The 113,077-nt window shown below is 61.7% G+C and carries 110 protein-coding genes, 1 tRNA gene and 2 pseudogenes (2 of these 113 cut by a window edge); 56 read left to right on the top strand and 57 right to left on the bottom strand.

Going from position 1 to position 113,077, the window contains the following annotated elements; genetic code table 11:
* The 5 genes in view from GR198_RS16920 to tsaD are tightly spaced (at most 9 nt apart) and all read right to left on the bottom strand, a layout consistent with a single transcriptional unit that may run on beyond the window.
* On the bottom strand, positions 1-243 hold the start of the coding sequence (locus GR198_RS16920; RefSeq protein WP_164069287.1) for a class I SAM-dependent methyltransferase. The gene continues 405 nt to the left of window position 1, outside the view; 243 of the gene's 648 nt are visible here — the first part of the coding sequence; it begins with the start codon at positions 241-243; its stop codon lies off the left edge, out of view.
* Complete coding sequence (locus tag GR198_RS16915; protein ID WP_003543603.1) at positions 240-671, bottom strand: EVE domain-containing protein; 432 nt, start codon at positions 669-671, stop codon at positions 240-242. Before GR198_RS16915 ends, GR198_RS16920 begins: the two co-directional genes overlap by 4 nt.
* Before the next feature lie 2 nt (positions 672-673).
* Positions 674-967 (bottom strand): YciI-like protein, encoded by a 294-nt coding sequence (locus GR198_RS16910; protein ID WP_003543605.1) that lies wholly within the window; start codon positions 965-967, stop codon positions 674-676.
* Positions 968-976: 9 nt separating this feature from the next.
* On the bottom strand, positions 977-1,960 hold the full coding sequence (locus GR198_RS16905; RefSeq protein WP_164069286.1) for an NAD(P)H-dependent glycerol-3-phosphate dehydrogenase: 984 nt from the start codon (positions 1,958-1,960) through the stop codon (positions 977-979).
* Positions 1,957-3,078, bottom strand: coding sequence for a tRNA (adenosine(37)-N6)-threonylcarbamoyltransferase complex transferase subunit TsaD (gene tsaD, locus GR198_RS16900; RefSeq protein WP_164069285.1), 1,122 nt, complete (start codon positions 3,076-3,078; stop codon positions 1,957-1,959). Before tsaD ends, GR198_RS16905 begins: the two co-directional genes overlap by 4 nt.
* Positions 3,079-3,150: 72 nt before the next feature.
* Between tsaD and hemC the strand changes: the two genes are divergently transcribed.
* The 6 genes from hemC to GR198_RS16870 all read left to right on the top strand — a co-directional run bounded on the left by hemC (position 3,151) and on the right by GR198_RS16870 (position 9,016).
* Positions 3,151-4,080 (top strand): hydroxymethylbilane synthase, encoded by a 930-nt coding sequence (gene hemC / locus GR198_RS16895; protein ID WP_164069284.1) that lies wholly within the window; start codon positions 3,151-3,153, stop codon positions 4,078-4,080.
* Between the two features lie 7 nt (positions 4,081-4,087).
* Positions 4,088-4,795, top strand: a complete 708-nt coding sequence (locus GR198_RS16890) for a uroporphyrinogen-III synthase (protein WP_164069283.1) — start codon at positions 4,088-4,090, stop codon at positions 4,793-4,795.
* Between the two features lie 68 nt (positions 4,796-4,863).
* Positions 4,864-6,132 carry a COG4223 family protein gene (locus tag GR198_RS16885; protein ID WP_204337144.1) on the top strand — a complete coding sequence of 423 codons (1,269 nt, stop codon included), beginning with the start codon at positions 4,864-4,866 and terminating at the stop codon, positions 6,130-6,132.
* Between the two features lie 4 nt (positions 6,133-6,136).
* Positions 6,137-7,771: a heme biosynthesis protein HemY gene (locus GR198_RS16880; protein ID WP_164069281.1), complete on the top strand. Its 1,635-nt coding sequence runs from the start codon at positions 6,137-6,139 to the stop codon at positions 7,769-7,771.
* Between the two features lie 17 nt (positions 7,772-7,788).
* Complete coding sequence (locus GR198_RS16875; protein WP_017962409.1) at positions 7,789-8,274, top strand: TerB family tellurite resistance protein; 486 nt, start codon at positions 7,789-7,791, stop codon at positions 8,272-8,274.
* The gene (locus GR198_RS16870) at positions 8,243-9,016 is read left to right on the top strand and encodes a glutamine amidotransferase (RefSeq protein WP_164069280.1); all 774 of its coding nucleotides are present in this window, start codon (positions 8,243-8,245) and stop codon (positions 9,014-9,016) included. Before GR198_RS16875 ends, GR198_RS16870 begins: the two co-directional genes overlap by 32 nt.
* Before the next feature lie 52 nt (positions 9,017-9,068).
* Here GR198_RS16870 and GR198_RS16865 read toward each other — a convergent pair whose 3' ends face one another.
* Entirely contained in the window at positions 9,069-10,319 is a 1,251-nt protein-coding gene (locus GR198_RS16865; RefSeq protein WP_164069279.1) for an MFS transporter, read from the bottom strand.
* Positions 10,320-10,458: 139 nt separating this feature from the next.
* Between GR198_RS16865 and GR198_RS16860 the strand changes: the two genes are divergently transcribed.
* Together GR198_RS16860 and GR198_RS16855 are read left to right on the top strand one after the other, a co-directional pair.
* Entirely contained in the window at positions 10,459-10,749 is a 291-nt protein-coding gene (locus GR198_RS16860; RefSeq protein ID WP_026158917.1) for a YggT family protein, read from the top strand.
* Positions 10,746-11,057, top strand: a complete 312-nt coding sequence (locus GR198_RS16855; protein WP_164048465.1) for a DUF167 domain-containing protein — start codon at positions 10,746-10,748, stop codon at positions 11,055-11,057. The genes GR198_RS16860 and GR198_RS16855 overlap by 4 nt, the downstream gene beginning before the upstream one ends.
* Positions 11,058-11,061: 4 nt before the next feature.
* Here GR198_RS16855 and ppa read toward each other — a convergent pair whose 3' ends face one another.
* The 4 genes from ppa to GR198_RS16835 form a co-directional block, all read right to left on the bottom strand.
* Positions 11,062-11,595, bottom strand: coding sequence for an inorganic diphosphatase (ppa, locus tag GR198_RS16850; RefSeq protein WP_012759330.1), 534 nt, complete (start codon positions 11,593-11,595; stop codon positions 11,062-11,064).
* Positions 11,596-11,796: 201 nt separating this feature from the next.
* Positions 11,797-12,303, bottom strand: coding sequence for a GNAT family N-acetyltransferase (locus tag GR198_RS16845; protein WP_003543622.1), 507 nt, complete (start codon positions 12,301-12,303; stop codon positions 11,797-11,799).
* A 247-nt stretch (positions 12,304-12,550) separates the two neighbouring features.
* On the bottom strand, positions 12,551-14,371 hold the full coding sequence (gene typA, locus GR198_RS16840) for a translational GTPase TypA (protein ID WP_012759331.1): 1,821 nt from the start codon (positions 14,369-14,371) through the stop codon (positions 12,551-12,553).
* A 157-nt stretch (positions 14,372-14,528) separates the two neighbouring features.
* Positions 14,529-16,616: a M3 family metallopeptidase gene (locus GR198_RS16835; protein ID WP_164069278.1), complete on the bottom strand. Its 2,088-nt coding sequence runs from the start codon at positions 16,614-16,616 to the stop codon at positions 14,529-14,531.
* Positions 16,617-16,845: 229 nt separating this feature from the next.
* Here GR198_RS16835 and GR198_RS16830 point away from each other — a divergent pair, with 229 nt between their 5' ends.
* Complete coding sequence (locus GR198_RS16830; RefSeq protein ID WP_163876080.1) at positions 16,846-17,277, top strand: hypothetical protein; 432 nt, start codon at positions 16,846-16,848, stop codon at positions 17,275-17,277.
* Between the two features lie 61 nt (positions 17,278-17,338).
* On the opposite strand, the gene GR198_RS16825 is transcribed toward GR198_RS16830, so the two are convergent.
* Positions 17,339-17,980 (bottom strand): LysE family translocator, encoded by a 642-nt coding sequence (locus GR198_RS16825; protein ID WP_024320406.1) that lies wholly within the window; start codon positions 17,978-17,980, stop codon positions 17,339-17,341.
* A gap of 157 nt (positions 17,981-18,137) precedes the next feature.
* Here GR198_RS16825 and GR198_RS16820 point away from each other — a divergent pair.
* Positions 18,138-18,278, top strand: a pseudogene (locus GR198_RS16820) (integrase); the annotation flags it as partial.
* 175 nt (positions 18,279-18,453) lie between these two features.
* On the opposite strand, the gene GR198_RS16815 reads toward GR198_RS16820, so the two are convergent.
* On the bottom strand, positions 18,454-19,146 hold the full coding sequence (locus GR198_RS16815; protein WP_164069277.1) for a winged helix-turn-helix transcriptional regulator: 693 nt from the start codon (positions 19,144-19,146) through the stop codon (positions 18,454-18,456).
* 165 nt (positions 19,147-19,311) lie between these two features.
* On the opposite strand from GR198_RS16815, the gene GR198_RS16810 reads away from it, so the two are divergent.
* Positions 19,312-20,469 carry an acyl-CoA dehydrogenase family protein gene (locus GR198_RS16810; RefSeq protein WP_164069276.1) on the top strand — a complete coding sequence of 386 codons (1,158 nt, stop codon included), beginning with the start codon at positions 19,312-19,314 and terminating at the stop codon, positions 20,467-20,469.
* A gap of 307 nt (positions 20,470-20,776) precedes the next feature.
* Here the strand turns inward: GR198_RS16810 and GR198_RS16795 are convergent, their stop codons facing one another.
* From GR198_RS16795 to GR198_RS16785, 3 genes are all read right to left on the bottom strand, one after another.
* A complete protein-coding gene (locus GR198_RS16795) occupies positions 20,777-21,886 on the bottom strand; it encodes a sulfite oxidase (RefSeq protein WP_204337143.1) in 1,110 nt (369 codons plus the stop codon).
* A 332-nt stretch (positions 21,887-22,218) separates the two neighbouring features.
* Complete coding sequence (locus GR198_RS16790) at positions 22,219-24,108, bottom strand: adenylate/guanylate cyclase domain-containing protein (protein WP_164025382.1); 1,890 nt, start codon at positions 24,106-24,108, stop codon at positions 22,219-22,221.
* A gap of 588 nt (positions 24,109-24,696) precedes the next feature.
* Positions 24,697-25,920 carry an argininosuccinate synthase gene (locus GR198_RS16785; protein ID WP_011653876.1) on the bottom strand — a complete coding sequence of 408 codons (1,224 nt, stop codon included), beginning with the start codon at positions 25,918-25,920 and terminating at the stop codon, positions 24,697-24,699.
* Positions 25,921-26,096: 176 nt separating this feature from the next.
* Between GR198_RS16785 and GR198_RS16780 the strand changes: the two genes are divergently transcribed.
* From GR198_RS16780 to GR198_RS16770, 3 genes are all read left to right on the top strand, one after another.
* Positions 26,097-26,948 (top strand): SDR family NAD(P)-dependent oxidoreductase, encoded by an 852-nt coding sequence (locus GR198_RS16780; protein WP_029870913.1) that lies wholly within the window; start codon positions 26,097-26,099, stop codon positions 26,946-26,948.
* A gap of 85 nt (positions 26,949-27,033) precedes the next feature.
* Positions 27,034-27,675 carry a LysE family translocator gene (locus GR198_RS16775; RefSeq protein WP_017962425.1) on the top strand — a complete coding sequence of 214 codons (642 nt, stop codon included), beginning with the start codon at positions 27,034-27,036 and terminating at the stop codon, positions 27,673-27,675.
* Positions 27,676-27,971: 296 nt separating this feature from the next.
* Positions 27,972-28,337 (top strand): hypothetical protein, encoded by a 366-nt coding sequence (locus GR198_RS16770; RefSeq protein WP_164069275.1) that lies wholly within the window; start codon positions 27,972-27,974, stop codon positions 28,335-28,337.
* A 48-nt stretch (positions 28,338-28,385) separates the two neighbouring features.
* On the opposite strand, the gene GR198_RS16765 is transcribed toward GR198_RS16770, so the two are convergent.
* The 5 genes from GR198_RS16765 to GR198_RS16745 all read right to left on the bottom strand — a co-directional run bounded on the left by GR198_RS16765 (position 28,386) and on the right by GR198_RS16745 (position 33,217).
* A complete protein-coding gene (locus GR198_RS16765; RefSeq protein WP_029870911.1) occupies positions 28,386-29,180 on the bottom strand; it encodes an ABC transporter ATP-binding protein in 795 nt (264 codons plus the stop codon).
* A complete protein-coding gene (locus GR198_RS16760) occupies positions 29,177-30,055 on the bottom strand; it encodes an ABC transporter permease (protein WP_017989717.1) in 879 nt (292 codons plus the stop codon). The genes GR198_RS16765 and GR198_RS16760 overlap by 4 nt, the downstream gene beginning before the upstream one ends.
* Positions 30,056-30,185: 130 nt before the next feature.
* Entirely contained in the window at positions 30,186-31,139 is a 954-nt protein-coding gene (locus GR198_RS16755) for an ABC transporter substrate-binding protein (protein WP_164069274.1), read from the bottom strand.
* A 93-nt stretch (positions 31,140-31,232) separates the two neighbouring features.
* A complete protein-coding gene (gene rlmN, locus GR198_RS16750; protein WP_164069273.1) occupies positions 31,233-32,462 on the bottom strand; it encodes a 23S rRNA (adenine(2503)-C(2))-methyltransferase RlmN in 1,230 nt (409 codons plus the stop codon).
* 245 nt (positions 32,463-32,707) lie between these two features.
* Positions 32,708-33,217 (bottom strand): invasion associated locus B family protein, encoded by a 510-nt coding sequence (locus GR198_RS16745; protein WP_003543638.1) that lies wholly within the window; start codon positions 33,215-33,217, stop codon positions 32,708-32,710.
* 336 nt (positions 33,218-33,553) lie between these two features.
* On the opposite strand from GR198_RS16745, the gene GR198_RS16740 reads away from it, so the two are divergent.
* Positions 33,554-34,114, top strand: a complete 561-nt coding sequence (locus GR198_RS16740) for a sigma-70 family RNA polymerase sigma factor (RefSeq protein ID WP_164069272.1) — start codon at positions 33,554-33,556, stop codon at positions 34,112-34,114.
* A gap of 34 nt (positions 34,115-34,148) precedes the next feature.
* Here GR198_RS16740 and GR198_RS16735 read toward each other — a convergent pair whose 3' ends face one another.
* Positions 34,149-34,541 (bottom strand): YkvA family protein, encoded by a 393-nt coding sequence (locus GR198_RS16735; RefSeq protein WP_164069271.1) that lies wholly within the window; start codon positions 34,539-34,541, stop codon positions 34,149-34,151.
* Between the two features lie 80 nt (positions 34,542-34,621).
* A complete protein-coding gene (locus tag GR198_RS16730) occupies positions 34,622-34,927 on the bottom strand; it encodes a 4a-hydroxytetrahydrobiopterin dehydratase (protein ID WP_012759348.1) in 306 nt (101 codons plus the stop codon).
* 35 nt (positions 34,928-34,962) lie between these two features.
* Here GR198_RS16730 and GR198_RS16725 point away from each other — a divergent pair, with 35 nt between their 5' ends.
* The gene (locus GR198_RS16725) at positions 34,963-35,463 is read left to right on the top strand and encodes a low molecular weight protein-tyrosine-phosphatase (protein ID WP_164048473.1); all 501 of its coding nucleotides are present in this window, start codon (positions 34,963-34,965) and stop codon (positions 35,461-35,463) included.
* On the opposite strand, the gene thpR is transcribed toward GR198_RS16725, so the two are convergent.
* Complete coding sequence (gene thpR / locus GR198_RS16720) at positions 35,370-35,963, bottom strand: RNA 2',3'-cyclic phosphodiesterase (RefSeq protein ID WP_029870906.1); 594 nt, start codon at positions 35,961-35,963, stop codon at positions 35,370-35,372. The two genes, GR198_RS16725 and thpR, sit on opposite strands and share 94 nt — an antisense overlap.
* Before the next feature lie 68 nt (positions 35,964-36,031).
* Positions 36,032-36,676 (bottom strand): arylesterase, encoded by a 645-nt coding sequence (locus GR198_RS16715; protein ID WP_029870905.1) that lies wholly within the window; start codon positions 36,674-36,676, stop codon positions 36,032-36,034.
* A 72-nt stretch (positions 36,677-36,748) separates the two neighbouring features.
* Between GR198_RS16715 and GR198_RS16710 the strand changes: the two genes are divergently transcribed.
* The 4 genes from GR198_RS16710 to GR198_RS16695 all read left to right on the top strand — a co-directional run bounded on the left by GR198_RS16710 (position 36,749) and on the right by GR198_RS16695 (position 41,573).
* On the top strand, positions 36,749-37,456 hold the full coding sequence (locus GR198_RS16710) for an ABC transporter ATP-binding protein (RefSeq protein ID WP_027666930.1): 708 nt from the start codon (positions 36,749-36,751) through the stop codon (positions 37,454-37,456).
* Positions 37,453-39,996 carry an ABC transporter permease gene (locus GR198_RS16705; RefSeq protein ID WP_029870904.1) on the top strand — a complete coding sequence of 848 codons (2,544 nt, stop codon included), beginning with the start codon at positions 37,453-37,455 and terminating at the stop codon, positions 39,994-39,996. The genes GR198_RS16710 and GR198_RS16705 overlap by 4 nt, the downstream gene beginning before the upstream one ends.
* Before the next feature lie 180 nt (positions 39,997-40,176).
* Complete coding sequence (locus tag GR198_RS16700; RefSeq protein WP_164069270.1) at positions 40,177-40,905, top strand: Bax inhibitor-1/YccA family protein; 729 nt, start codon at positions 40,177-40,179, stop codon at positions 40,903-40,905.
* 110 nt (positions 40,906-41,015) lie between these two features.
* Positions 41,016-41,573, top strand: coding sequence for a GNAT family N-acetyltransferase (locus GR198_RS16695; RefSeq protein ID WP_029870903.1), 558 nt, complete (start codon positions 41,016-41,018; stop codon positions 41,571-41,573).
* Between the two features lie 6 nt (positions 41,574-41,579).
* On the opposite strand, the gene GR198_RS16690 is transcribed toward GR198_RS16695, so the two are convergent.
* The 3 genes from GR198_RS16690 to acnA all read right to left on the bottom strand — a co-directional run bounded on the left by GR198_RS16690 (position 41,580) and on the right by acnA (position 46,019).
* On the bottom strand, positions 41,580-41,981 hold the full coding sequence (locus tag GR198_RS16690; protein WP_028742610.1) for a DUF2794 domain-containing protein: 402 nt from the start codon (positions 41,979-41,981) through the stop codon (positions 41,580-41,582).
* Positions 41,982-42,351: 370 nt separating this feature from the next.
* Positions 42,352-43,092: a DUF1223 domain-containing protein gene (locus GR198_RS16685; protein ID WP_003543652.1), complete on the bottom strand. Its 741-nt coding sequence runs from the start codon at positions 43,090-43,092 to the stop codon at positions 42,352-42,354.
* Between the two features lie 236 nt (positions 43,093-43,328).
* Positions 43,329-46,019 carry an aconitate hydratase AcnA gene (acnA, locus tag GR198_RS16680; RefSeq protein ID WP_029870902.1) on the bottom strand — a complete coding sequence of 897 codons (2,691 nt, stop codon included), beginning with the start codon at positions 46,017-46,019 and terminating at the stop codon, positions 43,329-43,331.
* A gap of 262 nt (positions 46,020-46,281) precedes the next feature.
* Here acnA and ccmA point away from each other — a divergent pair, with 262 nt between their 5' ends.
* The 5 genes from ccmA to GR198_RS16655 all read left to right on the top strand — a co-directional run bounded on the left by ccmA (position 46,282) and on the right by GR198_RS16655 (position 49,424).
* The gene (ccmA, locus tag GR198_RS16675; protein ID WP_029870901.1) at positions 46,282-46,926 is read left to right on the top strand and encodes a heme ABC exporter ATP-binding protein CcmA; all 645 of its coding nucleotides are present in this window, start codon (positions 46,282-46,284) and stop codon (positions 46,924-46,926) included.
* A gap of 241 nt (positions 46,927-47,167) precedes the next feature.
* On the top strand, positions 47,168-47,827 hold the full coding sequence (gene ccmB, locus GR198_RS16670; protein ID WP_027666937.1) for a heme exporter protein CcmB: 660 nt from the start codon (positions 47,168-47,170) through the stop codon (positions 47,825-47,827).
* A 48-nt stretch (positions 47,828-47,875) separates the two neighbouring features.
* Positions 47,876-48,637 (top strand): heme ABC transporter permease, encoded by a 762-nt coding sequence (locus tag GR198_RS16665; RefSeq protein WP_029870900.1) that lies wholly within the window; start codon positions 47,876-47,878, stop codon positions 48,635-48,637.
* Between the two features lie 2 nt (positions 48,638-48,639).
* Positions 48,640-48,819: a heme exporter protein CcmD gene (gene ccmD, locus GR198_RS35845; RefSeq protein WP_012759361.1), complete on the top strand. Its 180-nt coding sequence runs from the start codon at positions 48,640-48,642 to the stop codon at positions 48,817-48,819.
* Positions 48,816-49,424, top strand: coding sequence for a DsbE family thiol:disulfide interchange protein (locus GR198_RS16655; RefSeq protein WP_029870899.1), 609 nt, complete (start codon positions 48,816-48,818; stop codon positions 49,422-49,424). Before ccmD ends, GR198_RS16655 begins: the two co-directional genes overlap by 4 nt.
* 28 nt (positions 49,425-49,452) lie before the next feature.
* Here the strand turns inward: GR198_RS16655 and GR198_RS16650 are convergent, their stop codons facing one another.
* The 6 genes from GR198_RS16650 to GR198_RS16625 all read right to left on the bottom strand — a co-directional run bounded on the left by GR198_RS16650 (position 49,453) and on the right by GR198_RS16625 (position 54,881).
* Positions 49,453-50,040, bottom strand: coding sequence for a DUF2585 domain-containing protein (locus tag GR198_RS16650; protein ID WP_029870898.1), 588 nt, complete (start codon positions 50,038-50,040; stop codon positions 49,453-49,455).
* Positions 50,037-50,681, bottom strand: a complete 645-nt coding sequence (locus tag GR198_RS16645; RefSeq protein ID WP_029870897.1) for a septation protein A — start codon at positions 50,679-50,681, stop codon at positions 50,037-50,039. Before GR198_RS16645 ends, GR198_RS16650 begins: the two co-directional genes overlap by 4 nt.
* A 75-nt stretch (positions 50,682-50,756) precedes the next feature.
* The gene (ftsY, locus tag GR198_RS16640; protein WP_029870896.1) at positions 50,757-52,346 is read right to left on the bottom strand and encodes a signal recognition particle-docking protein FtsY; all 1,590 of its coding nucleotides are present in this window, start codon (positions 52,344-52,346) and stop codon (positions 50,757-50,759) included.
* A 16-nt stretch (positions 52,347-52,362) separates the two neighbouring features.
* On the bottom strand, positions 52,363-53,637 hold the full coding sequence (gene mtaB / locus GR198_RS16635; RefSeq protein ID WP_029870895.1) for a tRNA (N(6)-L-threonylcarbamoyladenosine(37)-C(2))-methylthiotransferase MtaB: 1,275 nt from the start codon (positions 53,635-53,637) through the stop codon (positions 52,363-52,365).
* Complete coding sequence (gene dapF / locus GR198_RS16630) at positions 53,634-54,539, bottom strand: diaminopimelate epimerase (RefSeq protein WP_029870894.1); 906 nt, start codon at positions 54,537-54,539, stop codon at positions 53,634-53,636. The genes mtaB and dapF overlap by 4 nt, the downstream gene beginning before the upstream one ends.
* A 117-nt stretch (positions 54,540-54,656) precedes the next feature.
* On the bottom strand, positions 54,657-54,881 hold the full coding sequence (locus GR198_RS16625; protein ID WP_017962453.1) for a hypothetical protein: 225 nt from the start codon (positions 54,879-54,881) through the stop codon (positions 54,657-54,659).
* Positions 54,882-55,374: 493 nt separating this feature from the next.
* Between GR198_RS16625 and ffh the strand changes: the two genes are divergently transcribed.
* The 9 genes from ffh to leuC all read left to right on the top strand — a co-directional run bounded on the left by ffh (position 55,375) and on the right by leuC (position 63,425).
* A complete protein-coding gene (gene ffh / locus GR198_RS16620) occupies positions 55,375-56,961 on the top strand; it encodes a signal recognition particle protein (RefSeq protein ID WP_029870893.1) in 1,587 nt (528 codons plus the stop codon).
* A 16-nt stretch (positions 56,962-56,977) separates the two neighbouring features.
* Positions 56,978-57,298: a chorismate mutase gene (locus GR198_RS16615; RefSeq protein ID WP_003543666.1), complete on the top strand. Its 321-nt coding sequence runs from the start codon at positions 56,978-56,980 to the stop codon at positions 57,296-57,298.
* 48 nt (positions 57,299-57,346) lie between these two features.
* Positions 57,347-57,718 (top strand): 30S ribosomal protein S16, encoded by a 372-nt coding sequence (gene rpsP, locus GR198_RS16610; protein WP_012759371.1) that lies wholly within the window; start codon positions 57,347-57,349, stop codon positions 57,716-57,718.
* Between the two features lie 113 nt (positions 57,719-57,831).
* Positions 57,832-58,401, top strand: a complete 570-nt coding sequence (gene rimM / locus GR198_RS16605; RefSeq protein ID WP_012759372.1) for a ribosome maturation factor RimM — start codon at positions 57,832-57,834, stop codon at positions 58,399-58,401.
* Entirely contained in the window at positions 58,401-59,132 is a 732-nt protein-coding gene (gene trmD / locus GR198_RS16600) for a tRNA (guanosine(37)-N1)-methyltransferase TrmD (protein WP_029870892.1), read from the top strand. The genes rimM and trmD overlap by 1 nt, the downstream gene beginning before the upstream one ends.
* Before the next feature lie 286 nt (positions 59,133-59,418).
* Positions 59,419-59,958, top strand: coding sequence for a 50S ribosomal protein L19 (gene rplS / locus GR198_RS16595; RefSeq protein WP_029870891.1), 540 nt, complete (start codon positions 59,419-59,421; stop codon positions 59,956-59,958).
* Between the two features lie 145 nt (positions 59,959-60,103).
* Positions 60,104-60,901: a transporter substrate-binding domain-containing protein gene (locus tag GR198_RS16590; protein ID WP_029870890.1), complete on the top strand. Its 798-nt coding sequence runs from the start codon at positions 60,104-60,106 to the stop codon at positions 60,899-60,901.
* 16 nt (positions 60,902-60,917) lie between these two features.
* Positions 60,918-61,730: an amino acid ABC transporter permease gene (locus tag GR198_RS16585; RefSeq protein ID WP_029870889.1), complete on the top strand. Its 813-nt coding sequence runs from the start codon at positions 60,918-60,920 to the stop codon at positions 61,728-61,730.
* Positions 61,731-62,015: 285 nt separating this feature from the next.
* A complete protein-coding gene (gene leuC / locus GR198_RS16580) occupies positions 62,016-63,425 on the top strand; it encodes a 3-isopropylmalate dehydratase large subunit (protein ID WP_017962459.1) in 1,410 nt (469 codons plus the stop codon).
* Positions 63,426-63,584: 159 nt separating this feature from the next.
* Here leuC and GR198_RS16575 read toward each other — a convergent pair whose 3' ends face one another.
* Together GR198_RS16575 and GR198_RS16570 are read right to left on the bottom strand one after the other, a co-directional pair.
* Positions 63,585-64,415: an aldo/keto reductase gene (locus GR198_RS16575; protein ID WP_029870888.1), complete on the bottom strand. Its 831-nt coding sequence runs from the start codon at positions 64,413-64,415 to the stop codon at positions 63,585-63,587.
* A 131-nt stretch (positions 64,416-64,546) separates the two neighbouring features.
* A complete protein-coding gene (locus GR198_RS16570; RefSeq protein ID WP_164069269.1) occupies positions 64,547-65,068 on the bottom strand; it encodes a L,D-transpeptidase family protein in 522 nt (173 codons plus the stop codon).
* 166 nt (positions 65,069-65,234) lie between these two features.
* On the opposite strand from GR198_RS16570, the gene GR198_RS16565 reads away from it, so the two are divergent.
* Together GR198_RS16565 and GR198_RS16560 are read left to right on the top strand one after the other, a co-directional pair.
* Positions 65,235-65,918 carry a response regulator transcription factor gene (locus GR198_RS16565; protein WP_011653914.1) on the top strand — a complete coding sequence of 228 codons (684 nt, stop codon included), beginning with the start codon at positions 65,235-65,237 and terminating at the stop codon, positions 65,916-65,918.
* A gap of 137 nt (positions 65,919-66,055) precedes the next feature.
* Entirely contained in the window at positions 66,056-66,511 is a 456-nt protein-coding gene (locus tag GR198_RS16560) for a cyclic nucleotide-binding domain-containing protein (RefSeq protein WP_029870886.1), read from the top strand.
* Positions 66,512-66,671: 160 nt separating this feature from the next.
* On the opposite strand, the gene GR198_RS16555 is transcribed toward GR198_RS16560, so the two are convergent.
* From GR198_RS16555 to tesB, 6 genes are all read right to left on the bottom strand, one after another.
* Positions 66,672-67,475 carry an exodeoxyribonuclease III gene (locus GR198_RS16555; RefSeq protein ID WP_164069341.1) on the bottom strand — a complete coding sequence of 268 codons (804 nt, stop codon included), beginning with the start codon at positions 67,473-67,475 and terminating at the stop codon, positions 66,672-66,674.
* A 249-nt stretch (positions 67,476-67,724) separates the two neighbouring features.
* The gene (locus GR198_RS16550) at positions 67,725-68,393 is read right to left on the bottom strand and encodes an outer membrane lipoprotein carrier protein LolA (RefSeq protein ID WP_025396363.1); all 669 of its coding nucleotides are present in this window, start codon (positions 68,391-68,393) and stop codon (positions 67,725-67,727) included.
* Positions 68,394-68,532: 139 nt separating this feature from the next.
* Positions 68,533-71,226, bottom strand: a complete 2,694-nt coding sequence (locus GR198_RS16545; protein WP_164069268.1) for a DNA translocase FtsK — start codon at positions 71,224-71,226, stop codon at positions 68,533-68,535.
* A gap of 248 nt (positions 71,227-71,474) precedes the next feature.
* Positions 71,475-72,902, bottom strand: coding sequence for an ammonium transporter (locus GR198_RS16540; RefSeq protein WP_164069267.1), 1,428 nt, complete (start codon positions 72,900-72,902; stop codon positions 71,475-71,477).
* A gap of 27 nt (positions 72,903-72,929) precedes the next feature.
* Positions 72,930-73,280 (bottom strand): P-II family nitrogen regulator, encoded by a 351-nt coding sequence (locus GR198_RS16535; RefSeq protein ID WP_003543684.1) that lies wholly within the window; start codon positions 73,278-73,280, stop codon positions 72,930-72,932.
* A gap of 211 nt (positions 73,281-73,491) precedes the next feature.
* Positions 73,492-74,376: an acyl-CoA thioesterase II gene (gene tesB, locus GR198_RS16530; protein WP_164026370.1), complete on the bottom strand. Its 885-nt coding sequence runs from the start codon at positions 74,374-74,376 to the stop codon at positions 73,492-73,494.
* Positions 74,377-74,459: 83 nt separating this feature from the next.
* Here tesB and GR198_RS16525 point away from each other — a divergent pair, with 83 nt between their 5' ends.
* The gene (locus GR198_RS16525; RefSeq protein WP_164026368.1) at positions 74,460-75,674 is read left to right on the top strand and encodes a ubiquinone biosynthesis hydroxylase; all 1,215 of its coding nucleotides are present in this window, start codon (positions 74,460-74,462) and stop codon (positions 75,672-75,674) included.
* Positions 75,675-75,741: 67 nt separating this feature from the next.
* On the opposite strand, the gene GR198_RS16520 is transcribed toward GR198_RS16525, so the two are convergent.
* The 4 genes from GR198_RS16520 to GR198_RS16505 all read right to left on the bottom strand — a co-directional run bounded on the left by GR198_RS16520 (position 75,742) and on the right by GR198_RS16505 (position 78,540).
* The gene (locus GR198_RS16520) at positions 75,742-75,930 is read right to left on the bottom strand and encodes a Trm112 family protein (protein WP_011653922.1); all 189 of its coding nucleotides are present in this window, start codon (positions 75,928-75,930) and stop codon (positions 75,742-75,744) included.
* Between the two features lie 9 nt (positions 75,931-75,939).
* Positions 75,940-76,626, bottom strand: a complete 687-nt coding sequence (locus GR198_RS16515) for an LON peptidase substrate-binding domain-containing protein (protein ID WP_204337150.1) — start codon at positions 76,624-76,626, stop codon at positions 75,940-75,942.
* A gap of 269 nt (positions 76,627-76,895) precedes the next feature.
* Positions 76,896-77,870: a thioredoxin gene (gene trxA / locus GR198_RS16510; protein WP_029870880.1), complete on the bottom strand. Its 975-nt coding sequence runs from the start codon at positions 77,868-77,870 to the stop codon at positions 76,896-76,898.
* A 160-nt stretch (positions 77,871-78,030) separates the two neighbouring features.
* Positions 78,031-78,540: a prolyl-tRNA synthetase associated domain-containing protein gene (locus tag GR198_RS16505; RefSeq protein WP_029870879.1), complete on the bottom strand. Its 510-nt coding sequence runs from the start codon at positions 78,538-78,540 to the stop codon at positions 78,031-78,033.
* A gap of 256 nt (positions 78,541-78,796) precedes the next feature.
* On the opposite strand from GR198_RS16505, the gene GR198_RS16500 reads away from it, so the two are divergent.
* Positions 78,797-78,871: transfer RNA gene (locus tag GR198_RS16500), tRNA-Gly, on the top strand.
* Positions 78,872-79,001: 130 nt separating this feature from the next.
* On the opposite strand, the pseudogene GR198_RS36340 reads toward GR198_RS16500, so the two are convergent.
* Positions 79,002-79,103: pseudogene (locus GR198_RS36340) on the bottom strand (IS481 family transposase); the annotation flags it as partial.
* A 2-nt stretch (positions 79,104-79,105) separates the two neighbouring features.
* Complete coding sequence (locus GR198_RS16490) at positions 79,106-79,855, bottom strand: SDR family NAD(P)-dependent oxidoreductase (protein WP_029870878.1); 750 nt, start codon at positions 79,853-79,855, stop codon at positions 79,106-79,108.
* A gap of 58 nt (positions 79,856-79,913) precedes the next feature.
* Between GR198_RS16490 and GR198_RS16485 the strand changes: the two genes are divergently transcribed.
* The 5 genes from GR198_RS16485 (at position 79,914) to GR198_RS16465 (ending at position 84,027) form a co-directional block, all read left to right on the top strand.
* Positions 79,914-80,846: a LysR family transcriptional regulator gene (locus GR198_RS16485; protein WP_204337142.1), complete on the top strand. Its 933-nt coding sequence runs from the start codon at positions 79,914-79,916 to the stop codon at positions 80,844-80,846.
* Between the two features lie 454 nt (positions 80,847-81,300).
* Positions 81,301-82,254 carry an MBL fold metallo-hydrolase gene (locus GR198_RS16480; protein WP_029870876.1) on the top strand — a complete coding sequence of 318 codons (954 nt, stop codon included), beginning with the start codon at positions 81,301-81,303 and terminating at the stop codon, positions 82,252-82,254.
* A 148-nt stretch (positions 82,255-82,402) separates the two neighbouring features.
* A complete protein-coding gene (locus GR198_RS16475) occupies positions 82,403-83,155 on the top strand; it encodes an SDR family oxidoreductase (protein ID WP_029870875.1) in 753 nt (250 codons plus the stop codon).
* Between the two features lie 144 nt (positions 83,156-83,299).
* On the top strand, positions 83,300-83,725 hold the full coding sequence (locus GR198_RS16470; RefSeq protein WP_164026365.1) for a cupin domain-containing protein: 426 nt from the start codon (positions 83,300-83,302) through the stop codon (positions 83,723-83,725).
* A gap of 71 nt (positions 83,726-83,796) precedes the next feature.
* Entirely contained in the window at positions 83,797-84,027 is a 231-nt protein-coding gene (locus GR198_RS16465) for a hypothetical protein (RefSeq protein ID WP_245279621.1), read from the top strand.
* A gap of 73 nt (positions 84,028-84,100) precedes the next feature.
* On the opposite strand, the gene GR198_RS16460 is transcribed toward GR198_RS16465, so the two are convergent.
* The 3 genes from GR198_RS16460 to GR198_RS16450 form a co-directional block, all read right to left on the bottom strand.
* The gene (locus GR198_RS16460) at positions 84,101-85,306 is read right to left on the bottom strand and encodes an NAD(P)/FAD-dependent oxidoreductase (protein WP_164026390.1); all 1,206 of its coding nucleotides are present in this window, start codon (positions 85,304-85,306) and stop codon (positions 84,101-84,103) included.
* A 113-nt stretch (positions 85,307-85,419) separates the two neighbouring features.
* Positions 85,420-86,250, bottom strand: a complete 831-nt coding sequence (locus GR198_RS16455; protein ID WP_020052076.1) for an alpha/beta fold hydrolase — start codon at positions 86,248-86,250, stop codon at positions 85,420-85,422.
* Positions 86,251-86,692: 442 nt separating this feature from the next.
* Complete coding sequence (locus GR198_RS16450) at positions 86,693-87,643, bottom strand: helix-turn-helix domain-containing protein (RefSeq protein ID WP_164026364.1); 951 nt, start codon at positions 87,641-87,643, stop codon at positions 86,693-86,695.
* A 769-nt stretch (positions 87,644-88,412) separates the two neighbouring features.
* Here GR198_RS16450 and GR198_RS36115 point away from each other — a divergent pair.
* From GR198_RS36115 to GR198_RS16405, 10 genes are all read left to right on the top strand, one after another.
* Positions 88,413-88,547: a hypothetical protein gene (locus tag GR198_RS36115; protein WP_261319994.1), complete on the top strand. Its 135-nt coding sequence runs from the start codon at positions 88,413-88,415 to the stop codon at positions 88,545-88,547.
* A gap of 8 nt (positions 88,548-88,555) precedes the next feature.
* The gene (locus GR198_RS16445) at positions 88,556-89,998 is read left to right on the top strand and encodes a M81 family metallopeptidase (RefSeq protein WP_164069265.1); all 1,443 of its coding nucleotides are present in this window, start codon (positions 88,556-88,558) and stop codon (positions 89,996-89,998) included.
* A 209-nt stretch (positions 89,999-90,207) separates the two neighbouring features.
* On the top strand, positions 90,208-90,939 hold the full coding sequence (locus tag GR198_RS16440; RefSeq protein ID WP_017989759.1) for a FadR/GntR family transcriptional regulator: 732 nt from the start codon (positions 90,208-90,210) through the stop codon (positions 90,937-90,939).
* A gap of 93 nt (positions 90,940-91,032) precedes the next feature.
* Entirely contained in the window at positions 91,033-92,541 is a 1,509-nt protein-coding gene (locus tag GR198_RS16435; RefSeq protein ID WP_017989760.1) for an ABC transporter substrate-binding protein, read from the top strand.
* A gap of 125 nt (positions 92,542-92,666) precedes the next feature.
* Positions 92,667-93,614, top strand: coding sequence for an ABC transporter permease (locus GR198_RS16430; RefSeq protein WP_003543697.1), 948 nt, complete (start codon positions 92,667-92,669; stop codon positions 93,612-93,614).
* Complete coding sequence (locus tag GR198_RS16425) at positions 93,611-94,486, top strand: ABC transporter permease (RefSeq protein WP_025396376.1); 876 nt, start codon at positions 93,611-93,613, stop codon at positions 94,484-94,486. Before GR198_RS16430 ends, GR198_RS16425 begins: the two co-directional genes overlap by 4 nt.
* Before the next feature lie 21 nt (positions 94,487-94,507).
* A complete protein-coding gene (locus GR198_RS16420; protein WP_164069264.1) occupies positions 94,508-96,292 on the top strand; it encodes a gamma-glutamyltransferase family protein in 1,785 nt (594 codons plus the stop codon).
* Between the two features lie 2 nt (positions 96,293-96,294).
* Positions 96,295-97,050, top strand: a complete 756-nt coding sequence (locus tag GR198_RS16415; protein WP_164069263.1) for a DUF1028 domain-containing protein — start codon at positions 96,295-96,297, stop codon at positions 97,048-97,050.
* Between the two features lie 24 nt (positions 97,051-97,074).
* A complete protein-coding gene (locus tag GR198_RS16410) occupies positions 97,075-98,913 on the top strand; it encodes an ABC transporter ATP-binding protein (protein WP_164069262.1) in 1,839 nt (612 codons plus the stop codon).
* Positions 98,914-99,167: 254 nt separating this feature from the next.
* The gene (locus tag GR198_RS16405; RefSeq protein ID WP_164069261.1) at positions 99,168-100,502 is read left to right on the top strand and encodes a glucoamylase family protein; all 1,335 of its coding nucleotides are present in this window, start codon (positions 99,168-99,170) and stop codon (positions 100,500-100,502) included.
* 98 nt (positions 100,503-100,600) lie between these two features.
* Here GR198_RS16405 and GR198_RS16400 read toward each other — a convergent pair whose 3' ends face one another.
* From GR198_RS16400 to hglS, 6 genes are all read right to left on the bottom strand, one after another.
* Positions 100,601-101,638, bottom strand: coding sequence for an ABC transporter ATP-binding protein (locus GR198_RS16400; protein ID WP_164048499.1), 1,038 nt, complete (start codon positions 101,636-101,638; stop codon positions 100,601-100,603).
* The gene (locus tag GR198_RS16395; protein ID WP_164069260.1) at positions 101,635-103,302 is read right to left on the bottom strand and encodes an ABC transporter permease; all 1,668 of its coding nucleotides are present in this window, start codon (positions 103,300-103,302) and stop codon (positions 101,635-101,637) included. Before GR198_RS16395 ends, GR198_RS16400 begins: the two co-directional genes overlap by 4 nt.
* 63 nt (positions 103,303-103,365) lie before the next feature.
* Positions 103,366-104,382, bottom strand: a complete 1,017-nt coding sequence (locus GR198_RS16390) for an iron ABC transporter substrate-binding protein (protein WP_029870857.1) — start codon at positions 104,380-104,382, stop codon at positions 103,366-103,368.
* 211 nt (positions 104,383-104,593) lie between these two features.
* Positions 104,594-106,132: an L-piperidine-6-carboxylate dehydrogenase gene (gene amaB, locus GR198_RS16385; protein WP_029870856.1), complete on the bottom strand. Its 1,539-nt coding sequence runs from the start codon at positions 106,130-106,132 to the stop codon at positions 104,594-104,596.
* Positions 106,133-106,177: 45 nt separating this feature from the next.
* Positions 106,178-107,461, bottom strand: coding sequence for an NAD(P)/FAD-dependent oxidoreductase (locus GR198_RS16380; protein ID WP_029870855.1), 1,284 nt, complete (start codon positions 107,459-107,461; stop codon positions 106,178-106,180).
* A gap of 68 nt (positions 107,462-107,529) precedes the next feature.
* Positions 107,530-108,960, bottom strand: a complete 1,431-nt coding sequence (hglS, locus tag GR198_RS16375; RefSeq protein WP_029870854.1) for a 2-oxoadipate dioxygenase/decarboxylase HglS — start codon at positions 108,958-108,960, stop codon at positions 107,530-107,532.
* 84 nt (positions 108,961-109,044) lie between these two features.
* Here hglS and GR198_RS16370 point away from each other — a divergent pair, with 84 nt between their 5' ends.
* The 3 genes from GR198_RS16370 (at position 109,045) to GR198_RS16360 (ending at position 111,584) form a co-directional block, all read left to right on the top strand.
* On the top strand, positions 109,045-109,953 hold the full coding sequence (locus GR198_RS16370; RefSeq protein WP_029870853.1) for a LysR family transcriptional regulator: 909 nt from the start codon (positions 109,045-109,047) through the stop codon (positions 109,951-109,953).
* Positions 109,954-110,021: 68 nt separating this feature from the next.
* On the top strand, positions 110,022-110,258 hold the full coding sequence (locus GR198_RS16365; RefSeq protein WP_003543721.1) for an Lrp/AsnC ligand binding domain-containing protein: 237 nt from the start codon (positions 110,022-110,024) through the stop codon (positions 110,256-110,258).
* A gap of 147 nt (positions 110,259-110,405) precedes the next feature.
* A complete protein-coding gene (locus tag GR198_RS16360; protein ID WP_164069259.1) occupies positions 110,406-111,584 on the top strand; it encodes a glycosyltransferase family 4 protein in 1,179 nt (392 codons plus the stop codon).
* 72 nt (positions 111,585-111,656) lie between these two features.
* Here GR198_RS16360 and GR198_RS16355 read toward each other — a convergent pair whose 3' ends face one another.
* A protein-coding gene (locus GR198_RS16355; RefSeq protein ID WP_164026339.1) for an oligosaccharide flippase family protein crosses the window boundary here: on the bottom strand, positions 111,657-113,077 show its end. The gene runs 1,891 nt beyond the window's last position; the window shows 1,421 of its 3,312 coding nt (coding positions 1,892-3,312); its start codon lies off the right edge, out of view; its stop codon occupies positions 111,657-111,659.

The following is a 113,077-nucleotide window of genomic DNA, read 5'->3' as shown; positions in this document are numbered from 1 at the left end:
ATCCAGCACCCGCTTGCCGCGCACCGCTTCCGGATGATCGAGAACGTAGCGCGCCAGTCCCTGGCCGCCCGCCCAGGCAAAAGCCCAGAAGGGCGGCGGCAGGCCGATCGCCTCCAGCTCCTCCTCCGTCTTCAGCCAGAGTTCATGCGCCTCACTCGCCAGATAGAGCGAAATCTCCGGCACATGCGGTGGCGGCATCAGGCTGGTATTGGCGCGGATGAAAGCTTGCGGATCAGTCTTCAACGCGGCGGATTGTCCAGTCCGCCCATGCGGCAGACTTCGAGATATTCTTCCTCGGTAACCGGCTGCACCGAAAGCCGCATCGAGGTGACGAGCGCCATCTTGGCGAGCTTCTCGCTCGCCTTGACATCCTTCAGCGTCACCGGCTTCGGCACGTCCATGACGGCGCGGATGTCGACGCAATCCCACTTCGGATCGCCCTTAGCGGAAGAATCGGGATGCGACAGGGCGCAGACTTCGACGATGCCGACGATCTCCAGTCCGTCATTGGAATGATAGAAGAACCCTTTGTCGCCGATCTGCATCGCCCGCATGTTGTTGCGCGCCAGATAGTTGCGGACGCCGGTCCATTCCGTGCCCTTTTCGCCGGCAGCCTTCTGCTGCTCCCAGGACCAGGAGGCGGGTTCGGATTTATAAAGCCAGTGCGCCATGCTCACGCCTCCGGTTTGTTGAAGACCCAGTTATAGGCCTTGACGTCGACGCTTTCGAATAGTCCGGCCTTGGCATAGGGATCGGCATCGGCAAGCGCACGCGCCGCCTCTTTCGATTCCGCTTCGACGATGATCAGGCTGCCGCAGGGCTTGCCGTCGTCATCGAGAAACGGGCCGGCGATCTTCAGCGTGCCCTCGGCGTTCAGCTTGTTGAGATGCTCGATATGCGTCGGACGCGTATCCATGCGCACGTTCAGATGTCCCGGTTTGTCCTTGCAGAGAAGGGCGAAAAGCATGTCTGTCTCCTATTCGGTGGTGATCGGACGCGTCATCAGCTGCTCTATCGCCTCCGCGATATCGAGCCTGCCGTCGATGATGGCGGAAACGGCATCGGTGATCGGCATGCTGACCTTCAATTCCGCCGCAAGCCGCGAGGCGACGGAGGCGGCAAACGCGCCTTCCACCAGCGCACCCTGCAGCGGATCGGTCTTTTCGCCGCGCCCGAGTGCGATGCCGAAGCGCAGGTTTCGCGATTGATGGCTCGTCGCCGTCAGCACCAGATCGCCGAGGCCGGAAAGCCCGCGCACCGTATCCGCTTGGCCACCTTTGGCAACGACGAAACGCGACATCTCGGCAAGCCCGCGCGCAATCAGCGCCGCACGCGCGGAATCACCGATGCCACGGCCTTCGACGATGCCGCAGGCGATCGCCAGCACATTCTTCAGCGCGCCGCCGAGCTGCACGCCGATCCGATCGTTGGAAGCGTAGAGCCGGAAGGTCCGCCCGGAAATCGCCTGAGCGAGCCGCTCCGCAATTTCCATGTCGGCTGCCGCAATCGCCATCGCCGTCGGCAAGCCCTTGGCGATATCGGCGGCAAAACCCGGACCGGAGAGCACGGCGACGGGATGGTCCGGCAGTTCCCGTTCCAGCATGTCGGTCAAAAGATTGCCGGTCGCCCGTTCGATACCCTTGGCGCAGGTGACGACCACGGCATCCTTGGAAAGATAAGGTCCGTATTGCCGTGCCGCATCGGCCTGCGCCTGCGACGGCATTGCAAAAAGCACGATGGAGGCACCAGTGATCGCATCCGCCCCGGCGGAAAATTCCAGCGTATCGGGCAGGAGAATACCGGGCAGCACCGCATCATGCAGCCGTTCGGCCTTCAGATCGGCAATCAGTGCCGGATTACGCCCGACGAGTGTCACGGCGCTGCGGCCGGCAAGCGCGATGACGGCGGCAAGCGCCGTGCCGAAAGCCCCCGATCCGACGACGGCGATATTTTCGCTCATGCCTTGGCCCCTCGTTTTCCAAAGCCGATCAGCGTTTCCGCATTGGAATCGAGCGGCCAGCGCGACCGTGGCTGCACGTCGAGCGCATCCGGTGCAGCACCGGTCGCCATCCGCTCCAGCCCCGCCCAGGCGATCATCACGGCATTGTCGGTGCAGAGGTGCAGCGGTGGCGCGACGAAGCGGAAGCCATTCTTGTCGCACAGCGCCTGCAGCGTGCCGCGCAGTTCGAGATTGGCGGCGACACCGCCGGCAACGACGAGCGCCGGCTTTTCGCCAGTCGCTGGGCCAGTAGCAGGGAATGTCGCGGGAAATTCCGTCTTGAATCGCTGCAGGCCACGGCCGATACGGTCCTTCAGCGTCCGCGAAACTGCCTTCTGGAACGAGGCGCAGATATCCGCCACGTCCTGATCGCTAAGCGGCGCGATATCCTGCGCCGCCTGCCGCACCGCGGTCTTCAGGCCGGAGAAGGAGAAGTCGAGCCTCGCCTCACCGACCAGCGGCCGCGGAAAATCGAACCGATCGGGATTGCCGTCCCCCGCCATTCGCTCCACCGCCGGGCCGCCGGGATAGGGCAGGCCGAGCAGCTTTGCCGTCTTGTCGAACGCTTCGCCGAGCGCATCGTCGATGGTAGTGCCCCAGCGCTCATACTGCCCGACACCACGCACCAGGATAAGCTGAGTATGGCCGCCGGAGACGAGCAGCATCAGATAGGGAAAGGAAAGCCCGTCCGTCAGCCGCGCCGTCAGCGCATGGCCCTCGAGATGGTTGATCGCATAGAGCGGCTTGCCGGCGGCTCTGGCGATCGCCTTGCCGGTCATCAACCCCACCAGCAGCCCGCCGATCAGCCCCGGTCCCGACGTGGCGGCGATGGCGTCGACATCGTTGAGCGACACATTGGCGCGCGCTAGCGCTTCCTCGATCAGCTCGTCCAGCGCTTCGACATGGGCGCGTGCGGCAATCTCTGGCACCACGCCGCCATAGGCGCTATGCTCGTCAAGCTGGGAAAGCACCACGTCCGACAGCACATTGGAATGCCCTTCCGCATCGCGCTCGACGACCGCGGCGGCGGTCTCGTCGCAGCTCGTTTCGATGCCAAGGATGCGCAGAAAGGGAACCATGAAGCCTGTTCGTTGATTGCGATGGGATGGAAACCCGTTTACGAGAACTCCGGTAACAACGGAATAGAACGGATGCAAACAAAACCTTTCCGGATCGGTACGCGAGGCAGCCCGCTGGCGCTTGCCCAGGCGCATGAGGCCCGCGACAGGCTGATGGCGGCGCATCATCTGCCCGAGGACATGTTCGAGATCGTCGTGCTGACGACCAAGGGCGACCGCATCACCGACCGGTCGCTGGCCGAGATCGGCGGCAAGGGGCTGTTCACCGAAGAGCTCGAACAGAAGCTTGCCGCCGGCGAGCTCGATTTCGCCGTGCATTCCGCCAAGGACATGGCGACGAAGCTGCCCGAGGGGCTTTATCTCTCTGCCTATCTGCCGCGCGAGGATATCCGCGACGCCGTCATCGGCCGCACCGCGCGCAAACTGATCGACCTGCCGCATGGCGCCACCGTCGGTTCATCCTCGCTCCGCCGCCAGGCACTGATCCGCCGCATGCGGCCGGATATCAATGTCATCACCTTCCGCGGCCTGGTGGAAACCCGCCTGCGCAAGCTCGAAGAGGGCGAGGTGGATGCGACCTTGCTGGCGCTTGCCGGTCTGAAACGCCTCGGCAAGGTCGACGTACTGACCGATATCCTCGATCCCGACACCTTCCCGCCGGCGCCGGCGCAGGGAGCGATCTGCATCGAAAGCCGCATCGGCGATGCCAGGGTCGACGATCTGCTGGCGCCGGTCAATGACGGCCCGACCTTCGACACCGTCTCCTGCGAACGCGCCTTCCTCGCCGCACTCGACGGCTCCTGCCGCACGCCGATCGGCGGTTATGCCGTCTGCGAAGGCGACCTGATCCGGTTCTCCGGCCTCATCATCACCCCCGACGGCCGCAGCCAGCATGCGGTGACGACCGACGGCCACCGCCGCGATGCGGCAGCGCTCGGCACCCGCGCCGGCCAGGACGTGCGCGCCAGGGCCGGCAGCGCCTTTTTCGACGACTGGCACTGAAGCGGCCATGCGTGTGCTCGTCACCCGCCCCGCGCATTCGGCCGAGCGAACAGCACAACGTTTGCGCGATTTGGGCCATGAGCCCTTGCTGCTGCCGCTGCGTCAGCCGCTGCACGACAGCGCCGCAGCCGCAGGCGCGCTTGCAGCCACCGGCAGCGCAATCGCGGTGACCAGTGCCGAAGCCATCAGGGTCCTCTCCGCGCTCGGCGAGCAACTTCACCCGCATCTCGCCCGTCCGCTTTTTGCGGTCGGCGAAACGACGGCGGAAGAAGCGCGCAGCCTCGGCTTCCGATCGGTCGCCTCATCCCAAGGCAATGGCCGCGATCTCGCCGATCTCGTCGCGACGCAGGGAGCGGACGGGTTGCTTTATCTTGCCGGCATGCCGCGCGCCGAAACTTTCGAAGCAGGATTGCGCGAACTCGGCATCCGCTTTTCTATCGCCGAATGCTATCGCATGCAGCCGATCGTTCCCGGCCAGCCCGAGATCGAAGCGATTTTCTCAAGGTCTCGTCCTGACGCCATTCTCTTCTATTCCCGGCAGACGGCCGAGGATTTCTTTCGCGTGCCGGAACTGCGATCAGCCGTGCCGGAACACAGCGGAATCCGCATTCTCTGCCTTAGCGAGGCCGTTGCGGAGGCCATTCCGGCGGCTTTGAAAAAAAGCGTCGAGATTTCACCGATGGCGGATGAGAAAAGTCTTCTGTCGCTGCTTTGAATGCTCTAACCGCCCAAATTTGATCTAACCTCTTCCCTTAACTGGCATCACTGTCTAGTTTCGTTGCAATGCAGGATAAAGAGGACCTCATGGTATCGGGAAACCCGCCACGCCATTCGAAGAGCGCCGACGAACCGGTCACGATCGACCTCGATGCACAGGAATTCGCCGCTGCAGCCGATACCGAAAAACCGGTAGACAATGAAACCGGCGATGCCGACAGCACTACCGCCGATGTCGGCCTGGCGCCCGAAACCGAGACTGCGTCGCATGCCGAACATGAAGAGAAGCCTGTGATGGATGCGCCGGAGGAGGAACCGGCAGCTCCAGAACCTTCCTTCACCCCTCCTCCTGAACAGCCTGCGCCGAAGAGCGCCGGCACCTCCGGCCTGATTGCCGCCGGCATCTTCGGCGGCCTCGTGGCGCTGCTTGGCGCCGGCGCCATCCAGTATGCGGGTTACCTCCCAGGCTCCTCCGCGCCGCAGACGACCTCGCCGGAGACGGCCGATCTTGCCGGTGAGATCGACGGCCTGAAACAGGCCGTCGCCAACCTTGCCGCCAATCCGGCGAGCACGGATGACGGCGAGCTTGCGAAACGCGTCGCTGCGCTGGAAACGGCTGCAAAGGCCCCCGCAGTCGCCGCACCGACCGATTCTGCTAACGTCGATGCACTCAACCAGAAGATTGCGGAGCTGACCGGTCAGGTCGACCAGCTGCGCTCGACGCTTGCCCAGTCTTCCGAGCAGCAGACGACGAACGGCGCCGATATCAGCAAGCGCCTCGAAGAGGCCGAAAAGAAGCTGAGCGAGCCGCGCGAGGACGTCGCCGTTGCCCGGGCGATCGCCGCTGCCGCCCTGAAGGCGGCGATCGATCGCGGTGGCCCGTTCCTGGCCGAACTCGACACCTTCGCCGGCGTCGCGCCCGACGATCCGGCCGTCGCCGACCTCAAAGCCTTTGCCGAGACCGGCATTCCCTCACGCGCCGAGCTGGTGGGCGAGGTTCCCGATGTCGCCACCGCTATCGTCGAAGCCGTCAACCAGCCGGATCCGAATCAGAGCTGGTCGGACCGGCTGATGTCGAGCGCCAAATCGCTGGTGACCGTTCGTCCCGTCGGCAATATCGAGGGTGAAAGCGTCGAAGCCATCACCGCCCGCATGGAGGAGAAGGTGAAGAACGGCGACCTGCCCGGCGCTTCCGCCGAATGGAACAGCCTGCCCGCCCTCGGCAAGCAGGCATCCGCCGCCTTCAAGCAATCGCTCGAAGCGCGCATCCGCGTCGAGGAACTGGTCGGCGGGGCGCTGTCGAAAGCGGTCTCCGGCACCGGCAAGGAGGGATGAGACCATGCTGATCCGCCTTGTCGTCTTCGCCCTCTTCGTGCTGCTTCTTGCCTATGGCTTTTCCTGGCTCGCCGATCGTCCCGGTGACCTCTCGCTGATCTGGGAGGGCCAGATCTACCAGACGAAGCTGATCGTCGCCGCCAGCGCAATCATCGCCCTCGTCGCCGCCGTGATGATCGCCTGGTGGTTCGTCCGCCTGGTCTGGACCTCGCCGCATTCGGTGACGCGTTATTTCCGCGCCCGCAAGCGGGACCGCGGTTATCAGGCGCTGTCGACCGGCCTGATCGCCGCCGGCGCCGGCAATGCGCTGCTTGCCCGCAAGATGGCCGCCCGCTCGCGCGGCCTGATCCGCGCCGATCAGGAACCGCTGATCAACCTGCTGGAGGCCCAGGCCGCCCTGATCGAAGGTCGCCATGATGAGGCGCGCGCCAAGTTCGAGGCCATGGCCAACGATCCCGAGACGCGCGAACTCGGTCTGCGCGGCCTCTATCTGGAAGCCCGCCGTCTGGGGGCCAACGAGGCCGCCCGCCAATATGCTGAAAAGGCCGCCGACAACGCGCCATATCTGCCCTGGGCCGCACAGGCAACGCTCGAATATCGCAGCCAGGCCGGCCGCTGGGATGATGCGATTCGCCTGCTCGAACAGCAAAAGGCCGCCCGCGTCGTCGAAAAGGCCGAAGCCAACCGTCTGCACGCCGTCCTCCTGACAGCGCGCGCCGGCGAGAAGCTGGAAAGCAACCCGACAGGTGCCCGCGACGACGCTCTGCAGGCGCTGAAGCTTGCCGCCGATTTCATTCCGGCAGCCCTCATCGCCGCAAAGGGTCTGTTTCGCGAAGGCGGCGTGCGCAAGGCCGCCTCGATCCTTGAACAGGCATGGAAATCGGCACCTCATCCCGAGATCGGCCAAGCCTATGTCAGGGCCCGCAGCGGCGATTCCACGCTCGACCGGCTGAAGCGCGCCGAACGGCTGGAAGGGCAGCGCCCGAACAACGTCGAATCCCTTCTCGTCGTCGCCCAGGCAGCCCTTGACGCGCAGGAATTCGCCAAGGCTCGCGCCAAGGCGGAAGCGGCGGCCCGCATGCAGCCGCGTGAAGCCGCCTACCTGCTTTTGGCCGACATCGAAGAAGCCGAGACCGGAGACCAGGGCCGCGTGCGCCATTGGCTGGCCCAGGCGCTCAAGGCGCCGCGCGATCCGGCCTGGGTGGCAGACGGCTTCGTATCCGACAAGTGGCTGCCGGTATCGCCGGTGACCGGCCGTCTCGACGCCTTCGAATGGAAGGCGCCCTTCGGCCAGATCGAGGGTGCGCTCGAAGACGGTTCGGCCCCGGCCTCGATCGAAACGGCTTTGAAGACATTGCCGCCGCTGCGTGACGTCAGGCCGGAAAGCCCGGTCAACGACCATCGCATCATCGAGCTGGAACGCGCCGCGACGATTGCCGAGGCTGTGCGCCCCACGCCGGCATCGGCATCGGCACCAGCACCGACATCGGCAAAACCGAAACCCGTCGAACCGGCCGTGAGCGATAAAGCGCCGGCGCCAAGCGAGGCGAAACCTTTCTTTGGCGGACTGCCGGATGATCCCGGCGTTCGCGATCCCAGGGTGGAACCGGAACCCAAGACACGGCTCCGCCTTTTTTGAAATGGAACGAAAACCGCATGTTCGAACGCTTTCAGGCATTCTTCCAGAAGCTCACCGCCGACAACCCGAAGAAAGGTTTTGCCCCTGATGATCCGCGCATCACAGTGGCAGCGCTCTGCATGCAGGTCATGGAGGCCGACGGTCAGATCAAAGCCAGCGAGAAGAAGCGGCTGCGCAAGCTCCTGAAGGAGCAGTATGCGCTCGACGGCAAGCAGCTCGATGCTCTGATGGCCGCCGGCCTCGAGGCCGAAAGCTCCGCCGTCGACTATTATCGCTTCACCGCCGACCTGAAGCGCCATCTCAATACCGAGCAACGGCTGGAGCTGATCGGCATCCTCTGGGACATCGTCTATGCCGATGGCGAACGCAGCGAGATGGAAGACCATGTGATCTGGCGTATCGCCGATCTGCTCGGCGTCTCCTCGCGCGAGCGCATCCAGAAGCGGCAGGAGGCCGCCGCCAGGGTGACAGATGTCCAGGTTGCGCAAGATGATGCCGACTGAGCAAAACCCGAACCGCGACGGGCGCCCTATCCTCATCGTCCTGCATCAGGAGCGGTCGAGCCCCGGCCGCGTCGGCCAGTTGCTCGTCGAAAAGGGCTACCGCCTCGATATCCGTCGCCCGGTTCTGGGCCAGCCGCTTCCGACAACACTTGAAGACCATGCCGGCGCCGTCGTCTTCGGCGGCCCGATGAGCGCCAATGATCCCGATGACTTCCTCAAGAAGGAGATCGACTGGATCGACATTCCGCTCCGGGAAAAGCGCCCCTATCTCGGTATCTGCCTCGGCGCGCAGATGCTGGTCCGTCATCTCGGCGGCAAGGTGCAGTCGAATGCCGACGGCTCGACGGAGATCGGCTGGTATCCGCTGCACCCGACCGAGAAGGGCCGCCTGCTGATGCACTGGCCGAAGATGGTCTATCATTTCCACCGCGAGGGTTTCGAGCTGCCGCGCGGCGCCGACCTGCTGGCCGAAGGCGATGCCTATCCGAACCAGGCCTTCCGCTACGACGGCAACGCCTGGGGCCTGCAGTTCCATGCCGAACTGACCCGGGTGATGATGCATCGCTGGGTCGTGCATGGCGCCCATCGCTTTATCCTGCCGAACGCCCAGCAAGGCCGCGAACATCTCGAAGGCCGCATGCTGTTCGACGCGCCGCTGAAAGCCTGGCTGACCGAATTTCTCGACATCGTCTTCGAGGGAAAGACGGCGAAGGCGGCGTCCTCTATCGCTCTCCGCGCCTAAAGCGCGTCGCGCTTTAGGTCTTTATTTTCAACGCATGTCGTTATCGCAAAACTTAAATCGATTCCGACGATGCAATGGGCGCGTCGAGCGTATCGATCCGGCGCAGTTTGGGGAAACTCGACGCCCAGATCGCCGCCACGACAAGCGTCCCGACCCCGCCGATGACGACCGCCGGCACCGCGCCGAAGAACGCTGCCATCGTGCCCGCCCTGAATTCCCCAAGCTCGTTCGAGGCGCCGACGAAGACCATGTTGACCGCGTTGACGCGGCCGCGCAGTTGATCCGGTGTCCAGAGCGCAATCAGGCTCTCGCGCACATAGACCGACACCATGTCGGCCGCCCCCATCAGCGCCAGCGCCGCGATCGAGACCTCGGTGTTGGTCGAGACGCCGAAGATGATCGTTCCGATGCCGAACAGGGCGACGCCGATGAACATGTAGATGCCGGCGCGATGTCTGAGCGGATAGGCGGCAAGAAAGATCGCCATGACGATGGCGCCAAGTCCCGGTGCAGCACGCAGCAGTCCGAGGCCCCAGGGACCGAGGGTGAGGATATCGCGTGCGAAGATCGGCATCAGCGCCGTGGCCCCGCCGAGCAGCACGGCGAAGAGATCGAGCGAGATCGCCCCCAGCACCACCTTTTCGGTGCGGATGAAACTGAAGCCGCCGAGGATCATCGCCCAGCTCTTGGTCTCGCCCGTCGTCTTCTGCACCGGTTTCGGGATCATGTAGAGAAGGGCGGCACCGAGCACGGAAAAGATCACCGCCACCGTATAGGCAGTCGGCGCACTGACACCGTAGAGCAGGCCACCGAGCACTGGCCCGGTGATTGCCGCGAGCTGCCAGGACGACGAATTCCAGGCGATCGCATTGGAGAGTGCCTCCTCCGGCACGAGATTGGGCGCCAGCGACTGCACTGCCGGCGACATGAAGGCGCGCTCGATGCCGAAGATCAAAAGCACCGCGAAGACAGGCAGCGGCGTAAAGCTTCCCATCAAAGTCATGACAAGCAGTGCCAGCGTGCAGAGCGCGCTCACCAGCGAGCAGAGGGCGGCGATCGCCCGGCGATTGTACCGGTCGGCCACCGAACCGGTGACGAGGATGAGCAGCAGCGACGGCAGGAACTGCACGAGACCGATCAAGCCGAGATAGATCGCGCTGCCCGTCTGGTCGTACATCTGCCAGCCGACCGCGACGCTGACGATCTGCTGCGAGAAGGCAAGCAGGAAGCGCGCGAAGAAGAACCGCGTGTAGGACGAATGCCGGAACGCGGCAAAACGGTCTCCGGTGGGCGAAAACGACATGGATGTTTTCCGAGGAGACGGGCGCCGGAATAGCTGCAAAGCCGCCCGTTAAACATGATTCACCGTGCGTTTCCACACGGCACTTGCCCGTTTAGTCGCCAATGTCTACATGTCTGTCAACAACGAATTGGAGACGATGATGTTTGCGCTGTTTCAAACCATTGATTTGGCTTTGAATATTTACACCTGGATCCTGATTGCCAGTGCCATTTTTTCCTGGCTCTATGCTTTCAATGTTATCAATTCCAGCAATCAGTTCGTCAATTCGGTCGGCACATTCCTCTATAATGTCACCGAACCGGTGCTGAAGCCGATCCGTCGCCTGCTGCCGAACCTTGGCGGCATCGATATTTCGCCGATCATCCTGCTGCTGATCATCTTCTTCCTGCGCACCCTGCTTTGGACCACAGTGTACCCGCTGGTCGCTTGAGCCGTCCCTGGAGCCTTTTCGATGACCATCTGCGCCTCGCCGTCCGGCTGACACCGAATGGCGGGCGTGATGCTCTCGACGGCGTTGAGGCCGACGGCGAGGGCGAAGCTTTCCTGAAGGCACGCGTCACTGCCGTGCCCGAGAAAGGCAAGGCCAACAAGGCGCTCATGCTTTTGATCGCAAGATCCCTGCGCGTTCCCAAATCCAGCGTCAGCCTCGTCTCGGGTGAGACCGCGCGCAAAAAAATCCTCCGGATCGACGGCGATCCGGAGGACTTGGTAAAAAAGCTCGAGATATTTTTAGGCTGAGCGATCAGCCTTTCTTCTTGGCGCGCTCGACGGCTTCGAGGATGAGTTCGCCTGCTTCCTTGGAGTCGCCCCAGCCGAAGATCTTCACCCACTTGCCGGGTTCCAGATCCTTGTAGTGCTCGAAGAAATGCTCGATCTGCTTCAGCGTGATCTCGGGAAGATCGGTGTAGTCCTTCACCTTCTCATAGCGCAGCGTCAGCTTCGGCGACGGCACGGCGATGATCTTCTCGTCCTTGCCGGAATTGTCTTCCATCTTCAGGACGCCGATCGGGCGCACATTGATGACGCAGCCGGGAACCAGCGGGCGAGTGCTGGCGATCAGGACGTCGATCGGGTCGCCGTCTTCCGACAGCGTGTGCGGCACGAAACCATAATTGCCCGGATAGGTCATCGGCGTATAGAGGAAACGATCGACCACCAGCGTGCCGGCTTCCTTGTCCATCTCATACTTGATGGGATGACCGCCGACTGGAACCTCGACGATAACGTTGACGTCCTCAGGTGGATTATTACCGATTGCAATGGCGTCGATGCGCATAAGAAGCTCCCGCGAGGTTGAATGTGCTGGCAGCCAGATAATCAGTTTCATGTGGCAACGCAACATCGCACAGCGCCAATGCTTGACTGCACCGGGCCACATTCACATCAAAAGTTTCTAATAGGAGATAGGCGACCGCCGACTCCGGCGCCGCCGCGTCTTTTCAGACGCCGAGGGCACTGTGGCACCTTGAATGGCCGTTCAGCTCCAGATGAAGCCGATCTTCTTCAATTGCCTGTGGTCGAAACTTTCCATGCCTTCGCAGAAATCGACGCCGCCATGATTGCGGTAGAAGTGGCTGGCGGTCTCATTATCCTCGAGGCACCAGACGACCAGCCCGTTGCAGCCGAGCGACTTCAAGAGACGGCGCGCCTCGCCGAACAGCATCCTGCCAAGACCGATGCCCTGATACTCGGGCCGAAGATAAAGCTCGTAAATCTCGCCTTCCTGCGGCAGAGCGCGGGCCCGGTTGAGGCCGAGCGTCGCGTAGCCGGCGACTGTCCCGGCAACATCGAGAACCAGCAGCGTCGCCGGTCCGCGCGTTGCCTTGCGCCACCAGCTTTCGCCGCGCCGCTCGATCATCTGCGTCAGCGCGCGATGCGGAATGATGCCCGCATAAGTGTGTTGCCAGGCAAGCCTGTGTGTTTCCGATATGGCTCGGGCATCTTGCGGCTCGGCCCGCCGGACATCGATCGACAACGTCTTCATAACGTTTACTCTGGTCCCGCCGAAGGCAACTAACCATATGCACAGAGGCATTGTGATCGCTTGCCCACAGACTTGATATGTGGACGACGATCAAAAGTTAACGCTTTTTTAACGATTGTCACAAGACGGAATCGACGCGGCGCACAATAAAAAACCCCGGCGCGAAGGCCGGGGTTTTGAAGGATTTCTCTCCAGCGCCGCGCCTCTTTTCGAGAGACCCAAGACGCTGCAGCACTTTGAATGGCGCTCAGAGAGCCGCCTTCGTCTTTTCGAAACGCTTGCGATCGTTTGCGTCGAGATACATCTTGCGCAGACGAATATTCTTCGGTGTCACTTCCATCAGCTCGTCATCCTGGATCCAGGAGAGCGCGCGATCAAGCGTCATGCGGATCGGCGGTGTCAGCTTCACCGCTTCGTCCTTGCCGGCAGCACGGATGTTGGTGAGCTGCTTGCCCTTCAGGACGTTGACTTCAAGGTCGTTGTCGCGCGAATGGATGCCGATGATCATGCCGGCATAGACCTTTTCGCCCGGCTCGATGATCATCGGGCCGCGATCTTCCAAGTTGAACATCGCATAGGCGACGGCTTCGCCGGGAGCGTTAGCGAGCAGCACGCCGTTGACGCGGCCGCCGATCACACCCTTGTAGGGCTGATAGTCGTGGAACAGGCGGTTCATGATCGCCGTGCCGCGCGTATCCGTCAGCAGCTCCGACTGGTAGCCGATCAGGCCACGGGTCGGTGCGTAGAAACGCAGGCGGAGACGGTTGCCGCCCGACGGACGCAACTCGACCATTTCGGCCTTACGCTCGGACATCTTCTGCACGACGACACCGGAATGTTCTTCGTCGACGTCGACGACGACTTCTTCGACCGGCTCAAGAAGCTGGCCGTTTTCATCCTTGTGCATCACGACGCGCGGACGCGACACGGCAAGCTCGAAGCCTTCGCGACGCATGGTTTCGATGAGAACAGCGAGCTGAAGTTCGCCGCGGCCGGACACGTAGAACGAATCCTTGCCTTCGGCTTCTTCGATCTTCAGGGCGACGTTGCCTTCCGCTTCCTTGAAGAGACGGTCGCGGATGACGCGGCTCGTCACCTTGTCGCCTTCGGTGCCGGCCAGCGGGCTATCGTTGACGATGAAGGACATGGTGACGGTCGGCGGATCGATCGGCTGCGCCGGCAGCGGTATTGTGATCGAAGGATCGCAGAAGGTGTCGGCGACCGTGCCCTTGGAAAGGCCGGCAATCGCGATAATATCGCCCTGATGCGCTTCGTCGATTGCCGTGCGCTCGATGCCGCGGAAGGCGAGGATCTTGGAAATACGGCCGGTTTCGATCGTCTTGCCGTCGGCGTGGAGAACCTTCACGGCCTGGTTCGGCTTGATGGAACCGGAATTGATACGACCGGTGATGATGCGGCCGAGGAAGGGGTTGGCTTCGAGGATCGTGCCGATCATCGTGAACGGACCTTCGTGGACGGTCGGCTCCGGAACATGCTTGAGCACCAGGTCGAGAAGCGGCGTAAGACCCTGATCCTTCGGACCTTCCGGATTGACATTCATCCAGCCGTCGCGGCCCGAACCGTAGAGGATCGGGAAGTCGAGCTGCTCGTCGGTCGCGTCGAGATTGGCGAAAAGATCGAAGACTTCGTTGATGACTTCTTCGTGGCGGCCATCAGGACGGTCGATCTTGTTGATCGCGACGATCGGACGAAGACCGACCTTCAACGCCTTGGAGACAACGAACTTGGTCTGCGGCATCGGGCCTTCAGAGGAGTCGACGAGAACGATCGCGCCATCCACCATCGAGAGAATGCGCTCGACCTCACCGCCAAAGTCGGCGTGGCCGGGGGTGTCGACGATGTTGATGCGGACACCCTTCCATTCCACCGAGGTCGCCTTGGCGAGAATGGTGATGCCGCGTTCTTTTTCGAGATCGTTCGAGTCCATCACGCGTTCAGCGACACGCTGATTTTCGCGGAACGAGCCGGACTGCTTGAGAAGCTCATCCACCAGGGTCGTTTTGCCATGGTCAACGTGCGCGATGATCGCGATATTGCGAAGTGACATATGTGAAATCTCTGAGGCTGGGGCGCACGCTCTAGAGGACGCGCCTATTAGTTTGGGGCGTCCATACAGTTTTTTTTGCGTTTGCGAAAGGGGGGAACGCGCAAAAGCTGCGGCAAGGCTGTCGCCCCGCCGCATCATAGCGTGTCATCAAATTGTCTTAGGCGTCGCTGCCTGTCAATTCCTCGAAGGTCGAAAGTCCCTTTTTGACAAGCATCGCATCCGGGCTCGGAAGCTTGCCGCGGAAGGCCTTGTAGGCGTCCTCCGGATCGACCGAACCGCCGACGGAATAGATATTCTCCTTGAGCTTGCGCGCCATTTCGCCGTTGAAGGCGTCTCCCGTCTCCTCGAAGGCGGCAAAGGCGTCGGCGTCGAGCACCTCCGACCACATGTAGGAGTAATAGCCGGCCGAATAGCCGCCGGAGAAGATGTGCTGGAAGTGCGGCGTCGCATGGCGCATGACGATCGACTTCGGCATGCCGATCTCGGCAAGCACCTCGCCCTGCACCGCCATCGGGTCCTCGACGGCCGTTCTCGTGTGAAACGCCATGTCGACCAGCGCCGACGAGGTGAACTCGACGGTATTGAAGCCGGCATTGAAGGTGCGGGCGGCAAGCACCTTGTCGAGCAGGGCCTGCGGCATCGGCTCGCCGGTTTCGACATGAACGGCATAGCGCTTCAGAATATCGGGCACCGTCAGCCAGTGCTCATAAAGCTGCGACGGCAGCTCGACGAAATCGCGCGAGACGCCGGTGCCCGCAACCGAGGGATAGGTGACGTTCGAAAGCATGCCGTGCAGCGCATGGCCGAATTCGTGGAATAGCGTGCGGGCATCGTCGAGCGACAGCAGCGCCGGCTTGCCTTCCGCCGGCTTGGCGAAGTTGCAGACATTATAGATGATCGGCAATTCACCGTGGCGGCCGTTCTTCAGCTGCAGCTTGTGCTGCGATTGCAGCGAGCTCATCCAGGCGCCTGATCGTTTCGAGCTGCGGGCGAAATAGTCGCCGAGGAAGAGCGCGACGAGCTTGTCCTCGCGGTCCCTGATTTCGAACACCCTGACGTCAGGGTGATAGGCGGCCACGCCCTTCTTCTCGACGGCCCGGATGCCGAACAGCCGGCCGGCCACGTCGAAGCAGGCTTCGATGATCTTCTCGAGCTGCAGATAAGGCTTGAGCTCGGCCTCGGAGAAATCGAACTTCCGTGCGCGGATCTTTTCGGCATAGTGGCGCCAGTCCCAGGGCATCACCTCGTGGTTCCGGCCTTCCTCGGCAATCAGTGCCGCGATATCGATCTCCTCCTCGCCGGCGCGTTTCACCGCCCGTGCCCAGACAGCCCTCAGCAGGCCGTTCACCGCATCCGCCGTCTTCGCCATCGTGTTGTCGAGTTTCAGCTCGGCGAAATTGCCGTAGCCAAGCAGCGTCGCCACCTGATGGCGCAGCGCCAGCGTTTCCTTGATGACGGCGCGATTGTCCGTCTCTCCGGCATTTTCGCCGCGCGCCACCCACGCCTTGAAAGCCTGCTCGCGCAGATCGCGGCGCTCCGAGAAGGTGAGGAACGGCTCGATGATCGAGCGCGACAGTGTCACCGCATATTTGCCCTCTTCACCCCGTTCGCGCGCTGCTGCCGCCATCGCGTCGCGAAGGAATTCCGGCAGGCCCTCGAGCTCGGCGCTGTCCGAAAGGACCAGTGCCCAGGCCTTTTCGTCGGCCAGCACGTTCTGGCCGAATTGCGTGCCGAGTCCGGCAAGCTTTTCATTGATCGTGGCGAGTTTTTCCTGCTCGGCCTTTTCAAGCTTGGCGCCCGATTTGACGAAGCCTTTCCAGTGGCGTTCCAGCACGCGTGTCTGTTCGAGCGTCAGCCCAAGGCTGTCGCGGCTCTCCCAGAGCGTGTCGATGCGGGCAAAAAGCGCGGCATTCATCCCGATCTTCGAATAATGGCGCGACATCTTCGGCGAGATCTCCCGCTCCAGCGCCTGGATCACATCATTGGTATGGGCACCTGCCTTGTTCCAGAACAGCGACGAAACGCGCGACAGTGCGTCGCCGGCAATCTCCAGCGCCACGACCGTATTGTCGAATGTCGGCGCATCGCCGTTTTCGGCGATCTCGTCGATCTCCCTTTCATGCGCGGCAAGTGCGGCGTCGAAGGCAGCAGCGAAATCGCCGTCGTTCAAGGCATCGAAACGCGGCAGACCGTGAAGACCGTCCCAGGTCACCAGCGCCGGATTGAAATCATGTGGAGAAGACATCGGAGAATTCCTTTTTGGCATGCAAGTGAATCGGCAATATAGGAGAGCCGTCATAGAATTGGTATGTTGCCGGGAAGGACCTTTTGCCTCGCCTGGCAAATCCGGCGGGCGCCTGCCAAATCCGGTGGACAACAATTGATACGTGAAAATTAACCAATCGTTAACGATTGACGCGAATCACGCGCAAGCGCTAGTTTCCAGGTGATCTTCTTGTAAGGGGACATGCGCCATGGAAATTTTTTCTGTGCGGTCTTCTCAGAGTTTGCTTTTTAAAAACAATCCTAATAACGCAAAAAGTTCGAAGACCTCTGATATTCAAATCGAGACCAGAGCTCCCGCCCCGGCCTCGTTCCAGATCGAAGACGATGTTGGCGAAGGCCCGGATTTCACCGCGGTCAGCCCCGGAGAGTTGCGCAATTACGCACGCCAGGGTTTCGACAGTGGCCTGATCGATCAAAACACCTACGCCGCGATCTCCGAACCGCTGCCGATGCATGCGATCGATCCGCTCGGCAACATCATCGATCTCTCCAGCGTCACCGACGGCACCAGCTTCAATTTCCTCGATTATTACCAGAACCAGCTGCAGATCGCCATGTCGATCGGCGATTCTGATGAGGTCCAGACGCTGAAATCGATCGTCAGCTTCCTGAATGCCTGACCTCACGCATGCATAAATAAAAGACAAGCGCGTCGCATGTCTCGGGCACGACGCGCTTTAATCAGGCCTTGCGCCAGCCGAGCAGGCCGGGCGTTGCGTGCCAGAGCGCCTGGGCGGCAAATCCCATGAAAAGCACACCGGAGCAGCGCACGATCAATCGCTCATGGGCGCGATAGAAGCGCCGCACCGTACCGGCGCCGATGATACCGATCAGGATGATGTCGGCCGTCACGAAACCGACGAACGACACGCCGAGCAGCACCGGCAACGCCTCGAAATCGAGCGCGCCGGCCGAGCCTGCAACCAGTGCGGTGAAGGTGGCGAGCGCCACCGGATACCCCTTCGGATTGGTGACGCCGAAGATCAGACCGCGACGAAACGGCCGCTCGACCACAACAAGCGCCTGCCCTTCCGCTTTCGGCTTGGCATTGACGGCGCTCCAACCGATCCAGGCGAGGTAGAAACCACAGGCAAGGCCGAGCAGGTCGAAGACGAAGGTTCCGATCGTCTTTGCGCCGACGATCGCGATCAGCGCCAGCGACGACCAGATGAGATCGCCGACCAGATGCCCCATCATGAAGAAGGCGCCGGCCTTGCGCCCCTGCCCGGCGCCGATGCCGAGCAGCTGCAGGAAGGCGGGTCCCGGAATGAGCACATAAAAGAGCGCCGCCAGAAAGGCGCCGAAGAGCAAAGACTGCGTCATGGAAATGCTCCGGAGGATGATGACGGCAGACTAAGCGATCACGGCCATCCGTCAAGGGTGGTGCACGGCTATGGAGAGTGGGATCAGGTAGCAAGCGCTACCGGAGGCGGCTTTCAAGCCCGAGGCGGACATCTGTTCGTTGTTGAAGGATGCGGCTGCCGCGATGATCTACAAAGCGACGGGCAATCTTCGAGCAATCCAGATCCTGCTCGGACATACCAAGATCGAGAACACGGTCAGGTATCTTGGTGTGGACATCGAGGATGCGTTGGAACTAGCGGAGCATACAGAGATTTGACAGAGTGCGGGGCCGTGCCTCTTAGGGAAAACGTTTCCGGTTTTAGCAGTTCGATTGAGCGGCTATGCGCCAAGAGCGGGCATCGGCTTCTGCAGGAGTGCGTGCCAATTTTCCGGCTGGGTGACGGGTCTTCGTTGCTGGGCTGTATCCGTCAGAACCACTCGCCTTCGATGGTTCAAGCCCTCATCCGGGGGGTTTTGGCAAATACACTAAGACCGAGCCATTCCTGCATGTCGCGCGCGAGGACCCTGTCCCCGTCAAGTTTCAGCGTTTCTGCATCGGTTTCCTGACGTATGGTCGTGAGGCCCATCCAAATTGCGGTCATCGAACGGAGCGACCCTTCAACGATAAGGTCTACATCATAGCCCGGATCGAAATTGCAGAGATCGACTTTTCCGTTTTCGACCACAAGCCACCAGCTCTTTTGCGCGGCCGAAAGTTCCGGGTACAGAAACTGTATCGTACAACGGCGGGTCGGAAGTCTTCTTGTATCGAGGCTCCGCCGCATGTCCCACATGAGCAGAGAAGGGTCGAGATTCTTCAAGGAAAGTCGCGATTCCATCCACCGTTGAGCCCAATTTCCGAGACCTATGATCAGAGGTCTCAATTCTTCGCCCGCTGCCGTGAGTTGGTAATCGGTAATGCCGTTCGCACTCCTTGTCACCGTGATGACGCCCGATTGTTCCAGTTCTTTCAGTCGTTTTGATAGGAGTGCCGGAGACATTTTTGGTAGACCGCGACGCAACTCATTAAAGCGCGTCGATCCGCAAAGGAATTCGCGGACGATCAAGGTCGTCCACCGCGAGCAGAGGATTTCCGACGCCATTGATACTGGACAGAATTGCCCGTAGCCGTCACGCTCTACCATAAGGACCTCCACCGGTCTGGATCAGGCACAATATTGCAAAACAACCGGTCCGCCAAATGCTCCTTGCCTGGCCATACGGCGGCGGCGTTCAGTACAGTTCGTGTACTAGCCGCAATTGTGAAACGAGCGCAGAGTCTCAATCCTCACGAGATAGGAGGCATTGATATGCTCGGGCTTACAGAACCAAAACAGAACCTTGCCGGCGGTCGGACCATTGTCGAACTAACCAATTCGGTCCTGCCCACCATCGCGCAACGCGCCGCATCGATCGACGAGAGCAACACCTTCGTCGGCGAGAATTACGCGCTTCTAAAGGAATCTGGACTCGTGCGGGCAGGCGTTCCAATCGAATTGGGCGGGCTGGGCGCGGAAGTGCCCGAACTTTCTGAGATGCTCAAATCCATTGCTCGTGCATGTGGGTCCACTGCGCTTGCCTTTTCCATGCATACCCATCAAGTCGCCATCCCCGCCTGGCGCTGGCGGCATCAAAAGGTGGCCGCGGTGGAGCCGCTCCTGAGACGTGTTGCATCGGAGCAAATCATATTGCTCTCGAGCGGCGGATCGGACTGGATCGGCGGATCGGGCAAGGCCATGAAAGTTGATGGCGGATACCGGATCACCGCGCGTAAACGCTTCACTTCCGGCGCGGCGGCAGGAAACATCCTGATGACCGGTGCCGTTTATGAAGAACAGGACGGCGCGCGTTCCGTCATTCATTTCGGCGTTCCGATGGCATCGCCAGAGGTTTCGATAGAGGATACGTGGCGAACACTTGGAATGAGGGGAACCGGGTCAAACGATATCATCATCGAAAACCTCTTCGTGCCGGATGCGAGTGTCGCATTTTCCAGAAGCGCGGGGCAATGGCATCCAGTATTTCAAGTCATCGGCATGATCGCGTTTCCTCTGATCTACGCGGTCTATCTTGGCGTCGCCGAGAGCGCCCGCGACATCGCAGTCAAGATGGTCCGTAGCAAGGCCAACAGCGATCATGTGATCGGGTTGGTCGGGCGCATGGAAACGTCTCTGAGGGCCGGACAGATCGCGCATCGCTGGATGTTAGAGGTAGTTGCTCGAAACGAACCGTCCGCGGAAACCGTCAACGAGGTTATGATCGGCCGTTCCTTGGTCGCACGGCATGCTATCGAGGTGACGGAGCTTGCAATGGAGGTCGCAGGCGGCGCGGCATTCTATCGAGAGAACGGGCTGGAGCGCTGCTTCCGTGACATACAGGGCGCTCGCTATCATCCGATGCAGCCTGGAGCCCAGGCGCAATACGCGGGTTCATTCGCGCTCGGACTTCCGACCGAGAAGATTTTCTAGCGCCTGGCGCAACGACGAACTCCGCGGAATCATGGGCTAGAGCCTTTCCGGGTTAGATTGAAGCATTCTGCCGGAGCAGGTTTTCGTCAGGGCAAAGGCGATTGGCGAAGGGCATACCCCTTGGTACGTCCGAGCCGATCGCCTTTGATCCTGGCGCAAAGATGCCCGGCCCTTCGGGTTGGCTGAAACGGGCCGGCTGATCGACCGGCCGGCTTGGCCGTAGAGCTTGGCTACGACGCGCGCCAGCCGGTCGACCATCCGACTCCGTTTGAGCCAACAGAATGCTTCAATCTAACCCGGAAAGGCTCTAGATCACGAATTCCTCCTCGTACCTCTGTGGCTCGGGAACGACCGTAACCTCCACCGGAACGATCCAATTGGCCGCATAGCTCTCGCAGTCGGAACGCTGGAGGTCGGGCTGCACGCACCCCGCCCCATCGATCGCGCGACATCGCAGCATATATCGCCCCACTTTTTCAGGGGTCCACATGTACTCCCACAAGCGCCATGCAAAGGGACGTTCTGTTTCGAGGAGCCTTCCCTCGCGCCAGCCCTTGCCATCTCCGGTGCAGACCTGCACCTGCCGGATAACAGACTCTCCACTCCAGGCGGCTCCGAAAATCCGGTACGGTTGGCCGGCGATGAGACGCGCCCCCTGTACGGGACGCGCGATCTGCGCTTTGACCTCCATCTCCGCAAGGGGGACCAGCCTGGGTTCCCCGAGGCTGCGCTCCCAACGGAAATAGTCGCGCGCCTGCCAGTAGCCAAGGAACGGTTGCTCCACAACCGTGATATGCGTGATCCACTTGACCCAAGCCATGCCGAACCAGCCACCCACGACCGCGCGTAGCGGGTAGCCGTGATCGCGCGTCAACGGCTCCTCGTTCATCGAATAGGCAAGGATCGTGCTGTCAGCGATGGCCTTCTCAAGCGGTAAACTGCGCGCAAAAGCGATGGGGCCGGGAGAAGCCGTTTTCTTGTTCGTGTCGACGACGCCGCTGTCGGCGCCTGCGAGCAGAACCTCACGTGCGGTGCGCTTAACGCCTGCCATTTCCAAAATCTCGCGCAGCAGAACACCTGTCCACGCGGCATTGCCGACGGCTCCGTTCTGCCACTGCAACCCCTCCTTCGGCGGCTCATAGTAGACGCGCCCGTTCCCTGCACATTCGACGACGGCGGTGAAAGTCGTGCTCCGCATCGCCTTGATGCTGTCGAGGTCAAGTTCGATCGGCCGCTCCACCGCCCCGCCAACGCGCAATCTCCAGTCTCGCGCATCGAGGTCCGGCGACGGGAAATGGTTTCGCACGAAGAACAGCTCGGTTGGGATCAGCCAATCGGAGAGCGACGCAAACGGAAACTCGATGTTCTGTGGGGATTTCTGTCGAACTATTAGACTGGGTTGCTGTGGTGTCGGCATCGTCCTCGTCTCCCCTTTCAAGAGCACAACGTCGGCTCTCGGTCGCGCGAATTCCGGTACGATCACACCACCCCTCGCAGTGCGTCTGTCGCATTCCGCCTTCGGGCCGCATTCTAGCACATACCGCACGTTCCTCGGATCGACCTCGAACGGCAGCAAAGGGGCCGACGGCGGTCTTGACCGCTTTGCGCCCATTTCCAGACATACGTCTCGCCGACCCGAACGAGCGACGAGCGACGAGCGCCGCATCTGGGCTTTCGCGGTCGGTGAAACGAAGGTCGCGTCTCGGACCCTTCGAAGCGTTTGTCATCTGTGGCTGCTCGCCAACGCGATTACGGCGAAGCACACTCCGGCAGGCGCAACGGCTTCTTTAGCTTCGTGAACTCTTCCGCTTTGGCGCAATCAGGAAAGCCGACGAGCTGCATGGTTTCGACCAACCGCTGGCGCTCCGCTTCGTTGAATCCGGGAATATTGACAAATCCCTCGACGGTCAAATTGGGAAACCGCCTGAGTGCGTCCGTTACCGAGACCTTCGCCTCTTCAGTTCGGCCAAGAGCCGCAAGCGCGCCCGAACGCATAACCCAGTGTTTCCTTCCATAGTTTTCCGGCGTCAAGCGGTCCAGCATCCGCAGGGCATCCTCATACCGGCCCGCCATGAAATAGGCATGAGTGAAAATCCTGGCACTCCACATCGGGAAACCGGGGTTGAGACTGACCGCCTTGTCGACCAGTTCCGCGGTGCGCTCTGGCTCGCCGAAGGTCGTGGCCCCATCGATATAGAAAGTCAGAACTTCGAACTGGCCGGGAGCGAGGCGCAGCGCGGTATCGAACTCTGCCTTGGCGCGTTCGAATTCGCCTCTATCGCCTAAAATCATGGCATAAACAGCATGCGCTTCGGCATCGCTCGGGTCGAGCTGGACCGCGCGCTCGGCAGCCTCGGCAGACAGAGCCCGGTTCTTGTCGGCTTCAACCCCAAAACCGATCAAGACACCATGGGAATGGCTAAGTTCGACCCAGGCGCGGGCAAGGCCGGGGTCCAGTTCGACCGCGCGGGTGAGCAGCCTGACGGCCTCTTCGACATCCGCCTGATTGACTTGCTCGAGTTTTTCGGTGCCGAGCAGATAAAGTTCGTAGGCGTTGAGATTCTCGGGTGGCTTTCGGTGGGCGGTGATGCGGCCTGCCTCCTGGACCAAACCTGCGCCGCCGCCGAGGCGGTTCGAAATCTGCTCGGAAATTTCAATCTGGATTGCGAACAAATTCTCGTCCGGCCGGTCCCAGCGCTGCGTCCAAAGATGCTTGCCCGTTTTGGCGTCGATGAGCTGCGCCGTAATTCTAACGCGGTCAGACTGACGCTGGATGGAACCCTCGACCACAAATCCCGCACCGAGCGCCTTACCCACTTCACTCGGCACGGCTGGTTTGTCCCGGTATTGTTCAGTCGAGTTACGGGCGATCACGTGGAATTCAGGAAACCCCGCCAGATCGGTGATGATGTCCTCAGTGAGGCCATCGGCGAGACGTCCGGTCGCCTCGTCGCCGCCATAGTTGTCGAACGGCAGCACAGCTACCGACGGTTTGCCGCTTACTGTCGCGGTCGGCCAGAATTGCCAGACCGTCCCGGCCAAGACCAGAATAAGGACTGGCACGGCTGCTGCTGCCCAAACCCAGCGCGGAGGCGATGACCGCCCTGGTTGGCGTGGGGCTTGTCCCTCAAGGAGGACGCGGAAGGCCTGTACCGGTTCGGCGATATTCTTCACCTTCTGCTCGCCCATCGGCTCGAAACCGAAAGCCAGCTTCTTCTCAACCTCCCTGGCGACCTTTCCCGAGACACAGATGCCGCCAGGGTCTGCCAACTGCTGAAGCCTGGCCGCGACGTTGACGCCCTCGCCATACCGGTCCTCGCCCTCAACGATCACCTCGCCGAGATTGATCCCGATCCTGACCCTGATCCGCTGGTCCTCGGGAACGGCGGCATTCCGTTCCGCCAGCCCGCGCTGCAGCGAGACGGCGCATTCCACCGCGTCCACCACGCTGCCAAATTCGGCGAGCATCCCGTCGCCCATCAGCTTGAAAATCTGGCCGTGATGGCGAGCAATATCCGGCTCAAACAGTTCCTTGCGTCCCGCACGAAGGCGCTCGAATGTACCAGCCTCGTCGCGCTCCATCAGCGCGGAATAGCCCACGACATCAGCAGCGAGGATGGCGGAAAGCTTGCGGTCCATTGGTTCGGCCTCACCCGCCCTATTATAGGACTGGTCGCACTTAAATGAAACGACCGACCTCAACAGCGCTTCAGGGGAACCCGCGTTTCATCCAACACTTCCACTGAACGCCGCAGGCAGTCCCTCGGTGTGGAATGCCCATCTGAACCCGATTGTTCGTGTGCCTACCGCAGCAATGTGAGGACCGGCGTCGAACGCAGCCCCACTGTCCGGTGTGGGCGGCGAAGCGGCGCATAACCTAGCTTTAGACTAAGTCCATTTCCGCAAGTTTCGCGATATTCGAACTTGCCTCCCGTTATGTCATTGCGGGCCTTCATAATTTATAAAACGCCGTCCGATTTGGGCCAAACCCTAAACTTGGCGGCAAGAACTCTAACGTCCGTTTTTTGTGTCGGGCGTCCTCGCCGCGGACGGTCGGCTATCGGGGGCCGTAGCGGTCGTCTATCCAAGCCGAGCCGATGTCCGTTGTTGTTGCAATCCGGCCATCCAGAACGCTCTAGAGTGTGGTGGCGTTTGCCACCACACTCCACGAAAAAGCCCGCGCGGCGATGCCGGCGGGCTCATATCCGGTTCGAAGGCGAACCGTGATTATTTCACGAGGTTGCGCTTGGCGAGCGTGCGCAGGCGCAACGCATTGAGCTTGATGAAGCCGGCCGCATCCTTCTGGTCGTAGGCGCCCTGATCGTCCTCGAAGGTGACGAGCTTGTCGGAATAGAGCGACTTGTCGCTTTCGCGGCCGATGACCATGACATTGCCCTTGTAGAGCTTCAGCGTCACTTCGCCTTCGACATGCTCCTGGCTCTTGTCGATCAGCGCCTGCAGCATCTCGCGCTCCGGCGAGAACCAGAAGCCGTAATAGATCAGCTCGGCGTAACGCGGCATGATGTCGTCCTTGAGATGGGCGGCACCGCGGTCGAGCGTGATCGATTCGATGGCGCGGTGCGCCGTAAGCAGGATGGTGCCGCCGGGGGTCTCGTAGACGCCGCGCGACTTCATGCCGACAAAGCGGTTCTCGACGAGGTCGAGACGGCCGATGCCGTTGTCGCGGCCGTAATTGTTGAGCGCAGCCAGCAGCGTCGCCGGGCTCATGCGCACGCCGTTGATCGAAACCGCATCACCCTTTTCGAAGCCGACCTTGATGGTCGTTGCCTTGTCGGGTGCGGCCTCAGGCGAAATGGTGCGCATATGCACATATTCAGGCGCCTCCTGGGAGGGGTCTTCGAGAACCTTGCCTTCGGAAGAGGAATGCAGAAGGTTGGCGTCGACGGAGAACGGCGCCTCGCCCATCTTGTCCTTGGCAACAGGGATCTGATGCTGTTCGGCAAAGGCCAGCAGATCGGTGCGGCTCTTGAACGCCCAGTCGCGCCAGGGCGCGATGATCTTGATGTCGGGGTTCAGGGCATAGGCGGATAGTTCGAAACGGACCTGGTCGTTACCCTTGCCGGTCGCGCCGTGGGCGATCGCATCGGCGCCGGTCTTCTTGGCGATATCGATCAGATGTTTGGAAATCAACGGACGGGCGATCGAGGTGCCGAGCAGGTAGACGCCCTCATAGACGGCATTGGCACGGAACATCGGGAAGACGAAATCGCGCACGAATTCTTCGCGCACATCCTCGATGTAGATCTCCTTGATGCCGAGCATCTCGGCCTTCTTGCGCGCCGGCTCCAGCTCTTCGCCCTGGCCGAGATCGGCGGTGAAGGTGACGACTTCGGCGCCGAGTTCCGTCTGCAGCCACTTCAGGATGATCGAGGTGTCGAGTCCGCCGGAATAGGCGAGAACGACTTTCTTCACGTCTTTGTATGATGCCATGATGATGAGGTCCGTTGCATAAAAGGCCGGCAAAACCCGGTGTCGCGGCACTTTTAGCGAGATTGGCGCGTGACGCAAGGCCAAGTGCGACGGTGATGGTGCCGATAGCGTTTGACAGGGCGAAAGCGGAGCCCATATTCGCCAGCGTCCGCAAATGCTCGAGGAGAGGCTGCCCCGTGACGAATATTCAAGACATTTTCAAGAAATCCAATGTTGCCGTCATCACCGGCGGCGCCTCCGGCATCGGTCTTGCCGCGGCGAAATATTTCGCCGGACGCGGCATGAGCGTCGGCATTGCCGATCTCGGCGGCGATCGGCTGGCCGACGCCGCCAATGAACTCAAGGCCATTGCCGGCGAGGAAAATGTGATGGCGGTCGAGACCGACGTCGCCAGCAGAGACTCGCTGGAAGCGCTCGAACGCGCGGTGCTCCAGCGTTTCGGCCGTGTGCACGTGCTGATGAACAATGCCGGCATCGGTCCGGAAACCTCGATCTTCAGCCCGCAGACGAACTGGGACAATATCTTCGCCGTCAACCTGATGGGTGTGATCAACGGCACGCGTACCTTCGGCCCGAAGATGCTGTCGCATGGCGAGCCGGGCCTGATCATCAACACCGGCTCCAAACAGGGCATCACCACGCCGCCCGGCAACCCCGCCTACAACATCTCCAAATCAGGCGTGAAAGTCTTCACCGAAGCGCTGCAGCACGAGCTTCGCAACACCGAAGGCGGAAAGATCTCCGCCCATCTTCTGATCCCAGGCTTCGTCTTCACCGGCCTCACCAAGGGCGACCGCGCCGAAAAACCGGCCGCTGCCTGGACCGCCGAGCAGACGGTCGATTTCATGGTCGAGAGCCTCGAACGCGGCGATTTCTATATTCTCTGCCCCGACAATGACGTGGCGCGTCCGGTCGACGAGCGCCGTATGCTCTGGGCAGCCGGCGATATCGTCGAGAACCGGCCGCCGCTGTCACGCTGGCACAAGGATTATGCCGACAAGTTCAAGGCGTTCCTCGAACAGAAGTAATCGGCGCCATCAGAAGGTTTGATTGGTAATTTTCCGAAAGCCGGGTAAGAGATCCCCAGATCCTTTCCGGCTTTCAGAGTGTGTCATGGATTTCCTGCCGAGCCTGCCGACCCTTCTCGCCTTTGCCGCCGCGACGCTGCTGCTTGCGGCGACCCCAGGCCCCGATATGACGCTGTCGATCAGCCGCGCGCTGGCCCAGGGCAAGAAGGCGGCGCTCTTCGTTGTCGTCGGCACCAGCCTCGGCATCGTCGTCCACACCATGCTGGTCGCTTTTGGCATTTCGGCGCTGATCACCGCCTCGCCGACCGCCTTCCTGATCCTGAAGACCGGCGGTGCCGCTTATCTGCTCTGGCTGGCGGTGCAGGCGATCCGCTTCGGTTCGAAGCTCACCGTCGCCAAGGTCGAGGAGCAGAAGGGCACGGCGCTTTCGAACATCTCGTCGGGCTTCTGGGTCAATCTTCTGAACCCCAAGGTCATCATCTTCTTCATGACCTTCCTGCCGCAATTCGTCAGCGCCGGCGATCCGGCCGTCACCCAAAAGCTGCTTTTCCTCGGCTTCTGCTTCATCCTGATCGGCATGCCGGTCAACGCCAGCGTCGTCTTTGCCGCCGACTGGCTGGCCTCATGGCTGCAGAACAACAAGAAAGTGCTGCGCGGCATGGATTACACCTTCGCCGGCGTCTTCTCGATCTTCGCCGCAAAGATCCTGCTCACCCAGGCGAGATAGCCGCGGTTGCGCAGCAATCCAGCGGTCGGCATATCGATCCGCCCGCGGTCGGTTGATCGATCCGCCCGCGGTCGTGAAACGATCCGCCGCCAACTACAACAATATTCGCGAGACGCCATGCCGGAACAGGCAGTGACCGCGAATTTCGTCGTCTTCCAAAATTATTCCATGCCTTTCGCGCGATTACTTGTGATCAACATATGATCGTAAGTCGGCAATTGTGGCTAGGCCACGCCACCTTCGCTGCCCACATATCCTTTACGGCTCACGAAGAGCTGCCTTGAAAGGATAAGTCCATGTTTACGTTCCGCAATATCATAACAGCAGGAGTTGTTGCGCTGACGTTTGCCGCCACCTCCCTTACAGCGACAACACCTGCCTTGGCTCACGGCGGCGGAGACCATGGCGGTGGCGGTTTCTCGCGGGACGGCGGCCACTTCGGCGGTGGTGCGCATATGGGCGGCGGCAATTTCGCCGATCGCGGCTTCGGAGCGAATCATTTCGGCGGAGCCAGCCATTTTGGCGGACACCGCGACGGCCGTTTCGCCTTCCATGATAGAAATCGTCTGTTCTTCGGCGATGACGACTATTACCCGGAACAGTGCCAGCCGGAATGGCTCAACCAGTACGGCCATCGCGTGCTGGTGGAAGTCTGCTCTTGATGACGATCCCCCTGGCTTCTGAGGAGTCGTGAAACGATCAGCTGCCCGCTAACCGATCAGCAACGCATCGTCATCCAGCGTCTGGCCGCGCATCTTGCGGAACATTGCGATCAGATCCTCGACCTGCAACGTCTTGCGGCTGTCGCCGGCGACATCGAGTACGATCTCGCCGCCATGCAGCATCACCGTCCGGTGGCCATAATCGAGCGCCTGGCGCATCGAATGCGTCACCATCAGCGTCGTCAGCTTGCGCTCGGAAACGATCTTCTGGGTCAGACCCATGATGAATTCCGCCATGCCGGGGTCAAGCGCCGCCGTATGTTCGTCGAGCAGCAGCACTTCCGAGCCCGCCAGCGTCGCCATGACCAGCGAGACCGCCTGCCGCTGCCCGCCGGAGAGCAGGTCCATGCGGTCCTTCATGCGGTTCTCCAGCCCGAGATTGAGCTCGGCGATCCTCGCGCGGAAATGGTCGCGCCGTTTTGCGCCAAGCGCCGAAACGAGCCCCCGCCGTTCGCCGCGGCGTGCCGCAAGCGCCAGGTTCTCCTCGATCGACAAGGCACCGCAGCTTCCGGTCAACGGGTCCTGAAAGACGCGGGCGACCAGCCCGGCGCGCGCCGCCGTCGTCTTGCGCGTGACGTCTGTATTGCCGATCAGCACCTGTCCTTCGCTGGCCAGAACATCGCCGGCGAGCACGCCAAGCAGCGTCGATTTGCCAGCGCCATTCGAGCCGATGACGGTAACGAAGGAGCCTTCCTCGATCGTCAGGCTGACGCCCGAGAGCGCCTGCTTCTGCAGCGGCGTACCACGCCCAAAGACGACCTTGATGTTTTTGAGGTTGATCACGACGCGGCACCTCCGCGCAAACGGGGAAGGATGAGCGCCACGGTCACCAGCACGGCGGTGACGAAATTGAGGTCGGACGCCTGCAGGCCGATGACGTCGCTCGAAAGCGCCAGCTGGATCGCGATGCGATAGAGGATCGAGCCGAGCACGCATCCAACAAGCGCGATCAGCAGACCGCGCCGCCCAAGCAGCGTCTCGCCGATGATGACGGCCGCCAGACCGACGACGATCGTGCCGACGCCCGAGGTGACGTCGGCAAAGCCGTTCGTCTGAGCAAATAGCGCGCCGCCGAGCGCCACCAGCGCATTGGAGATCGCCATGCCGAGATAGATCTGCCGGCTGGTATCGACACCCTGGGCCCGCGCCATCCTCGCATTGGCGCCGGTCGCCCGCATTGCCAGCCCGGCATCACTCTCGAGGAAACGCCAGACCAGGATGAGCGCGATGACGACGAGAACACCGACGAAGAGCGGCCGCACGTAGAAATCGCGAAGGCCATGGCCGAAGAACGGGCTGATCATCGTGTCGGCATTGATAAGCGCGACATTGGGTTTGCCCATCACGCGCAGATTGACGGAAAACAGCGCGATCATCGTCAGGATCGAGGCGAGCAAATTGAGGATCTTGAAGCGCACGTTGAGCAGCGCCGTCACCATGCCTGCGGCGGCACCGGCCGCCATGGCGATCAGCGCTGCAAGCCAGGCATTGACACCGGCAATGATCAGCACGGCCGTCACCGCCGCGCCAAGCGGAAAGGAGCCATCGACCGTCAGGTCGGGGAAATCCAGAACACGGAAGGCGAGATAGACCCCAAGGGCGACGAAGGAATAGACCAGTCCGAGTTCGACGGCCCCCCAGAATGCGATTTGGCTCAAGGCTTCCGCCCCTCTTCTGTCCGTTTCCGCTCCGCGCCCTGCGCGAAACATCAGGCTTTTAATACCATCAGCCGCCCCCGTGTGGAACGGGAGCGGCTGCAAACTCGATCAGCGACGGCAGTCGCCTTGTTTATTCGATGACTTTGGTAGCGCGGGAAAGCACGCTCTGCGGCAGGGTGACCCCCATCTTCTCGGCGGCCGCCTTGTTGACGACGAGGTCGCTGCCGGCGGCAGTCTTGACGGCGATGTCGCCCGGGTTCTCGCCCTTCAGCACACGAACGACGATCTCGCCGGTCTGCTTGCCGACGTCATAATAGTTGAAGCCGAGGGCGGCGATCGAACCGCGCGAAACCGAATCCGTATCGGCGGTAAAGAGCGGCAGCTTGCTCTCTTCGGCAACCGCGACAGCGCCTTCAAGCGCGGAGATGATGGTGTTGTCGGTCGGAATGTAGATCACATCGGCGCGGCCGACGAGCGCGCGTGTCGCACCCTGGACCTCTGCCGATTTGGTGGCAGCCGATTCGACTACCTTCAGGCCAGCCTTTTCGGCTTCAACCTTCAACACGGCGAGCAGCGAAACGGAATTCGCCTCGCCGGAATTGTAGAGATAGCCGATGGTTTTCACATCGGGCAGGATTTCCTTGATCAGCGCGAGGTGCTCGGCGACCGGCGACATATCGGAGAGGCCGGTGACATTGCCGCCGGGCTTGTCCATGTTCTTGACGAGCTGGGCGCCGAGCGGATCGGACACGGCCGTGAAGACGACAGGAATGTCGCGCGTCGAGGAGACGACGGCCTGGGCCGAGGGTGTCGAGATCGGCACGATGACATTGGGCTCGTCACCGGCGAACTGGCGGGCGATCTGGGCTGCCGTCGCCGGATTGCCCTGCGCCGATTCGAACACGAATTTCAGATTCTCGCCTTCCTTGTAGCCGGCGGCCGTCAGCGCATCGAGAACGCCCCTGCGCGCCGCATCGAGCGCCGGATGTTCGACGATCGCCGTCACGGCGACGGTGACGTCATCGGCCTTTGCGGGCAGGGAAAGGGCCAAAGTAGCGGCAAGAGCGAGCAAAATCGGGCGCATGGGGATCCTCCTGAATGATTTTGGGGGCACTTTTAGGAAAAGCGCCCCCTGAAATCAATCGCGGAGAATTGTAGCGAGGATCAAACTTGCTGATCAGTCGTCGGCGCCGTGATTGGCGATCATCATCGCTTCGAAGGCCAGACGTTCGGTCTTGCGCATGCGTTCGGATTCCGATTTCAGCTGGCCGCAGGCGGCAAGGATGTCGCGGCCGCGCGGCGTGCGGATCGGCGAGGCATAGCCTGCCGAATTGATGAAATCGGCAAATTTCTCGATCTGCTCCCAGTCGGAACACTGATAATTGGTGCCGGGCCAGGGATTGAACGGAATGAGGTTGATCTTCGCCGGCACGCCCTTCAGGAGCTTGATCAGCCCCTTGGCGTCTTCCAGGCTGTCGTTGACATCCTTCAGCATCACATATTCGAAGGTGATGCGCCGCGCGTTCGAAAGGCCTGGATAGGACCGGCAGGCCTCGATCAGCTCCTTCAGCGGATACTTCTTGTTGATCGGCACCAGAAGGTCGCGCAGATCGTCGCGCACCGCATGCAGCGAAATCGCCAGCATGATGCCGATTTCCTCGCCGGTGCGGAAGATCTCCGGCACAACGCCGGAAGTGGAAAGCGTCACGCGGCGCCTGGACAGCGACAGGCCGTCACCATCCGTGGCGATCAGCAATGCCTGCTTGACGGCATCGAAGTTATAAAGCGGCTCACCCATGCCCATCATGACGATGTTGCTGACCTTGCGGCCCTCGGCAGGCATGATCGTACCCTGCGGCGCTTCACGGTCCGGGAAGTCGCCAAGCCGGTCGCGAGCAAGCAGCAGCTGCGAAAGAATTTCCTCCGCCGTCAGGTTGCGCACCAGACGCTGTGTCCCGGTATGACAGAAGGAACAGGTGAGCGTGCAGCCGACCTGGCTGGAAAGACAGAGCGTGCCGCGGCCCTCTTCCGGAATGTAGACGGCCTCGATCTCGACGGGACGCCCGGCGCCCCGCGGCGGAAAGCGCAGCAGCCATTTGCGCGTGCCGTCGTTGGAGACCTGCTCCTCGACGATCTCGGGACGTGCGATGGTGAAATGCTGCTTCAGCATCTCCCGCATGTCTTTGGCGACATTCGTCATATGGTCGAAGTCGGAGACCCCTCGCACATAGATCCAGTTCCAGAGCTGCGAGACGCGCATCTTGATCTGCTTCTCGGCCACACCCTTTTCCCGGAGTGCCGCCCCCATCTCCTCGCGCGACAGCCCGATCAGGGACGGCTTCTCGACGCCGGAAGCGGCACGAGGCGCCTGAGGCGTGATGACATCAATCGCATCCATGACGGACATAGTCTTTCATCCCGAATTCGAACACGTAACCGCCCCGCAAACCCTGCGAACTTCAGGGCTAAGCCGGAAGACTGGCGGGTGCATGACGGGACACTGGCAGAAATTGAATGGCGGAACGGCGACTGATATCGCGATCTGTCCGCTGTTGCGCGGCCTTTAGCATCATTTTGCCCGCGCGTCACTATAGATGGAAACGACAAGAGCCGGCGCAAGGCCGGCCCTCGAAGCTCTGAGAACAAAAAAGCTTACTTGCAGGTTTCGATCTGCTTCAGCGCAGCCGAGATACCCGAGAGCGAATAGCTGTAGGAGGTGCCGGTGCCCTTGCGCGAAACGGCATTGACCGTCATCGAATGACCGGTCTTCATCGCGGCGACGAGGGCCGGCTCCTGGGCAGCATTCTCGACCCAGCCGGCCTTGTCCTTGGTGAACATTACGAAGGTCTTGTTGTCGATGACGACGTTGATCTTCGAATTTTCCTTGACCGTGTAGCCCATCATCGCCTGCGGCTCGTAGGAGATGTTCTGGCCCGGCCGCTGGGAGACGATGAAGAAATTATCGCCGTGGTCGACGCTTGCCGGCTGCTTTGCCGTCGGAACGGACAGCACATAGCAGACGGTGCTGCTGCCCGACTTGTAGGAGTAAGCGCCCCATGCCTGGAACTGCTGGATGCGGTTCGGCGCGGCCTGCTGCGCTGTCGCAACTCCGGCCATAACAAGGGTGAGTGCGAGAGCGGATACGATACTTTTTACAAACATGGATTCCTGCCGGTTCTTGCGATTCAAGGCCCGAAGCGATCATAGCGGGCGCCGCATAATCACGATCTGCTTTATTTTGACTTAATTCAGGTTACCAAATGGTCAACGATAGCTGCGATTTGTATGTGCCTGTGTCATTTCAGCTCGAGTGTCAATTTTCGCCCCTTTGACGGTATCGACCGCGACACCGTGCCCCAATGGCACTGGCCGTCCGTTCGGCTGAATTTAAGACACAAAGATTCAGGCAAGAGTTTGACCTTTCCCAAATCCGTTGTACCTCAGTAAGACTTGGAAATCCGAGACGAAATTATTGCCGTAGGGGGCTGGTGAGGAGATATGGATGCCGAGGAAAGACAGCGTTTCGCTGCCCTCGCGAAGGCCGTCGCGGACGATCGCGACCAGCAGGCCTTTTCCATCCTGTTCGACTATTTCGCACCCCGCCTGAAGGCCTGGCTGATGCGCCAGAGGATGACATCAGGCGAGGCCGAGGAACTGGTTCAGGAGATCATGATCGTGCTTTGGCACAAGGCAGACCTCTATGATGCCACGCGATCTTCACTTTCGACTTGGCTTTTCCGCATTGCCCGCAACCGCCGCATCGACATGCAACGCCGCGCCAATACCCGCATCTTCGATGAGACCGATCCGGCCCTGCAGCCGCCGGCCGATATCGGCGCGGAAGAAATTATCGCCAATGACGATCGCGACGCCAAGATACGCGCCGCCGTCGGCCAATTGCCGGAGGAACAGCGCGACATGCTGCGCGCCGCCTTCTTCCTCGGTCAATCGCATTCGGAGATCGCCGAATCGACTGGGTTGCCGCTCGGCACGGTGAAGTCGCGTATCCGGCTTGCCTTCGGCAAGCTCCGCAAGGTGCTGGAACGCGAAATCGCCTGACGCATGTCGCCCAAAAGTGTGTAGCGGACGCGCTTTAGATCGTCTTCATCGCTTCTTCCGGCCGATCGGCGAGAACGCGGTCGGCCGCTTCGTAATGGCCCGGCCGGATGTGGCCGCGCACCATGGCGAAGGCCGCCGAAAGCACGGCGATGTCGTCGGAAAAGCCGATGACGGCAAAAATATCCGGGATCATGTCGACCGGCATGACGAAATAGGCGAGTGCGGCAAGCAGCACGCCGCGCACCGTCGTCGGCGTCTGCGGATCGAGCGCGCAATAGAAACCGGCGACGACATCGCGCGAGAACGGGATCTGCCGCACCGCCCGTCGGAAAGTCGGCCAGAATTTCTGCCTGACGGTCTTCTCGCGCCGGCTCTGGGTGTCCTCGTCGCCCGGCAACAGGATTTCCCCGAATTTGACCTCGTCCATCCCTGCATCCCTTTTGTCCATGCGAACATATGGTGACGGCGCCCAGTCTTTCAATCGGCCCCTTTCAATCGGTCCCGCTTTCAAGCAACACGTCGCGCCGCAGCCTTCTCCATGGCTTTGGCGAGCTTGAAATCCAGCTCTGTCAGCCCGCCGGCATCATGCGTGTTCAGCGTCACATCCACCCTGGAATAGACGTTGAACCATTCGGGATGGTGGTTGAGCTTCTCGGCCGCAAGTGCTGCCTGCGTCATGAAGCCGAAAGCCTCGACGAAATTTGCGAACTTGAACGTCTTCGATATCGACGAACCCGCATCATTGAGCGCCCAGCCCGAAAGCTCGGTCAGCTCAGCCTCAACCGCCGTCCGTTCCAGTTTTTCCATTTTCATGCCATGCTCCTCTTCTCTGTCCGACAGGTTCACCGATGAAACGCATCAGCATCCTTTTCGTTTGCATGGGCAATATATGCCGTTCTCCACTCGCGGAGGGAATTTTTGGCCATCTCGTCGCGGAGGCCGGCTTGACCGGCGATTTTACGATCGCTTCCGCCGGCACTGGCGGCTGGCATGAAGGCGATCCGCCCGACCGGCGTTCGATCGCCACCGCGAAAAATCACGGCATCGACATATCGGGGCAGCGCGCCCGGCGCATTCAGCCGAGGGATTTCAGGGATTTCGATCTGATCCTCGCCATGGACCGTGACAACCTGGCGGCACTCGAAAAGAGCGCGCCGCATGGGGCGAATATCCGCCTTTTCGGTGATACCGCGCTGGGAACGGGAGAGGATATTCCCGATCCCTATTATGGCGGCCCTGAAGGTTTCGAGCTGGTCTACACCAGGCTCTTGACCGGCTGCTGCAGGCTGCTCGAAACGCTGGGCGTCGAGCGTGCCTCATGCAGCGGGAACACTTCCTCGGTGAGGTAAGGCCCGCCGCCGACCGATTCGCGCGACGAAAGCAGCACGAAGCGCGGTGCGGTGAAGGTTGTTGTGTGGAAGTTGCCGCGTCCGGCCAGATATTGCACGACATCGTCGAGCCGCGAGGATTTCAGCCGCGCCAGCGTCACATGCGGCATGAATTTGCGGGGATCCGGCGGCAGCCCGATGCGCTGGCAGATCCGCTCGATCTCGCCCTGCAGGGCATACATTTCAGGCGATTGCGAGACGCCGGCCCAGACCGAATGCGGTTTCTTCGAGCCGAAGGAACCGATGCCTTCCAGCCGGAACTGGAATTCCGGCCGGTCGATCCGGTCGAGGCGTTCAACGATTTCATCGGCCGTGCGGCCGTCGACATCACCGATGAAGCGCAGGGTGATGTGGTAATTCTCCACATCGATCCATCGTGCTCCGGGGAGGCCACCGCGCAGCAATGAAAGACTCATCGCCGCATTGCGCGGAATTTCGAGGGCGGTAAACAGTCTCGGCATCACGAGCACTCCCCGAATCTTTTGCAGGTGCTCACACGGAATCATGCAATCAATAACCGCGCAAGCCCCTATTTCTTCACAGAAGAAATCGTTTCGACGAAATTTGTGACAGCAGGCTCCATCTTTTCGACCATGACGTCGACACCTTTCGTATTTGGATGCATGCCGTCGTCAAGCTTCAACCCAGCCTCCAGCGCGACGCCGTCGAGGAAGAAGGCATAGAGTGGAAGCCCATGTTTTTCCGAGAGGTTCTGGTAGATCGGGTTGAATCGTGCGGCATAATCCGCTCCCATGTTCGGCGGCGCTATGATACCGGCGAGCAGCACGGCAATCCCTCGCTCCTTTAGCCGGATAATCATCTGATCGAGATTCTTCGCGCTCTCCTCTGGCGGGATGCCGCGCAACGCATCATTGGCGCCAAGCTCGAGAATGACCCCATCGGTGCCGTCGGGTACCGACCAGTCGATGCGCGCAAGGCCCCCTGTCGTCGTGTCGCCGGAGACCCCGGCATTGGCGATGGCGACGTCGAGGCCCTTCGCTTTCAGGGCCGCCTGCAGCTTTTCCGGAAAGCCGTCGCCGGGCGGCAACTGATAGCCCGCCATCAAACTGTCCCCGAAACCGACGAGATTAATCGTCCGGGCATTGGCTGCAGTGGCAAGGATCAGCGAGACAGCGATGACGGTGAATTGAAGGGCGGCAACTTTAAATCTCATTCCAGCTTCCCTAGATTGGCGAAGTGCCGTTATGCGGCCATTCGATTACGGACTTATATAGGGCGATTTCTGTTGGCAAAAACCATTATCGAGTTGAAGGGCGCCGATCTGACCCTCGGCAGCGCAGCCGCCTCCGTCCATGTGCTGAAGGGCATCGATCTCGATATCGCGGCCGGCGAATCCGTCGGCATCGTCGGTCCTTCCGGCTCCGGCAAATCCACCCTGCTGATGGTGCTTGCGGGGTTGGAAAAGCTCGACAGCGGTGAGATCAACATCAACGATACGCCGCTCCATAGCCTCAGCGAGGACCAGGTCGCCGATTTCCGCGGCCGCAACATCGGCATCGTCTTCCAGTCCTTCCACTTGATCGCCAACATGACGGCGCTGGAAAACGTCGCCGTGCCGCTCGAACTCGCCAATGTCGGCAACGCCTTCGAGATCGCTCATCGCGAGCTGAAGTCGGTCGGCCTCGGCGAACGGCTGAACCACTATCCCGGCCAGCTTTCCGGCGGCGAACAGCAGCGCGTGGCGATTGCCAGGGCGCTCGCCCCCTCGCCCGCTCTGCTGATCGCCGACGAGCCGACCGGCAATCTCGATACCGAGACAGGCCGCCAGATCGCCGACCTTCTGTTCTCCAAGCAGGCCGAACGCGGCACGACCCTGCTGCTCGTCACCCACGACGTCTCGCTCGCAAACCGATGCTCGCGCCAGATTCGCGTCCGTTCCGGCCGGATCGAAGGCGACAGCGCCGCCCGCCGCAGCGAAGCGGCGATCGCATGAGGATCATCACGCCACGCGTCTCGCTCGCTTTTCGCCTGGCGCTGCGCGAGCTGCGCGGCGGCATCCGCGGCTTCTACATCTTCCTTGCCTGCATCGCGCTCGGCACCGGCGCCATTGCCGCCGTCAATTCCGTTTCGCAGTCGATCACCGATACGATCGCCTCGCAGGGACAGGAACTGCTGGCCGGCGACGTCCGCTTCGAACTCAACAACCGCGAAGCCACACCTCAGGAAATCGGTTTCCTCGAAGGCCTCGGCACCGTTTCGGTGTCGACAGGCCTGCGCTCGATGGCCCGCAAGCCCGACGGTTCGGATCAGGCGCTGGTCGAGGTCAAGGCTGTCGACGACGCCTACCCGCTCTATGGCAAGTTCGTCGCCGAGCCGGACTATCCGCTTGCAGCACTGCTTTCGGGCCAAGGCGGCACCTATGGTGCGGTCGCAGCGCCACTGCTTCTCGATCGGCTCGGGCTTGCGGTCGGCGACGAATTGCTGCTCGGCAACGTCAAGCTCAGCATCACCGGCACCGTGAAAACCGAGCCGGACGCACTGTCGGAAGGTTTCGGCTTTGCGCCGCGCCTGCTTGTCAGCCGCCAGGCGCTCCAAGCCTCCGGGCTGATCCAGACCGGAAGCCTGGTCGAACATGCCTACAAGATCCGGCTGGATGACAAGGGCGCGATGTCGGGCATCCAGGCGCGCGCCTCCAAGGAATTCCCCTCCGCCGGCTGGGCGATCCGCACCAGCGACCGTGCCGCGCCCTCGCTCACCGAAAACATCACCCGCTTCTCGCAGTTCCTGACCCTGGTCGGCCTCACCGCGCTGATCGTCGGCGGCGTCGGTGTCGCCAATGCGGTGCGCGCCTTCCTCGATTCCAAACGCACCACCATCGCCACCTTCAAATGCCTCGGCGCCCCGGCGCAGGTCGTCGTTCTGATCTATCTCTTCCAGATCGCCATCATCGCTCTCGGCGGCATCCTGATCGGCCTCGTCATCGGCGCCCTGTCGCCGATGCTTGCCGCGCAGTTCCTGGCGCAATTCCTGCCGGTCTCGACCGTGCCGACGCTCTACCCCGGCGCCCTGCTGCTCGCCACTTTCTTCGGCATCCTGACGACGCTCGCCTTCGCCATCCTGCCGCTCGGCCACGCCCGCGAAGTGCCGGCGACCGCACTGTTCCGCGAGCAGGGCTTCGAGGCCCGCCACCTGCCCTCCTGGCCCTACATCCTGCTTGCCGCCCTATTCATGGCCGCCCTTGCCGGGCTTGCCATCCTCACCGCCTATGACCGCTTCATCGCTGTCGTCTTCGTCGGCGCGATCGTCTTCGCCTTCGTCGTCCTGCGCCTCGTCGCCGCGCTGATCGCCTGGCTCGCGCGCCGCAGCCCGCGCGTCAATTCGCCGGCACTGCGGCTTGCGATCGGCAACATCCACCGCCCCGGCGCACTGACGCCCTCAGTCGTGCTCTCGCTCGGCCTTGGCCTCGCATTGCTGGTGACCCTGACCCTGATCGACGGGAACCTGCGCCGGCAGCTGACCGGCCGCATGAACGAGGGTGCGCCGAACTTCTTCTTCGTCGATATCCAGAGCGCCGAGGTCGGCGCCTTCCGCGATCTCGTCCAGGGCCAGGCGCCGCAGGGCAAGCTCGTTGAAGTGCCGATGCTGCGCGGCCGGATCATCGCCTTCAACGGCGAGGACGTCACCAAGATGAACGTGCCTGCTGCCGGCCGCTGGGTGCTGAACGGCGATCGCGGCATCACCTATGCCGAAACTCTGCCGGACAACGCCGCCCTCACCGAAGGCAAATGGTGGGACAAGGATTACAGCGGAGAGCCGCTCGTCTCCTTCTCCTCGGAAGAGGCACATGAGCTCGGCCTCAAGATCGGCGATAAGGTCACCGTCAACGTGCTCGGCCGCAACATCACGGCGAAGATCGCCAATCTGCGCCGGGTCGAGTGGGAATCGCTGTCGATCAATTTCGTCATGGTCTTCTCGCCGAATACCTTCCGCGGCGCCCCGCATGCGTGGCTCGCGACCCTGACCGATCCCTCCTCGACACCGGCCGAAGATGCGGCGATCCTGAAAACCGTCACCAACACCTATCCGACGATCACCAGTGTGCGCGTCAAAGACGCGATCGATATCGTCAACCAGCTGGTCGCACAGCTTGCAACCGCGATCCGCGCTGCGGCCTCGGTCGCCCTGATCGCCTCGATCCTCGTCCTTGCCGGCGCGCTTGCCGCCGGAAACCGGGCGCGCACCCACGACGCGGTGGTGCTGAAGACGCTCGGTGCCACGCGCGCCATGCTGATCCGCGCCTTCAGCTACGAATATCTGATCCTCGGCCTCGCGACCGCAATCTTCGCGCTGATCGCCGGCAGCGTCGCCGCCTGGTTCATCGTCGCCCGCATCATGCGTCTGCCGTCGACCTTTCTGCCCGACGTGGCGGGACTGACGCTTGTGACCGCGCTCGTCCTGACCGTCGGCATCGGCCTTATCGGCACCTGGCGCATCCTCGGGCAGAAGGCGGCCCCCGTCTTGCGCGAGCTTTGACCGGGCAGCGGCACCCAAACCCTTCACCTTACGGCGATTTAACCGACCGAGCCTTTGCAAGCCTCTTGTTTGCAAAGGGCGAAAGCCTCATATTATCCGCAGGCATGCTGGAGCTCCGCAGCGGCGCCCGGGTCGAAAACCCCGACACCGTATTTCCATCGGAGCTTGTAAGAGGAAACTATGGCTGATCTTCGTAACTATCAAAGCCGCGCTCAGACCGGCGAGATGATTGATCAAGGCCTGCGCGCTTATATGCTCAAGGTCTACAACCTGATGGCGCTGGGTCTGGCGATCACCGGTGTGGCCGCATATCTGTCGTTCCAATTCGCCTTCGCCAATGGTGAGCTGACCGCTTTCGGTCAGGCGATCTATGTGAGCCCGCTGAAGTGGGCGGTCATTCTGGCGCCGCTGGCTCTGGTGTTCTTCCTGAGCTTCCGGATCAATACGATGACGGTGGCCGCCGCCCAGACGACCTTTGCGGTCTACGCCGCGCTCGTCGGCCTGTCGCTCTCGTCGATCTTCCTGATCTACACGGGTCAGAGCGTCGTCCAGACCTTCTTCGTCACCGCTGCCTCGTTCGGCGCGCTGTCGCTTTACGGCTACACGACGAAGCGTAACCTGTCGGCGATGGGCTCGTTCCTGATGATGGGTCTTTTCGGCCTGATCATCGCCTCGATCGTCAACATCTTCCTGGCGTCGTCCGCCGTGCAGTTCGCGATCTCGGTACTCGGCGTACTGATCTTCGCAGGCCTCACGGCCTACGATACGCAGCGGATCAAGGAATTGTACCTGGAAGCAGATGACGTCGCCGTGGCCGGCCGCAAGGCGATCATGGGTGCGCTGACGCTCTATCTCGACTTCATCAACCTCTTCATGTTCCTGCTGCAGTTCATGGGCAACCGTAAATAAGCAGGGCAGACTGGGATCGAAAAGGCGGCTTCGGCCGCCTTTTTTGTTGCGTAGGCTTTCACGGAATGGTTTTAGAAAGCCCTTGCCGCCCTTATGGATATGCTGCTGAAATGTCCTTCCTCCTGCGCGATGCTTCGAACGCCGATATTCCCGCCATTGCCGATATCTATCGCGAATCGGTCCTGAACGGCGTCGCGAGCTATGAGATCGTCCCGCCCTCCGAGGCCGAGATGGCACTGCGTTTTTCGGCGATCGTCGGCCAGCAATATCCCTATATTGCAGCCATCGGCGCGGACGGGACGCTTCTCGGCTACGCCTACGCCTCGGCCTTCCGCACGCGTCCTGCCTATCGCTGGCTGGTCGAGGATTCGATTTATCTGGCGCCGCAAGCCCGCGGCCGCGGCATTGGCAAGGCGCTGCTCGCCGAACTGATCACCCGCTGCACCACCCTCGGCTTTCGTCAGATGGCGGCCGTCATCGGCGGCGCCAGCCCCGCATCGATCGCACTCCATAGCACGGCCGGCTTCGAGGAGGTCGGCCTGATGAAGGGCACCGGCTACAAGCACGGCCGCTGGCTGGATACGATGTTCATGCAGCGCGCGCTCGGCAAAGGCATGAGCACCGATCCGGACCCGTCGACCTATCCCGGCACGCTGTTTAACGGCTGATATGGCTTACTTGTCGACGAGCTTCAGGGCCTTGTCGAACACCTTCAGCACCTGGTTCAGCTCGTGACCGCGCTTCAGGATCGTGCCGTTGACGCTGATCACGGAATAGGCGCCCTGTTTGGCGGCGAGCTTCGGATTTTTCTCGATGCGGAAGAGCGGTATTTCGCCGGAACGCTTGAAAACGGAAAAGACCGCCCTGTCCTTCAGGTGATCGATGGCGTAGTCGCGCCATTCACCATCACCGACCATCCGGCCGTAGATCCAGAGGATCGCGTCCAGTTCGCGCCGGTGGAAGGTCACCGGAAGCGGGTCCTTGCTTTGCTTGTATTCCCTGAGATCGACGACGACTGAGGAACTGTGGTCGACGGAACGGCTTTCGCCGTGTCGCAAATCCGGCTGATCTGTCATCAGTCTCACAAGGCCTCCACATGTGACAGGAGGGTGACAGTTTGCCCGAGCCGCCGCAAATTGCAAGAGTGCCAGCCGTCACATTCCGCCGCACGTCTCTCGCGCAGGGACGCTGTAGCACTTTGAGTCAGCGCATCATGCCTTGCGAAAGTTGGGTTCGATTTTCGGAAAGCATGATGCGCTGGACAGGTCAACGCTTTCTCCGCAGCGCCGCATTTCAGTCAAAACAGCGCCTCATTTGCAGGAGATTTATGAATTCCAGTTTGGCGCCAGCGCGCCAAAGGGCCCGGCGGAGCGTATCGACCTTAACCCCAGCCCCGAATACGCTCGGCCGGGCCGCCCCAGCACTTCATCCGCAACCGGATGAATCTCAGATATTTTTGCCAGCCATCACCACGGTCGCGCCAAGGATCGCCGCCGGATCGCCGTCTGCGGTCGCCGATTGCAGCAGGATGGCGCAGCCCTCGAGCTGCGGCCGCTGCAGGACGCTGGCCGGCAGCGTCAGACTGGTCGCCTTGCCGTCCCACATGCCGACGGTTTCGACATTGGTGACGCTGTGTAGATAGGAGATCTTCTGGCCGCTGTTCTCGCCTTTTTCGACGTCGATCGTCTTTTCCTTATCGAAATAGACCATGACGACATTGGCTTTGCCCTGTCCCGCGCCGATCTTGATCTCCAGCTCGTCGCCGCGCATCGCGGCACTGATCGGAACGGTCAGCCCGTTGCCTTCGCTGCTATAGGTGTCGATCTTGCTGTTGATGCCATTCAGATCGGCGCCGGCCAGATGGTCGCGTCCATTGACGATGGCCTGCGGCGTGTAGACGTTGCTGCGGCCCATTGTCTTGGCATAGCCATACTGCCGCTCGGTGTTTTCCTTGGAGCTCAGCGTATCGGCCCAGCCAAGATAGTTCCAGTAATCGACATGATAGGCGAGCGCGATAACATCGCCCTGGTTCACCAGCTTGCGGAAAGCGGCATCAGCGGGAGGACAGGAGGAGCAGCCCTGCGACGTGAAGAGTTCGACGACACCTTTCGGCGTGCCGTCTTCGGCCTGCAGCGGGCCTGAGAGAACAACGCCGGCGATCAGCGGAATCAAAAAACGGGGGGACATTCACCTGCACCTCTTTTTCAGCGCCGACGGCATGTTTGAACCGGGGGCCCTGACATATGAACGTACGAATAATCCTTCCGGGTCCAAACGAAAAGTCACGAACGGGTGAGACGTAGCTCGACGGGAACTTGCATAAAACAAATCATCGTGAGCCCGTCCAAATACTGTCGTCGCACCAAAGAAAAGCCGCCGGAGATTGCTTTCCGGCGGCTATTATCAAATAAGTCTCTTAAAAATCAGGCAGCGAGATCGCGCAGAACCGTCTGCAGGATGCCGCCATTGTTGAGGTAGACCACCTCGTCGAGCGTATCGACGCGCGACAGCAGCGGAACCTCCTTCACGGTGCCGTCGCCATAGGTGATCTTGGCGATCTTCTTCTCGCGCGGCTTGATCTTTTCCAGGCCCTCGATGGTCACGAGCTCATCGCCCTTGAGGCCGAGGCTCTGCCAGGTCGTGCCCTCTTCGAAGACGAAGGGGATGATGCCCATGCCGACCAGGTTCGAACGATGGATGCGCTCGAAGGACTGGGCGACCACCGCCTTGACGCCGAGCAGGTTGGTGCCCTTGGCAGCCCAGTCGCGGGAGGAGCCGTTGCCGTATTCGACACCGGCGAAGATGACGAGCGGCACGCCTTCCTGCTTGTACTGCATCGCGGCGTCGTAGATCGAAGTCTCTTCCTTCGACGGGTAATGGATGGTGTAGCCACCTTCCTTGCCGTTCGGGCCGAGCATGTGGTTGCGGATGCGGATATTGGCGAAGGTGCCGCGCATCATCACTTCATGATTGCCGCGGCGCGTGCCGTACTGGTTGAAGTCGGCAACGGCAACGTCATGGTCGATGAGGTAGGCGCCGGCCGGCGATGCCGCCTTGATCGAACCAGCAGGCGAGATGTGGTCGGTGGTGATCTTGTCGCCGAACAGGCCGAGAACGCGGGCGCCCTTGATGTCGGAGACGCCGGTGCCCTTTTTGCCCATGCCGACGAAGTAGGGCGGGTTCTGCACATAGGTCGAATTGTCGTCCCAGGCATAGGTCTGGCCCGGCGGGACCTGGACGGCCTGCCAGTTGACGTCGCCCTTGAAGACATCGGCATATTTGCTTTCGTAGAGTTCGCGGGTCACGTATTTCAGGATGAATTCCTGGACTTCCTTCGAGGTCGGCCAGATGTCCTTGAGATAGACCGGGTTGCCGCTCTGGTCCTCGCCGATCGGCTCCTTGGTCAGATCCATCTGCACCGTGCCGGCAAGCGCATAAGCGACGACGAGCGGCGGAGATGCGAGGTAGTTCGCCTGCACGTCGGGCGAGATGCGGCCTTCGAAGTTGCGGTTACCGGAGAGAACGCCGGAAACGATAAGGCCCTTGTCGTTGATCGTCTTCGAGATCGGCGCCGGCAGCGGACCGGAATTGCCGATGCAGGTGGTGCAGCCGAAGCCGACGAGGTTGAAGCCAAGCTTGTCGAGATCGGCCTGCAGGCCCGACTTGGCGAGATATTCGCCGACGACTTGGCTTCCAGGTGCCAGCGAGGTCTTCACCCACGGCTTCGTCTTCAGGCCCTTGGCAACGGCGTTGCGGGCAAGAAGGCCGGCGGCGATCAGCACTGACGGGTTGGAGGTGTTGGTGCACGACGTGATGGCAGCGATCGCCACGTCGCCGTGGCCGAGATCGAAGTCGGTGCCTTCAACGGCATAGCGGTTGTTCAACTGGCCGGGCTTCTTGTAGTCGGCATCCATGGAGCCGGCAAAACCGGTCGCGATGTTCTCAAGCGAAATGCGGCCTTCCGGACGCTTCGGGCCGGCCATCGACGGCACGACGTCGCTGAGATCGAGTTCCAGCGTATCGGTGAAGACGAGCTCGGAGCCGTCGCCTTCACGCCACATGCCTTGCGCCTTCGAATAGGCTTCGACGAGGGCGATCCGGTCATGGGTGCGGCCGGACATGGTGAGGTAATTGATGGTTTCGCCGTCGACCGGGAAGAAGCCGCAGGTGGCGCCATATTCCGGACCCATGTTGCCGATCGTCGCGCGGTCGGCGAGCGGCATGTTGTCCATGCCGGGGCCGAAGAATTCGACGAACTTCGAAACGACGCCCTTCTTGCGCAGCATCTGCACGACGGTGAGAACGAGGTCGGTCGCCGTGACGCCTTCCTTGAGCTTGCCGGTCAGTTTGAAGCCGATGACTTCGGGCAGCAGCATCGAGACCGGCTGGCCGAGCATCGCAGCTTCCGCTTCGATACCGCCCACACCCCAGCCGAGAACGCCGAGACCGTTGATCATCGTCGTGTGGCTGTCGGTGCCGACGCAGGTATCCGGATAGGCGATCGTCTCGCCGTCCTCTTCCTTGGTCCAGACGGTCTGGCCGAGATATTCGAGATTGACCTGATGACAGATGCCGGTGCCGGGAGGCACGACGCGGAAATTCTTGAAAGCCTGCTGGCCCCACTTCAGGAAGCGGTAGCGCTCGCCGTTACGCTGGTATTCCAGCTCCACATTCCTGGCGAAAGCCTGCGGCGTGCCGAATTCGTCGACGATGACGGAGTGGTCGATGACGAGATCGACGGGAACGAGCGGGTTGATCTTCTCGGGATCACCGCCGAGCGACACCATCGCGTCGCGCATCGCGGCAAGATCGACGACGGCGGGAACGCCGGTGAAGTCCTGCATCAGCACGCGCGCCGGGCGATAGGCGATTTCGTTTTCGACCGCACCCTTATTGTTCAGCCATTCGGCAACGGCCAGGATGTGCTCCTTGGTAACCGACTGGCCGTCTTCGAAGCGCAGCAGGTTTTCGAGCAGCACCTTCATCGAATAGGGAAGCTTCGACACGCCGGCCAGACCGTTTGCCTCAGCCTTGGGCAGGCTGTAATAGACATAGTCCTTCCCGTTGACGGAAAGCGTGGAACGACAATTGAAACTGTCAAGAGATTTAGACACGAGATACCCCGTTTCTGATAGCCAACACAGTCGTGCGAACGCCTATGCACTTAATGCACATCAGGATGCGGGTACGGCCATTTCCGCTGTCCGCACGTGGAACAGACGCTCCAAGTTCGGCGCAAGGATGAAATTCACGCCGACCGCTGGCGTGGTTGCAGGTCTTATAGATAATTTCCTAAAAACTTGCCATACCCGAGCACAGTCAAAATCGGACATTTTTTGACCCCGCCGCAAGCCGAAACCAAGAAAGAGCCGACGCATGCATCTCACCGCCGAAAATCTGGCTGCAAGGCGTGGTGAGGAACTCATTTTCGTTAACATTTCCTTTCACTTGGCGGCCGGCGAGGCGCTTATGCTGACGGGGAAAAATGGATCGGGAAAGTCCACTTTGCTGCGTGTCGTCGCCGGCCTCCTCAGGCCGGAAAAAGGCACTGTCATATTTCACGGCGAAGAGAGCCCGGGAGGCAGGGATCCCGGCGAGGTCAGCCACTACCTTGGCCATCGAAATGCGATGAAGAATGAACTTACGGTTGCAGAAAACCTCGATTTCTGGCGCACCTTTCTCGGCAATACAGGCTCCGCCGCCCTATCCGTCGAGGACGCCACTGACGCCGTCGGTCTTTCCGGCATCACCCACCTTCCCTTCGGTTATCTCTCCGCTGGCCAGCAGCGCCGGATAGCTTTCGCCAAACTGCTCGTCGCCCACCGCCCCGTCTGGATCCTCGACGAACCGACCGCCGCACTCGACGCCAGCGCCGACCGGCTGTTTGCCGATTTGATCATGACGCATCTGGAAAAGGGCGGCATCGTGCTGGCGGCAACGCATCAGCCCTTGGGGCTGAGGAATGCGCAGGAATTGAAGATGACGGGCTTTGCCGGAGTCGATGCGGGGGTGTGGGGATAATGGTTTGCGAGCGTTTGCGAGTGGATGAGGTCAAGACCCCTCCCCAACCCCTCCCCACAAGGGGGAGGGGCTATTGTGCCGCGCTGTCCCATACCAACCGCATCGTCGCAACCCAAAGAACGGTAACAGCGTACACGTCATTTCCTTTTAGGTGCCGTCGCAAGCCGCAGCTTAGTCCCTCCCCCTTGTGGGGAGGGGTTGGGGAGGGGTCTTCCCTACACACCAAGGAAGAGCGCCCCGCATGACCGCCCTCTTCTTCCGCGACCTGAAACTCTCGATCCGTGCCGGCGGCGGTGCGCTGATCGGCGTGCTGTTCTTCCTGACCATCGTCGCCGTCATTCCCTTCGGCGTCGGTCCCGATCTCAAACTGCTCTCGCGCATCGGCCCCGCCATCGTCTGGATCGGCGCGCTGCTCGCCGCCCTTCTCGGCCTCGACCGCCTGTTCCAGGCCGAACGCGATGACGGATCGCTCGACTTGATGCTGATACAGGAAACGCCGCTCGTCCTCACCGTGCTGGTCAAATGTTTCGCCCATTGGACGGCCACCAGCCTGCCGCTGGTCATCGCCTCGCCGCTGCTCGGCCTCTTCATGAACATGGACGAGACAGCGATCGGCGCGACCATGCTGACGCTGCTGGTCGGCTCGCCCGCCATCACCTTCATCGGCGCCGTCGGTGCTGCCGTTGCCGTGGCGCTGCCCCGCGGCGGCCTGCTGGTCTCGATCCTCGTGCTGCCGCTGACCATCCCGGTGCTGATCTTCGGCGTCAGCGCCACCTATGCCGCAGTCGAGGATCCCGCCCCCTTCCTGCCGCCCTTCCTGATCCTCATTGCGCTGACACTCTTCTTCGCGGTCATCGGCCCGGCAGCCGCCGCCCTGGCACTGCGAAACACAGCGGATTGATGGGGCGTTCGATTGCGGGAAAAGCCGGATCAAGGTAAGGAAGCGGACATGAGCGAAACGAGCCTTGCCATCAGCAAATTCAGTGATCTCGCCAACCCGACGCGGTTTCTGGCGCTGGCGGCGCGCGCCATTCCGTGGCTGGCCGGCATCACCGCCCTCTGTTTCGCGGTCGGCCTCTATCTGAGCTTCGCCACCGAAGGCGATTACCAGCAGGGCGAGACCGTGCGCATCATGTATGTGCATGTGCCCTCTGCCTGGCTTTCGATGATGTGCTACACGATCATGAGCGTCTCGGCGATCGGCACTCTGGTTTGGCGCCATCCGCTGGCCGATGTCTCCGCCAAGGCCGCAGCCCCACTCGGCGCCGCCTTTACCCTGCTTGCACTCGTCACCGGTTCGCTCTGGGGCAAGCCGATGTGGGGCACCTGGTGGGTCTGGGATGCGCGGCTGACCTCCGTCTTCGTTCTCTTCCTGATGTATCTCGGGCTGATTGCGCTCGGCCGTGCCATCGACGATCCGTCGAAGGCCGCGCGCGTCAGCGCCGTGCTTATCCTCGTCGGCTTCGTCAACATCCCGATCATCAAATTCTCGGTCGAGTGGTGGAACACGCTGCACCAGTCGGCAAGCGTACTGCGCCTCGACGGCCCGGCGATCGATCCGGAATTCCTGCGGCCGCTCTTCGTCATGGCGATCGCCTTCACCCTGCTCTTCTTCACGTTGCACATCATGGCGATGAGGAACGAGATCTGGCGCCGCCGCATCGCCGCCCAGCGCCGTCTTGCCGCCCGCATGGCGAGCCGGGAGGATTAATCGTGACGCATGCCTTCTACGTCTACGCCTCCTATGGCTTTGCAGCCCTGGTGACGATCGCCGTCACGGCCTGGACCTGGGCCGACGGCCGCGCCCGCCGCAGGGAACTTGCAGCCCTTGAGGCTGCCGGCATCCGCCGCCGTTCGGCGCGCCCCAAGGACAGTGTGGGGGATGGCGAATGAACGACAAGCCGGAAAACACCGCCGCCAAGCCGCGCGGGCTGAGCCGTTACGCATTGGCGCTGCTGCCGCTCGTCGTCTTCGGCGGCATTGCGGCCACGGCCGCAAAGATGCTCTACGACCAGGATTTCCATGGTAAGAACATCGCCGAAATTCCCTCCGCCCTGATCGGCACCAAGGCGCCGGCGCTGAACCTGCCGCCGCTCGACGGCGCCAACCTGCCGGCGCTGACCGATGTCGCAATCAAGGGCAAGCTGACCCTCGTCAACGTCTTCGCCTCATGGTGCCTCCCCTGCCGGGACGAACATCCGATATTGAAAGAACTGGCAAAAGACGGACGGCTGAACATCGTCGCCATCAATTACAAGGACCAGAGCGACAACGCCCTGCGTTTCCTCGGCGAGCTCGGCAATCCCTTTCGGGCGATCGGCATCGATCCGAACGGCAAGGCAGCGATCGACTGGGGTGTCTACGGCATTCCGGAAAGCTATCTGGTCGGGCCTGACGGCACGATCCTCTACAAGCGCGTCGGACCCTTCGACGATATCAGCCTAAAGGAAGGGCTGTTTCCAGCGATGGAAAAGGCGCTCGGCAAGCCGGTTTCTTAATGAGGCGTCTTATCAGGACAAAGAAGCCTTAACCCCCGCCCTGCCAGACCTTGATCGCCTCCACCGGCCAGATTAGCATCACGACATTGAGCGTCAGGTTGTCGCGGATTATGTAGCCGGTGAATATCTCGAAGAAGATGGCGATCGCAACCGTGAGCGCCACCGGTGCGCGACGCGCAAAGAAGAAGCCGACGCACATGAAGACGGTGTCCATCGCCGAATTCAGGATGCTGTCGCCGTAATAATCGAGCGCGATCGTCGCCGTGCGGTAGCGGTCGATGATGAGAGGGGAGTTTTCGAGCAGTTCCCAGCCGGATTCGATCACCAGCGCCAGCAGCAGCCTTGCCGCCAGCGGCTTGCCGCGCAGGATGAGATGCGCGAGGCCGTAAAACAGGAAGCCGTGGATGATGTGTGACGGCGTGTACCAATCCGACAGATGCTGCGAATTGCCGCTGGTATTGACCCCGCCCTCCCACAGTTTGACAGTGCCGCAGGCGCAGATCGGCACGCGGCCCATCATAAATTCGGCAGCGATCTGAATGACCAGGACCGCAAGGCAGGCGACGAACCAGAAGTTCTGGTGTCTTACGCGAGATTCTAAGTCGACAGCGCTCACTTCTCGCCTTCCGTTTCCAGGTTGACGCTATGTTTCAGCACCAGCGGCATCTGCGCCAGCGTGAAGATGATGGTGATCGGCATCGTGCCCCAGACCTTGAAGGCGACCCAGGTACCGTCGGAAAAATTGCGCCAGACGACTTCGTTCAGCACCGCAAGGAAGAGAAAGAAGATACCCCAGCGGATAGTGAGCTTGCGCCAGCCCTCGGCATCGAGCTGGAACGCGGCGTTGAAGACATAGCCGAGCAGCGACTTGCCGAAGGCCAGCCCGCCGAGCAGCGCCATCCCGAAGAGCGCGTTGACGATGGTCGGCTTCATCTTGATGAAGGTCTCGTTCTGCAGCCAGATCGACAGCGAGCCGAAGATGACGACGACGATGCCTGATACAAAAGGCATGATCGGCAGATGGCCGAGCACGATCTTCGAAACGATCAGCGAGATGATCGTCGCCGCCATGAAGAGGCCGGTCGCGACGAACAGCGGCCCGCCCAATTCGGAAAGAGCAGGAAACGTCTCCACCAGCCACTGGCCGCGCAGATTGGCGAAGAAGAAGATCATCAGCGGCCCGAGTTCCAGCGCCAGTTTCAGCAGCGGGTGATGCCGGTCGGCAGCAGACGGGGTGATATCGCTTTCGGTGCTCATGCGTTCTTCAAACCTGTTTTCCTGGAAACTGTTTCCGGCCGTGCCCTGCAGGCTTTCGGCGGCATATCTGTGGCATCATTGCCCAAGTCCGGCAATGGCATGGGCAAAATCCTCGGCCTCGAACGGCTCCAGATCCTCGACGCCCTCGCCGACGCCGATGAAATAGACCGGCAGCTTATGCTTGGCGGAGATGGCGACGAGAATGCCGCCGCGCGCAGTGCCGTCGAGCTTGGTCATGATCAGCCCGTTGACACCGGCGACGTTGCGGAAGATCTCGACCTGGCTGAGCGCGTTCTGCCCCGTCGTGGCGTCGAGCGTCTGCAGCACGGTATGCGGCGCATCGGGATCGAGTTTGCCGAGCACGCGCACGATCTTCTCGAGCTCGGCCATCAGCTCTGCCTTGTTCTGCAGGCGGCCGGCGGTATCGACGATCAGCACGTCGCATTTTTTCGCCTTTGCCTGTTCGAAGGCATCATAGGCAAGGCCGGCGGCATCGGCGCCGAGCTTGGTGCCGATGAATTCGGATTTCGTCCGGTCGGCCCAGATTTTCAGTTGCTCGATCGCCGCCGCACGGAAAGTATCGCCGGCGGCCAGCATCACCTTCAGCCCGGCGCCGGAAAGCTTTGCCGCAAGCTTGCCGATGGTCGTGGTCTTGCCCGTGCCGTTGACGCCGACGACGAGAATGACATGCGGCTTGTGCGAGAGGTCGAGCTGCAGCGGCTTGGCGACCGGCTTCAGGACCTTGGCGATTTCCGACGCCATGATCCGGCTGACATCCTCGCCGGTGACATCCTTGCCATAGCGTTCGGAGGCAAGCGTGTCGGTGACGCGCATGGCGGTCTCGACACCAAGATCGGCCTGGATCAGCAGGTCCTCGAGATCCTGCAGCGTCTCGTCATCGAGCTTGCGCTTGGTGAAGAGCGCGGTGATCTGGCCGGTCAGCTGCGAAGAGGTGCGTGCAAGGCCATTGCGCAGGCGCTGGAACCAGCTGAGTTTTGGCTGCAGGACAACGGGCTCCGGCTCGACGACCTTCGGGCCGGTGGCAAAGCCTCTGGGGAGGATGGGAGAGCCGGTCTCCGGTTCTGCCGTGGGGTTACCCCCCTCTGCCCTGCCGGGCATCTCCCCCACAGGGGGGGAGATTGGCTGGGAGGGCGAATCCAGTCCTGCATCATCCTCAGTCGGAATCTCTTCCAGCTCGGCCGGAACGTCTTCCGGAAGTTTTGCGACGATCTCTTCAAGCTCAGCCGGTTGTTCTAACGCTCCGGTCTCCACATGATCTCCCGCCTTGTGCGGGAGATGTCCCAGAGGGACAGAAGAGAGTTGTTCCGCAACGGCTTCGACGACCGCCTGGGTTTCAGCCTCCGCTGCTGCTTCGGCTTCCAACAATGAAAGCGGCACGACGCCCATATCGCTCAATTGGTCGGCGGCGGGCAGGATTGCGGATTCGACATCATCGTCAGCAACCGCTGCTTCGACCCCGCCCTCGTCAATATCGGCAGCCGGTCCGCCGGCCGTATCCATTTCCTCGGCCAGCACCGGATCGTCGGCAACCGGCAGATCTTCGTCGCGCGAACGCGGCTCCAGCTCCCTTTCCACGGCCGCAGGCAGAGGTTCTTCAGCCGGCTTGCCGAAGGTGAAGACCTTTTTGATGAAACTGAGCGCCATGGGGATTCCGTGAAAGTCAGGCCGCTGCTGCGGCCGTCAATTGCATGTCGAGATGCTTGCCATTGTGGCCGGTGATCGTGACCGGCACAAGTTCGCCGGGACGAAGGCCGGGGGCTGCGACCAGCGTGAAGTTCTCCGTATGCGCCAGGCCGTTGTTTTCAACAAGCAGCCATTGCCGGGTTCCGATCATCCCATCGAGATGGGATTGATGCAGCATATGTCCAGCGGCGCGCAGCCTTGCGGCGCGATCCTTGACCAGCGACCGGTCGAGCTGCGGCATTCGGGCGGCCGGTGTGCCGGGACGCGGACTGTAGGGGAAGACATGCAGATGGGCGATGCCAGCCTCTTCGGCCAGCCTCACGGCATTCTCGAACATCTCTTCGGTTTCGGTGGGAAAGCCGGCAATCATATCGGCGCCGAAGCTCATCTCGGGGCGGAGGCGGCGCGCATCCTCGATGAAACGCAACGCATCGGCGCGTAAATGCCGGCGCTTCATGCGCTTCAGGATCATGTCGTCGCCATGCTGCAGCGACAGATGCAGATGCGGCATGAAACGAGGCTCGTCGGCAATGAGATCCATCAGATGGGCGTCGGCCTCGATACTGTCGATCGAGGAGAGCCGCAGACGGCGGATATCGGGGATCTGCTTCAGCAGCGTCTTCGCCAAAAGCCCGAGCGTCGGGGCGCCCGGCAGATCGCCGCCATAGCTGGTGGCATCGACCCCGGTCAGTACGATCTCGCGATAACCGCCGTCGACGAGATTGCGGGCCTGATCGACGACGGCTCCCATCGGTACGGAGCGGGAATTGCCGCGGCCATAGGGAATGATGCAGAAGGTGCAGCGATGGTCGCAGCCATTCTGCACCTGGATGAAGGCACGCACATGGCCGTCGATGTGCCTGACCATCTGGGGTGCCGTCGCCTTGACGCTCATGATGTCGTTGACCCGGAGCTTCTCTTCGGCCGAAACGCCGAAATCCGGCAGGCTGCGATAGGAGGCGCTGGTCAGCTTCTCCTCGTTGCCGAGCACGGCATCGACCTCCGCCATCGCGGCGAAGGTCTGCTTTTCCGTCTGCGCGGCGCAGCCGGTAACGATGATGCGGGCATGCGGACTGTCGCGCCGTGCACGGCGGATCGCCTGGCGGGCCTGGCGCACGGCCTCGCCGGTCACGGCGCAAGTGTTGACCAGGATGGCGTTGTTGAGCCCGGCCTTCTCAGCCTGCGCCTTCATCACTTCGGATTCATATGTGTTGAGGCGGCAGCCGAAGGTAATGACCTCGATGCCGCTCACTGCGCCTCCGCCTCTCGGGTACTCTCGCGCGACCAGAGACCTGTCGAAGGATCGACCCTGCCCGACCATTCCCATTCGGCCGGGCCGGTCATGATGACATGATCGTCGCGCTCGCGCCATTCGATGGAAAGCGTGGCCGGCGGCTTGGCGCTTGCCACATTGATCGTCACCTTGCGGCCGGTGCGGCCGGTGCGCGCAGCACTGACGGCAGCAGAACAGGCAGCCGAGCCGCAGGCAAGCGTCAGCCCCGCGCCGCGCTCCCAGGTGCGCGTCGTCACCGATGTCGGCGACGTCACTTGCGCCAGCGTGATATTGGCGCGCTCGGGAAACATCGGATGGTTTTCGAGCAACGGTCCGAAGCGGGCGAGATCATAGGACATCACGTCCCTGTCCACCCAGAAGATCGCATGCGGATTGCCCATCGACATCGCCGACGGCGAATGCAGCACCGGCTTGTCGATCGGGCCGATCTGCAACTCGATACGGCTGGTGTCGTGGAATTCTTCCGCCAGCGGGATCCTGTCCCAATCGAACACCGGCCGGCCCATATCGACCGAAATCGTCCCGTCCTCGTGCTCGACGGCGTTGAGGATGCCGGCGACCGTCTGGAAGGTAAAGACCTTCCTGCCGGTCTCGGCGGCAAGCGCCTGCACGACGCAACGCGTGCCGTTGCCGCAGGCCTGCGCCTTCGAGCCATCGGAATTCAGGATATCGATGAAGGCATCGGTGCCTTCGGCCTTCGGATCATGGATCGCCATGATCTGATCGAACTCAGTCTGCGGATCGGCATTGAGCGCGACCGCCGCCGTCGGCGTCACCTTGTCCGGCCGGCCGCGCATGTCGACGACCAGGATCTTGTTGCCAAGCCCGTTCATCCTCGCAAATTCGACCGTTGCGCTCATGGGTATCATTCCGTCTGTCTTTCCGGTGTATATGGCGGAAATGCGAAGGAATTACCAGTGGGTGAGTGCCGGGCAGGCGTTGCGGCCCGCTGACCCCTCGAGGCAGCGGTTCGGCTTTTACCGCTGTGCACCGTCGGGATCGAAGGACGCAGCATGGGCTTCGACAATAGCTGCGGTGATGACCTTTCTCAGCTCGTAGACCAGCGAGCGGGACCGCTTGCGATCCAGATCCTGTGCCGCCTTCGCAAGATTCAGGCCTTCATTCAGGACAATATGATGGGCCCGCGCCAGCGCCCAACTCTCAATATCAGCATTTAGCATTCGATATCTCCGCCGATTCATTCGGCATCAAGGATATTCACGAATCATTTTACAGGACGCACTTAAGTAGAAAGTAGAATCATAAGCAGAATAATTTGCAACTGGCGTTGACAGCGAATTCGGCCGCCGGAGTGGCAATATTTATCGGCAAAACCTGAAACGCTGGCGGATTGCGCAAGCCAATACATCACTTTGTTTGAGTATGTACTTTTGCTGCAACCGCTGGATGAGACACTAGCACCCTCTCGTCACCTAGCTTTTGAGACGGCGGTCATGCGGTCATTTGTCCGCATTGCCTTGACTTTCGCGCGGCTTTCCTGTTTATCGCGCCCAATCCGCGACGAGCCACATGACTCCGAGCCGCCGACCGGGACCTTAAGATCCCGGAGGTCAACACCCGACAGCGCGATGCGCCCTCGGGTGCTTTTTGGCTTTGCGTCTTGTTTTCGTCAAGGAAAAGCACGACGTTTCCGGGCAGGTAAGAACCCGCCCGAAACGTATCAAGGAAGAGCCGATGTTTGAAAACCTCCAGGACCGTCTTGGATCCATTCTGAATGGACTGACAGGCCGTGGCGCGCTTTCGGAAGCCGATGTTTCCGCAGCGCTGCGCGAGGTTCGCCGTGCGTTGCTGGAGGCCGACGTCGCGCTCGACGTCGTGCGTTCCTTCACCGACCGCGTGCGTGAAAAGGCCGTCGGCGCCGAGATCCTGAAGTCGATCAAGCCCGGCCAGATGGTCGTCAAGATCGTGCATGACGAACTGATCGAGATGCTGGGCGGCGAAGGCGTTGGCGTCGACCTTCATGCCGCTGCCCCTGTCGTCATAATGATGGTCGGCCTGCAGGGTTCCGGCAAGACGACGACATCGGCGAAGATCGCCCATCGCCTGTCGACGCGCGAGAAGAAGAAGGTGCTGATGGCATCGCTCGACACGCGCCGTCCGGCAGCCCAGGAACAGCTTCGCCAGCTCGGCGCGCAGGCCAATATCGACACGCTGCCTGTTATATCAGGCCAGTCGCCGACCGATATCGCCGCCCGCGCCGTGCAGGCGGCCAAGCTTGGCGGCCATGACGTCGTCATCCTCGATACCGCTGGCCGCACGCATATCGACGAGCCCTTGATGGTCGAGATGGCCGACATCAAGAAGCGGTCGAACCCGCATGAAATTCTGCTGGTCGCCGACAGCCTCACCGGCCAGGACGCCGTCAACCTCGCCCGCAGTTTCGACGAACGCGTCGGCATCACTGGTCTGGTGCTGACCCGCATGGACGGCGATGGCCGCGGCGGTGCCGCCCTTTCGATGCGCGCCGTCACCGGCAAGCCGATCAAGCTGATCGGCGTCGGCGAGAAGATGAGCGAGCTGGAGGAATTCCATCCCCGCCGCATCGCCGACCGCATCCTCGGCATGGGCGACATCGTCTCGCTCGTCGAGCGCGCGGCGGAGAATATCGACGCCGAGAAGGCGGCCGCCATGGCCGCCAAGATGGCCAAGGGCAAGTTCGACCTCGACGACCTCGCCGACCAGCTGCGCCAGATGCAGAAGATGGGCGGCATGGGCGGCATCATGGGCATGATGCCCGGCATGGCCGGCATGAAGGACAAGATGGCCGCAGCCGGCCTCGACGACAAGCTTTTCGGCCGCCAGATCGCCATCATCCAGTCGATGACCAAGGCCGAGCGCACCAATCCCGACCTGCTCAAGCATTCGCGCAAGAAGCGCATCGCCGCCGGTTCCGGCACCGATGCCGCCGCCATCAACAAGCTTCTGAAGATGCACCGCCAGATGGCGGACATGATGAAGATGATGGGCGGCAAAGGCAAAGGCGGCATGATGAAGCAGATGATGGGCGGCCTTGCCGGCAAGATGGGGCTCGGCGGCGGCATGGGCGGCATGGGTGGCGGCATGCCCGATCTCTCGAATATCGATCCCCGACAGCTCGAGGCCTTGCAGAAGCAGGCGGAAGCGGCGGGGCTTGGAAAACCGGGTGGGGGCATGCCCGGTCTCGGCGGTATGCCGGGTGGTTTGTCGGGCCTCGGCGGCGCCAAGCTGCCGGGCCTTGGCGGTGGTTTCCCGGGATTGCCCGGATTGCCGAAGAAGAAGTGAAAGGATCGCTTGCCCCATGATTGATCCAAACGTCAAAGCCCAGCTCGCGAGCTATCGTCAGTCGATCGACAATATCGATGCCGCTCTCGTGCACATGCTGGCCGAACGCTTCCGCTGCACCAAAGAGGTCGGCGTGCTGAAGGCCAAATACAATTTGCCGCCGGCCGACCCGGCGCGCGAGGAATACCAGATCGAACGCCTTCGCCAGCTGGCGAAAGCCGCCAATCTGGACCCGGATTTCGCCGAGAAGTTCCTGAACTTCGTCATCAAGGAAGTCATCCGGCATCATGAGCAGATCGCTGCGGATCACGCTGAACAGAGCGCTGCAGCCCGATAACCGTACCGCTCGAGAAAGCGGTCAAGAAAAGCCCAAGGAGTAAAGAACATGGCACTGAAAATTCGTCTCGCCCGCGGTGGTTCCAAGAAGCGCCCGTACTACCACGTCGTTCTCGCCGATGCGCGCAGCCCGCGTGACGGCCGCTTCCTCGAAAACCTCGGTTCCTGGAACCCGATGCTTGCCAAGGACGATGAGAAGCGCGTTCAGCTGAACGCCGAGCGCATCAAGCACTGGATCGAACACGGCGCTCAGCCGACCGACCGCGTTCTGCGCTTCCTCGATGAAGCAGGCGTTGCCAAGCGCGAAGTCAAGAACAACCCGGTCAAGGCAAAGCCTGGCAAGCGCGCCCAGGAACGCGCCGCCGAAAAGGCTCAGAAGGTCACCGACGCTGCGGCGGCGGCTGCCGACGCCGCGGAATAATCGCGACATTCTCTTCGAGCGGGCGGCATGGCGACATGCCGCCCGTTTTCGTTTCCAATCGCCCGCACTTCGTTTATGAGAAACCTGTCTTTCGGCTTCACATGAAGGAACCCATGACAAAGCTTGAAAACCCCGTTCTGATGGCGACGATCGGTGGCGCGCAAGGCCTCCGGGGCGAGGTGCGCGCCAAGGCCTATACGGCCGATCCCGGCGCGCTTGGCGACTACGGCCATCTGCACAGCATGGACGGCCGCAGCTTCGAAGTCCTCGAAATCCGCGAGATGAAGAATGTCGTCGTCGTCCGTTTCCGCGGCGTCAACGACCGCAATGCCGCCGAGGCTCTGAACGGGCTTGAACTCTATATCGAGCGGGACAACCTGCCGGACGAGGAGCTGGAGGACGACGAGTTCTACTATGCCGATCTCGAAGGGCTCGAGGCACGCGACGACAAGGGCGTCAGCTATGGCACCGTCACCGGCGTCTTCGATTTCGGCGCCGGCGACCTGCTGGAACTTAAAGGTCCGGGCAAGCGCCCGGTGCTGATCCCCTTCTCCGAAGCCTCGGTGCTGGAGATCGACCTCGAGGCCGGCACGCTGCTGATCGATCCGCTGGCGGCGGGGCTGGTCGAAGATCCCGAAGAACTTTCGAAATTCACTCCCGACAAGCCGAAAAAGAAGAAGTAATGGCTTTCCGGGCGAGCGTGCTGACACTTTATCCGGAAATGTTTCCGGGGCATCTGGGCTTCTCGCTCGCCGGCAAGGCGATGGAGCGGGGGCAATGGTCGCTGGACACGGTTCAGATCCGCGACTTCGCCACCGACAGACACCGCACCGTCGACGATACCCCGGCAGGCGGCGGCGCCGGCATGGTGCTGAAGGCCGACATTCTCGCCCGTGCGATCGACAGCGCCTCAGAAAACGATACCCGCCCGCGGCTGCTGATGAGCCCGCGCGGACGGCCGCTGACGCAGGAGCGTGTGCGCGAACTCGCCGCGGGCGACGGCGTCATCATCGTCTGCGGCCGCTTCGAGGGTGTCGACCAGCGGGTGATCGAGGCGCGCGGACTGGAAGAGGTCTCGATCGGCGACTACGTCCTATCAGGCGGCGAGCCGGCGGCGCTGATCGTGCTCGATGCCATCGTCCGCATCCTGCCTGGCGTCATGGGCAACGATCTTTCCGGCCTGCACGAAAGCTTCGAAGGCGGACTGCTGGAACATCCGCATTATACCCGGCCGCAGGAATGGGAAGGCCGGGAAATCCCCGCGATCCTCACCTCGGGCAACCATGGCGCCATCGAGAAATGGCGGCATCAGGAAGCGGTGCGGCTGACGCGGGAGCGGCGGCCGGATCTGCTGGAAAAGGCTGACGCATTGACCCCGAAATCGGGATCGAATTTCGGAAAGCACGATACGTAGATTCAAAATGTTACAGCGTCCTTTGCGCCGTCTGAAAACACGCGCGGCGCTATAAAGTGAGAAAAACGGCTGATTTCGCAGCCCTTTTCACAAAAATGCCGTCCAAGGGATGACAAGCCCTGGCCTTTCGTGTATTGGCGCACGCGGAAATGGGGTTTATCCCCGTCTGCCAGCAAACAAAGAATGGCGAATCCGCTCCCGCCCTGACGGGCAAAGTCCTGAGGCCAGTTCCGAAGGATCAGTGTCGAGCGCTCTGGCTGTTTCAGAAGAACCAAAGGTTAAGACGATGAACATCATTCAGCAGCTTGAGGCCGAACAGGCCGCCAAGATCGAAGCCAAGCGCACGCTTCCCGAATTTTCCCCAGGCGACACCGTCCGCGTCAACGTCAAGGTCACGGAAGGCACCCGTACCCGCGTTCAGGCCTATGAAGGCGTCTGCATCGCCCGCTCCGGCGGCGGCCTGCAGGAAAACTTCACGGTCCGCAAGATCTCCTACGGCGAAGGCGTCGAGCGCGTATTCCCGATCTACTCGCCGATGATCGAAAGCGTCGACGTCGTTCGCCGCGGTAAGGTCCGTCGCGCCAAGCTCTATTACCTGCGCGACCGTCGCGGCAAGTCTGCTCGTATCGTTGAAGACACCGGCGTCCGCGCCCGCAAGCTCAACGACGCCGAGCGCGCCGCCATTGCCGAGGAAAAGGCACGCATCGAAGCTGAAAAGGTTGCAGCCGCCCAGGCGCTCGCCGCCGAGAGGGCAGCAGCAGAAGCTGCGGAAGCCAAGGCCGCTGCCGAAAAGGCCGCCGCTGCAGCGGAACCGGCAGCAGAATAAGATCTGCGCCACGCAAAATTCTTTGCTTGGAAAGGCGGCCTTCGGGTCGCCTTTTCTATTTTTTGCTTCGGTGCGCAGCCGGCGGCCTTGCCTCAGGCCTATCTTCCGTGACAGTTTTTGCCGTTCAATTTTGGGGAACCGTTCAATGTTGTTTCGCCGTACCGTTCTTGCGAGCTTCGCCGCCCTTGCTCTCGCACCCCTCGCCGCATCGGCCGCCGAACTGCCGGATCTCGGCGGCAAGAGCGTCGTCGTCGTCACCGAGAATGCCTATCCGCCGCTGCAATTCGTCGATCCGAAATCCGGCAAGGCGATCGGCTGGGAATATGATGCGATGAACGAGGTCGCCAAGCGGCTGAATTTCAAGGTCGAATACCGGAACACCAGCTGGGACGCGATGATCCAGGCCGTGTCCGACGGCCAGTACAACATCGGCATGACCGGCATCACCATCAAGGAAGACCGCAAGCAGAAGGTGGACTTCTCCGATCCCTATATGCGCTCGCAGCAGTTCATGCTGGTGCGCGGCGATGAGACGCGCTTCGCCGATGCCAAGTCCTTCGGCGAATTCAAGGATGGCCTGGTTGGCGCGCAGCCCGGCACCACGCCCTTCTACACCGCCGTCTATGAAGTGCTTGACGGCAACGAGCAGAACCCGCGCATCAAGCTCTTCGAAACCTTCGGCGCCACCGTCCAGGCCCTGAAGGCCGGCGACGTCGACGTCGTGCTGACCGACGGCACCGCCGGCAAGGGTTATGTCGACGCCTCGAACGGCGCCTTGAAGCTGATCGGCGAGCCGCTCGGCACCGAGGATTTCGGCTTCATCTTCCCGAAGGGGTCCGACCTCGTCGCCCCGGTCAATGCCGCCATCGCCGCACTCAAGGCCGACGGTACGCTGGATGGGCTGAACAAGAAGTGGTTCCTCGACTACAAGATGGGCGAATGACGCCGAGCAGCTGCTGATGGCGTTGCGACCATCTCCCGACAGACACGTCAAGGACGACTATCCCTGGTGGCTGGTCGCCCTCGTCACGATCGGCATCGTGCTTGCCGCCGTCATCGTCGCCAACGATATCTATGCCCAGGTCTTCCGCACCGTCGTCAACGGTGTCGGCGTCACCGTCTTCGTCACGCTGGTCGCCTTCGTGCTCGCCACCGTGCTCGGCCTCGGCATCTGCCTGCTTGGTATGGCCGACAGCCAGGTATTGCGTCAGATTGCGCGATTCTACATCGAGATCATCCGCGGCATACCGATCCTCGTGCTGCTGTTCTACGTCGCCTTCGTCGGCGCGCCGGCTCTGGTCGCAGCCTATAATTTCCTGATTTCGCCGCTGGTGACATCCGGCATGGCCGAGCCCATCCTGGTGCGCGACCTGTCGCTGATGTGGCGAGCGATCATCGCGCTGACGGTCGGCTATTCCTCCTTCATCGCCGAAATCTTCCGGGCCGGTTTCCAGTCGGTCGATCTCGGCCAGATCGAGGCGGCCAAGGCGCTTGGCCTGTCGCGCTACCGGCGCTTTCGCTCCGTCGTCTTCCCGCAGGCGATCCGGGTGATCTTCCCGCCCCTCTCCAACGATTTCGTCTCGATGGTGAAGGACAGCTCGCTCGTCTCCGTGCTCGGAGTCGCCGACATCACCCAGATGGGCAAGGTCTATGCCGCCGGCTCCTTCCGCTTCTTCGAGACCTATTCGATCGTCACCTATATCTATCTGATCCTGACGATCGGCCTGTCGCTGGCGCTGCGGCGGACGGAGAAATGGATGAAGTCGCGGTAAGTGATCAATGCCCGCCGCGCCGCTGAGAGGCCGCAGAGCGTCTGTTGATGATTCAAATTGAAGCCGCCGCGAAAAATCGCTATATGCAGGGCCATGGAATCCAAGTTCAGATGCATTGGTGCGCATATTTTCGTGCTGCAGGACCACTATCGCCTGCCGGCACGGTTTTTTGCGTGCGTGTCCGGTGCGCTCAACAGCCGACTTCGTTGATCGAATGACGGCCGGCGGAGCCTGATCTGCCATTTCTCAATTTTCCAAAAGCTTTAGAAAAACGGACTTAACGCCATGAGCGCACCGCGTACCCTCTACGACAAGATCTGGGACGATCATCTGGTCGACGAACAGGCAGACGGCACCTGTCTTCTCTACATCGACCGCCATCTGGTCCACGAAGTCACCTCGCCGCAGGCGTTCGAAGGCCTGCGCATGACCGGCCGCAAGGTTCGCGCGCCGGAAAAGACGCTCGCCGTCGTCGACCATAACGTTCCGACCTCGCCCGACCGCCACCTCGGCATCAAGAACGAGGAAAGCCGCATCCAGGTGGAAGCGCTGGCGACCAATGCCGCCGAATTCGGCGTCGAATATTATTCGGCAAGCGACAAGCGCCAGGGCATCGTCCACATCGTCGGTCCGGAACAGGGCTTCACCCTGCCCGGCATGACCATCGTCTGCGGCGACAGCCATACCTCGACGCATGGCGCCTTCGGCGCGCTGGCGCACGGCATCGGCACCTCCGAGGTCGAGCATGTTCTGGCGACCCAGACGCTGATCCAGAAAAAGGCAAAGAACATGCTGGTGCGTGTCGACGGCCTGCTTCCGCCGCATGTTACCGCCAAGGACATCATCCTTGCCATCATCGGCGAGATCGGCACCGCCGGCGGCACCGGCCACGTCATCGAATTTGCCGGCGAAGCGATCCGCGCGCTGTCGATGGAAGGCCGCATGACCGTCTGCAACATGACGATCGAAGGCGGCGCCCGCGCCGGCCTGATCGCCCCTGACGAAAAGACTTTCGAATACATCAAGGGCAAGCCGCGCGCCCCGAAGGGCGAGGCGCTGGAACAGGCGATCGCCTACTGGAAGACGCTGCAGACCGACGAGGGCGCTCATTACGACCGCGTCGTCGTGCTCGACGCCGCCAGCCTGCCGCCGATCGTTTCCTGGGGCTCCTCGCCCGAGGATGTCATTTCCGTCCAGGGCATCGTTCCGAACCCGGACGACATTCCGGACGAAACCAAGCGCACCTCCAAGTGGCGCGCGCTCGACTATATGGGCCTGAAGCCGGGCACGAAGATGACCGACATCACGCTCGACCGTGTCTTCATCGGCTCCTGCACCAACGGCCGCATCGAGGATCTGCGCGAAGTCGCCAAGGTCGTCGAAGGCAAGACGGTTGCCCCAACCGTCGACGCGATGATCGTGCCGGGCTCCGGCCTCGTCAAGGAACAGGCGGAAGCCGAAGGCCTCGACAAGATCTTCAAGGCCGCCGGTTTCGACTGGCGCGAGCCGGGCTGCTCCATGTGCCTTGCGATGAACGACGACCGCCTGAAGCCGGGCGAACGCTGCGCTTCGACCTCGAACCGCAACTTCGAAGGCCGTCAGGGCTTCAAGGGCCGCACGCACCTTGTCTCGCCGGCAATGGCCGCCGCAGCCGCGATCGCCGGGCACTTCGTCGATATCCGCGAGTGGAACTGATCCGTCAAAACGGATAACAATCAAAAAGCCCACCGATGCCGCTGCGCATCGGTGGGCTTCACATTTTATGCCGCCCCGCCTCGGTCGCCTTCAGCGGCCACCGGAGGCGGGCTTTTGCGGGACGACCCTTGATTGGCCTGGCGATAATCGAGACGACGATCAGAAGGTTGCCGTCATCGGATCCGGTCCCATACGGGCACCGGCGCTGTCGAGCTTGGCGATCGCAGCCATATCGTCGGCATCGAGCTTGAAGTCGAACACCTGGAAATTCTCCTCGATACGCGACGGCGTCACCGATTTCGGGATGACGACGAGGCCGGTGTCGATGTGCCAGCGAATGATGACCTGAGCCGGCGTCTTCTGATGTTTTTTTGCGATCTTGCCGGTATCGGCGTTCGAGATGAACTTGCCCTGGCCGAGCGGGCTCCAGGATTCGGTGGCGATACCAAGCTTCTTGTGAACCTCCTGCGCCGCCTTCTGCTGGAAATCGGGATGCAGCTCGATCTGGTTGATGACGGGAACGACGCCGGTTTCGCCGATGATGCGCTCGAGATGTTCAGGATTGAAATTCGACACGCCGATCGAGCGGGCGCGGCCCTCTTCCCGGATGCGGGTGAAAGCCTTCCAGGTCTCCGTATAAAGGCCGCGATGCGGCGACGGCCAGTGAATGAGATAGAGGTCGACATACTCGGAACCGAGCTTCTTCAGGCTGCCGTCGAAGGCGCGCAGCGTATTGTCATAGCCTTGATCGGTATTCCTGAGCTTGGTGGTGACGAAGATGTCCTTGCGGTCGAGGCCGGAAGAGCGGATGCCTTCGCCGACGCCCTCTTCGTTGTCGTAGCCGGAAGCCGTATCGATGTGACGATAACCGGCGGCGATCGCCGTGCGCACGGTGGGAGCGGCGATGTCCTGCGGCGTCTGCCAGACGCCGAGGCCGACCTGCGGAATGGAATGTCCGTCATGGAAAGTGATGATGGGTTGAGCGGTCACAATATATCTCCGGGAGTTTGAAGAATTGGACGAGGCATGAATTGCGGCCGCGCTTGCGGACGTCCCAGAACGCATTTCAGCCGGAGCGTTCGGTCACCGGAAGCATATAGGTGACCGCATCCGGAAGACAATCAGACGACGCGGACAATCGTTCCCTTTCGAAGGTGGGGCAGCAGGCGGCGCATGTCGCGCAGGCTCACCGCCACGCAGCCGGCCGTCGGCTCGTAACCCGGCCGGATGAGATGGAAGAAGATCGCCGAGCCGCGATTGCGCGCACGCGAGGAGATGTTCCAATCCATCACCAGGCAGATATCGTAAAGCCCGTCGCTGCGCCGCATTTCCTCGTGACTCGGGCTGAACGGCGCCCGGACGAGCCGGTTGTAGCTGGCACTGTCGGACTGATCGCACCAGAGCATGTCGGGGCGGATGCGGCGGATGGAAAGCGGCGTGACGAGCCGGCCGTTCCGCTCGCCGCGCCGGAAGCCTGATATCAGCCTCATCGAGGCGATCGGCGTGGCGCCGTCGCCCTCGCGTTTCATCACGGTGCGGCCGGAGCGCCCGATCGCAGCAGGCACGGTGATGGCGCCAAGCCGGACGATCGCCCGGCTCTTGCGCCCCGGCGCAGGACGCACCACGATCGTCGACGGCGTCATACCCGGCCTCTGCCTTGCTTTTTCCATTTTTCTCGCATGTCGTGCCTTGTCTGGGGCTTCGATTGAAATCATATCGAAACCGGCCCGGCAACACCCGTTGCCCGATCCTTGCCAAACCAGGAATTTGGCGTAGGACTAGGGGACTTAACATGAGGACGCAAACGGCATGACCGCACGCACCATTCTTCTGGTGGATGACGACGATGACCTTCGGCAGACGCTGACGGAGCAATTGTCGCTGTATGAGGAATTCACGGTTCTGCAGGAAGCCAACGCCGGCAAGGGTGTCGCGACCGCCCGCTCGACGCCGATCGACCTGCTGATCATGGATGTCGGCCTGCCCGATATGGACGGCCGCGAGGCAGTGAAGCTGCTGCGCAAGGGCGGCTTCAAGGCGCCGATCATCATGCTGACCGGCCACGATACCGATTCGGACACGATCCTCGGTCTCGAAGCCGGCGCCAACGACTATGTCACCAAGCCTTTCCGCTTCGCCGTACTGCTCGCGCGCATCCGCGTGCAGTTGCGCCAGCATGAGCAGAGCGAGGACGCGACCTTCACCGTCGGCCCCTACCTCTTCAAGCCGAGCCAGAAGCTCCTGACCACCGATAACGGCCAGAAGATCCGGCTGACGGAAAAGGAAGCGGCAATCATCCGCTATCTCTACCGCGCCGAACAGAAGGTCGTTACCCGCGACGTGCTGCTCGAAGAGGTCTGGGGCTATAATTCCGGCGTGACGACGCATACGCTGGAAACCCACGTCTACCGCCTGCGCCAGAAAATCGAGCGCGATCCCTCCAATGCCGAAATCCTCGTCACGGAAAACGGCGGCTACAAGATCATACCCTAGAGCATTTCCGTTTTTCCGATTCACGGAAGTGCTCTATCTCTTTGTTTTCACGCAATTCCCGGCAAAAGCGTTTCATGCTTTGCCTGGCAAAACCGCTAGACACTTCTGCTGGAATTGCTCTAAGGCGAAAAGCCCGCATGGCGCTGACCGACGACATCCACATGCTCGCGCAGCTTCCTCTGTTCAAGGACATGAACGAGGATCAGCTGCGGTTGATCGCCTTTGGCGCCGACCGGCGCATGATCGCTGCCGGCCAGATGCTGTTTCGCCAGGGCTCGCCCGCCGAGAGCGCCTATGTCATCCTCAGCGGCAGCCTGGAGCTGAGCGCGACGAGCAGCGACGGCATGCAGAGGACAGGGGGGATCGCCGGTCCCGGGACCCTGGTTTCCGAGCTGGCGCTGGTGACGCTGGTGGAGCGCAAGTTCACCGCGGTAGCGCGCGAGGACACCAGCATCATCCGCATCACCCGCGCCCTATTCCACCGGCTGATCGAAGAATATCCGGACGCAGCCCGGCTGATCGAGAACCGGATCCGCGATAATCTTGCGGAGCTTGCGGCAAAGGCCGCAAGCCAGTTCTACCGCTTCAACTGATCCCTGTTAGCGATAAGGATCCCTGCGCTTCCACGAAGCTGTACCGCTTAGAACAGGATGACTTTAGGCCCGGTCGGCCTAAAATCTGAATCCTGTTCTAAATTAGATAGTTGGAGCATGATGTCGTCCGAAAACCGCTCACACTTTTCGGGATCATGCTCTAGAAATCGAAATGCGCCGTGACCGGTACATGGTCGGAGGGCCGGTCCCAGCCGCGTGCCTCCTTCAGGATTTCGATTCGCTTGAGATGCGGCCCGAGATCCGACGACGACCAGATATGGTCGAGACGGCGGCCGCGATCGGCGGCCTCCCAGTCCTTGGCGCGGTAGCTCCACCAGGTGTAGAGTTTCTCGCTGGCGGGCACATGCAGGCGCATCAGATCCAGCCAGGCGCCGCGCTTCATCACCTCGAGCAGCCCCTCGGTTTCGACAGGCGTATGGCTGACGATCTTCAGAAGCTGCTTGTGCGACCAGACGTCATGCTCCAGCGGCGCGATGTTGAGGTCACCGACGAGGATGGCTGAGGTGTTGGCCTCGCCATTGGCTTTCAGCAGCTTCATCTCCTCGATGAAATCGAGCTTGTGGCCGAATTTCGGATTGATCGTGCGATCCGGCTCGTCGCCGCCGGCCGGGACATAGAAATTGTGCAGCCGAACGCGGCGATTGCCGTGCTCGAAGATCGCCGAGATGTGGCGCGCATCGCCGACGCCGCAATAATCCTGGCGGTGATCCTCGGTCAACGGAATGCGCGAGGCGATCGCCACGCCATGATAGCCCTTCTGGCCATGGATGATGATGTGATTGTAACCCATCGCCCTGAGCGGTGCTGCCGGAAACAGGTCGTTCGTCACCTTGGTTTCCTGCAGGCAGAGGATATCGGGCCTGTGCTTGAGAACGAGCTGCTCGACGATGGGCATGCGCAGCCGCACCGAATTGATGTTCCAGGTGGTGATCGAAAAGCCCATGCCCATGCCCTTTCACGCCCAACGCGTACCGCGCAAACCGTGCAACGGTTTCCACGCGATGCGCTTTCATGAAAGGGCTTTAGAACAAAGGCGGACGCGAGGGAACCGGCCATGAGCATGATGCCGAAAAGTGTGAGCGGTTTTCGGCATCATGCTCAAATCGTTGATTGAGATCCGGATGTTTTCAAGCCAATCGGCCTGAAAACATCCGGATCTGGTCAAAGCGGCCGGCGATCAACCGAAAAGGTCTCAGTCGCGCGACTGAGGCGTGCCTGGAATGGTCTCATAGGGCACGCGGAAGACGCGATCGTCGAACTGCATGCCGGTTTTGACGTTGAAGATCATCACCGAGGTGTCCTTGCCCTGATTGTCGGTGATCGTCCACTGACGCAGGTCGTAGGTCTTCGGGTCGAACATCATGGTGATGGTGGAATTTCCAAACACCGTATTGTTGCCGAGCGCGATCGTCGTCAGGTCAGACTCTTCCTTCACGCCCTTCACCATGCCGGCCGAAAGGTCGATACGCTGCGCAAGGAGCAGGCTGAGCGGGGTCTTGGAGAGCGGATAGAGATCCCAGGTCTTGAGCTTCGTATTGCCGATGGCGACGTTCTTGCCGTCGGCGATCACCCGCATCGGCGACGGATCGTCATAGTTGAAGCGCAGCTTGCCGGGGCGCTGGATGAAGAACTTGCCGCCGGTCTGTTCTCCGCGCGGGCCGAACTGCACGAATTCGCCCTGCATCGTCGTGACGCCGGAAAAATGATCGGCGATCGCCTGCGCCGTGCCGGAGGCGGGAGCTGCAGCCTGCGCATAAGCGCCAAGGGGAATGGCGCTCGCTATCGCAGCGACGGCAAAGGCGCCGAGAAGGTCGCGGCGCGTTACCGTCAGGCCGGAGAGGAAGGTATCGGAGTGACTCATCTAAATCTCCTTTATGCGATCTGCATGCTGCCGAAAGGCGGCGTCTTCAAGGCGTTGCGATCGGCCTGCGAGAGGTAACGGCTTCGACGCTATCAGGTTTCCGCAAAAGCGGCTGTATTGGAAATATATGCCTGTTCTGTCAGCGGTCGAGGATGTCGCCTTCTGTGGGGACGAGGATCTCGCGTTTGCCGGCATGGTTGGCCGGTCCGATGATGCCCTCCTTCTCCATGCGCTCGACGAGCGAGGCGGCACGGTTGTAGCCGATACCGAGCCGGCGCTGAACGTAGGAGGTCGACGCCTTGCCGTCACGCAGCACGATGGCGACCGCCTGGTCGTAGGGATCTTCCGATTCGGAAAGATTGGACGTGCCGGCCGGGCCGCCGCCACCGCCGCCGTAATCGCCGTCTTCATCGTCATCGGCGGTGATCGCGTCGAGATATTGCGGCGAGCCCTGTGTCTTAAGGTAGGAGACGATCTCTTCTACCTCGACATCCGAGACGAACGGGCCGTGCACGCGCTGGATACGCCCGCCACCCGCCATGTAGAGCATGTCGCCCATGCCGAGCAGCTGTTCGGCGCCCTGTTCGCCAAGGATAGTGCGGCTGTCGATCTTCGAGGTCACCTGGAAGGAGATGCGGGTCGGGAAGTTCGCCTTGATCGTGCCGGTGATGACGTCGACCGACGGACGCTGTGTCGCCATGATCACGTGGATGCCGGCCGCACGGGCCATCTGCGCCAGACGCTGGACGGCGCCTTCGATATCCTTGCCGGCAACCATCATCAGGTCGGCCATTTCGTCGATGATCACGACGATATAGGGCATCGGCCGCAGATCGAATTCCTCGGTCTCGTACATTGCCTCGCCGGTATGGCGGTCGAAGCCGGTCTGCACCGTACGCGAGATCGCCTCGCCCTTCGACAGCGCCTGCTCGACGCGGGTGTTGAAGCCGTCGATGTTGCGCACGCCGATCTTCGACATCTTCTTGTAGCGCTCTTCCATCTCGCGCACCGTCCATTTGAGCGCGACGACGGCTTTCTTCGGATCGGTGACGACAGGCGAAAGCAGGTGCGGGATGCCGTCATAGACGGAGAGTTCGAGCATCTTCGGGTCGATCATGATCAGCCGGCACTGTTCCGGCGTCATGCGGTAGAGCAGCGACAGGATCATCGTGTTGATGGCGACCGACTTGCCGGAACCGGTGGTGCCGGCGACGAGCAGATGCGGCATCTTGGCGAGATCGGCGATCACGGCTTCGCCGCCGATCGTCTTGCCGAGCGCCATGGCGAGCTTCGCCTTGCTGCCTTCGAAATCCCGGGAGGCGATAAGTTCGCGCAGATAGACGGTCTCGCGCGTCTGGTTCGGCAATTCGATGCCGATCGCGTTGCGGCCGGGCACGACGGCGACGCGGGCAGCAATGGCGCTCATCGAGCGGGCGATATCGTCGGCAAGGCCGATGACGCGCGACGACTTGATGCCGGGCGCCGGCTCCAGTTCGTAGAGCGTGACGACGGGACCGGGACGGACGTGGATGATCTCGCCCTTGACGCCGAAATCCTCAAGCACGCCTTCGAGCATGCGGGCGTTCTGTTCCAGCGCATCGGCCGAAAGTGTCGAGTCGCGCACGACATTCTTCGGTTCGGCGAGCAGATGCATCGAGGGAAGCTGGAAACCCTCGGGACGGATGAACGAGCCCTGCGCCTCCCGCTCGATGCGGGCACTGGGCTTCGGACGTGCGACGACGGGAACGACGCGCGGTTCCGGCTTGCCGGCCGCCTTTGCCGGTGCGCGGATCATCCAGTCGTCATCATCGTCGTCGGGCAGTATATCGGCCGGGCGCGGCGGCATGTCGTTATCGAAGGGCAGGTCGTCGTCATTATCGTCGTCGTCATCGATGGACATCGACGGCGCGGAGACGATGCGCCGCGGCGAAGCCGTCCTTGCCCCCATCGATGGTTCCATCGAGGGCTCCATGCGCTCGCCGCGGACGGTCGGCGCCTTGGCGCGGACGGGTTCGTTCAGCGTGCCGAACTCGTCATCGTTGAAATCATAAGGTGATTCGTAATCACCCTGGCGCCGCTTGCGCGGCCCCATGCCGAAGAGCCGACGCAGTCGGCCCTGGCTCATGTACCAGGCGTGCGTCACGGCGCCGCTGAGAGCGACCCAGCGGGACTCGTCTTCCACCTCGTCCTCGTCTCCAACGACGCGGGCCTTGCTACGCGTATCGACGTAGTCTTCCTCGATCTCCTCGTCGGCGTCAGTGCGGCCGACGAGCCCCGATGCAAAGAGCATCAGCCAGGCGGTCGGCGCGGCGAAGATGCAACCGACGACCATGGCGAAGGTGCCTGTGGGATAGGCGCCGACGAAGAGTGCGGGAAAACGCAGGATCATGTCGCCGATGACACCGCCGATGCCGTTCGGGATCGGCCAGGTGAGGGGCGGCGGAAAGCAGCCGAGGACGGCGCAGGAAAGCACCGAGCCGCCGAACCAGGCGCCGGCACGGGCAGGAATACGGCTGAAGCGGCGGCCCGAGATCAGCGTCAGCGCCCAGGCGACGATCGGCAGCATCGAAACGACGCTGGCAAGCCCGAGGAACTGCATGACGATATCGGCAAAGGCAGCCCCGCTGTAACCGAGAATATTCGTCGGCAGGTTGGCGGTCGCATAGGAATAGCTCGGATCCGCAACATTCCATGTCGCCAGTGCCGCGACGCAGAATGCCAGCAGCAGAAAGATCGCAAAGCCGATAAGCGCCTGGATCTGCCGCAGCATGAATGCCGAGAGGGAGAACCGATCCGGACGGCCATCCATCGCCGGCGACGTGCTTCTTGCCATGTGTCTAACCCGTCCAATGCCTGAGGACACGCGAATCGCTGAAGCTTCGGTGCCAAAATGCGTCCGCTCTACCTAATCAGAGCCGGGTTAAAGCGATGTTAACCATGCATGCCTGGACGTGCATTCCGAACCGGGAAATGAAAAAAGCCCGAACCTTGAAAGGTCCGGGCCAAATGCGGTCTATGGTTAGATAGGCCGCGACGGGCTGTGAAGCGGCGCCCTTCTGCCGGGCGCCGCAAACCCTGTGATCAAGAAGAGTGGTAGGCGGCTTCGCCGTGGGTCGAAAGGTCGAGACCTTCGCGTTCGGCTTCGACGGTCACACGCAGGCCGATGACGACGTCGACGATCTTGAAGAGGATCGCTGAGCCGATACCGGACCACAGCAGCGTCGTCAGCACGCCCTTGGCCTGGTTCCAGACCTGGGTTGCCGTGCCGGCATAGGAGGCTGCGAAGTCGGCTGTGGAATAGTCGACGATGCCTGCACCACCGAGTGCCGGGTTGACGAGGATACCGGTGCCGAGAGCGCCGATGATGCCACCGATGCAATGGACGCCGAAGACATCAAGGCTGTCGTCGTAGTTGAACTTGTTCTTCACGACGTCAACGAAGAAGTAGCAGGCCGGCGAAACGATGAGGCCAAGAACGATCGCGCCCATCGGGCCGGCAAAGCCTGCCGCCGGGGTAATGGCAACGAGACCGGCAACCGCACCGGAAGCGCCACCGAGCATGGAAGCCTTGCCGCGGGTGAGGGTTTCGACGATGCACCAGGACACAGCGGCGGCAGCCGTTGCGACGAAGGTGTTGATAAAGGCAAGCGAGGCATAGGCATTGGCTTCGAGGTTGGAGCCTGCGTTGAAGCCGAACCAGCCGACCCAGAGCAGCGAGGCGCCGACCATGGTCAGCGTCATCGAGTGCGGAGCCATGATTTCCTTCTTATAGCCCGTGCGCTTGCCGAGCATGATGGCGCCGACGAGGCCCGCAATACCGGCATTGATGTGAACGACCGTGCCGCCGGCGAAGTCGATTGCGCCGTAGGAGAAGATCAGGCCGGCCGGCGAGGTGTAGGAGCTCGGACCGCCCCAGAACCAGACCATGTGTGCCATCGGGAAGTAGATGAAGGTGACCCAGAGCACGACGAAGAGCATGACGGCCGAGAACTTGACGCGCTCGGCGAATGCGCCGACGATCAGGCCGGGGGTGATGCAGGCAAATGTCATCTGGAACACGATGAAGGTGTATTCCGGAATGGCGACGCCCTTCGAGAAGGTTTCTACGAGCGACGAGGTGTTGACGCCGGCGAGAAACGCCTTGGAGAAGCCGCCGACGAAGCTGTTCAGCGAACCGCCGTCGGTGAAGGCGAGCGAATAGCCGTAGGTCACCCAGATCAGCGCCACGACGGCCGTGATCATGAAGACCTGCATCAGCACCGAAAGCATGTTCTTGGCACGGACGAGACCGCCGTAGAAAAGCGCAAGGCCGGGGATGGTCATCAGAAGGACGAGCGCCGAGGAGACGAGCATCCAGGTATTGTCACCCTTGTCCATGGTAAGAGCAGGAGCAGCAGCGGCAGTGGCGGCTGGCGCAGCCTCCTGCGCGAAAGCGACGGCCGGCGCCAGAAGGGCGGCCGAAGCTGCGCAAAGCCACGCAAAGGTGGAAGAAAACTTCGAAATTGACATTGGAAAAAGCTCCTTGATCTGCCGTTCTTACAGCGCTTCTGAATCGGTTTCGCCCGTACGAATGCGCACGGCATGGTCGATCGAATAGACGAAGATCTTGCCGTCACCGATCTGGCCGGTCTTGGCCGATGCCGCGATGGCCTCGACCGCCCTGTCGACGAGTTCCGATGCAACCGCGATTTCGATCTTGAGCTTCGGCAGGAAGCTGACTGCATATTCGGTGCCGCGATAGATTTCGGTGTGCCCCTTCTGGCGCCCGTAGCCCTTCACCTCGGTTACGGTCAGCCCCTGAATACCGATCGCCGTAAGGGCTTCGCGGACCTCATCGAGCTTGAACGGCTTGATAATGGCCATCACAATTTTCATCTGGTTTCCCATCCTTCGTTATCCTCGGCGCGGAGCCGACTCTCCTTGCCGCTGACGTTCCTGAACAGCGACCGGCCAATACACATTCAAGGGACGTGCCAGATTCGAGACGGGTGGTAAGTTATTGAAAAGTAAAGGTTATAATAAATAGTGCCAATAAACAGGCAGATGATTGGCCAATAAGCGCACAAATAACGCGCAAATTTATAAAGTTGCACAATTTTTATTCATTTGCCTTTTTCCGAATCAGGCCTTCCTGCGCGACCGATGCGATCAGGCTGCCGGATCGTGTAAACAGGCTACCCCGGGTTAATCCTCTGGCGCCTGAAGCCGACGGACTGTCCTGCGTATAAAGCAGCCAGTCGTCGAGTTTGCAGGGTCTGTGGAACCACATGGAGTGATCGAGGCTCGCCACCTGCAGGCTCTGGTCGAAGATGGACGTTCCGTGCGCATAGAGCGACGTATCGAGCAGCGTCATGTCTGAAAGATAGGCAAGCACTGCCGCCTGATAGAGCCGGTCATCGGGAACCGGGCCGGTGGCGCGCACCCAGACGTCCTGTTTGGGATCGAGTTTCCGGTCGGAAAAATAATGTGTCAGCGAGACCGGACGGATCTCAATCGGCCGCTCACGCTGCCAGTATTTTCGGATCGCTTCCGGCGCATGGGCGAGATACTGTTCCTTGATCTGCTGCTCGCCGAGCAGCGCCTCCGGCATCTCGACCGCGGGCATCGCGATCTGGTGCTCGAAACCCGGCTCTTCCACCTGGAAGGAGGCCGACAGCGCGAAGATCGCCTTGCCGTGCTGGATGGCGACGACACGCCGCGTGTTGAAGCTCGATCCGTCGCGAATGCGCTCCGCCTGATAGATGATCGGCACCGTGGGATCGCCGGGCCGCATGAAATAAGCATGCAGCGAATGGACAAAACGTTCGCCCTCGATGGTGCGCTGCGCCGCCATCAGCGCCTGGCCGATCACCTGGCCGCCGAAGACCCGCTGCCAGCCGACCTTGGGGCTGCGACCGCGGAAGATATCGACCTCGATCGGCTCGAGGTCGAGCGTCGAAAGCAGCGTCTCCATCGCCGAAGGCCCTGATGTCTCGCCCGTCATTTCTATGTCTCCCAGCGGTAGGAAGTGAAGTTGCGATGATCTATATAGAGCACATCTGAGGCACAAGGTACGGGAGCGGCGCGATGCTGGACATGCTGGTTGTGGGCGGGGGTTATGTCGGCCTTTCCGCCGCTGTCGCGGTCAAACAGGCCGCGCCGCATCTGAATGTCGCCGTCGTCGAGGCAGCCCCCGAACATGTCTGGAAAAACGATACGCGCGCCTCCGCCATCATCGCGGCGGCGGCAAAGATGCTCGAGGTCTTCGGCATCTGGAACGAAATAGAGCCGGAAGCCCAGCCGATCACCAAAATGATCGTCACCGATTCCAAGACCTCAGATCCGGTGCGTCCGGTTTTTCTGACCTTCGACGGCGAAGTTGCCGACGGCCGGCCTTTCGCCCACATGATCCCGAATGTCGCGATGGTCGCAGCCCTGCGCGGCGCCTGCGACCGGCTCGGCATCGACATCCGCCACGGGCTCGGCGCCACGGAGCTGAAAACCCATGACACCCATGTTACCGTCACGCTTTCGGACGGCAGCGCGCTGGAAACCCGGCTGCTGGTTGCCTGCGACGGCGTGCGCTCGACGCTGCGCGATCTCGCCGGCATCAGGACCGTCACCTGGGACTACGGCCAGTCCGGCATCGTTGCGACCGTCGAACACGAGCGGCCGCATGACGGCTGCGCCGAAGAACATTTTCTGCCGGCCGGCCCCTTCGCCATCCTGCCGCTCAAGAACAACCGCTCCTCGCTCGTCTGGACGGAGCGCACGCCGGATGCCAACCGGCTGGTCGCCGCCGACGACCTGATCTTCGAGGAAGAGCTCGAACGCCGCTTCGGCCACAAGCTTGGGAGCCTTAAGGTGATCGGCGACAAGCGCGCCTTCCCGCTCGGCCTCACACTGGCCCGCTCCTTCGTCGCGCCGCGTTTCGCGCTGGCCGGCGATGCCGCCCACGGCATCCACCCGATTTCGGGTCAGGGCCTCAATCTCGGCTTCAAGGATGTGGCGGCACTCGCCGAAACCGTGGTGGAGGCCGACCGCCTCGGCCTCGATATCGGCTCGATCAATATCCTCGAGCGCTACCAGACCTGGCGGCGCTTCGACACTTTCCGCATGGGAGTGACGACCGACGTGCTGAACCGGCTCTTCTCCAACGACGCGACGCCGATTCGCATCGCCCGCGACGTCGGCCTCGGCATCGTCGACCGGCTGCCGCGTCTCAAGTCCTTCTTCATCGGCCAGGCGGCCGGAACGACGGCAAAGGACAATCCGCGGCTGCTTGCCGGCCAGACGATTTAACCTTTTACGCAATTCCCGGCAAAAGCGCTTCGCGCTTTGCCTGGGAAAACCGCTTCCTGGAATTGCTTTAGTCGTCGAGGCGGCGGGCTTCGGACATCAGCATGATCGGAATGCCGTCGCGGATCGGATAGGCAAGCCGCGCCTTTTCCGAGACGAGCTCATTGTGCTCGCGATCATAGGAAAGCCGGCCCTTGGAGAGCGGGCAGACCAGGAGATCGAGCAGCTTTGGATCGACGCGGCTGAGTTTTTCGTCCATGGCTGAAGTCTACTGCAGAACCGTGTCGGAGTCACCGAAGACGCGCGCCAGCACGATTTCGGTAATGGCGATCAGCGTCTCGGCCCGCGTCTTCAGGTCGGGCGCCTCAAGCAGCGCCTGCTTTTCCGCCGGCCCGAAGGGCGACATCATCGCCAGCGAATTGACGAGCGTCAGATTGCTTGCCCGCTCGACGCTCTCCCAGTCCGCCTCCAGCTTGTTGGCATCAAGATAGGCCTTGAAGGCGGTGAGAAGTGCCGCGCGATCGACCGCGCCCTCCTCGTTCTCGGCCGAGAGATCGGCGATGAAGGGAGCGATGCGGAAGGTGCGGAAGGGATGGCTGGTCGCTTTCTCCTCCAGCAGCCGGAAGCGGCAGACGCCGGTCAGCGATACGATATAGCGCCCGTCGCCGGTCTCGGCAAAGGAGGTGATGCGGCCAAGGCAGCCGACAGCGGCAAGGTTGGGTTCGACGCCCTTGTCCTCGTGTTCGCCGAGCGCCGGCTGCACCATGCCGATCAGCCGGTTTCCGGTCAGTGCAGCATCCAGCATCGCCAGATAGCGCGGCTCGAAAATGTTGAGGGGAAGCTGCCCGGCCGGCAGGAGCAGGGCGCCGGTCAGGGGGAAGACAGCGATCGCATCAGGCAGATCGCCCGGCTTCAGGTATCTGGCATTCCCGACTTGCATGAAATCGTCCCGCATTCTTGTAACGGGCATGCCCGTTCTGACGAGAATGTGGTGCCCTCGTCCGAAAACGCAAGGGCAGATGCTCGAAACTTACAGCGCCGCGCGCCTTTTTAGACGCGCAAAGGACGCTGTAACACTTTGAATCGCTGCATAATTTAATCCTTAAATCGATTCCGATTTAAGGAATTATGCAGTGGCGCTAACCCCGAAAATCGGAATCGATTTTCGAGAAGCACTACGCGTAGAATCAAAGTGATAGCGTGTCTTGTTGGACGCGCTACACCCTAGGAGAACAGCATCGCCGAAAGCTTGCGGCGCGCTGCAACCGTCGCCGGATCCTTGAACCCCCAGACCTCGAAGAACTGCAGCAGCTGGCGGCGGGCGCCATCATCGTCGAAGGCACGGTCCTTGCGCATGATCAGCAGCAGATGGTCGGCCGCTTCGTCGCGCCGGCCTTCAACATTGCGGATCTTGGCAAGCTTGATCCGCGCCTCGTGGTCATCGGGATTGGCGGCCAGTTCACGCTCGAGAGCTACGGGATCGCCGAGCTTGCGGGCCTCCTCGATCTGCTCGAGCTTCATCAGAACGGCCTGGATGCCGGCGTCTTTCGCCAGCTCTTCCGGCAATTCCGTCAGTATTTCGCGCGCCCGCTGATGCTGGTTGGCGGCGATCATGCATTCGGCCATGCCGGCAAGCGCCTTGGCATTCTCGGGGTCGGCCTGCATCACGGCGCCATAGAGCTGAGCGGCCTCGTTGATATTGCCGGCGGCAAGCAGTTCCGCCGCTTCCGTGAGTACAGCTTCGATTTCGGCCGCCTCGTCGGCGCCGGCCGGACCGGCGATCCGGTCGATGAACTGCTGGATCTGGCTTTCCGGCACCGCGCCCATGAAACCGTCGGCAGGACGGCCGTTGACGAAGGCGATGACGGCAGGGATCGACTGGATGCCGAGCTGGCCGGCGATCGAGGGATGATCGTCGATGTTCATCTTGACCAGCCGGACGCGGCCCTTGGCTTCGTTGATCACCTTTTCCAAGACCGGCGTCAGCTGCTTGCAGGGACCGCACCAGGGCGCCCAGAAATCGACCAGCACCGGCTGCTTGCGCGATTCCTCGATGACGTCCTTGGCGAAATTCGCGGTCGTCGTCTCCGTGATGTAGCTGCCTGCCGCAGCCGCGGGTTCCGGCGTAGCGCCAAAGCTTGTCGTCGCCGTCATCTGATTTCCGAAGGAACCGTTATAGGGGTTGTCGCTGCCGCTCATAGGTATCTCCCGCCGCGCCGATCCTGCCGGCGTCTTTGCTAAAGCATGTCGCGCAAAACTGTGTGGCGGTTTTGCGATAAAGACATGCGCAAAACCAAAGACTAAAGCGCGGCAAGCGAATCTAAAAGATCGCGACGCGCTTTAGCGCTAAAATCGTATGTCAGGACGTCACTTTCAAGACAAGCGGCTTATGTCCGGTCGCCTCCATGAAACGGATGAGATCGCTGCTCGCAATCGAGGTCGTCGCATCATTGGATAGCGGATGGCAGTTGACGATCTCGTGCGCCATCAGCTCGGCATCGAGCACGAAGGTGACATTCTCGGCAGTATCGTTGATCGCGCCGAAGGCCGTGACCGAACCCGGAGCAACGCCGAGATACTCCATCAGCTTCTCCGGTCTGCCGAAGGAAACCCGGCCGGATCCGCCGATGGCATTATGCACCTGCTTGAGGTCGACGGCAGCATTTTCCTCCACGGTCAACAGAAAATACCTGTCCTTCTTGTCTTTGACGAACAGGTTCTTGGTGTGGCCGCCGGGAATTTCCTCACGCAGCGACACCGATTCCGCCACGGTGAAGACCGGCGCATGGTCGACCGTCTTATGGGCGATGCTGAGCCCGTCGAGAAAGGCAAACAATTCTTCTCGTGTCTTCGGGGCATTTTCGGACATGGGGCAATCCATTGGGCAGGAAGGGAAAAAAGCGAGGCGTCCTGATTAAGTCGGTCCACATCGTTTGGCAATCTTTGCGACCGACGCTTTGCCCCGCATTTGCGGCCTTTCCGGCGGGCCGCTGCGAACCCCGGAATTTTTCTTCGCCTCTCCGTCATTTCCCTGTTGCATTTGAAAACCCGTTAGGCCATATAGCGCCGGTCGCCGCGAGGCGGCGCCCACGGTCCAACAACTACCCCGGACCGATGCGGATTGAGCGGGTGTAGCTCAGGGGTAGAGCACAACCTTGCCAAGGTTGGGGTCGAGGGTTCGAATCCCTTCGCCCGCTCCAGTTTCTCAATTACCCATACCGAAGACATAGGTAACAGATTGTCCCTGAGACAGGGGTGACAACCTCGTGCCGGACGGGTGCCCTCCTTCTTCAACGTCAGATGCATGCGCTCGTGGCGGCCGTTCTGCTACGGATGGCCGGGCTTGGTGCGTTCGATACCTGCCGAGCCTCAGCCACCAGACCGATAGCTTCGACAGGTTGTAGAGCCGTTGGGGCTGGCAGAGGGCAGGCCTTCTAAGCCAGGGTCATGCCGCCATCGACATGAAGCTCGATCCCGTTGACAAAGCTTCCTGCATCGGAGGCGAGGAAGAGTGCGGCGCGCGCCAACTCTTCTGGTCGGCCGAGACGGCCGGCGGGGATCAGGGAAGCCATGTAATCTTCGAATGCCGGCCGCTCGGCCTCCGATACGCCCAGCTTGGCGAGGATTTCCGTCTCGACCGGTCCCGGGCTCAGGATGTTGACGCGGATCCGCCGCGACTTGAATTCGATCGCCCAGTTTTTCGCAAAGGCGGCGGTTGCTGCCTTTGAACCGGCATAGACGGTATGGTCCGGGAGGACCCTCGTGGCCGCGAGCGAGCTCGTAACGATGATGTTTCCGCCGTCGCGGATCAGAGGGGCGATCGTCTGCACGCCGAAGAACACGCCGCGCGTATTGATTGCGAAATGCCGGTCATAGTCTGCCGGAGTCACCTCGGCGGAGGTGGCGAGATTGATGATCCCAGCATTGGCCATGTAGATGTCGAGCCCGCCGAAGCGGCTCTTCACGGTGTCCGCCAGCCTGCGATGATCTTCCAGGTCGGCGGCATCACCCACGAAGCCGATGGCCGACGGACCGATTTCTTGCACGGCGCGGTCGACAGCATCCTGCCGGCGCCCGGAAATGATGACCTGCGCTCCTTCTTCCGCGAACAGCCGAGCGGTCGCCTTGCCGATGCCGCTATTGCCGCCCGTGATGACGGCGACCTTGTCTTTGAGGTGTTGCATTGTTTATCTCCTTTCAACGAGAAATGAGATAAACGCTGCCACCCTTCGTCATTAGATCATGGGCGGGCACATGATCTGTGCCGCGGAGGTGCAAATGCCGAATCTGCTCAACGAGATGCCCGGATTGATGGCTTTTGTGCGGACGGTAGAGGCCGGATCGTTCAGCGCCGCGGCCCGCGATCTGGCAACGACACCGTCAGCGGTGTCGAAGAGCGTGGCGCGGCTGGAAAAGAAGATTGGCGCCCGGCTGTTCCTGCGCTCCACGCGCGCCCTGACGCTTACCCAGGACGGGCAACTTTTCTTCGACCGCGTTGCGCCGCTGTTGCGGGACCTGGATGCAAGTGAAGAGGCGATCAGGTCCGACGTTGCGCCCTCGGGTCGCTTGCGCATCAGCATGCCCAGCGAAATGGCGCCTCTACTGCTGCCGCGCCTCTTCGGAAGCTTTGCAGCCGACTATCCGAACCTGCATCTCGAAGTCGGACTTACGGATCGGTTCGTCGATCTGATCAGGGAGGACTACGACGTTGTGCTACGCGTTGGAAATCCCGCGCCGGGAGACCTCATGGTTCGTCACCTGGCCGACCTGCCGATGACGATCGTCGGGTCTCCGACCTTTCTGAAGACCTGGGGCAATCCTGCAACTGCCGAAGCGCTGGCGGCTCTGCCCTTTGCCCGCTATGCACTGGGTGGTATCACGCAGCCTCTGCGCCTGCCGGACGGGACGAGCTTCATTCCCTTCGGGCGCGTCGATTGGGACTCAGCGGCCGCACTCATTCAGGCTGCGCTGAGTGGGCTGGGAGCGGCCTATCTTCTGCGATGTCTGGTCGCGAAAGACCTGGCAGACGGCACGCTTGTTACACTCGCGGCGGGGTTTGCGTTCCCGAGCGCTCCCTTTAATGCACTGCACGCCTTTGGCCGCTCCGTGCCGTTGCGCGTAAAACTGGTCTGCGATTTCATCGCCCGCGAGGCAAAAACCCTCGAAGCCATCTGAGCACCTGATGTTGGGGTTGGTCAGAATCCAGGTCCGCCGGTCTCGCGCATCGTCGGGGTAAGGTCTCCCATGCCCCGATCAGCTCACCGACGGAGCGGAGATATCGGATGCCGACCCTAAGCTCGAAGCAGTCGAAAACCACGTAAACGACGATCCCGAAGGCCAGGATGTCTTTGCGGATCATTGCGGGACGTTTCTCTCGCGGCTGCACCCAACAAACCGGCGAAACCCCGGGCGATTGCCGCATGCGCATGCGTCAACAGCAATTGCTCTGCAGCGGCAGCAATCGTTCTGGCGCAGCCGCAGATCGGTTTCGCTAGATCATTAGAGGACACGCCAGCAATGAGTGTGTCGCCGATCGCTAAAGACTTCACCCGCATTGACCACGCCTCCCGCCCGGGAAGCGTAAGCCACCCAGGATTAGCACCAGGACAGAACACAGGAGTTTTCAAAGATGAACCAGATGATCAACAACACTCAGGAGGCAAGCATGAAACTGGACAACACCTCACATCCCAGTAGACCGGCACCCGAAGAGCTGGTTCCGTCGCGCTACGCGGTGCGAATCGGCGAGATTGACGTGCTGGTGATCAGCGATGGCGTGCTACCGCTCCCAACCGTGATGTTGGGACACAACGCCGAGCCGGCCGCCCGGGCTGCCTGGCTGGGCGACATGTTCCTGCCGCAGGACGCTTTCGACTGGGCACTGAACGTGGTCGTGGTGCGCAGCGGCGGACAGACCATCCTTATCGACGCTGGGCTGGGCCTCGACCCGGACTTGAACTTGCCGCGGGCCGGGCAGTTGATGAGGCGGCTGGCTGCCGCCGGCATCGACCTGGCATCCGTGACCGACGTGGTGCTGACCCATATGCACATGGACCACGTTGGCGGGCTGCTCGTCGACGGGGTGAAGGAACAACTGAATCCGGACCTGCGGATCCATGTGGCCGCTGCCGAGGTCAAATTCTGGGAGTCGCCCGACTTCTCCCACGTCTCGATGCCGGCGGGCTTCCCCGACGCGCTGCGGGCAGCCGCCAAGCGGTTCAGCAAAGACTATCAGAGCCAGCTGCGGCTGTTCGAGGATGAGCATGAGGTGGCGCCGGGCGTGGTCGTCTCTCGTACCGGTGGCCACACCCCCGGGCACAGCGTGGTCCGCGTTGCCTCAGGCAACGACCGGCTGATGTTTGCCGGCGACGCCGTGTTCGCGGTCGGGTTCGACCATCCCGACTGGCACAATGGTTTCGAACATGACCCCGAGGAGGCTGCCCGCGTTCGGGTCCGGCTTTTGCAGGAGCTTGCAGCGACCGGCGAACTGCTGGTGGCAACGCATATGCCGTTTCCTTCCGTTGGCCATGTCGCGGTCGACGGCGACGCCTTTCGTTGGGTCCCGGTCTTCTGGGACTACTGACCGCTTGTTGAATTGAGGCCGAACCAGAGCGTGCATCCTTGAAGGCCGTGCCCAGCGCGGCCTTCAAGCCCGAGCTTCGACCAGGCCTTCACCTATCCACCTATTGAACCACGCGCACCGCATGGGCGCATAACAAATGGAGCGTCTTATGAAAATCGTGATTATCGGCGGAACCGGCCTGATCGGTTCCAAGACCGCAGAGCGCCTGCGCAAGAAAGGGCATGAGGTCATTGCCGCTGCCCCGAAAACCGGAGTTAATACTCTCACCGGAGAGGGCTTGGCGGAAGCACTGAAGAATACCGAGGTGGTGATAGACCTCGCGAACTCGCCGTCCTTCGAGGATAAGGCCGTGCTCGAATTCTTTCAGACGGCGGGCAAGAACCTCGTGGCAGCGGAAATCGAGGCCGGCGTGAAACACCACATCGCGCTTTCCATCGTCGGCACGGATCGGTTGCCGGATAGCGGCTATCTTCGAGCCAAGGTCGCCCAGGAAAAGATCATCCGGGAAGCCAGCACTCCCTACACGATCGTGCGTTCCACGCAGTTCATGGAATTTCTCGGCGGCATCGCCCAAGAGGGCACGGTGGGCGACACGGCCCGCTTGTCGACGGGTTTCCTGCAGCCGATCGCGTCCGACGACGTCGCCGATTTCGTGACGGACGCGGCACTTTCCGCGCCGGTTAACGGCATTATCGAAATCTGCGGCCCCGAGCGCGCCCGTCTCTGCGATTTCGCCGCGCGCTACCTCAAGGCGATCGGAGATTCCCGCACCGTTATCGCAGATCCGGATGCCCGCTATTTCGGCACCAAACTGGAAGACGGTTCCCTCGTCTCCGACAATCATCCTCGCATCGGCCGCGTCGGTTTCGACGATTGGTTTGCGACAACGCCCAGAAAATAACGAGTTGCGCGTGGGCCGCCTGATAAGCGGCCCATGCGCCCGTAGCACTACATTTTGATGGCTACGCCAAACATAGAAAAGATGAATAAAAACAATATGTTAAAGAGCACACGATCTACTCCAAATCATGAAAGGACGATAAACATGATCAAGTCATTGGCTTTTGCCGCCGCATTGACGGCTCTCCTGTCAGGTTCGGCTCTTGCGCATGATGCGCCCGGTGGCGGGGACGGCGCAAAGGTTACGCTGGTCTATGACCACAAACTGCCGAACGTACCCGGCAAGAGCATGAAGGGCGTTCTCGTCGAATATGCTCCGGGTGGTTTCTCGGAGGGCCATACACATCCAGTGTCCGCCTTCATATACGCGACCGTTCTCGAAGGCGCGATCAGCAGTCAGGTCAATGATGGCCCCGTCACTGTCTATAGCGCCGGTGAAAGCTTTTCGGAATTTCCGGGCGATCGCCACGGTGTCAGCGAGAACGCCAGCAAGACTAAGCCGGCAAAGCTCCTCGCTGTCTTCGTGGTTGATACCGATGAGCAGGAACTGACCTTCCCAATCAAGAAATAGGCGATCTGGCCGGGCACACGATGTCGTGCCCGGCGGTTCATTGACGCAAAGCATGATCGGTGGACCCGGCTATGTCAGGTGATGACAACTTCCTGGTGCTCGTCCTGTTCAACACTCTGGGAATTGCCGGGATCGGAAACCGTCCGACAGGTCGCCTGATCGTCCAGATCCCTTTCTTTACCAGCGTGCTCTCGTGCCTTTTATGGCAAGCATTGCGCCGCACCAGCCCGATGGTATCGCACGCCTTCAAAGATTGTTTACGAGCCGAAAGCGCTCGCGAAGAAATGATCGATGAAAGATGAGTTGGGTCATTAACAAGCCGGAATATGGCAAGCTGCGCTCTTATTCAGAGCGCAGCCTCATCTCGGGATCCGATCACAGTTTGGTCACGTGCTCCGGATCCGCTGAGGCCAGCGCAGCGGCGCGCTCGGGCTTCGGTGGATAGATCCAGACGGTGTTGATCTCCTGCTTGGTCGCCTTCGCTTTATCGCCGACCATCTCCACCTTGCGATCCCATCCTCGCGTAAAGAGGGCTCCGGCATCGCCGAGGTCGAGGCAGGTGACATAGGCTTCCTGATGATATTGCCGTGCTGGCACGCCCAACAGTTCAGCGGCGGCATTGTTGCCCGCGAAGGCGCCCATGCGTGTGGCGTGCTGGCACGACATCAGTGCATAGTTGCCGCAGTCGTCGCAAGCGGCTCGCGCCGCATCCCCGGTGGCAAAGACGCCGGGTACGGACGGCACGCGCAGGCAGCCATCGACCAGCAGCCGGTCGAACTTGTCACGCTCGCCGGGAATTTTGGTGGTCAGCGGATTGGCCCGTATGCCTGCCGCCCAGATCACGGTCATGGTTTCGATATGCTCGCCGGTACTCAGCGTAACTCCGGATCTATCCAGCGATGAAACGCCGGCATTAAGCCGCGTTTCCACGCCGAGCTTGCGAAGTGCTTCCTCGATGATCGGGCGCGGACCTTCGCCCATGTCGGGGGCTACCGCGCTGCTGCGGTCGACGATAATGACACGTGGATTGGCGGTTTTGTCGAACAGGGTCCGCAGCCGCGAAGGCATCTCGGTCGCCGCCTCGATACCAGTGAAACCGGCGCCGGCAACAACGATTGTGTCGCGCGCAGCCGAGGCCGGCATCTTGGCAAGCTCGTGCAGGTGGCGATCAAGGGCAACGGCGTCATCGATGTTATCGACGCTGAAGGCGTATTCGGCGAGGCCGGGGATATTGGGACGGAACAGCCGGCTGCCGGTGGCGAGCACAAGGCGATGATACTGAAGGGACTTTCGTTCGCCCTTGGCATTGACGACGTCTACGGTGCGGGCCTTCGTGTCGACCGCTTCAACGCTGCCCTGCACGTAGGCGACATCGACGGCATCAAATACATCCTGCAAAGGTGCCGTCAGGCTCTCGGGCTGCGGCTCGTAAAGCCGGGGGCGGATGACGAGCGTCGGTTCCGGGGACACCAGCGCGATTTCGAGCTCTTCGGGCGAAACGCCTTCGATATCGCGCAGGCGGGCCGCGGAAAGTGCGGCGTACATGCCGGCGAACCCGGCGCCTACAATCACAAGTCTCATGTTATTCACTCCATGGTTCGTAGTTTCAAAGGGCCGCGCGTCACCGTTGCCGCTCCCGATGGGCGGCGAGATGGTCGGCAACGATGCCGCGCGGATTGGTGAAGCGATGTCGCTCAGGCGGTGATGAAGGCCAACATGTCGGCATTGACGACATCTGCATGGGTCGTGCACAGCCCATGCGGCAGTTTCTCGTAGATTTTCAGCGTGCCGGCCTGCAGGAGCTTCGCCGACAATGGAGCGGCAGCACCGATGGGAACGATCTGGTCGTCATCGCCATGCAACACCAGCGTCGGCACGGTGATGCTCTTCAGGTCCTCGGTGAAATCCGTCTCCGAGAATGCCTTAATGCCTTCGTAATGCGCTTTCGCGCCGCCCATCATGCCCTGACGCCACCAATTTGAGATCACCGCCTGCGACGGCTCGGCACCCGGGCGGTTGTAGCCGTAGAAGGGGCCGCTCGGAAAATCGCGATAGAACTGTGAACGGTTGGCGGCAAGCTGGCTGCGCAATCCGTCGAATGCCTCGATCGGCAAACCGCCGGGATTGGCGCCGGTCTTCAACATCAATGGCGGCACGGCCGCAATCAGGATCAGTTTGGTAACGCGACCTTTGCCATACCGCGCGACATACCGCGCGGCTTCACCGCCGCCGGTAGAGTGGCCGACATGGATCGCGTTGCGAAGATCGAGGTAGTCGATCATTGCGGCAACATCGGAGGCGTAGTGATCCATGTCATGACCGTCGCTCACCTGGCTCGATCGGCCGTGGCCGCGGCGATCATGAGCGATCACGCGAAAGCCTTTGCCGAGGAAGAAGAGCATTTGATTATCCCAATCGTCGGAGCTGAGGGGCCAGCCATGATGAAAGACGATCGGCTGAGCGGACTTCGGTCCCCAGTCCTTGTAAAAAAGCTGAACACCGTCGCTGGTTGTAATGGAGGTCATTGTGCTGATCCTTTGGAGAATATTGTTTCGGCGCCCGTCATCGCCGGACGGACAGTTGCTAAAATCGGATATGCAAGCCGCTACGGGTCGCTTCGTTGCGACCGACCCGTAATCGGTGTCCCAGACCATCCTTTGTCTCCGCAGGATCCTTTGGCATGGGCGCAATGGTGGTTTAGCGAAACACGTCTACGGCTGCGCCAGAGGGATTGGCGCCATTGCAGAGCAATTGCGGTTTAGCGGGTGCGCCGCAGTTCATCGCCCGGTGTTTTACCGGTCAGCTTCAGCAATGTGGCGGCCAAGGCTGTTTGCGAGGCGCAGTCAAGTGAGGCCGCGACCAACGCCATGCCAGGGGGATTGCGCGGCATGGTCGTCGCGTACTCGAGCCGATGGCGCGAAGAACGGGACAGTCCGGATCTGAGGCGAGGGCGAAAGGAGATCGCGGTCAGCCGTGGCGGCGTCGCCAATCAGTCGGTGTTTCACCGGTCAATTTTCGGAATGCAGCTGCAAATGCTGTTTGCGAGGCATAGCCGAGGGAGGCTGCGACCAACGCAATCGAATTTTGAGGATCGCGCAGCATGTTTATGGCTTGCTCGAGCCGATATTGACGCAGCCAGTTGTGAGGTGAAAGCCCCGTGCTTTCCTTGAAAGCGCGACAGAAATGAAAACGCGACAGCCCGGAATCGGCAGCGAGGGCCGCGAGGGAGACGTCCGCGTCGTCGTCCGACCGCAATCGTTCGATGGCCCGGCGCAGCACGCTCGGCGCGAGGCCACCGAGCGCCGGCTGATAGTTCGGTGCCTTGCCTGTGTGCGCAGCCAGCAGGCGCGTAGCCAGAAGGTCGGTCAACTGCTGCCTGAACAATGTATCCAGTGCCGTATTGCCTTCCAGCACATCGGCTGCGCTCAGGAGCAATCGGGATGTAATGAGGTCCGGATGCGCCGTTCGCTCCAAGAGATCGGTCGGCGTGAAAGTATCGGTTTCGTCGGCGATGCGCGTCAGCGTCGAGCGAGGAAGATAGAGTTGAACGACATCAACCGGTTTTGGAATATCCCATCGGGAGCTTGATCCAGCCGGGATGATGATCACAACCCCGCGACGAAACGTTCCGCTCTCGATCGATCTTCCGGACCGCCGTTCCATGCGCTGTATCGCGCCGTTGTAAGCCATGATGACGTGGTCGGTCATGGGCTCGACGACATCATGCAAGGGGCCGTGATTCCAGTGGGCGATTGCACCGCCGGAGGGGTCTGCCGCAAGATGAATTGGCGCAGTCCTCAGAACGCGCGACATCTCGTTTGCAGGATTCAGGTCAGCAGCCGGCATTTCGTCCCGGCGGGCCTCGATTGTCTCATCCGGCGAGCTCTCGAGAGGATCGCTGGAGCCAGGCAAGCTCATGGTTGTGCGCTCGTTGACAGGCGCTGCCTATGTGCGATCCCGACAACAATCGCGGGCTCATTGAGCATCCGCCTATGGTGGCCGACGTTGTCAGTCCTACTACCCATGACATACCCCAATGTCGCGAGCGATTTCGCCGTGCTTTTGATTATTCGCGTTGTGCGATGCAGCGTAAATATCAAAAACTTTCGAGGGCAAAAACCTATTCTCTAGGATAGGTTGCCTTCGCCACTGGACCTCGTTCTCAACCAATAAAATTAGCTGTTTGCATAGCGCCACGATTGACGCCCTTGCGCCATCGCACGGCAAGGGACCGTATGGGTTCCAAAACTCATGTGGAGTGGTTGGCGCATCGACTTCCTGTTCGGCGAACCGGTCGAGCGCTTCGCTGACTTCATCGGCCAGCACGCCCCCACCATAATCTATATAGCACTTCGGAATCCCGAAATTGGTTGCGGTGTTGAAATCATTGGATGTTTCCCCGCGGCAACACCGCCCAAAACGCGGCGAATTTCGGAATCCCGAAGCAGGGGAATTTCGGGATCCCGAAGTGGGATTTTTTCTTTATGGCGATGCTGACGCGTTTGTCGGCAGCAATCGGCGCGGCATCCGAAGGAAGAAACCGAGCTGGTCGGAGGCTCACTGATTACGGCACCTTCCACCTCGACGCCGGCTTAGAAGATCAAGATTGTAATTTATTTTGGTTGATTGGTTCGTTTGTAAACTTATTGTCGAAGCGAAAAAGGACGCGTCTTCGGATCGGACCCCAATGTTCATTTTATCGCAGCACGAACTCCTTCGGGCGATGCCGATCCGCACCCAGCGCGTCGATGCCGACGCCCCGGCCGAGAGTGCCGCCGGCACTATCGCCCATAACTTCCTGATCGCTCCCAACATCAACTGAGGTTTCCCATGCGCATCGCCGTCGGTGGCATTCATACCGAGTGCAGCACATACAATCCCGTCCTGAACGAGGAGAAGGATTTTCGCGTCTTGCGCGGCGAGGCGCTGCTGGCCGCGCCCTATTTCGCCTTCCTCAGGGATTATGACGCCGAGTTCCTTCCGACGGTCCATGCCCGGGCCATTGCCGGCGGCCCGGTTTCGCGGGCCACCTACGAGACCTTCAAGGGCGAATTCCTCGAGCGGCTGAAGCCGATGCTGCCGCTCGACGGTCTCTATCTCGCCATGCACGGCGCCATGTATGTCGAGGGCATCGAGGATGCCGAAGGCGATTGGATCAGCGCGGCCCGTGCGCTGGTCGGCGAGGATTGCACGGTTTCGGCAAGCTACGACCTGCACGGCAACGTCACCCAGCGCATCATCGATGCGCTCGATATCTATTCCACCTATCGCACCGCGCCGCATATCGATGTCGAGGAGACGATGCGCCGCTCCGTCTCCATGCTGGTAAAGAGCCTGAAAACCGGCGAGAGGCCGAGCCTCCTCTGGGCGCCGATCCCCGTCGTGCTGCCCGGCGAGCGCACCAGCACCGTCGATGAGCCGGCAAAGAGCCTCTATGACATGCTGCCCGGGATCGATGCGATCGACGGCGTCTGGGACGCATCGCTGATGGTCGGTTATGTCTGGGCCGACGAACCGCGCGCCACCGCCGCCGCCATCATGACCGGCACCGACCGCACCGTGCTGGAGCGCGAGGCGAAACGCCTCGCGAGGGCTTATTGGGATGCGCGCGAGGACTTTGTCTTCGGCTGCGAAACAGGCTCAGTCGAGGAATGCGTCGAAAGGGCGATCGCAAGCCCGACCGCCCCTGTTGTTCTGGCCGAATCCGGCGACAACCCCACCGGTGGCGGTGTCGGGGACCGGGCCGATGTGCTGGCCGAGTTGATCGCCAGGGAGGCCACCGGCGTCGTCTTCGCCGGCATCGCCGACAAGGCGGGGACCGAGGCCTGTTATGCCGCCGGCATCGGCGCGGAACTGGAGCTCAGCGTCGGCGCTTCGCTCGACACCAAGGGTAGCAAGCCGGTCATCGCCCGCTTCACGGTCAAGTTCCTGCATGAGACATCAGATCCCACTGACCGCCAGGCGGTGGTTTCGGTCAGTGGTATCGATCTCGTGCTTTCCGCCAAGCGTCGGCCCTATCACAACATCGTCGATTTCACCCGGCTCGGCCTCGACCCGCACCAGGCGAGGATCATCGTCGTCAAGTCGGGCTATCTCTCGCCGGAGCTGGCGCCGATCGCCAATCCGAACCTGATGGCGCTATCAACAGGCGTCGTCGACCAGTTCGTCGAGCGCCTGCCGCGGCTGCGCAAGCAGCATCCGACCTATCCCTTCGACAAGGATTTCGCCTTCGAGCCGCAGGTCTTTCTCTCCGCGCGCTCGACGCCGGCCTGAGATTCACCTGAACCAATTGCGTTTTTCTGGATGATAGTGTCGATCGCGCCGCCGCCCTGTCGGCGCGATCGACCGTTTCCCATATCGGGTCAATTGCGGGTTTGAGCAAAAAACGGGCAGATTTCCATTTGCACAAAAAAGCGCTTGACGGTCGCTGCGTTTTGGTTTGCACTGAACCAATAGAAAATTGGTACGGACCATTTAAGCGAATGCCGATGGATGAGACGCAGGGCAATTCGAATTATGCGCTGGAGAGGCTGAGGGCTCTCTTGCGGTCCGACAGTCTCGACGCCGACGGCAAGCTGCCGACCGAGCGCACCCTTTCGGAAATGCTGGGCGTCGGCCGCCGTGCTGTCCGCCGAGCCCTCGAAGTGCTGGAGGCCGAGGGGCGCGTCTGGCGCCGCCAAGGCTCCGGCACCTATGCCGGTCCGCGCCCCGATGGCTGGAGCGATCATGTCGGCTCGATCGTTGCCGGCACCGATCTCATGGAAGTCATGGAAGTGCGCCTGCGCATCGAGCCGCAGCTCGCCCAGCTTGCCGCCATGCGCGCCAAGGCCGCCGATATCGAGCGCATGTACGATCTGGTGAAGAAGATCTACGAAAGCACCGATGCCGACGGGCGCGAACTCTGGGACGGAGCGCTGCACCGCCAGATCGCCCAATGCGCCGGCAACGGTTTTTTCCTCACCATCTTCGACGTCATCAACCGGGTGCGCCAGGACGAGGCCTGGCAGACGATCCGCGAGCGCGCCCGCAGCGCCAGCCGGACGCGGCCCGTCACCTTTAACCAGCATACGGCGATCGTCGATGCGATCGCCGCTCGTGATCCGGCCAGGGCAGGCGAAGCGATGCGCCAGCATCTGCTGACGCTGCAGGAAAGCCTCGTCCGCATCACCTCGCTCGACCACAGCGAAACGGAGGCCGACAAGACCCTCGCCTGAACAGGGGAGGTGAGCCGGGAGAAAAAATACGGGCGGGCCATAACCGCCGGAATGGAAGCAAAAACCAAACAAAAATAGACAGAGGAGAATGGAATGAAGATCGCCAAATTGCTGACCACCGCCGTTGCCGGCGCACTGTTTGCACTTCCTGCCTTCGCCGTCGACCTGAAGATCGGTCTGCAGGACGATGCCGACGTGCTCGATCCCGCACAGTCGCGCACCTTCGTCGGCCGCATCGTCTATACCGCGATGTGCGACAAGCTGGTCGACGTCTCACCGGACCTGAAGATCGTGCCGCAGCTTGCCACCGAATGGAGCTGGTCGGCCGACGGCAAAGAGCTCACCATGAAGCTGCGCCAGGGCGTCAAGTTCCATGATGAGACCCCCTTCAACGCCGAAGCCGTCGTCGCCACCATCGAGCGCAACATCACCCTGCCGGAATCACGCCGCAAGAGCGAGCTCAGCTCGGTCGCAAAGGTCGAGGCGACAAGCGAATACGAGGTCAAGTTCACCCTCAAGGCGCCTGATGTCACGCTTCTTGCCCAGCTTTCCGACCGCGCCGGCATGATCGTCTCGCCGAAGGCCGCCAAGGAACTCGGCGCCAAGTTCGGCGATCACCCGGTCTGCGCCGGTCCGTTCAAGTTCGTCGAACGCGTCCAGCAGGACCGCATCGTGCTCGAAAAGTTCCAGGACTACTGGAACAAGGACAAGATCTTCATCGACAAGCTCACCTATCTGCCGATCCCGGATACGACGGTGCGCCTCGCCAATCTGCGGTCCGGCGATCTCGACATGATCGAGCGTCTGGCCGCGACCGACGCTGAAGCCGTGAAGGCGGATTCGAGCCTGGTCTATGCCGATGCCGTCGGCACCGGCTACATGGCGCTCTATACCAATATCGGCAACGGCGCGCGTGCCGACAATCCTTTCGGCAAGGACAAACGCTTGCGCCAGGCCTTCTCGCTGGCGATCGACCGCGATGCCGTCAACCAGATCGTCTATGAAGGCACGGCGGTTTCCGGCAACCAGCCCTTCCCGCCGAGCAGCCCGTGGTTCGACAAGGATATTCCCGTCCCCGCCCGCGATCTCGACAAGGCCAAGGCGCTGATCAAGGAAGCCGGCTTCGACCGCGTGCCGATCGAGCTGCAGATCCCAAACAATCCCGTTGCCATGCAGATGATGCAGATCATCCAGTCGATGGTCGGCGAAGCCGGCTTTGACGTCAGCCTGAAATCGACGGAATTCGCCACGCTGCTGAGCGAACAGACGGCCGGCAATTATCAGCTCAGCCGTTCGGACTGGTCCGGCCGCGTCGATCCCGACGGCAACATCCATCAGTTCATCACCTGCAAGGGCGGCATCAACGACACGAAATACTGCAACGCCGAGGTGGACAAGCTGCTGAACGAAGCCCGTGCATCGACCGACGATGCCGTGCGCAAGCAGAAATATGATGCCGCCGCCGTCATCCTCAACGACGATCTGCCGATCATCTATCTCGGCCATCAGTCCTGGATCTGGGCGCTGCACAAGAACATCACCGGCTTCGTTCCGTCGCCGGATGGCATGATCCGCCTTGTCGGCGTCAAGAAAGCCGGCTGATCCCTAGAGCATGATGCCGAAAACTGTGAGCGGTTTTCGGACGACATCATGCTCTACTTTTTGATCCAGCAAATCATGCGGCGGAAACCCTCCGCCGCATGACCCCAGTCGTGTCAGGATCGCCCATGTACACCTACATCGCCAAACGGCTCTTGGTCGCCATACCGACGCTTTTGATCATTTCGGTCTTCGTCTTCTCGCTGCAGAAGCTGCTGCCCGGCGACCCTATCCTTGCCATGGCCGGCGAGGAACGCGACCCGCAGGTTCTCGAATTCCTGCGCGAGAAGTACCGGTTGAACGATCCCGTGCCCTATCAATATGTCCGCTGGCTGGGTGCGGCCCTGCAGGGCGACCTCGGCATCTCGCTGCGCACCAACCAGCCGGTTCTGCAGCTCATTGGCGAAAAGCTGCCGGTCACCATCCAGCTTGCCATCATGTCGATGATCTTCGCCTTTGTCATCGGCGTGCCGATGGGCATCCTGGCGGCCGTCAAGAAGAACACGATGATCGACTATCTCGCCAACATCATCGCGCTGACCGGCCTGTCGATCCCGAATTTCTGGCTCGGCATCATGCTGATCCTGCTGGTTTCGGTCAATCTCGGCTGGTTGCCGGCATCAGGCTACGAACCCTTCTTCAGCAATCCGCTGCGTTCGCTGGAAACCATGCTGATGCCATCCTTCGTGCTCGGCAATGCGCTGGCGGCGACGCTGATGCGGCATACCCGCTCGGCAATGCTCAGCGTGCTGAGCGCCGATTATATCCGCACCGCGCGCGCCAAGGGACTGCCGGAAAGCACTGTCGTGCTCGAGCACAGCTTCCGCAACGCGATGCTGCCGATCGTGACGTTGACCGCGCTGCTCTTTGGCGAACTGCTTGCCGGCGCCGTGCTGACCGAGCAGATCTTCACCATTCCGGGTTTCGGAAAGCTCATCGTCGACGCGGTCTTCAACCGTGACTACGCCGTCGTCCAGGGTGTGGTGATCTGCACGGCGATCGGCTTCATCCTGATGAACCTCTTGGCCGATATTCTCTATGTCCTGCTCAATCCGCGCATGAGGGCCGCCCTATGACCGCAATCGGTGAGACCGGCATTCCCTCCGCGATCGACCGCACCCCGAGCCGCGCCTGGCGCAAGCTGAGGGCCAACAAGGGCGCCCTCGTCGGCCTCGCGATCATCGCCTTCTTCGCCATTCTCGCCATTGCCGCCCCCCTCCTTCCGATTCCCGATCCGAACGCCACAAGCTGGTCGGCGATCCGCAAGGCGCCCTCCGCCGCCCATTGGCTCGGCACCGACGACATCGGCCGCGACATTCTTTCCCGGATGATCTGGGGGGCGCAGGCCTCGCTGATGGCCGGCGTCTTCTCGGTCGCCATTGCCGTTGTCATCGGCGTGCCCTTCGGCCTGATCGCCGGTTATTTCGGCGGCTGGATCGACATGGTGATCTCCCGCATCACCGAAGCCTTTCTGGCGATGCCTTTCCTCATCACTGCGATCGCGCTCGCAGCCTTTCTCGGCCCGAGCCTGACCAATGCGATGATCGCGATCGGCCTTTCGGCCATGCCGGTCTTCGTGCGGCTGACGCGCGGCCAGGTGCTTTCGGTCAAGACCGAGGAATATGTCGAGGGCGCCCGCTCGATCGGCCTCCGGTCCTCGAGCATCATCACCCGCTACATCCTGCCGAATGTTTTTGCCCCGATCCTCGTCCAGGCGACGCTGACCATCGCAACGGCGATCATCGCCGAGGCGAGCCTTTCCTTCCTCGGCCTCGGGCAGCAGCCGCCGGCGCCGAGCTGGGGCTCGATGCTCAACGTCGCCAAGAATTTCCTCTCCCAGGCGCCATGGATGGCGATGTGGCCGGGAGCCGCGATCTTCCTCGTCGTCATCGGTTTCAATCTCTTAGGCGACGGCCTGCGCGATGCGCTCGATCCGCGCGAAGCATGATTTCTTGAAAGGACATTCGATATGACCGCTTTCACGACCCGTCCAGAAATCCTCGGCACCTTCGGCGTCGTCACTTCCACGCACTGGATCGCTTCGGCCGTCGGCATGAGCATTCTCGAAAAGGGCGGCAACGCTTTCGACGCGGCAGTGGCGACGGGCTTCGTGCTACAGATCGTCGAGCCGCATCTTTGCGGTCCGGGCGGCGATATGCCGGCGGTGATCTATTCGAAGAAGAAGGACAAGGTCGAGGTCATCTGCGCGCAGGGACCCGCCCCCGCGGGTGCGACGATCGAACACTATACGGCGGAGGGCCTGAGCCTGATCCCCGGCGACGGTCTGCTTGCGACCGTCATCCCCGGCTCCTTCGATGGCTGGATGCTGATGCTGCGCGACTATGGCTCGATGAGCGTGCGCGATGTGCTGGAACCGGCGATCTATTACGCCGAGCACGGCCATCCGATGCTGCCGCGCGTCTCCGCCACGATCAAGGGGCTCGCCGCCTTCTTCGAGAAGGAATGGCCGACCTCCTACGAGACATGGCTGCCAGGCGGCAGCGCCCCCGAAGCGCATGCGAATTTCAGGAATCCGGTGCTTGCCGAAACCTGGAAGCGCGTCATTGCCGAGGCGGAAGTGAAAAGCGGCCGGGAAGCGCAGGTCGAGGCGGCCCGCGACGCCTTCTATCGCGGCTTCGTCGCCGAGAAGATCGACGATTATCTCAAAACCGCCGAGGTGATGGATGCGAGCGGCAACCGCCACAAGGGCGTTTTGACTGCCAGCGATATGGCGAACTGGTCGGCAACGATCGAGGAGCCGCTGACCTATGATTATCATGGCTGGACGATCGCCAAGATCGGCCCCTGGGGCCAGGGTCCGGTCTTCCTGCAGACCCTGTCGATCCTCAAAGGCTTTGATCTCGCCGCGATGAACCCCGCTGGCGCCGATTTCGTCCATACCGTCGTCGAAGCGATGAAGCTCGCCTTCGCCGACCGCGAAGTCTATTACGGCGATCCTGATTTTTCGGAGGTTCCCATCGCGCATCTGCTGTCGGAGACCTATGCCGCCGAGCGCCGCAAGCTGGTCGGCGCGGACGCCTCCTTCGATCTTCGTCCCGGCATCGTTCCGGGCTTCGAAGCGCAGCATGATCTGACGATGAAGATGCTCGGCACAGATTCCAAGACCGGCGCCGTCTACGAGCCGACCATGGCGCATCTTTCCGAAAAACGCGGTGACACCGTGCATATCGACGTCATCGACCGCCACGGCAACATGGTCTCCGTCACCCCGTCCGGCGGCTGGCTGCAATCTTCCCCGACCGTGCCCGGCCTCGGCTTCTGCCTCAATTCCCGCGCCCAGATGTTCTGGCTGAAATCGGGCCTGCCGACGTCGCTTGCGCCCGGCAAGCGGCCGCGCACGACGCTGACGCCGTCGCTCGGGCTCTATGAGGGCCGCCCGACGCTCGCCTTCGGCACACCGGGCGGCGATCAGCAGGAGCAGTGGCAACTCTCCTTCTTCCTGCGTTATGCGCACCACAAGCTGAACCTGCAGGCGGCGATCGACCAGCCGCTGTTCCATACCTCGCATTTTCCGGGTTCCTTCTATCCGCGCACCCGCGAACCCGGCAGCCTGATGGCGGAAGCGAATTTCGGCCCTGAAGTCCTCGATGCCCTGCGCCGCAAGGGCCACAAGCTGACGGTCGCCGATGTCTGGACGATCGGTCGGCTGACCGCTGCGAGACGCGATGCCGACGGCCTGTTGCGCGCCGCAGCCACCCCGCGCCTGATGCAGGCCTATGCGATCGGGAGATAGTCATGACCTGGTCGATCGTCGCCCGTGATCCCTTTACCGGTCATCTCGGCATTGCCGTCGCGAGCCGCTTCTTTGCCGTCGGCGCCCTGGTGCCGCATATTCGCGGCGGCATCGGCGCCGTTGCTACCCAGGCCTTCGTCAGCCCGCTTTACGGCGTCGACGGCCTGTCGCTGCTGGCTGCAGGCAAGGCGCCGGAGGAGATCATCGCCGAGCTCATTGCGCCTGACGCCGGCCGCAATCAGCGGCAGTTGCACCTCATCGATGCGAAGGGGCGCAACGCCGCCTTCACCGGTCCCGCATGCATCGACTGGGCGGGACATCTGATCGACGAAAACGTCTCGGTCGCCGGCAACATGCTCGCAGGTCCTGACGTCATCACTGAGACGCTTGCCACCTACAACAAGGCGATGGACAAGCCGTTGGCCGAACGCCTGCTGCTGGCGATGCAGGCAGGCGAAGATGCCGGCGGCGACAAGCGCGGCAGGCAGTCCGCCGCCCTCGTCATCCATCGCGACCAGGATTATCCCTGGCTGAGCCTCCGCGCCGACGACCATCCCGATCCGCTCGCCGAACTTGTTCGTCTGCATGCGGTGGCGGGTGAACGTTATCTGCATGTCGCCGAGACGATGGCGACGCGGCAAAATCCGAACGGCATGACTGACAGGCGCGAGATCGATGAAAAGATCGCGGCGCTGGAAGCGGCCCGCATCGCTGAAGGCAGGCCTTCCGCCTCCTTTGCCACGCCTTTGAAGACGTGAACCAGATAAGACCAAGGGAACGACATGAGTGATGTTTCTTCAGCCTCCGCCTCTCCGGTTCTTTCCGTCCGGAGCCTGACGACCTCCTTCCTCGTCGATGGCGACTGGAAGCCGGTGGTGCGCGACGTCTCCTTCGACGTCATGCCAGGCGAGACGGTGGCGATCGTCGGCGAAAGCGGCTCGGGCAAGAGCGTCACCTCCCTTTCGATCATGCGGCTTCTCGCCAAGGGATCGAGCCGCATCGATGGCGCCATCAGCTTGAACGGCAAGGATGTTCTCGCTCTTTCGGAAAAGGAGATGCGCCGGGTGCGCGGCAACGACGCCGCCATGATCTTCCAGGAGCCGATGACATCCCTCAACCCGATCTTCACCATCGGCCGCCAGATCTCCGAAGCGCTGACCTGCCACGGTGATATCGGCAAGGCCGAGGCGCGGGCCGAAACCGTGCGCCTGCTGGAGAAGGTCCGCATCCCCAACGCCGCGTCGCGCTTCGATGAATATCCGCACCAGTTCTCGGGCGGCATGCGCCAGCGCGTGATGATCGCCATGGCGCTCGCCAGCCGGCCGAAATTGCTGATCGCCGACGAGCCGACGACGGCGCTCGACGTGACGATCCAGGGCCAGATCCTCGACCTGATCAAGATGCTGCAGGAAGAAGAGGGCATGTCCGTGCTGTTCATCACCCACGACATGGGTGTCGTCGCCGAAATCGCCGACCGCACCATCGTCATGTATCGCGGCGAGGCGGTGGAAACCGGCACGACCGACGACATCTTCCATCGCGGCAGGCATCCCTATACCCGCGCTTTGCTCTCGGCCGTGCCGCGCCTCGGCTCGATGGCCGACCGGAAGTGGCCGCTGCGTTTCCCGGTCGTCGATACCACGACCGGCGAACGCCGCGAGCCGGTCGAGGTGGCCGATACCGTCGACCGCCGCCGGACGCCGATCCTCGAAGTCAAGAATCTCGTTACCCGTTTCGACATCCGCGGTGGCCTGCTCGGCCGCAAGACCGGCGCCATCCATGCCGTTGAGGACGTCTCTTTCGATCTCTTCCAGGGCGAGACGCTGTCGCTCGTCGGCGAATCCGGCTGCGGCAAGTCGACCACCGGTCGCTCGATTACCCGCCTCGTCCAGCCGAACGGCGGCAGCGTCAGCCTCGACGGCTATGACGTGCTGAGCCTTGACGCGGCCAGTCTCAGACGGATGCGCCGCAGCATCCAGATGATTTTTCAGGACCCCTTCGCCAGCCTCAACCCGCGCATGACCGTCGGCGCCGCCGTCGCCGAACCCATCACCGAGCATGGCCTCGGCACTGGCGCCCAGGCCCGCGACAAGGCGGCCGATCTCCTCGAACGCGTCGGGCTGAAACCCGATATGATGAAACGTTATCCGCACGAATTCTCCGGCGGTCAGCGCCAGCGCATCTGCATCGCCCGCGCGCTTGCGCTCGATCCGAAGGTGATCGTCGCCGACGAAAGCGTTTCGGCCCTCGATGTTTCGATCAAGGCGCAGGTCTGCAATCTGCTAATGGACCTGCAGCAAAGCCTCAACCTCGCCTTCCTGTTCATTTCCCACGATATGGCGGTGGTCGAGCGCGTCAGCCACCGCGTCGCGGTGATGTATCTCGGCGAAATCGTCGAGATTGGTCCGCGCGCGGAACTGTTCAGCAACCCGCAGCACGCCTACACGAAGAAGCTGATGGCAGCTGTGCCTGTTCCCGATCCCTCACGGCGCGGCATCAAGCGCAACCTCGGAACCGACGAGCTCAAGAGCCCTGTCCGCCCGGTCGGCTACGTCGCGCCGCCACGCCGATACCGGGAAGTGACGGCAGGCCATCTGGTGCGGGTCGATGAAGCCGCCTGAGCGGGAAAACCCGCTCAGTAGAGCATCCGAGGAGCCAAGTATTTCAGGAAATAACCTGTGCCAGCGGGGTACGGCCTACCCTTTTTGCTGCACCGCTTATATCACTTATCCTAGATATTATTTCACCCATAATTGTTAACGACCAATTCCACCCATTTGTGTTCTCTTATCCCTACGAATCAAAAAGGTTTGATTTGCCCGGGGACGGCCACCATGTTGAAGCATGGGGCGATGCAACAGTTGGGTAGGAGCCTATGCTGCAACGGATTGAAGACATTGATGCAGCGCTCGTCGACAGGCTGCAGCATTCGGCATTCAACTACTTCCTGAAATATACCAATCCCGAAAACGGCCTTGTGGCGGACACATCGATCGGCGGGGTTCCGTGCAGCATCGCAGCCGTCGGCTTTGCGCTTTCCTCCTATCCTGTTGGTGTCGAGCGTTTATGGATCAGCCGCGAGGAGGCAGCCGAACGCACGGTCAATACGCTGCGGTTCTTCGCCGAGGCGCGTCAGGGCGAGGAACGCCACGCGACCGGCCACCGCGGTTTCTTCTACCATTTCCTGCACATGGATACCGGCCATCGCGCCTGGAACAGCGAGCTTTCGACCATCGACACGGCGCTGCTTGTCGCCGGCATCCTGACGGCTGCGCAATATTTCAATCGCGAAGACGACGAGACGGAGACCGAAATCCGTCAACTCGCGACCCTCATCTACGAGCGCGTCGACTGGCGCTGGGCGCTGAACAAGGGCGACACGATTGCCATGGGATGGAAGCCCTCTTCCGGCTTCCTGCGCTGGCGCTATCACGGCTTCGACGAGGCGATCATCCTCTATACGCTGGCGCTTGCCTCACCGACGCATCCCATTCCGCAATCGAGCTACGACGCCTTTACGTCAAGCTATTCGTGGATGCTGCATGGCGAGCAGTCCTATCTCTATGCCGGGCCGCTCTTCATCCACCTCTTCTCGCATGCCTGGATCGATTTCCGCACCATTCAGGACAAGCCGATGGCGGAGCGGAACTGGGACTATTTCCGCAACACGCAGGTGATGATCAACGTCCAGCGTGACTATGCCGAGCGCAATCCCGGCCAGTTCGTCGGCTATAACAGGAATATCTGGGGTTTCTCCGCCTGTGACGGCCCGCCGCCGACACGGCGCATGCGCGGCGGCCGCCAGCCCAAGGTTCTGGGTTACGCCGCACGCGGCGCGCCGCTCGGCCCCGATGACGGCACGATCGCACCCTGGGCAGCACTTGCCTGCCTGCCCTACGACCGGCAGGCGGCTCTCGACGGCACCAAGGCGCTTCTGACCACCTATCCGAACCTGCTGTTGGAAGGCGGCTTCCCCGGTGGCTTCAACCCGACGGTCAAGACCAAGCGGCCGGAAGGCTGGGTCGACGACCGCACCGTCGGCATCGACCAGGGCCTTGTCGTCATGACCATCGAGAACGACCGTTCGGATTTCATCTGGAAACTGATGCGGCAATCGCCGGTCATCCGCCTCGGCCTCGAACGCGCCGGCTTTACCGGTGGCTGGCTCGAAGGCATCGAGCCGGAAGAAGTGGTGCGCAAGTTCGGCTAGCGCACAAGCCCGGAAATCGAAATCGATTTCCGGAAAGGACGACACGAAAACTAAAATGAAAGAGCCCGCGCGTCCAATAGGATGTGCGGGCTCTTAGTTCAGTTCTCGAAGACATGCGCCTTGCCGGCGATGTCGAGGCGAACGAGATCGCCTCGCGCCGGGAGAGCGACGCTCGAGGTCTTGATCAGGATCGGCGGCAGCGCCACGCCGTCGAGCGAGACGGCGACGGTGCAGACCGCGCCGCCGAATTCCACCTCGACGACACGCCCGCCGTAATTGCGATCGCTTTCATCGGCAACGACGCGGATCTGCTCAGGCCGCAGCATGATCTCCGCCTTGCCCTGACGACTGCCTTCGACGGCGACACGGCCGAGGGCGCAATCTGCCAAGCCGTTGCGGATGATGGCGGGAAGCAGCACGGCATCACCGAGAAACAGTGCCGTCTCGCGATCGCGCGGATGCAGATACAATGATTGCGGCGACCCGGCCTGGATCAGCCGTCCTTCTCTCAGGACCGCAACCTGATCGGCAAAGGTCAGCGCCTCTTCCTGGTCATGGGTGACGAGGATGGTGGTGATGCCGGCCGCCTGCAGCACGCGCGCAACCGCCTTGCGCATATTTTCCCGCAGACCGGTATCGAGTGCCGAGAAAGGTTCGTCGAGCAGCATCAGCCGCGGCTTGCGGCCGAGCGCGCGGGCGAGCGCCACACGCTGCTGCTGGCCGCCGGAAAGCTGATGCGGGCGCCGCGCCAGCATGCCACGGTCGAGTTCGACCATATCGAGCAGCTCGAGCACGCGCTTCTCGCGATCGGCTGCACCTCGCTCAAACCCGAAGCCGATATTCTCGGCAACGCTTAAGTGCGGAAACAGTGCGCCGTCCTGCGAGACGATGCCGATGCCGCGTTTATGCGCCGGTACCGTCGCCGGACCGTCGGCAAGCAGGTCGCCATCCAGCGTCACCCTGCCGACATCCGGTTGCTCGAAGCCGGCAATAATGCGCAGCAGCGTCGTCTTGCCCGAACCGGATGGGCCGACGACCGCCGTTCGGCTGCCCGCCGCGACGTCGAGCGAAATATCCTTCAACGCCTGGACGGGGCCATAGCGCTTGCTGATGTTCTCGATCGTAAGCAGCGTCATTGGCCGGCGGTCCGTTTCGATTGGGTATAGAGCATCAGGGTGAGCGGCAGCGACAGCACGACCATCATGAAGGCGTAGGGGGCGGCCGAGACATAATCGATCTCGCTGGTCAGCGACCAGAATTTCGTCGCCAGCGTATCGACGCCGTTGGGCGACAGCATCAGTGTCGCCGTGAGTTCATTGGTGATGCCGAGTGCAGCCAGCGCGACGCTGGCGGCAGCTCCCGGTGCTGCAAGCCGCATGGTGATCTGCCGCACCGCCTGACCCGGGGTGCGGCCGAGACCCATCGCGGCGCGCTCCAGCTCCACCGGCGCCTGGGCGATACTGGCGCGTAAGCCGACCATGGCGCGCGGCAGGAAAAGCATCACATAGGCGACGAGCAGCGTTGCGAAGGTCTGATAGAGCGGCAGCACGAGACGCACCGCGATCGTCACCAGCGCCAGCGCCACGACGACGCCCGGCAGCGAGCCGACATAATAATGGCAGGCTTCGAGCACCCGCTGGAAGCGGCCCGGCGCACGCACGGAAAGCCAGGCCATCGGTGCTGCGGCAATCGTCGCCAGCACGCCGCCGACAACGGCAAGCACGATCGTCTGCAGGAAGGCGCTGCCGACTTCGATGCGCCAGATATCGGCGCCGCCGAGATAGAGCCAGCGGCCAAGCGTCACCAGCGGCACGCCAAGTGTCAGCGCCGCCAGCATGACGGGCAGCAACACGGCCGGCACCACGAACCAGCCCAGCCGGCGGCGGTCCGCCGGACGTGGCGAGCCGGAGCCGACGCGGGCATAACGTTCATTGCCGCGCACCAGCACCTCGAAGCCGAGCAGAAAAAGACAGCAGGCGACAAGCACGCCGCCGAGCATGTTGGAGGCCGGGCTGTTGTAGGAGGACTGGAACTGATCGACGATCGCCGTCGCGAACGTGTCGAACCGGATCATGACGAACAGGCCGTATTCCGAAAGCAGATGCAGCGCGATCAGCAGCGAGCCGCCGCAGATGGCAAGCCTCAGCTGCGGCAGCACGGCGCGGAAGAAGACCCACCAGGGATTAAGACCCAGCGAGGCCGCGGCATCCTCGATGGCCGGGTCGAGACGGCGCAGCGCTGCGACGACCGGCAGGTAGAGGAACGGATAATAGGCGATGACCGAGACGAAGACGCCGCTCTGCAGGCCGCGCATGCCGGGAACGAGGCTGACCCAGGCATAGCTGTGCACGAAGGCAGGCACGGCGAGCGGGGCGATCGCAAGCCAGGCCCAGAGCCGCGCGAAAGGAATGTCCGTCCGTTCCGTCAGCCAGGCGAGCGTCACGGCAAGCGCGATCGACAGCGGAATGGTGATCGATTCCAGGAGAACCGTATTGACGAGAAGTTCGCCGACGCGTGGCCGGAAGACCAGGGTCTTCACCGTTTCCCAGCCGACATCGTAGGTGACCCAGCCGATGAAGCCGAGCGGCACGAGACTGAAGATCGCGACGAGGGTTGCAAGCAGGATCACGGAAGCGTGCGGCATGCGTCCGCGCGGCAAAACCATTCGCGCGGCCCTCGGCGCGACCGGCGCCTCGTTGCCGGATGCGAGCAATCTGTTGTCCTGCAGCAAGGCCGATGCCTTTACACGCTGAAAAAGGAAGGCAACCGCCTTTGAAGGGCGGTTGCCGGATATCGTCATGCCCTAAGGTTTTCTTGAGCCAAATGCAATAGTTTTGGCCGGCGGAAGCCTGCGGCAGAAAGGTTAGATCAGACCGGCGGCCGTCATCAGCTCGACGACCTTCTTGCTGTCGAGGGTCGAAGCTTCGACCTTCGGCGCGTTAAGATCGGCAAGCGGAGTGAGCTTGTCGTTGGAGGGCGCATCCTTGCCGATGGCATATTCATAGGAATCGCCGTCCTTGAGGACTGCCTGGCCAGCCTTGCTGGTGAGGAACTTCAGGAAAGCCTGGGCTTCCTTCATGTGCTGCGTGGACTTCAGGACGCCGCCGCCCGAAACGCTGACGAAAGCGCCCGGATCCTGGTTCTTGAAGTAGTGCAGGCCGACATTCTTGCTGTTCTCGCCTGTTTTGGCCTGATCGCCGAACCAATAATAGTGATAGATGATCGCGCCTTCGACTTCACCTGAATTGACTGCCTTCATGGCGACGCTGTTGCCCTTGTAGGGCGTGGCGTTTTCCTTGAGAGCCTTCAGCCAGTCGGCCGTCGACTGTTCGCCCTTGAGCTGCAGCAGAGCGGCGACAATGGCCTGGAAGTCGGCACCGGCAGGTGCTGCACCCCAGCGGCCCTTCCAGGCGGGATCTGCGAGGTCGAGCATCGACTTCGGCAGCTTGTCTTCGGTAAGTTTGGTCTTGTCATAGACGAAAACGGTGGTGCGGGCGGCAATGCCGGTCCACATGCCGTCAGCCGGGCGATACTGATCCGGAACCTGGTCCAGCGTTTCCTTTTCGACGGGGGCGAAGAGGCCCGCGCCATCGACCAGTGTCATTGCCGGCGAATTCTCGGTCAGGAAGACATCCGCGGGAGAGGCGTCGCCTTCCTGGATGATCTGGTTGGCGAATTGCATGTCGCTGCCCTGGCGCATGGTGACCTTGATGCCGGTCTCCTTGGTGAAAGCAGCGATCCATTCGCGGCCCAGACTTTCGTGTTGGGCATTGTAAACAACGAGACCTTCGTCCTGCGCATTGGCGCTGCCTGCGAGCGCGGTGGCGGAGAGAAGCGAAGCGGCAAGCGCGAGGGAAAAACGGTTAAGAGCAATGTTCATGATGGCCTCCGTGGCGATGTCACCCGAGCTCTCCAAGGGCGATGAGAGGCGTATATTTTTCCTGACTGCCGATTTCAAGTTTGTCTTGGCCGGAAAAGCCATCACAATATCTTGACTAAATATTTCATATTACAGGGGAATAAATCTCGATTGAGCAAAAAAGGCGACGCTTCCCGAGCGCCGCCTCTCTTTTGCAGCCTTTGCAGCCGGCTTATTCGACGTCGAACTTGACGCCCTGCGCCAGCGGCAGCGTCCTGCCGTAATTGATCGTGTTGGTGGAGCGGCGCATATAGGCCTTCCAGGCATCCGAGCCGGATTCGCGGCCGCCGCCGGTCTCCTTCTCGCCGCCGAAGGCGCCACCGATCTCGGCGCCCGACGGCCCGAGATTGACGTTGGCGATGCCGCAATCCGAACCGCGAGCGGAGACGAAGGTTTCGGCCTCGCGCATGTCGTTGGTGAAGATCGACGACGACAGCCCCTGCGGCACGGCATTGTGCAGTGCCAGCACCTCGTCGAAATCGCTATACTTCATCACATAGAGGATCGGCGCGAAGGTCTCGTGCTCGACCGGGCCGGTCTGATCGGGCATTTCGACAAGCGCCGGGCGAACGTAGAAGGCCTCGGTCGAACCGGTTTCGACGCGGTCGCCGCCGGTCACCGTGCCGCCGGCCGATTTCGCCTCGCCGAGCGCTGCCTGCATGTTCTTAAAAGCCTGACCGTCGATCAACGGCCCTACAAGCGTGCCGGTCTCGAGCGGGTTGCCGATGGTGACGGAGCCGTAGGCCTTCTGCAGGCGCGGCACCAGCTGGTCGTAGACGCTGTCATGCACGAAGAGACGGCGCAGCGTCGTGCAGCGCTGGCCGGCCGTGCCCATGGCGGAGAAGGCGACGCCGCGCAGCGTTAGGTCGAGATCGGCGCTCGGGCAGACGATCGCCGCATTGTTGCCGCCGAGTTCGAGAATGGCGCGGGCAAAACGCTGCGACAGGCGCGGACCGACGGCGCGGCCCATGGCCGTCGAGCCCGTCGCGGAGACGAGTGGGATCTTCGGATGGTCGACCAGCACTTCGCCGACCTCACGGCCGCCGATGATCAGCGTCGACAGATTGGCCGGTGCGCTACCGCCCTCGGCGACGAAACGCTTCAGCGCCTTTTCGAACAGCGCCTGCACGGCAAGCGCCGTCAACGGCGTCTTTTCCGAGGGCTTCCAGACGGTGGAATTGCCGCAGACCATCGCAAGTGCCGCATTCCACGACCAGACGGCAACAGGGAAGTTGAAGGCGGAGATGATGCCGATCACGCCGAGCGGATGCCAGCTTTCCATCATCCGGTGCTCGGAGCGCTCGGTGGCGATCGTCAGGCCGTAGAGCTGCCGGGAAAGGCCGACGGCGAAATCGCAGATGTCGATCATCTCCTGCACTTCGCCCAGGCCTTCCGAAGTGATCTTGCCAACCTCGATCGAGACGAGACGGCCGAGCGCCGCCTTGGAGGCGCGCAGTTCCTCGCCCAGCAGGCGGACCAGTTCGCCGCGCTTCGGCGCCGGCACGGCACGCCATTCGAGGAAGGCCTGGTGCGCCGCTTCGATCGCCGCCTTCGTCTCGGAAACGGAATGTTCCCTGAGTTTGCCGATTTCCTTGCCGGTGACCGGCGAGGTGACGGAAAGCGTGCCGCCGTGATAGCGGCCGGCATCGACGCCGAGTTCGGCAAGCAGCTTGGCGGTTTCGGTGGCGAGATCGAGGACGGCGATGGTCATTGTCGTGTTTCCAATCTTATTATTCTCAGAAGCGTGCATCGCTTCTCAGAAGCGGGCATCGGCGAAATGGGCGACCTGAGCGCCGGCTTCGTACCATATTTCCTTGAGTGCACGGAAGCTTGGCTCGGTGGGCGAAGTCGGCGGCAGCGGCAGATCGGCTTCCGGAAGCCGGCCGAGGATATGCTCCGCCAGCGTACGGCCGAAGACCGTACCGGGGGCAATGCCGCGGCCATTGTAGCCCGAAAAGCCGACGACACCAGGTGCGAATTTGTGGAAGCGCGGCAGCGCATTGTCGGTCATGCCGATCTGGCCATACCATTCGCACTCGAATTCGACGTCGCCGATATCTGGGAAGAGCCGCTTCAATGCGCGTTTGGCCCAGCCCTTGTGTACGGCCAGTCCGGTATTGCGCAACGCCCCGACACTGCCGAAAACGAGGCGGCCGGCCTGGTCCATGCGGAAGGAGGAGAGGATTTCCTTGGTATCCCATGCGCCTTCCCGCCCCGGCAGGATCGACTGACGCAGATTGTGGCCGAGCGGCACAGTGGCGAAATTGAAATAGGGCAGATGCACCTGTTCGCTGCGCACCTGCTCCCACGGACCGGTGCTGTAGGCATCCGTCGCGACGATGATCCACTCGGCGCTGACTTCGCCGTGTGCCGTCTTCACGGTCCAGCGGCTGCCGTTACGCTCCGTTGCAACGACCGGGCTGGATGTATGAATGGTGACGCCGGCCTTGACGGCGGCATGGGCAAGGCCGCGCGCATAGGCAAGCGGCTGCAGGGTGCCGGCGCGTTTGTCGAGCAGCGAACCGGTATAGGCATCGCTGCCGATACGTTTGGCCGTTTCCGCTGCATCGAGCAGCGTCACGGCTGCGCCGCGGGCGGACCATTGCGCCGCCCGATCCTCGATCTCCTTCAGCCCATCCGCGCCGACCGCGCAATGCAGCGTGCCGTTCCGTTCGAGTTCGCAGGCAATTTGATGTTTGTCGATCAGCTCCATGACCAGCTTCGGCGCATTGCCGAGCAGATCGAGCAGACGTTCGCCATGCACCGGGCCGAGCACGCCGGGCAGATCGTTCGGCATCACCCACATGCCGGCATTGATCAGCCCGACATTGCGCCCGGCACCGCCGAAGCCGATCTCCTTGGCCTCCAGCAGCACCACCTTCGACCCGGCTTCGGCAAGATGCAGGGCGGAAGAGAGGCCGGTGTAACCGCCGCCGACGATGACGACGTCGGCCGATACCGCGCCTTCGAGAGGCGAGGTCGTCGGCGCTTCGGGCGCTGTCTTTTCCCAGAGGCCGTGGGAGCGCGGATCATTCAGCATGGCTCAGTCCGATCGGAGCGAAATCGCGGGTACTCTAATGCATAAAAGAAAGTGTTGAAGCGGCCATTTCACGCAACGGTCTTCAACGGCAAGCCCGCAAGGCCGAGCGCCTCCAGTGCCGAATCCAGCGATGCCGCCTGGCGTTCGGCGTAGAGCGCCAGCTCGTCCTGGACGGTGGCGCCCAGTGCTGCCTCGAAGGCGTCACGGTTCGAGCGGGTCGCATAGTTCTGCTGCTGGTCGGTGCCGAGGTTCGACTGGAAGATGCCGGCCGCGCTGACGGGCAGGAAGTCTTCGTAGACGATCGGGGTGAAGGCGAGGTAACCCGAGGTGATCAGCGCCTCCGGATCGCCGGGCAGCGTGCTGCCGACTGCAGCGGCAATGCCCGCAGACGTCGCGGAATAGCGGAAGAAGGCGAGATCCGCTCTGCGCAGCTCATCCCAGCTGTCCGGCAGTGCCTTGAAACGTGCGGCGAGTTCGTCGTCGTAGGCGCCGGCCTTGGCGCCGCCGGCGCCGACCTGCACCTCACCGCGAACCGAGGCAAGCAGCTGGTCATAGAGCGCCCGGCCCTTCGCCGTCAGCGCCACGCCGCGCTGTTCGATCTCGCCGAAGCGCGCGGTATGCCTGCCTTGAATCGCACCGTCATCATCGGAAAAGGCGATCGCTTCCTCCAGCGCCTTGAAACTCGTCTGTCGCAGCAGGATATCGCAATGACGGCGCGGCGGCCCTTCGATGACAGCCTTCGGCGTGATGCCGCGTTCCGGCATGCGGGCCTGGACCGCGTCGATATCGAGCGTGCGCGGCGTCAGATGGTTGATGTGCGGCCCCTTGAAGCTGACGACGTCGGCGATCAGCCGATGCGCATCGTGCAGCCGCTTGTAGGTATCGGCACTGACTGTCGCTTCGCCATGCCAGCGGAAGGTTTCCAGCGCCTCGGCGACGAATTCCGTCGCCTCCGCCTCGGTCAGGCCGCCGTTCTGCTCGTGGCGCTCGATCAGCGCGATGGCGCGTGGCGTGTAGATCCGCCGTTTCGCCAGAATGGCTTCGGCCTCGCCGCGCAGCCCTTCGTCCTCGATCAGTTCCAGTCGCAGCAGCGAGGTGAAGACACGGAACGGATTGACGTTGAGCGCTGCCTCGTCGATCGGCCGGAAGCTGGTGGAATGAACCGGCACGCCGGCGACCGAAAGATCGTAATAGCCAACCGGCTGCATGCCCATGACCGCAAACAGCCGGCGGATGGTGAAAAGCTCGTCGGCCGTGCCGAGCCGGATGGCGCCGTGGCGCTCGACATCGATGCGCTCCAGCTCGCCGGCGCGGGCCAGGCGATCGCGCAGGTCAGGATCATTCTTGAGGCAGCCGGCATTCACATCCGCCACCAGTTCGATCAGCGTGCCGTATTGCGGCACCTCCGCCCGGTACATCTGCGACATCGCCTCGGTAAACAGCGATCGGATGCGGTCTGGGGAAACGAAGGCTTGCGGCATTGGGAAACTCCGGCTCATTCCGTTTTTGCAGGATGAACCTCTTTACACGCGCCAGAAAGCGGCAAGTATCGCTATTTTGGAAATAGCCCATTCTGAAATGGAATGATCATGCTGACGTCTAGACGTTTTCTGCCGTCGATTTCGCATCTCGCCGCCTTCGAGGCGGTTGCCCGCACCGGCAGCGTGACGGCAGCGGCGCGCGAACTCGATCTGACGCAGAGCGCCGTCAGCCGCCAGGTGAGCGCGCTGGAGGAGCAGCTTGGCGTCGAGCTCTTCCTGCGCGAACGCCAGACCATGCGGCTGACGCTTGCCGGCGACGGATATGCCCGCGAGATTCGTGAGGCGCTGCGGCGGATATCGAGCGCCTCGCTGAACCTGCGCGCCAATCCGCATGGCGGCACGCTCAATCTCGCCATTCTGCCGACCTTCGGCACACGCTGGCTGGCGCCGCGCTTGGGACGCTTCCTCGCCGCCAATGCCGGCGTGACCATCAATCTGGTGACCCGGCTTTCGCCTTTCGATTTCCGCCTCGATTCGATCGACGCCGCCATCCATTTCGGCCATCCGCACTGGCCGGGCGCCGAACTTGCGCTTCTGATGTCGGAGCGCACGGTGCCGGCCTGCAGTCCAGATTTTCTGAAGCAATATGCGATCTCAGGACCGGAGGATCTGCTCGCCGTTCCGCTTCTGCATCTGACGACACGTCCCGACGCCTGGGAGCAATGGTTCGCCGGCAACGGTGTTTCTTTCGAAAGCGTGCACGGCATGCTCTTCGACCAGTTCGCCACGGCGGCGCAGGCGGCAATCGCCGGCCTTGGCGTCGCCCTGCTGCCGACATTCCTGATGCAGGAGGAAATCAGGCGCGGCGATCTCGTCGCCGCTGTCGATCGTGAAATGGAGAGCCGCGAGCGCTATTATCTCGCCTTTCCGCCCGAGCGTGCCGACTATGCGCCGCTTGCCGCCTTTCGTGACTGGATCGTCGCGGAAGCGGCCGCCAACCCGGCTGCGTGACGAACGGCTTGCATCGGCATGGCGCTTTCGACCATTATGCGCCCCAAACAACTTTGCAGGAAATCTCCATGAAGCCGATCTTCGTCCAGCTCCAATGCGCACCCGGCAAGACCTATGATGTCGCCGACGCCATCTACCAGACCGAACTGGTCTCGGAGCTCTATTCGACCAGCGGCGACTACGATCTGCTGCTGAAGGTCTATATCGAGGAAGGCCAGGATATCGGCAAATTCATCAACGACAACATCGCCAATATTCCCGGCATCGTCCGCTCGCTGACGACGCTGACCTTCAAGGCATTCTGAATTCCCGTCAGACGCGGTTAACCTTTTTCGCGAAGAATACGCTTTGCCTGGTGCTGCCTAAACCGCACCTTAACGCGAGGCATGGCTGGTCGTTGTTATCACGGGCCCACATCAGCGCGGGCCGGTACGTGCAGCGATAGGTGAATAATGTCGATCGTCGAGGCAGATAGGGTGCGCGCGAAACCGCAGTTGGAAACGGCTCCGCTGATCGTCCATGTCGTGCGCCAGTTCCTGCCCAATCGCGGCGGCCTGGAAGACGTCGTCGCCAATCTCGCCCGCCAGACTGTACGCCTTGGTTACCGCGTGCGCGTCGTCACCCTGGATTCGCTCTTCACCGCGCCTGAGGATAAGCTGCCGCTTCGCGAAGATATCGACGGCATCGAGGTGGTGCGCATTCCCTGGTTCGGCACCAGCCGCTATCCGCTGGCGCCACAGGTCTTTCGCCATCTTGCCGATGCCGATCTCGTGCATGTCCATGCCATCGACTTCTTCTTCGACGCGCTCGCCTGGGCCCGGCTGCTGCACGGCAAGCCGATGATCGTCACCACTCATGGCGGCTTCTTCCACACGCAGAAATACGCGACGATCAAGAAGATCTGGTTCCGGACGCTGACCCGCGCTTCGGCGATGGCTTACCGCCGCGTCGTCTGCTGCAGTGCCTCCGACCTCAAGCAGTTTTCCGAGATCGCGCCCGACAGCCTGCTGATCGAAAACGGCGCCGATATCGGCAAGTTCGCCGACACCGCTTCGCGCCGGGCAAAGCGCCGCATCGTCACGATCGGCCGGTTTTCGGTGAACAAGCGGCTGGACCATCTGCTCGATGCGATGGTCATGCTGAAGACCCGCGATCCGGAATGGCATCTCGACATTGTCGGCGCCGAATCCAACCTGAACCGGGCCGATGTCGAAGGCGCAATCGAAAGCCGTCATCTTTCCGGCCGCGTCACCCTGCATGTGTCGCCCGAGAACGACACCATCCGGCGCATCATCGCAGAAGCCTCGATTTTCGCCTCCGCCTCGGAATATGAAGGTTTTGGCCTCGTGGCGCTGGAGGCGATGAGCGCCGGCCTCCTGCCGGTGCTGAACGCCAACGATGCCTTTGCGACGCTTGCCGCCCGGCATCCTGTTCTCATGCTTGCCGATTTCACCAATCCTGAGAGCGCCGCCACGGCGATCGAAGCCGCCCATCAAGCTCTTTCGCGCCAGCCGGACGCCGTTCGCGCCGAGCTTCTCGACGCCGCCCGCGGTTATTCCTGGGATATCGTCGCCGGACGTTATATTGATCTCTACAGATCGCTTGATGTCATCGCCGCAGAAAGCATCTGATCCTGTCTTCCTACCGCATAAGCGCTACAGCGTTGCGCGCGTGAAAAGACGCACGGCGCTGTAAAATCCCAGTCACGCTCTCGCCAGACGGATGATCTCGTCGAGCACGAATTTGCGCGATTGCGGCGGCGTCAGATTGTGGTCGGCATCCGGCAGCATCAGCAGGCGCACGTTCGGATAGCGGGAAAGCCTGGCACCACGCGGCCCGAAGTGGAAATAGACGTGGTCGAGCCCGACATCGCCTTCGCTGTAGATCAGCGTCAGCGGCACCTTGCGTTTGCCGAACAGCGCGAATGAGTGCCTGACCTCGCGGGCAATATGGCGCCGGTCAGGGAGCAGCTCGAGCAACGGCGCGATCCACGGCGACAGCCGGCGGCCGGCGGCGATGACGATGTTCTGCAGCGCCGCAACGACATCCACCTGGCCGCGCAGCAGCCGCTTCAGCGTGTCGAGCCGCGCCAGGCGCTGGCTGTAATCATCGAGGCTACGGGGGACGGAGACGACATGCTCCCGGCGCACCGGCATGTCAGGATCCCAGTAATAGACGAAGGGATTGATCGACACGACTGCCTTCAGCCGTTCGTCGGCGACGCCGGCTCGGAAGGCGACATAGCCGCCGCTGCATCGGCCGGCGACCATGACGGGGCCGGCGACGACGTTTTCGAGCAGATCCAGCGCAGCGACTGCATCCGCGGTCTGCGTATCCGAATAAAGCACCTGTTCCGGCGCATCCGGCCGTGGCGGGCTGTCGCCGACATTGGCGGAATCAAAGCGCAGCGAAACGACGCCTTGGCGGGCGAGCTCGCGCGCCATGTCCACCGTCGTCCGTCCCCAGCCTGCATGCCGGTCATAGGCCGTCGACAGGAAGAGCACGGCATTGCCCTTGATCTCGCCGAGCGGCCGGCTGACGACGCCGACCAGATGATTGTGGCTTCCAAAACGCACCGGCGTTTCGGCAAAATCATCGCCGGCAAGTGGCGGGTTGTCGATCGCGGCCGGCGAATGGGCGGCGGATGTCTCTGTCGTCGTGGTCTCCAGCCACGTCGTCAGCAGCGCCACGACAGCCATCGGCGTCTTGGCAAACAGCGGATTGGTGGCGAGTTCGTCATAGCCTTCGAAAGCCTTCTGCTCGACATCGGCGCCGAGCGCCTTCAGCGCATCGGCAAAGCCGGTATCCTCGGCCTTGGCAGGACGTTCGAGGATCAGGTAGCGGGAGGTTGCGAGCCCCTGCGGCGAGGTGATGTTGAGCTTGCCGAGCTCGGCAGCGATCTCTTCAGGCATGACGAGCCCGGCGATCTGCACCTTGGCAGTCTGGATATGCTCCTTGCCGAGGCCGAGATCGGCATCGATGATCTTGGACCACATGGTGAGTTCGCGCAGATAGGCCCGGCCGCTCAGCACCGGCGCCAGCATGACGAGGCTGTCGACGCCCTCGATCGAGGAACCGACGCGATGGGCAAGCGTCGCGCCGAGGCCCTGTGCGATGAGGATGA

Origin of the sequence: Rhizobium leguminosarum (assembly GCF_010668065.1) — a bacterium.
Taxonomy (GTDB): domain Bacteria; phylum Pseudomonadota; class Alphaproteobacteria; order Rhizobiales; family Rhizobiaceae; genus Rhizobium; species Rhizobium leguminosarum_S.
The sequence above is the reverse complement of the archived record's forward strand: the minus strand, read 5'-3'. Positions and strand labels throughout refer to the sequence as shown.

Bases quoted from the DNA above. Each gene is read 5' to 3' on its own strand.
- GR198_RS16915 (WP_003543603.1), bottom strand. From the start codon at position 671: ATGGCGCACTGGCTTTATAAATCCGAACCCGCCTCCTGGTCCTGGGAG.
- GR198_RS16910 (WP_003543605.1), bottom strand. From the start codon at position 967: ATGCTTTTCGCCCTTCTCTGCAAGGACAAACCGGGACATCTGAACGTG.
- GR198_RS16905 (WP_164069286.1), bottom strand. From the start codon at position 1,960: ATGAGCGAAAATATCGCCGTCGTCGGATCGGGGGCTTTCGGCACGGCG.
- tsaD (WP_164069285.1), bottom strand. From the start codon at position 3,078: ATGGTTCCCTTTCTGCGCATCCTTGGCATCGAAACGAGCTGCGACGAG.
- hemC (WP_164069284.1), top strand. From the start codon at position 3,151: ATGCAAACAAAACCTTTCCGGATCGGTACGCGAGGCAGCCCGCTGGCG.
- GR198_RS16890 (WP_164069283.1), top strand. From the start codon at position 4,088: ATGCGTGTGCTCGTCACCCGCCCCGCGCATTCGGCCGAGCGAACAGCA.
- GR198_RS16885 (WP_204337144.1), top strand. From the start codon at position 4,864: ATGCAGGATAAAGAGGACCTCATGGTATCGGGAAACCCGCCACGCCAT.
- GR198_RS16880 (WP_164069281.1), top strand. From the start codon at position 6,137: ATGCTGATCCGCCTTGTCGTCTTCGCCCTCTTCGTGCTGCTTCTTGCC.
- GR198_RS16875 (WP_017962409.1), top strand. From the start codon at position 7,789: ATGTTCGAACGCTTTCAGGCATTCTTCCAGAAGCTCACCGCCGACAAC.
- GR198_RS16870 (WP_164069280.1), top strand. From the start codon at position 8,243: ATGTCCAGGTTGCGCAAGATGATGCCGACTGAGCAAAACCCGAACCGC.
- GR198_RS16865 (WP_164069279.1), bottom strand. From the start codon at position 10,319: ATGTCGTTTTCGCCCACCGGAGACCGTTTTGCCGCGTTCCGGCATTCG.
- GR198_RS16860 (WP_026158917.1), top strand. From the start codon at position 10,459: ATGTTTGCGCTGTTTCAAACCATTGATTTGGCTTTGAATATTTACACC.
- ppa (WP_012759330.1), bottom strand. From the start codon at position 11,595: ATGCGCATCGACGCCATTGCAATCGGTAATAATCCACCTGAGGACGTC.
- GR198_RS16845 (WP_003543622.1), bottom strand. From the start codon at position 12,303: ATGAAGACGTTGTCGATCGATGTCCGGCGGGCCGAGCCGCAAGATGCC.
- typA (WP_012759331.1), bottom strand. From the start codon at position 14,371: ATGTCACTTCGCAATATCGCGATCATCGCGCACGTTGACCATGGCAAA.
- GR198_RS16835 (WP_164069278.1), bottom strand. From the start codon at position 16,616: ATGTCTTCTCCACATGATTTCAATCCGGCGCTGGTGACCTGGGACGGT.
- GR198_RS16830 (WP_163876080.1), top strand. From the start codon at position 16,846: ATGGAAATTTTTTCTGTGCGGTCTTCTCAGAGTTTGCTTTTTAAAAAC.
- GR198_RS16825 (WP_024320406.1), bottom strand. From the start codon at position 17,980: ATGACGCAGTCTTTGCTCTTCGGCGCCTTTCTGGCGGCGCTCTTTTAT.
- GR198_RS16815 (WP_164069277.1), bottom strand. From the start codon at position 19,146: ATGGTAGAGCGTGACGGCTACGGGCAATTCTGTCCAGTATCAATGGCG.
- GR198_RS16810 (WP_164069276.1), top strand. From the start codon at position 19,312: ATGCTCGGGCTTACAGAACCAAAACAGAACCTTGCCGGCGGTCGGACC.
- GR198_RS16795 (WP_204337143.1), bottom strand. From the start codon at position 21,886: ATGCCGACACCACAGCAACCCAGTCTAATAGTTCGACAGAAATCCCCA.
- GR198_RS16790 (WP_164025382.1), bottom strand. From the start codon at position 24,108: ATGGACCGCAAGCTTTCCGCCATCCTCGCTGCTGATGTCGTGGGCTAT.
- GR198_RS16785 (WP_011653876.1), bottom strand. From the start codon at position 25,920: ATGGCATCATACAAAGACGTGAAGAAAGTCGTTCTCGCCTATTCCGGC.
- GR198_RS16775 (WP_017962425.1), top strand. From the start codon at position 27,034: ATGGATTTCCTGCCGAGCCTGCCGACCCTTCTCGCCTTTGCCGCCGCG.
- GR198_RS16770 (WP_164069275.1), top strand. From the start codon at position 27,972: ATGTTTACGTTCCGCAATATCATAACAGCAGGAGTTGTTGCGCTGACG.
- GR198_RS16755 (WP_164069274.1), bottom strand. From the start codon at position 31,139: ATGCGCCCGATTTTGCTCGCTCTTGCCGCTACTTTGGCCCTTTCCCTG.
- rlmN (WP_164069273.1), bottom strand. From the start codon at position 32,462: ATGTCCGTCATGGATGCGATTGATGTCATCACGCCTCAGGCGCCTCGT.
- GR198_RS16745 (WP_003543638.1), bottom strand. From the start codon at position 33,217: ATGTTTGTAAAAAGTATCGTATCCGCTCTCGCACTCACCCTTGTTATG.
- GR198_RS16740 (WP_164069272.1), top strand. From the start codon at position 33,554: ATGGATGCCGAGGAAAGACAGCGTTTCGCTGCCCTCGCGAAGGCCGTC.
- GR198_RS16735 (WP_164069271.1), bottom strand. From the start codon at position 34,541: ATGGACGAGGTCAAATTCGGGGAAATCCTGTTGCCGGGCGACGAGGAC.
- GR198_RS16730 (WP_012759348.1), bottom strand. From the start codon at position 34,927: ATGAAAATGGAAAAACTGGAACGGACGGCGGTTGAGGCTGAGCTGACC.
- GR198_RS16725 (WP_164048473.1), top strand. From the start codon at position 34,963: ATGAAACGCATCAGCATCCTTTTCGTTTGCATGGGCAATATATGCCGT.
- thpR (WP_029870906.1), bottom strand. From the start codon at position 35,963: ATGCCGAGACTGTTTACCGCCCTCGAAATTCCGCGCAATGCGGCGATG.
- GR198_RS16715 (WP_029870905.1), bottom strand. From the start codon at position 36,676: ATGAGATTTAAAGTTGCCGCCCTTCAATTCACCGTCATCGCTGTCTCG.
- GR198_RS16705 (WP_029870904.1), top strand. From the start codon at position 37,453: ATGAGGATCATCACGCCACGCGTCTCGCTCGCTTTTCGCCTGGCGCTG.
- GR198_RS16700 (WP_164069270.1), top strand. From the start codon at position 40,177: ATGGCTGATCTTCGTAACTATCAAAGCCGCGCTCAGACCGGCGAGATG.
- GR198_RS16695 (WP_029870903.1), top strand. From the start codon at position 41,016: ATGTCCTTCCTCCTGCGCGATGCTTCGAACGCCGATATTCCCGCCATT.
- GR198_RS16690 (WP_028742610.1), bottom strand. From the start codon at position 41,981: ATGACAGATCAGCCGGATTTGCGACACGGCGAAAGCCGTTCCGTCGAC.
- GR198_RS16685 (WP_003543652.1), bottom strand. From the start codon at position 43,092: ATGTCCCCCCGTTTTTTGATTCCGCTGATCGCCGGCGTTGTTCTCTCA.
- ccmA (WP_029870901.1), top strand. From the start codon at position 46,282: ATGCATCTCACCGCCGAAAATCTGGCTGCAAGGCGTGGTGAGGAACTC.
- ccmB (WP_027666937.1), top strand. From the start codon at position 47,168: ATGACCGCCCTCTTCTTCCGCGACCTGAAACTCTCGATCCGTGCCGGC.
- GR198_RS16665 (WP_029870900.1), top strand. From the start codon at position 47,876: ATGAGCGAAACGAGCCTTGCCATCAGCAAATTCAGTGATCTCGCCAAC.
- GR198_RS16655 (WP_029870899.1), top strand. From the start codon at position 48,816: ATGAACGACAAGCCGGAAAACACCGCCGCCAAGCCGCGCGGGCTGAGC.
- GR198_RS16645 (WP_029870897.1), bottom strand. From the start codon at position 50,681: ATGAGCACCGAAAGCGATATCACCCCGTCTGCTGCCGACCGGCATCAC.
- ftsY (WP_029870896.1), bottom strand. From the start codon at position 52,346: ATGGCGCTCAGTTTCATCAAAAAGGTCTTCACCTTCGGCAAGCCGGCT.
- dapF (WP_029870894.1), bottom strand. From the start codon at position 54,539: ATGAGCGCAACGGTCGAATTTGCGAGGATGAACGGGCTTGGCAACAAG.
- GR198_RS16625 (WP_017962453.1), bottom strand. From the start codon at position 54,881: ATGAATCGGCGGAGATATCGAATGCTAAATGCTGATATTGAGAGTTGG.
- ffh (WP_029870893.1), top strand. From the start codon at position 55,375: ATGTTTGAAAACCTCCAGGACCGTCTTGGATCCATTCTGAATGGACTG.
- GR198_RS16615 (WP_003543666.1), top strand. From the start codon at position 56,978: ATGATTGATCCAAACGTCAAAGCCCAGCTCGCGAGCTATCGTCAGTCG.
- rpsP (WP_012759371.1), top strand. From the start codon at position 57,347: ATGGCACTGAAAATTCGTCTCGCCCGCGGTGGTTCCAAGAAGCGCCCG.
- rimM (WP_012759372.1), top strand. From the start codon at position 57,832: ATGACAAAGCTTGAAAACCCCGTTCTGATGGCGACGATCGGTGGCGCG.
- trmD (WP_029870892.1), top strand. From the start codon at position 58,401: ATGGCTTTCCGGGCGAGCGTGCTGACACTTTATCCGGAAATGTTTCCG.
- rplS (WP_029870891.1), top strand. From the start codon at position 59,419: ATGAACATCATTCAGCAGCTTGAGGCCGAACAGGCCGCCAAGATCGAA.
- GR198_RS16590 (WP_029870890.1), top strand. From the start codon at position 60,104: ATGTTGTTTCGCCGTACCGTTCTTGCGAGCTTCGCCGCCCTTGCTCTC.
- GR198_RS16585 (WP_029870889.1), top strand. From the start codon at position 60,918: ATGGCGTTGCGACCATCTCCCGACAGACACGTCAAGGACGACTATCCC.
- leuC (WP_017962459.1), top strand. From the start codon at position 62,016: ATGAGCGCACCGCGTACCCTCTACGACAAGATCTGGGACGATCATCTG.
- GR198_RS16570 (WP_164069269.1), bottom strand. From the start codon at position 65,068: ATGACGCCGTCGACGATCGTGGTGCGTCCTGCGCCGGGGCGCAAGAGC.
- GR198_RS16565 (WP_011653914.1), top strand. From the start codon at position 65,235: ATGACCGCACGCACCATTCTTCTGGTGGATGACGACGATGACCTTCGG.
- GR198_RS16560 (WP_029870886.1), top strand. From the start codon at position 66,056: ATGGCGCTGACCGACGACATCCACATGCTCGCGCAGCTTCCTCTGTTC.
- GR198_RS16555 (WP_164069341.1), bottom strand. From the start codon at position 67,475: ATGGGCTTTTCGATCACCACCTGGAACATCAATTCGGTGCGGCTGCGC.
- GR198_RS16550 (WP_025396363.1), bottom strand. From the start codon at position 68,393: ATGAGTCACTCCGATACCTTCCTCTCCGGCCTGACGGTAACGCGCCGC.
- GR198_RS16545 (WP_164069268.1), bottom strand. From the start codon at position 71,226: ATGGCAAGAAGCACGTCGCCGGCGATGGATGGCCGTCCGGATCGGTTC.
- GR198_RS16540 (WP_164069267.1), bottom strand. From the start codon at position 72,902: ATGTCAATTTCGAAGTTTTCTTCCACCTTTGCGTGGCTTTGCGCAGCT.
- GR198_RS16535 (WP_003543684.1), bottom strand. From the start codon at position 73,280: ATGGGAAACCAGATGAAAATTGTGATGGCCATTATCAAGCCGTTCAAG.
- tesB (WP_164026370.1), bottom strand. From the start codon at position 74,376: ATGACGGGCGAGACATCAGGGCCTTCGGCGATGGAGACGCTGCTTTCG.
- GR198_RS16525 (WP_164026368.1), top strand. From the start codon at position 74,460: ATGCTGGACATGCTGGTTGTGGGCGGGGGTTATGTCGGCCTTTCCGCC.
- GR198_RS16520 (WP_011653922.1), bottom strand. From the start codon at position 75,930: ATGGACGAAAAACTCAGCCGCGTCGATCCAAAGCTGCTCGATCTCCTG.
- GR198_RS16515 (WP_204337150.1), bottom strand. From the start codon at position 76,626: ATGCGGGACGATTTCATGCAAGTCGGGAATGCCAGATACCTGAAGCCG.
- trxA (WP_029870880.1), bottom strand. From the start codon at position 77,870: ATGAGCGGCAGCGACAACCCCTATAACGGTTCCTTCGGAAATCAGATG.
- GR198_RS16505 (WP_029870879.1), bottom strand. From the start codon at position 78,540: ATGTCCGAAAATGCCCCGAAGACACGAGAAGAATTGTTTGCCTTTCTC.
- GR198_RS16490 (WP_029870878.1), bottom strand. From the start codon at position 79,855: ATGCAACACCTCAAAGACAAGGTCGCCGTCATCACGGGCGGCAATAGC.
- GR198_RS16485 (WP_204337142.1), top strand. From the start codon at position 79,914: ATGGGCGGGCACATGATCTGTGCCGCGGAGGTGCAAATGCCGAATCTG.
- GR198_RS16480 (WP_029870876.1), top strand. From the start codon at position 81,301: ATGAACCAGATGATCAACAACACTCAGGAGGCAAGCATGAAACTGGAC.
- GR198_RS16475 (WP_029870875.1), top strand. From the start codon at position 82,403: ATGAAAATCGTGATTATCGGCGGAACCGGCCTGATCGGTTCCAAGACC.
- GR198_RS16470 (WP_164026365.1), top strand. From the start codon at position 83,300: ATGATCAAGTCATTGGCTTTTGCCGCCGCATTGACGGCTCTCCTGTCA.
- GR198_RS16465 (WP_245279621.1), top strand. From the start codon at position 83,797: ATGTCAGGTGATGACAACTTCCTGGTGCTCGTCCTGTTCAACACTCTG.
- GR198_RS16460 (WP_164026390.1), bottom strand. From the start codon at position 85,306: ATGAGACTTGTGATTGTAGGCGCCGGGTTCGCCGGCATGTACGCCGCA.
- GR198_RS16455 (WP_020052076.1), bottom strand. From the start codon at position 86,250: ATGACCTCCATTACAACCAGCGACGGTGTTCAGCTTTTTTACAAGGAC.
- GR198_RS16450 (WP_164026364.1), bottom strand. From the start codon at position 87,643: ATGAGCTTGCCTGGCTCCAGCGATCCTCTCGAGAGCTCGCCGGATGAG.
- GR198_RS36115 (WP_261319994.1), top strand. From the start codon at position 88,413: ATGTTCATTTTATCGCAGCACGAACTCCTTCGGGCGATGCCGATCCGC.
- GR198_RS16445 (WP_164069265.1), top strand. From the start codon at position 88,556: ATGCGCATCGCCGTCGGTGGCATTCATACCGAGTGCAGCACATACAAT.
- GR198_RS16440 (WP_017989759.1), top strand. From the start codon at position 90,208: ATGCCGATGGATGAGACGCAGGGCAATTCGAATTATGCGCTGGAGAGG.
- GR198_RS16435 (WP_017989760.1), top strand. From the start codon at position 91,033: ATGAAGATCGCCAAATTGCTGACCACCGCCGTTGCCGGCGCACTGTTT.
- GR198_RS16430 (WP_003543697.1), top strand. From the start codon at position 92,667: ATGTACACCTACATCGCCAAACGGCTCTTGGTCGCCATACCGACGCTT.
- GR198_RS16425 (WP_025396376.1), top strand. From the start codon at position 93,611: ATGACCGCAATCGGTGAGACCGGCATTCCCTCCGCGATCGACCGCACC.
- GR198_RS16420 (WP_164069264.1), top strand. From the start codon at position 94,508: ATGACCGCTTTCACGACCCGTCCAGAAATCCTCGGCACCTTCGGCGTC.
- GR198_RS16415 (WP_164069263.1), top strand. From the start codon at position 96,295: ATGACCTGGTCGATCGTCGCCCGTGATCCCTTTACCGGTCATCTCGGC.
- GR198_RS16410 (WP_164069262.1), top strand. From the start codon at position 97,075: ATGAGTGATGTTTCTTCAGCCTCCGCCTCTCCGGTTCTTTCCGTCCGG.
- GR198_RS16405 (WP_164069261.1), top strand. From the start codon at position 99,168: ATGCTGCAACGGATTGAAGACATTGATGCAGCGCTCGTCGACAGGCTG.
- GR198_RS16400 (WP_164048499.1), bottom strand. From the start codon at position 101,638: ATGACGCTGCTTACGATCGAGAACATCAGCAAGCGCTATGGCCCCGTC.
- GR198_RS16395 (WP_164069260.1), bottom strand. From the start codon at position 103,302: ATGACGATATCCGGCAACCGCCCTTCAAAGGCGGTTGCCTTCCTTTTT.
- GR198_RS16390 (WP_029870857.1), bottom strand. From the start codon at position 104,382: ATGAACATTGCTCTTAACCGTTTTTCCCTCGCGCTTGCCGCTTCGCTT.
- amaB (WP_029870856.1), bottom strand. From the start codon at position 106,132: ATGACCATCGCCGTCCTCGATCTCGCCACCGAAACCGCCAAGCTGCTT.
- GR198_RS16380 (WP_029870855.1), bottom strand. From the start codon at position 107,461: ATGCTGAATGATCCGCGCTCCCACGGCCTCTGGGAAAAGACAGCGCCC.
- hglS (WP_029870854.1), bottom strand. From the start codon at position 108,960: ATGAGCCGGAGTTTCCCAATGCCGCAAGCCTTCGTTTCCCCAGACCGC.
- GR198_RS16370 (WP_029870853.1), top strand. From the start codon at position 109,045: ATGATCATGCTGACGTCTAGACGTTTTCTGCCGTCGATTTCGCATCTC.
- GR198_RS16365 (WP_003543721.1), top strand. From the start codon at position 110,022: ATGAAGCCGATCTTCGTCCAGCTCCAATGCGCACCCGGCAAGACCTAT.
- GR198_RS16360 (WP_164069259.1), top strand. From the start codon at position 110,406: ATGTCGATCGTCGAGGCAGATAGGGTGCGCGCGAAACCGCAGTTGGAA.